Source organism: Glaciecola sp. HA4-3, from assembly GCF_055693685.1.
Window position 1 is genome coordinate 3,575,687 of record NZ_CM146340.1, and the last position, 101,482, is coordinate 3,677,168.

At 41.1% G+C, this 101,482-nt stretch carries 106 protein-coding genes and 7 pseudogenes (1 of these 113 only partly in view); 80 read left to right on the forward strand and 33 right to left on the reverse strand.

The genetic code is table 11. The features are described from left to right. The 3 genes in view from secD (ACZ1G6_RS17155) to secF are tightly spaced (each overlapping or abutting the next) and all read left to right on the forward strand, a layout consistent with a single transcriptional unit that may run on beyond the window. On the forward strand, window positions 1-607 hold the 3' portion of the coding sequence (secD, locus tag ACZ1G6_RS17155) for a preprotein translocase subunit SecD family protein (RefSeq protein ID WP_472617407.1). The gene continues 200 nt to the left of window position 1, outside the view; the window shows 607 of its 807 coding nt (coding positions 201-807); the start codon falls outside the window, past its left edge; its stop codon occupies window positions 605-607. Then, a complete protein-coding gene (secD, locus tag ACZ1G6_RS17160) occupies window positions 588-1,619 on the forward strand; it encodes a protein translocase subunit SecD (protein WP_472617408.1) in 1,032 nt (343 codons plus the stop codon). Before secD (ACZ1G6_RS17155) ends, secD (ACZ1G6_RS17160) begins: the two co-directional genes overlap by 20 nt. Next, window positions 1,616-2,521: a protein translocase subunit SecF gene (secF, locus tag ACZ1G6_RS17165; RefSeq protein ID WP_472617409.1), complete on the forward strand. Its 906-nt coding sequence runs from the start codon at window positions 1,616-1,618 to the stop codon at window positions 2,519-2,521. Before secD (ACZ1G6_RS17160) ends, secF begins: the two co-directional genes overlap by 4 nt. 54 nt (window positions 2,522-2,575) lie before the next feature. Here the strand turns inward: secF and ACZ1G6_RS17170 are convergent, their stop codons facing one another. The 4 genes from ACZ1G6_RS17170 to ACZ1G6_RS17185 all read right to left on the reverse strand — a co-directional run bounded on the left by ACZ1G6_RS17170 (window position 2,576) and on the right by ACZ1G6_RS17185 (window position 4,986). Beyond that, window positions 2,576-2,863 carry a superinfection immunity protein gene (locus ACZ1G6_RS17170; protein ID WP_472617410.1) on the reverse strand — a complete coding sequence of 96 codons (288 nt, stop codon included), beginning with the start codon at window positions 2,861-2,863 and terminating at the stop codon, window positions 2,576-2,578. Window positions 2,864-3,021: 158 nt separating this feature from the next. Continuing rightward, complete coding sequence (locus tag ACZ1G6_RS17175; protein ID WP_472617411.1) at window positions 3,022-3,729, reverse strand: hypothetical protein; 708 nt, start codon at window positions 3,727-3,729, stop codon at window positions 3,022-3,024. 176 nt (window positions 3,730-3,905) lie between these two features. Then, window positions 3,906-4,478 (reverse strand): hypothetical protein, encoded by a 573-nt coding sequence (locus ACZ1G6_RS17180; protein ID WP_472617412.1) that lies wholly within the window; start codon window positions 4,476-4,478, stop codon window positions 3,906-3,908. Next, a complete protein-coding gene (locus ACZ1G6_RS17185) occupies window positions 4,471-4,986 on the reverse strand; it encodes an RNA polymerase sigma factor (RefSeq protein ID WP_472617413.1) in 516 nt (171 codons plus the stop codon). The genes ACZ1G6_RS17180 and ACZ1G6_RS17185 overlap by 8 nt, the downstream gene beginning before the upstream one ends. 151 nt (window positions 4,987-5,137) lie before the next feature. Here ACZ1G6_RS17185 and ACZ1G6_RS17190 point away from each other — a divergent pair, with 151 nt between their 5' ends. Then, window positions 5,138-5,428 carry a hypothetical protein gene (locus tag ACZ1G6_RS17190; RefSeq protein ID WP_472617414.1) on the forward strand — a complete coding sequence of 97 codons (291 nt, stop codon included), beginning with the start codon at window positions 5,138-5,140 and terminating at the stop codon, window positions 5,426-5,428. Between the two features lie 17 nt (window positions 5,429-5,445). Here the strand turns inward: ACZ1G6_RS17190 and ACZ1G6_RS17195 are convergent, their stop codons facing one another. From ACZ1G6_RS17195 to ACZ1G6_RS17215, 5 genes and pseudogenes are all read right to left on the reverse strand, one after another. Next, window positions 5,446-5,763 carry a hypothetical protein gene (locus tag ACZ1G6_RS17195; protein ID WP_472617415.1) on the reverse strand — a complete coding sequence of 106 codons (318 nt, stop codon included), beginning with the start codon at window positions 5,761-5,763 and terminating at the stop codon, window positions 5,446-5,448. Between the two features lie 173 nt (window positions 5,764-5,936). Continuing rightward, a complete protein-coding gene (locus tag ACZ1G6_RS17200) occupies window positions 5,937-6,746 on the reverse strand; it encodes a hypothetical protein (protein ID WP_472617416.1) in 810 nt (269 codons plus the stop codon). Window positions 6,747-6,808: 62 nt separating this feature from the next. Beyond that, window positions 6,809-7,813, reverse strand: coding sequence for a cytochrome d ubiquinol oxidase subunit II (cydB, locus tag ACZ1G6_RS17205; protein ID WP_472617417.1), 1,005 nt, complete (start codon window positions 7,811-7,813; stop codon window positions 6,809-6,811). A gap of 1 nt (window position 7,814) precedes the next feature. Continuing rightward, window positions 7,815-9,178: pseudogene (locus ACZ1G6_RS17210) on the reverse strand (cytochrome ubiquinol oxidase subunit I). 40 nt (window positions 9,179-9,218) lie between these two features. Beyond that, window positions 9,219-9,770, reverse strand: a complete 552-nt coding sequence (locus tag ACZ1G6_RS17215) for a GbsR/MarR family transcriptional regulator (RefSeq protein ID WP_472617418.1) — start codon at window positions 9,768-9,770, stop codon at window positions 9,219-9,221. 258 nt (window positions 9,771-10,028) lie between these two features. Here ACZ1G6_RS17215 and ACZ1G6_RS17220 point away from each other — a divergent pair, with 258 nt between their 5' ends. From ACZ1G6_RS17220 to ACZ1G6_RS17245, 6 genes and pseudogenes are all read left to right on the forward strand, one after another. Beyond that, window positions 10,029-10,766: an ABC transporter ATP-binding protein gene (locus ACZ1G6_RS17220; protein WP_472617419.1), complete on the forward strand. Its 738-nt coding sequence runs from the start codon at window positions 10,029-10,031 to the stop codon at window positions 10,764-10,766. Further along, window positions 10,763-12,208: a DUF3526 domain-containing protein gene (locus tag ACZ1G6_RS17225; RefSeq protein WP_472617420.1), complete on the forward strand. Its 1,446-nt coding sequence runs from the start codon at window positions 10,763-10,765 to the stop codon at window positions 12,206-12,208. Before ACZ1G6_RS17220 ends, ACZ1G6_RS17225 begins: the two co-directional genes overlap by 4 nt. Next, entirely contained in the window at window positions 12,205-13,452 is a 1,248-nt protein-coding gene (locus ACZ1G6_RS17230; RefSeq protein WP_472617421.1) for a DUF3526 domain-containing protein, read from the forward strand. The genes ACZ1G6_RS17225 and ACZ1G6_RS17230 overlap by 4 nt, the downstream gene beginning before the upstream one ends. A gap of 215 nt (window positions 13,453-13,667) precedes the next feature. Next, window positions 13,668-15,693 (forward strand): annotated as a pseudogene (locus ACZ1G6_RS17235) (TonB-dependent siderophore receptor). 181 nt (window positions 15,694-15,874) lie between these two features. Next, a complete protein-coding gene (locus ACZ1G6_RS17240; RefSeq protein ID WP_472617422.1) occupies window positions 15,875-16,957 on the forward strand; it encodes a hypothetical protein in 1,083 nt (360 codons plus the stop codon). Between the two features lie 6 nt (window positions 16,958-16,963). Next, a complete protein-coding gene (locus ACZ1G6_RS17245; protein WP_472617423.1) occupies window positions 16,964-18,139 on the forward strand; it encodes an acyltransferase family protein in 1,176 nt (391 codons plus the stop codon). Here ACZ1G6_RS17245 and ACZ1G6_RS17250 read toward each other — a convergent pair. From ACZ1G6_RS17250 to ACZ1G6_RS17260, 3 genes are read right to left on the reverse strand one after another with little or no spacing between them, the layout of a single operon-like run. Continuing rightward, the gene (locus ACZ1G6_RS17250; RefSeq protein WP_472617424.1) at window positions 18,136-20,094 is read right to left on the reverse strand and encodes an alpha/beta hydrolase family protein; all 1,959 of its coding nucleotides are present in this window, start codon (window positions 20,092-20,094) and stop codon (window positions 18,136-18,138) included. The two genes, ACZ1G6_RS17245 and ACZ1G6_RS17250, sit on opposite strands and share 4 nt — an antisense overlap. Continuing rightward, a complete protein-coding gene (locus ACZ1G6_RS17255) occupies window positions 20,087-20,302 on the reverse strand; it encodes a hypothetical protein (RefSeq protein WP_472617425.1) in 216 nt (71 codons plus the stop codon). Before ACZ1G6_RS17255 ends, ACZ1G6_RS17250 begins: the two co-directional genes overlap by 8 nt. A gap of 49 nt (window positions 20,303-20,351) precedes the next feature. Further along, window positions 20,352-20,708 (reverse strand): hypothetical protein, encoded by a 357-nt coding sequence (locus ACZ1G6_RS17260; protein WP_472617426.1) that lies wholly within the window; start codon window positions 20,706-20,708, stop codon window positions 20,352-20,354. A gap of 79 nt (window positions 20,709-20,787) precedes the next feature. Here ACZ1G6_RS17260 and ACZ1G6_RS17265 point away from each other — a divergent pair, with 79 nt between their 5' ends. From ACZ1G6_RS17265 to ACZ1G6_RS17280, 4 genes are all read left to right on the forward strand, one after another. Then, window positions 20,788-21,084, forward strand: a complete 297-nt coding sequence (locus ACZ1G6_RS17265; RefSeq protein ID WP_472617427.1) for a hypothetical protein — start codon at window positions 20,788-20,790, stop codon at window positions 21,082-21,084. Continuing rightward, complete coding sequence (locus ACZ1G6_RS17270; RefSeq protein ID WP_472617428.1) at window positions 21,041-22,525, forward strand: WD40/YVTN/BNR-like repeat-containing protein; 1,485 nt, start codon at window positions 21,041-21,043, stop codon at window positions 22,523-22,525. The genes ACZ1G6_RS17265 and ACZ1G6_RS17270 overlap by 44 nt, the downstream gene beginning before the upstream one ends. A gap of 165 nt (window positions 22,526-22,690) precedes the next feature. Continuing rightward, window positions 22,691-23,230, forward strand: a complete 540-nt coding sequence (locus tag ACZ1G6_RS17275) for an RNA polymerase sigma factor (RefSeq protein ID WP_472617429.1) — start codon at window positions 22,691-22,693, stop codon at window positions 23,228-23,230. Beyond that, the gene (locus ACZ1G6_RS17280; protein ID WP_472617430.1) at window positions 23,223-24,110 is read left to right on the forward strand and encodes a LolA family protein; all 888 of its coding nucleotides are present in this window, start codon (window positions 23,223-23,225) and stop codon (window positions 24,108-24,110) included. The genes ACZ1G6_RS17275 and ACZ1G6_RS17280 overlap by 8 nt, the downstream gene beginning before the upstream one ends. A gap of 46 nt (window positions 24,111-24,156) precedes the next feature. On the opposite strand, the gene ACZ1G6_RS17285 is transcribed toward ACZ1G6_RS17280, so the two are convergent. Continuing rightward, entirely contained in the window at window positions 24,157-25,581 is a 1,425-nt protein-coding gene (locus tag ACZ1G6_RS17285) for a S41 family peptidase (protein WP_472617431.1), read from the reverse strand. A gap of 206 nt (window positions 25,582-25,787) precedes the next feature. On the opposite strand from ACZ1G6_RS17285, the gene ACZ1G6_RS17290 reads away from it, so the two are divergent. From ACZ1G6_RS17290 to ACZ1G6_RS17300, 3 genes are all read left to right on the forward strand, one after another. After that, window positions 25,788-26,513, forward strand: a complete 726-nt coding sequence (locus tag ACZ1G6_RS17290; protein WP_472617432.1) for a hypothetical protein — start codon at window positions 25,788-25,790, stop codon at window positions 26,511-26,513. Between the two features lie 52 nt (window positions 26,514-26,565). Continuing rightward, window positions 26,566-26,703 carry a S1 domain-containing protein gene (locus tag ACZ1G6_RS17295; protein WP_472617433.1) on the forward strand — a complete coding sequence of 46 codons (138 nt, stop codon included), beginning with the start codon at window positions 26,566-26,568 and terminating at the stop codon, window positions 26,701-26,703. Between the two features lie 167 nt (window positions 26,704-26,870). Further along, entirely contained in the window at window positions 26,871-27,107 is a 237-nt protein-coding gene (locus tag ACZ1G6_RS17300; RefSeq protein ID WP_472617434.1) for an excalibur calcium-binding domain-containing protein, read from the forward strand. Window positions 27,108-27,164: 57 nt separating this feature from the next. Here ACZ1G6_RS17300 and ACZ1G6_RS17305 read toward each other — a convergent pair. Beyond that, a pseudogene (locus ACZ1G6_RS17305) lies at window positions 27,165-28,029 on the reverse strand (YicC/YloC family endoribonuclease). Window positions 28,030-28,231: 202 nt separating this feature from the next. Here ACZ1G6_RS17305 and ACZ1G6_RS17310 point away from each other — a divergent pair. The 6 genes and pseudogenes from ACZ1G6_RS17310 to ACZ1G6_RS17335 all read left to right on the forward strand — a co-directional run bounded on the left by ACZ1G6_RS17310 (window position 28,232) and on the right by ACZ1G6_RS17335 (window position 32,694). Then, entirely contained in the window at window positions 28,232-29,119 is an 888-nt protein-coding gene (locus ACZ1G6_RS17310; RefSeq protein WP_472617435.1) for a TolB-like translocation protein, read from the forward strand. A 481-nt stretch (window positions 29,120-29,600) separates the two neighbouring features. Next, a pseudogene (locus ACZ1G6_RS17315) lies at window positions 29,601-30,214 on the forward strand (alpha/beta hydrolase family protein). 90 nt (window positions 30,215-30,304) lie between these two features. Continuing rightward, a complete protein-coding gene (gene rph / locus ACZ1G6_RS17320) occupies window positions 30,305-31,018 on the forward strand; it encodes a ribonuclease PH (RefSeq protein ID WP_472617436.1) in 714 nt (237 codons plus the stop codon). 10 nt (window positions 31,019-31,028) lie between these two features. Further along, entirely contained in the window at window positions 31,029-31,670 is a 642-nt protein-coding gene (gene pyrE, locus ACZ1G6_RS17325) for an orotate phosphoribosyltransferase (RefSeq protein ID WP_472617437.1), read from the forward strand. Beyond that, window positions 31,670-31,915, forward strand: a complete 246-nt coding sequence (gene tusA / locus ACZ1G6_RS17330; RefSeq protein WP_472617438.1) for a sulfurtransferase TusA — start codon at window positions 31,670-31,672, stop codon at window positions 31,913-31,915. The genes pyrE and tusA overlap by 1 nt, the downstream gene beginning before the upstream one ends. A 158-nt stretch (window positions 31,916-32,073) precedes the next feature. Continuing rightward, window positions 32,074-32,694 carry a hypothetical protein gene (locus ACZ1G6_RS17335; protein ID WP_472617439.1) on the forward strand — a complete coding sequence of 207 codons (621 nt, stop codon included), beginning with the start codon at window positions 32,074-32,076 and terminating at the stop codon, window positions 32,692-32,694. A gap of 72 nt (window positions 32,695-32,766) precedes the next feature. Here the strand turns inward: ACZ1G6_RS17335 and ACZ1G6_RS17340 are convergent. The 3 genes and pseudogenes from ACZ1G6_RS17340 to ACZ1G6_RS17350 form a co-directional block, all read right to left on the reverse strand. Beyond that, window positions 32,767-33,519, reverse strand: a pseudogene (locus ACZ1G6_RS17340) (class I SAM-dependent methyltransferase). A 28-nt stretch (window positions 33,520-33,547) separates the two neighbouring features. Next, complete coding sequence (locus ACZ1G6_RS17345) at window positions 33,548-34,081, reverse strand: YqaA family protein (protein WP_472619008.1); 534 nt, start codon at window positions 34,079-34,081, stop codon at window positions 33,548-33,550. Window positions 34,082-34,140: 59 nt separating this feature from the next. After that, the gene (locus ACZ1G6_RS17350) at window positions 34,141-35,460 is read right to left on the reverse strand and encodes a metal-dependent hydrolase family protein (protein WP_472617440.1); all 1,320 of its coding nucleotides are present in this window, start codon (window positions 35,458-35,460) and stop codon (window positions 34,141-34,143) included. A 124-nt stretch (window positions 35,461-35,584) separates the two neighbouring features. Between ACZ1G6_RS17350 and ACZ1G6_RS17355 the strand changes: the two genes are divergently transcribed. Further along, window positions 35,585-37,132 carry a methyl-accepting chemotaxis protein gene (locus tag ACZ1G6_RS17355; RefSeq protein WP_472617441.1) on the forward strand — a complete coding sequence of 516 codons (1,548 nt, stop codon included), beginning with the start codon at window positions 35,585-35,587 and terminating at the stop codon, window positions 37,130-37,132. Window positions 37,133-37,136: 4 nt separating this feature from the next. On the opposite strand, the gene ACZ1G6_RS17360 is transcribed toward ACZ1G6_RS17355, so the two are convergent. Continuing rightward, window positions 37,137-37,565: a DUF1285 domain-containing protein gene (locus tag ACZ1G6_RS17360; RefSeq protein ID WP_472619009.1), complete on the reverse strand. Its 429-nt coding sequence runs from the start codon at window positions 37,563-37,565 to the stop codon at window positions 37,137-37,139. 124 nt (window positions 37,566-37,689) lie between these two features. Beyond that, on the reverse strand, window positions 37,690-38,601 hold the full coding sequence (locus ACZ1G6_RS17365; RefSeq protein ID WP_472617442.1) for a DUF3014 domain-containing protein: 912 nt from the start codon (window positions 38,599-38,601) through the stop codon (window positions 37,690-37,692). Window positions 38,602-38,795: 194 nt separating this feature from the next. Here ACZ1G6_RS17365 and ACZ1G6_RS17370 point away from each other — a divergent pair, with 194 nt between their 5' ends. The 3 genes from ACZ1G6_RS17370 (at window position 38,796) to murQ (ending at window position 41,698) form a co-directional block, all read left to right on the forward strand. Next, entirely contained in the window at window positions 38,796-39,104 is a 309-nt protein-coding gene (locus ACZ1G6_RS17370) for a DUF6482 family protein (RefSeq protein WP_472617443.1), read from the forward strand. Window positions 39,105-39,189: 85 nt separating this feature from the next. Next, window positions 39,190-40,779: a sodium:solute symporter gene (locus ACZ1G6_RS17375; RefSeq protein WP_472617444.1), complete on the forward strand. Its 1,590-nt coding sequence runs from the start codon at window positions 39,190-39,192 to the stop codon at window positions 40,777-40,779. Window positions 40,780-40,786: 7 nt separating this feature from the next. After that, window positions 40,787-41,698, forward strand: a complete 912-nt coding sequence (murQ, locus tag ACZ1G6_RS17380) for an N-acetylmuramic acid 6-phosphate etherase (RefSeq protein ID WP_472617445.1) — start codon at window positions 40,787-40,789, stop codon at window positions 41,696-41,698. A gap of 60 nt (window positions 41,699-41,758) precedes the next feature. On the opposite strand, the gene ACZ1G6_RS17385 is transcribed toward murQ, so the two are convergent. From ACZ1G6_RS17385 to ACZ1G6_RS17405, 5 genes are all read right to left on the reverse strand, one after another. Next, window positions 41,759-42,589: a hypothetical protein gene (locus ACZ1G6_RS17385; protein ID WP_472617446.1), complete on the reverse strand. Its 831-nt coding sequence runs from the start codon at window positions 42,587-42,589 to the stop codon at window positions 41,759-41,761. Between the two features lie 141 nt (window positions 42,590-42,730). Then, window positions 42,731-43,786 carry a beta-N-acetylhexosaminidase gene (gene nagZ, locus ACZ1G6_RS17390; protein WP_472617447.1) on the reverse strand — a complete coding sequence of 352 codons (1,056 nt, stop codon included), beginning with the start codon at window positions 43,784-43,786 and terminating at the stop codon, window positions 42,731-42,733. An 11-nt stretch (window positions 43,787-43,797) separates the two neighbouring features. Next, window positions 43,798-44,340, reverse strand: a complete 543-nt coding sequence (locus tag ACZ1G6_RS17395; protein WP_472617448.1) for an anhydro-N-acetylmuramic acid kinase — start codon at window positions 44,338-44,340, stop codon at window positions 43,798-43,800. Beyond that, a complete protein-coding gene (locus tag ACZ1G6_RS17400) occupies window positions 44,304-45,017 on the reverse strand; it encodes an anhydro-N-acetylmuramic acid kinase (RefSeq protein WP_472617449.1) in 714 nt (237 codons plus the stop codon). The genes ACZ1G6_RS17395 and ACZ1G6_RS17400 overlap by 37 nt, the downstream gene beginning before the upstream one ends. An 82-nt stretch (window positions 45,018-45,099) precedes the next feature. Beyond that, window positions 45,100-46,143: a metal-dependent hydrolase gene (locus ACZ1G6_RS17405; RefSeq protein ID WP_472617450.1), complete on the reverse strand. Its 1,044-nt coding sequence runs from the start codon at window positions 46,141-46,143 to the stop codon at window positions 45,100-45,102. 333 nt (window positions 46,144-46,476) lie between these two features. Between ACZ1G6_RS17405 and ACZ1G6_RS17410 the strand changes: the two genes are divergently transcribed. From ACZ1G6_RS17410 to ACZ1G6_RS17460, 11 genes and pseudogenes are all read left to right on the forward strand, one after another. After that, window positions 46,477-47,178, forward strand: a complete 702-nt coding sequence (locus tag ACZ1G6_RS17410; protein WP_472617451.1) for a hypothetical protein — start codon at window positions 46,477-46,479, stop codon at window positions 47,176-47,178. A gap of 174 nt (window positions 47,179-47,352) precedes the next feature. Then, window positions 47,353-48,298, forward strand: a pseudogene (locus ACZ1G6_RS17415) (chemotaxis protein CheV). A gap of 355 nt (window positions 48,299-48,653) precedes the next feature. Continuing rightward, window positions 48,654-49,586, forward strand: coding sequence for an alpha/beta hydrolase family protein (locus tag ACZ1G6_RS17420; RefSeq protein ID WP_472617452.1), 933 nt, complete (start codon window positions 48,654-48,656; stop codon window positions 49,584-49,586). A 113-nt stretch (window positions 49,587-49,699) separates the two neighbouring features. After that, complete coding sequence (locus ACZ1G6_RS17425; protein WP_472617453.1) at window positions 49,700-50,629, forward strand: hypothetical protein; 930 nt, start codon at window positions 49,700-49,702, stop codon at window positions 50,627-50,629. 34 nt (window positions 50,630-50,663) lie between these two features. Continuing rightward, a complete protein-coding gene (locus ACZ1G6_RS17430) occupies window positions 50,664-51,401 on the forward strand; it encodes a lipase secretion chaperone (protein ID WP_472617454.1) in 738 nt (245 codons plus the stop codon). Next, window positions 51,398-53,005 (forward strand): apolipoprotein N-acyltransferase, encoded by a 1,608-nt coding sequence (gene lnt / locus ACZ1G6_RS17435; RefSeq protein ID WP_472617455.1) that lies wholly within the window; start codon window positions 51,398-51,400, stop codon window positions 53,003-53,005. The genes ACZ1G6_RS17430 and lnt overlap by 4 nt, the downstream gene beginning before the upstream one ends. 37 nt (window positions 53,006-53,042) lie before the next feature. Beyond that, window positions 53,043-53,833 (forward strand): annotated as a pseudogene (locus ACZ1G6_RS17440) (CLCA_X family protein). 267 nt (window positions 53,834-54,100) lie between these two features. Beyond that, window positions 54,101-54,958 (forward strand): Ig-like domain-containing protein, encoded by an 858-nt coding sequence (locus tag ACZ1G6_RS17445; protein ID WP_472617456.1) that lies wholly within the window; start codon window positions 54,101-54,103, stop codon window positions 54,956-54,958. Continuing rightward, window positions 54,955-59,880 carry an RHS repeat domain-containing protein gene (locus ACZ1G6_RS17450; protein ID WP_472617457.1) on the forward strand — a complete coding sequence of 1,642 codons (4,926 nt, stop codon included), beginning with the start codon at window positions 54,955-54,957 and terminating at the stop codon, window positions 59,878-59,880. The genes ACZ1G6_RS17445 and ACZ1G6_RS17450 overlap by 4 nt, the downstream gene beginning before the upstream one ends. Continuing rightward, window positions 59,880-60,089, forward strand: coding sequence for a hypothetical protein (locus ACZ1G6_RS17455; protein WP_472617458.1), 210 nt, complete (start codon window positions 59,880-59,882; stop codon window positions 60,087-60,089). The genes ACZ1G6_RS17450 and ACZ1G6_RS17455 overlap by 1 nt, the downstream gene beginning before the upstream one ends. Before the next feature lie 62 nt (window positions 60,090-60,151). Then, window positions 60,152-60,283 carry a hypothetical protein gene (locus tag ACZ1G6_RS17460; protein WP_472617459.1) on the forward strand — a complete coding sequence of 44 codons (132 nt, stop codon included), beginning with the start codon at window positions 60,152-60,154 and terminating at the stop codon, window positions 60,281-60,283. A 382-nt stretch (window positions 60,284-60,665) separates the two neighbouring features. Here the strand turns inward: ACZ1G6_RS17460 and ACZ1G6_RS17465 are convergent, their stop codons facing one another. The 3 genes from ACZ1G6_RS17465 to ACZ1G6_RS17475 are packed head-to-tail and all read right to left on the reverse strand — an operon-like array spanning window position 60,666 to window position 61,577. Beyond that, entirely contained in the window at window positions 60,666-60,962 is a 297-nt protein-coding gene (locus tag ACZ1G6_RS17465) for a type II toxin-antitoxin system RelE/ParE family toxin (protein ID WP_472617460.1), read from the reverse strand. Continuing rightward, window positions 60,956-61,135 (reverse strand): hypothetical protein, encoded by a 180-nt coding sequence (locus ACZ1G6_RS17470; RefSeq protein ID WP_472617461.1) that lies wholly within the window; start codon window positions 61,133-61,135, stop codon window positions 60,956-60,958. The genes ACZ1G6_RS17465 and ACZ1G6_RS17470 overlap by 7 nt, the downstream gene beginning before the upstream one ends. A 49-nt stretch (window positions 61,136-61,184) precedes the next feature. Continuing rightward, complete coding sequence (locus ACZ1G6_RS17475; RefSeq protein WP_472617462.1) at window positions 61,185-61,577, reverse strand: helix-turn-helix domain-containing protein; 393 nt, start codon at window positions 61,575-61,577, stop codon at window positions 61,185-61,187. A 111-nt stretch (window positions 61,578-61,688) separates the two neighbouring features. Between ACZ1G6_RS17475 and ACZ1G6_RS17480 the strand changes: the two genes are divergently transcribed. The 7 genes from ACZ1G6_RS17480 (at window position 61,689) to ACZ1G6_RS17510 (ending at window position 67,336) form a co-directional block, all read left to right on the forward strand. Beyond that, complete coding sequence (locus tag ACZ1G6_RS17480; protein ID WP_472617463.1) at window positions 61,689-64,691, forward strand: CHC2 zinc finger domain-containing protein; 3,003 nt, start codon at window positions 61,689-61,691, stop codon at window positions 64,689-64,691. Between the two features lie 4 nt (window positions 64,692-64,695). Continuing rightward, complete coding sequence (locus ACZ1G6_RS17485) at window positions 64,696-65,415, forward strand: tyrosine-type recombinase/integrase (protein WP_472617464.1); 720 nt, start codon at window positions 64,696-64,698, stop codon at window positions 65,413-65,415. Beyond that, a complete protein-coding gene (locus ACZ1G6_RS17490) occupies window positions 65,375-65,701 on the forward strand; it encodes a tyrosine-type recombinase/integrase (RefSeq protein ID WP_472617465.1) in 327 nt (108 codons plus the stop codon). The genes ACZ1G6_RS17485 and ACZ1G6_RS17490 overlap by 41 nt, the downstream gene beginning before the upstream one ends. Further along, window positions 65,698-65,970, forward strand: coding sequence for a hypothetical protein (locus ACZ1G6_RS17495; RefSeq protein WP_472617466.1), 273 nt, complete (start codon window positions 65,698-65,700; stop codon window positions 65,968-65,970). Before ACZ1G6_RS17490 ends, ACZ1G6_RS17495 begins: the two co-directional genes overlap by 4 nt. Window positions 65,971-66,318: 348 nt before the next feature. Further along, window positions 66,319-66,933: an RHS repeat-associated core domain-containing protein gene (locus tag ACZ1G6_RS17500; protein WP_472617467.1), complete on the forward strand. Its 615-nt coding sequence runs from the start codon at window positions 66,319-66,321 to the stop codon at window positions 66,931-66,933. Beyond that, entirely contained in the window at window positions 66,933-67,142 is a 210-nt protein-coding gene (locus ACZ1G6_RS17505) for a hypothetical protein (protein ID WP_472617468.1), read from the forward strand. The genes ACZ1G6_RS17500 and ACZ1G6_RS17505 overlap by 1 nt, the downstream gene beginning before the upstream one ends. A gap of 62 nt (window positions 67,143-67,204) precedes the next feature. Beyond that, the gene (locus tag ACZ1G6_RS17510) at window positions 67,205-67,336 is read left to right on the forward strand and encodes a hypothetical protein (RefSeq protein ID WP_472617459.1); all 132 of its coding nucleotides are present in this window, start codon (window positions 67,205-67,207) and stop codon (window positions 67,334-67,336) included. Between the two features lie 382 nt (window positions 67,337-67,718). Here ACZ1G6_RS17510 and ACZ1G6_RS17515 read toward each other — a convergent pair whose 3' ends face one another. From ACZ1G6_RS17515 to ACZ1G6_RS17525, 3 genes are read right to left on the reverse strand one after another with little or no spacing between them, the layout of a single operon-like run. Beyond that, the gene (locus ACZ1G6_RS17515; protein ID WP_472617460.1) at window positions 67,719-68,015 is read right to left on the reverse strand and encodes a type II toxin-antitoxin system RelE/ParE family toxin; all 297 of its coding nucleotides are present in this window, start codon (window positions 68,013-68,015) and stop codon (window positions 67,719-67,721) included. Then, a complete protein-coding gene (locus ACZ1G6_RS17520) occupies window positions 68,009-68,188 on the reverse strand; it encodes a hypothetical protein (RefSeq protein ID WP_472617461.1) in 180 nt (59 codons plus the stop codon). The genes ACZ1G6_RS17515 and ACZ1G6_RS17520 overlap by 7 nt, the downstream gene beginning before the upstream one ends. Window positions 68,189-68,237: 49 nt before the next feature. After that, window positions 68,238-68,630, reverse strand: coding sequence for a helix-turn-helix domain-containing protein (locus ACZ1G6_RS17525; RefSeq protein WP_472617462.1), 393 nt, complete (start codon window positions 68,628-68,630; stop codon window positions 68,238-68,240). Between the two features lie 111 nt (window positions 68,631-68,741). Here ACZ1G6_RS17525 and ACZ1G6_RS17530 point away from each other — a divergent pair, with 111 nt between their 5' ends. The 6 genes from ACZ1G6_RS17530 to ACZ1G6_RS17555 all read left to right on the forward strand — a co-directional run bounded on the left by ACZ1G6_RS17530 (window position 68,742) and on the right by ACZ1G6_RS17555 (window position 75,002). Then, entirely contained in the window at window positions 68,742-71,744 is a 3,003-nt protein-coding gene (locus tag ACZ1G6_RS17530; RefSeq protein ID WP_472617463.1) for a CHC2 zinc finger domain-containing protein, read from the forward strand. 84 nt (window positions 71,745-71,828) lie between these two features. Then, window positions 71,829-72,752, forward strand: a complete 924-nt coding sequence (gene xerC / locus ACZ1G6_RS17535; protein WP_472619010.1) for a site-specific tyrosine recombinase XerC — start codon at window positions 71,829-71,831, stop codon at window positions 72,750-72,752. Further along, the gene (locus ACZ1G6_RS17540) at window positions 72,749-73,021 is read left to right on the forward strand and encodes a hypothetical protein (RefSeq protein WP_472617466.1); all 273 of its coding nucleotides are present in this window, start codon (window positions 72,749-72,751) and stop codon (window positions 73,019-73,021) included. Before xerC ends, ACZ1G6_RS17540 begins: the two co-directional genes overlap by 4 nt. A 348-nt stretch (window positions 73,022-73,369) precedes the next feature. Further along, a complete protein-coding gene (locus ACZ1G6_RS17545) occupies window positions 73,370-73,879 on the forward strand; it encodes an RHS repeat-associated core domain-containing protein (RefSeq protein WP_472617469.1) in 510 nt (169 codons plus the stop codon). Window positions 73,880-73,904: 25 nt separating this feature from the next. Further along, a complete protein-coding gene (locus ACZ1G6_RS17550) occupies window positions 73,905-74,144 on the forward strand; it encodes a hypothetical protein (RefSeq protein ID WP_472617470.1) in 240 nt (79 codons plus the stop codon). 108 nt (window positions 74,145-74,252) lie between these two features. Beyond that, window positions 74,253-75,002: an AAA family ATPase gene (locus ACZ1G6_RS17555; RefSeq protein WP_472617471.1), complete on the forward strand. Its 750-nt coding sequence runs from the start codon at window positions 74,253-74,255 to the stop codon at window positions 75,000-75,002. 402 nt (window positions 75,003-75,404) lie between these two features. Here ACZ1G6_RS17555 and ACZ1G6_RS17560 read toward each other — a convergent pair whose 3' ends face one another. Beyond that, entirely contained in the window at window positions 75,405-76,382 is a 978-nt protein-coding gene (locus ACZ1G6_RS17560; protein WP_472617472.1) for a hypothetical protein, read from the reverse strand. Between the two features lie 183 nt (window positions 76,383-76,565). Here ACZ1G6_RS17560 and ACZ1G6_RS17565 point away from each other — a divergent pair, with 183 nt between their 5' ends. The 10 genes from ACZ1G6_RS17565 (at window position 76,566) to ACZ1G6_RS17610 (ending at window position 83,616) form a co-directional block, all read left to right on the forward strand. Next, complete coding sequence (locus tag ACZ1G6_RS17565) at window positions 76,566-76,856, forward strand: hypothetical protein (protein ID WP_472617473.1); 291 nt, start codon at window positions 76,566-76,568, stop codon at window positions 76,854-76,856. A gap of 206 nt (window positions 76,857-77,062) precedes the next feature. After that, window positions 77,063-78,619 carry an IS21 family transposase gene (gene istA, locus ACZ1G6_RS17570; RefSeq protein ID WP_472617474.1) on the forward strand — a complete coding sequence of 519 codons (1,557 nt, stop codon included), beginning with the start codon at window positions 77,063-77,065 and terminating at the stop codon, window positions 78,617-78,619. Further along, window positions 78,609-79,364 carry an IS21-like element helper ATPase IstB gene (istB, locus tag ACZ1G6_RS17575; RefSeq protein ID WP_472617475.1) on the forward strand — a complete coding sequence of 252 codons (756 nt, stop codon included), beginning with the start codon at window positions 78,609-78,611 and terminating at the stop codon, window positions 79,362-79,364. The genes istA (ACZ1G6_RS17570) and istB (ACZ1G6_RS17575) overlap by 11 nt, the downstream gene beginning before the upstream one ends. Window positions 79,365-79,612: 248 nt before the next feature. Continuing rightward, window positions 79,613-79,849 (forward strand): hypothetical protein, encoded by a 237-nt coding sequence (locus tag ACZ1G6_RS17580; protein WP_472617476.1) that lies wholly within the window; start codon window positions 79,613-79,615, stop codon window positions 79,847-79,849. Then, entirely contained in the window at window positions 79,830-80,786 is a 957-nt protein-coding gene (locus tag ACZ1G6_RS17585) for a tyrosine-type recombinase/integrase (RefSeq protein ID WP_472617477.1), read from the forward strand. The genes ACZ1G6_RS17580 and ACZ1G6_RS17585 overlap by 20 nt, the downstream gene beginning before the upstream one ends. A gap of 73 nt (window positions 80,787-80,859) precedes the next feature. Continuing rightward, the gene (locus tag ACZ1G6_RS17590; RefSeq protein ID WP_472617478.1) at window positions 80,860-81,189 is read left to right on the forward strand and encodes a type II toxin-antitoxin system PrlF family antitoxin; all 330 of its coding nucleotides are present in this window, start codon (window positions 80,860-80,862) and stop codon (window positions 81,187-81,189) included. A gap of 2 nt (window positions 81,190-81,191) precedes the next feature. Beyond that, window positions 81,192-81,668, forward strand: a complete 477-nt coding sequence (locus tag ACZ1G6_RS17595; RefSeq protein ID WP_472617479.1) for a type II toxin-antitoxin system YhaV family toxin — start codon at window positions 81,192-81,194, stop codon at window positions 81,666-81,668. A gap of 52 nt (window positions 81,669-81,720) precedes the next feature. Further along, window positions 81,721-82,335, forward strand: coding sequence for an RHS repeat-associated core domain-containing protein (locus tag ACZ1G6_RS17600; RefSeq protein WP_472617480.1), 615 nt, complete (start codon window positions 81,721-81,723; stop codon window positions 82,333-82,335). A gap of 8 nt (window positions 82,336-82,343) precedes the next feature. Then, complete coding sequence (locus ACZ1G6_RS17605) at window positions 82,344-82,781, forward strand: hypothetical protein (protein WP_472617481.1); 438 nt, start codon at window positions 82,344-82,346, stop codon at window positions 82,779-82,781. Between the two features lie 514 nt (window positions 82,782-83,295). Continuing rightward, a complete protein-coding gene (locus tag ACZ1G6_RS17610; protein ID WP_472617482.1) occupies window positions 83,296-83,616 on the forward strand; it encodes a hypothetical protein in 321 nt (106 codons plus the stop codon). 515 nt (window positions 83,617-84,131) lie between these two features. On the opposite strand, the gene ACZ1G6_RS17615 is transcribed toward ACZ1G6_RS17610, so the two are convergent. Further along, window positions 84,132-84,524, reverse strand: a complete 393-nt coding sequence (locus ACZ1G6_RS17615) for a hypothetical protein (protein WP_472617483.1) — start codon at window positions 84,522-84,524, stop codon at window positions 84,132-84,134. An 86-nt stretch (window positions 84,525-84,610) separates the two neighbouring features. Between ACZ1G6_RS17615 and ACZ1G6_RS17620 the strand changes: the two genes are divergently transcribed. From ACZ1G6_RS17620 to ACZ1G6_RS17670, 11 genes are all read left to right on the forward strand, one after another. Then, a complete protein-coding gene (locus tag ACZ1G6_RS17620) occupies window positions 84,611-84,877 on the forward strand; it encodes a hypothetical protein (RefSeq protein ID WP_472617484.1) in 267 nt (88 codons plus the stop codon). A 202-nt stretch (window positions 84,878-85,079) separates the two neighbouring features. Next, on the forward strand, window positions 85,080-86,636 hold the full coding sequence (istA, locus tag ACZ1G6_RS17625; RefSeq protein ID WP_472617485.1) for an IS21 family transposase: 1,557 nt from the start codon (window positions 85,080-85,082) through the stop codon (window positions 86,634-86,636). Further along, window positions 86,626-87,378 carry an IS21-like element helper ATPase IstB gene (gene istB, locus ACZ1G6_RS17630; protein ID WP_472617486.1) on the forward strand — a complete coding sequence of 251 codons (753 nt, stop codon included), beginning with the start codon at window positions 86,626-86,628 and terminating at the stop codon, window positions 87,376-87,378. Before istA (ACZ1G6_RS17625) ends, istB (ACZ1G6_RS17630) begins: the two co-directional genes overlap by 11 nt. Then, window positions 87,375-87,839: a hypothetical protein gene (locus ACZ1G6_RS17635; RefSeq protein WP_472617487.1), complete on the forward strand. Its 465-nt coding sequence runs from the start codon at window positions 87,375-87,377 to the stop codon at window positions 87,837-87,839. Before istB (ACZ1G6_RS17630) ends, ACZ1G6_RS17635 begins: the two co-directional genes overlap by 4 nt. Before the next feature lie 3 nt (window positions 87,840-87,842). Continuing rightward, window positions 87,843-88,799 (forward strand): tyrosine-type recombinase/integrase, encoded by a 957-nt coding sequence (locus ACZ1G6_RS17640; RefSeq protein WP_472617488.1) that lies wholly within the window; start codon window positions 87,843-87,845, stop codon window positions 88,797-88,799. A 184-nt stretch (window positions 88,800-88,983) separates the two neighbouring features. Continuing rightward, complete coding sequence (locus ACZ1G6_RS17645; RefSeq protein ID WP_472617489.1) at window positions 88,984-90,147, forward strand: dsDNA nuclease domain-containing protein; 1,164 nt, start codon at window positions 88,984-88,986, stop codon at window positions 90,145-90,147. A 3-nt stretch (window positions 90,148-90,150) separates the two neighbouring features. Continuing rightward, a complete protein-coding gene (locus ACZ1G6_RS17650; protein WP_472617490.1) occupies window positions 90,151-90,630 on the forward strand; it encodes a hypothetical protein in 480 nt (159 codons plus the stop codon). Beyond that, complete coding sequence (locus ACZ1G6_RS17655) at window positions 90,627-92,399, forward strand: AAA family ATPase (protein WP_472617491.1); 1,773 nt, start codon at window positions 90,627-90,629, stop codon at window positions 92,397-92,399. The genes ACZ1G6_RS17650 and ACZ1G6_RS17655 overlap by 4 nt, the downstream gene beginning before the upstream one ends. 46 nt (window positions 92,400-92,445) lie before the next feature. After that, window positions 92,446-93,039, forward strand: a complete 594-nt coding sequence (locus ACZ1G6_RS17660) for an RHS repeat-associated core domain-containing protein (RefSeq protein WP_472617492.1) — start codon at window positions 92,446-92,448, stop codon at window positions 93,037-93,039. Next, window positions 93,029-93,268 carry a hypothetical protein gene (locus ACZ1G6_RS17665; protein ID WP_472617493.1) on the forward strand — a complete coding sequence of 80 codons (240 nt, stop codon included), beginning with the start codon at window positions 93,029-93,031 and terminating at the stop codon, window positions 93,266-93,268. Before ACZ1G6_RS17660 ends, ACZ1G6_RS17665 begins: the two co-directional genes overlap by 11 nt. Window positions 93,269-93,373: 105 nt before the next feature. Next, window positions 93,374-94,231 carry an ImmA/IrrE family metallo-endopeptidase gene (locus tag ACZ1G6_RS17670; RefSeq protein ID WP_472617494.1) on the forward strand — a complete coding sequence of 286 codons (858 nt, stop codon included), beginning with the start codon at window positions 93,374-93,376 and terminating at the stop codon, window positions 94,229-94,231. Here the strand turns inward: ACZ1G6_RS17670 and ACZ1G6_RS17675 are convergent. Continuing rightward, window positions 94,228-94,620 carry a helix-turn-helix domain-containing protein gene (locus tag ACZ1G6_RS17675; protein WP_472617495.1) on the reverse strand — a complete coding sequence of 131 codons (393 nt, stop codon included), beginning with the start codon at window positions 94,618-94,620 and terminating at the stop codon, window positions 94,228-94,230. The two genes, ACZ1G6_RS17670 and ACZ1G6_RS17675, sit on opposite strands and share 4 nt — an antisense overlap. Before the next feature lie 131 nt (window positions 94,621-94,751). On the opposite strand from ACZ1G6_RS17675, the gene ACZ1G6_RS17680 reads away from it, so the two are divergent. The 8 genes from ACZ1G6_RS17680 to ACZ1G6_RS17715 all read left to right on the forward strand — a co-directional run bounded on the left by ACZ1G6_RS17680 (window position 94,752) and on the right by ACZ1G6_RS17715 (window position 101,155). Further along, a complete protein-coding gene (locus ACZ1G6_RS17680) occupies window positions 94,752-95,969 on the forward strand; it encodes a nucleotidyltransferase domain-containing protein (RefSeq protein ID WP_472617496.1) in 1,218 nt (405 codons plus the stop codon). A 2-nt stretch (window positions 95,970-95,971) separates the two neighbouring features. After that, window positions 95,972-96,427 (forward strand): type II CBASS E2 protein, encoded by a 456-nt coding sequence (locus tag ACZ1G6_RS17685; RefSeq protein WP_472617497.1) that lies wholly within the window; start codon window positions 95,972-95,974, stop codon window positions 96,425-96,427. A gap of 3 nt (window positions 96,428-96,430) precedes the next feature. Beyond that, window positions 96,431-97,513 (forward strand): SAVED domain-containing protein, encoded by a 1,083-nt coding sequence (locus ACZ1G6_RS17690; protein WP_472617498.1) that lies wholly within the window; start codon window positions 96,431-96,433, stop codon window positions 97,511-97,513. After that, window positions 97,510-98,835 (forward strand): SMODS domain-containing nucleotidyltransferase, encoded by a 1,326-nt coding sequence (locus tag ACZ1G6_RS17695; protein WP_472617499.1) that lies wholly within the window; start codon window positions 97,510-97,512, stop codon window positions 98,833-98,835. Before ACZ1G6_RS17690 ends, ACZ1G6_RS17695 begins: the two co-directional genes overlap by 4 nt. A 57-nt stretch (window positions 98,836-98,892) precedes the next feature. Beyond that, window positions 98,893-99,351 (forward strand): hypothetical protein, encoded by a 459-nt coding sequence (locus ACZ1G6_RS17700; protein ID WP_472617500.1) that lies wholly within the window; start codon window positions 98,893-98,895, stop codon window positions 99,349-99,351. 190 nt (window positions 99,352-99,541) lie between these two features. After that, window positions 99,542-100,018: a hypothetical protein gene (locus ACZ1G6_RS17705; protein ID WP_472617501.1), complete on the forward strand. Its 477-nt coding sequence runs from the start codon at window positions 99,542-99,544 to the stop codon at window positions 100,016-100,018. 11 nt (window positions 100,019-100,029) lie between these two features. Further along, complete coding sequence (locus ACZ1G6_RS17710) at window positions 100,030-100,461, forward strand: hypothetical protein (RefSeq protein WP_472617502.1); 432 nt, start codon at window positions 100,030-100,032, stop codon at window positions 100,459-100,461. Window positions 100,462-100,828: 367 nt separating this feature from the next. Beyond that, a complete protein-coding gene (locus ACZ1G6_RS17715; RefSeq protein WP_472617503.1) occupies window positions 100,829-101,155 on the forward strand; it encodes a hypothetical protein in 327 nt (108 codons plus the stop codon). Window positions 101,156-101,482: the final 327 nt, after the last annotated feature.

The following is a 101,482-nucleotide window of genomic DNA, read 5'->3' on the forward strand; positions in this document are numbered from 1 at the left end:
AACAAGCCAAGAGTTTTCAGTATTGGTAGATGACGAAGCAACTAATATAGAACAATTTACAGAGTATTTATCAAAACAACTTGGTGAGGCTTACACAGTAAAGCGTAATGAAATCAATGCAGGCCCAGCTTGGCTCTCGAAATTGGGCTTGGAGCCCATAAAGCTGGGTTTAGATTTATATGGAGGAGTATTATTTGTATTGCATGTTGAAACGGATACTGCACGTCACGAAATGACACAGAGTATGGCTGACGAAATTACTCAATATGCCTATGACTCAAGCATCTATGGTTTACGTATCAATGTCGATCGAAATAGTAACATCAGCATGTTTTTATCTAATCACGCTGATACATCTGATGCTTGGGCAAAAATCAAAGCATATTCATCTAAGCAATTCCCTAAATTAGCATGGTCGGAAGACTCAAAGAATCACAATCGGCATAAATTAGAGTGGCGATCACAAGATATTGAGTATTACAGGCAAGAATTGATGACTCAGTCAGTTTCCATCATGCGAAAACGTATTGAATCATTAGGAATTACTGAAGCATCAATACAAAAGCAAGGCAAAGAGCATATACGGATTGAACTACACAGGTATTAAAGATCCTCAAGAGGCCACTGATATCATTGGTACAACCGCGACTTTATCGGTTTATGCATTAGCCAAAAAAGGAGAACCTCACATAAGTATATTAGATGAGAATAGACGTCTAATTCGCTTAAAAAGTCCTGCAGTTTTCTCTGGTAATAATATTAGTCATGCATCCTCTGGTTTTGACGAAATGGGCATGCCATTAGTGAATCTGAGTCTAGATGATGTCGGTGGAAAAAGGATGTTACATTTTTCAAAGTCGCATGTCGGCGACATGATGGTGACGGTATTTTCTGAATATAAAAAAGATCATCAAGGAGTCGTTACCAAAGATAGCCGTGTCATTAACACTGCGACAATATTAACGCAACTTGGAAATCGCTTCAGCATCACGAATATGGAAAGCCCTCAGGCTGCACAAAGGCTTGCGACACTCATAAAAGCAGGGTCCTTAAAAGCACCCTTGAGTATCGTTGAACAACGTACCATCAGTCCTAGTCTTGGCCAAGAAAACGTAGAAAACGGTTTTGCCGCACTGATTTTGGGCTTTAGCGCTACTATGTTGTTTATGGTTGTGTGGTATCGGAAACTCGGCTTGGCGGCTAATATTAGCTTGATTACTAATCTTATTTGTTTATTAGGCCTAATGGCGCTATTGCCCGGGATGGTTCTCACTTTACTTGGAATTGCTGGTTTAGTTTTAACGGTAGGAATGGCGGTAGATACGAATGTTCTTGTGTTTGAGCGAATAAAAGAAGAGCTGCATAAAAACCGGCAAGTCGCCCATGTGATTAGGTCCAGTTACGACAAAGCATTTACTACTATTATGGATGCAAACGTAACTACTATGATATGCGCATTAATCTTATTTGGAATCGGTAATGGCCCAGTAAAAGGGTTTGCGATGACACTTTGCTTGGGTTTAATTACCAGCCTATTTTCAGGATTAATTGTGACTCGTTTAGTGAGTCAGTTTATGGTCGATAAGAATTTCCTAAGCCGTCAAGGAGTTGCAAAATGAGCAAACTCACCCAGATACGCACTTATGGAAGTATTCTCGCTGGCATGCTTATTCTTATGTCTGTTATATGTTTAACATCCAAAGAACTTAATTTAGGCATAGAATTTACCGGTGGATATTTAACTGAGTTTGAAACAAGCATCCCAATTAGCCAAGAAAATATGCAAACCGCCTTGCTAGATTTAGGGATGACAGATGCACGAATTAATAGCGGGGAGCAACAACAAAGATGGACTTTACGACTACCAGATAATGCCCTGTTTCAAATAGATGCTATAAAAATGGAACAGCTGTCTAATAGTTTATCTACGGAAATTGACTTGTTAGATACAATTTACATTGGCAGTCAAGTAGGTGATTCGCTTATACAGCAAGGAGGTTTGGCCTTATTAGTTGCCGCTTTTGCAGTGCTCTTGTACTTATCAATGAGATTCGAATGGCGACTCGCCCTTGGTGCATTGTGTGCGCTAATTCATGATGTATTTATTGTTTTAGGGGTATTTGCTTTGTTGGGCATAAAGTTTGACTTGGCAACTATGGCGGCAATTTTAGCTATTATTGGTTATTCGCTTAACGACTCAATTGTCATTGGTGATCGAATAAGAGAGCTACTATCCCATAAACATAACTTAACATTAGATGCTGTGATTGACCTTGCAGTCCGCTCTACGTTTACAAGGACTTTGATTACATCTGGGACTACATTGATGACTGTTAGTGCGCTTTTTTTATTGGCGGGAGCGCCACTTAAGGGGTTTTCGGTCGCGTTATTTGTTGGTGTGATAGTGGGGTCTGTTTCGTCTATAACGCTAAGCGCTACCTTGCCAAAATATTTTGGTTTACACGCGATGTATTATTTACAGAAACAACAATTACAGCAAGAAGATCAGATTATGAAATAGTGACAATGGCCTGCTTTACCTTGCTTAGGTAAAGCAGGCCACTTTTGTACAGTATTAATCTACATTATCAGTGACAAGTGCGGGGTCCTTTTCTTTTACCTTGCCTTTGTATTTATCAAAAACTTTGCCTGTACATGCCCAAATTATTAACCCCGACCATGCAATGATAGAGAATCCTGCAGGTACACAAGCTATCAAAATATATTTGGCATGAGCAGGATTTAATACCGCAGCTATCATCGCAGGTAAAAACCAAACTATTAGTACAAGCCCAACAATTAATGATATTTGTATCCAGTTCAAAGCGCCCAAAATGGCCAAAAACTCGTTTACTGTTTCCATTGTTATTCCTTAAATAAAGTAAGCATTAAAGTGTTCATTTAATCCTATAGTCTTTATAAGGAATATTTTATTACATCAAATTGAATTTTTTTGATAAGAGTCACACAATAAATAGCGTAGCTCTTACCTAAATAAAATTAATACGGCGTGATATTTACTTATGCAGCCGGTGGTGACTGTGAATTATTCTTGGCTTGGCGCTTTTTCTTTGAACCAGTCACAAGCCAATAAAGACCTGCGATAGACAACAGTGCACCGCCACCCATCATTCCAAATGCATTTGCGCTACTAGTAGGCGTGCGGCCCTCTTCTATTAAAAGGACTTGGTCCAAATCAGCACCAGGAAAACTTTGTAATAATAAGTTTTGTTCCTCAGTACCAAGTGATTCTATTTCGTTGATTACGATACCTTGAACTGATTCTTCGCGCTGAATCGCGGGTTCTGGAAATGCGCTTATGGTTTTAAAACGATCAGTTTTGACGATTGCTTTTATATTGGTCAATTCTGGAAACTCGACACCTTCAGGTGGTCCATCCGGATATTCAGACCAGATAGCATCGATTGCAAGGATAAATTCATGTTGTGTAGATAGGATAGGGTAATAGGCATCTGTTACTTTACTGCTGCCGCTTGGCTCTCCTGACTCACCTCTTTTTTGTTCATAACTGTAAACTAATCCACCATAAATGGCATCGTGTTCACTAATGATAATATGTGCATTATCTAAACTATCTTGGGTCTCTAAGTCATATAAATTAACAGTCGTTGGTTCTACCTTTGCAACTGAACCCAGAATAAATTCTTGATAGCCCAAAAATATGAGAAAGCCACCGCCAATAATTAGCGCTAGTTTGAGTCTTGTCATCGTGTTTCCTTACTTAAAAAATGTATAAATTCCCTGACGAATACGCTGTGTAAGTCCCGAAAAATTTAAGGTTAAGCATTACGTTATCACCAAGTTGAGATCTTGGCAAAAAATTTGAGTTATAGCTAAGCGCTTTGCCATAGGCATTTATAACAATAATCATAACAGCCTATACCCTACTCAAATACAGATTTAAGTTTTTCAATTTTCGCTTCAAAGCGTTTTTGCCGTTTGTGCGCCCATAAGCACCAAGGAATGCCCAAGGTGATCATGACTGCGCTTACGATACCAATTTTGCGTAATGCATCTGCAGTCTCTTGCTCGTTGGTGATTGACAAATATATGGCAAGTGAAATAGATATAACCACAGACAGCCAACCTGCGTGTTTGTTTATTTTGGCAATCATTGCATTGTTTTGATATTGCTTAATAAGGGTATTCACAAAGTCCTTTGTATCTGTGATATTACCAAATGCAGCGTACCACCGAAGCTTAACAAAATAAGCTACCATTGCCGCTCCAGAAATAAACACACATGCGAAAAACACATACATCGCAAATGAGAAGGTTTTATCAATGAAAAAAATCAACGCACACGGTGATAGACTAAGTATATCAAGCGCCATATAAACGCGTTGTTTATGTTGCTGAGATTTCGCTTGTTTAATCAAGGTTTGCGTATCTACTTCGGGTGCTTGTTGTGTTTGCCAAATATCCTCAAGCGCATCATTGGTTTCAATTTTACTCATCAAGTGCACTCCTTAATTGCGCTTTTATTCGTTTTATCATAACGCCAACATTGGTACTTGTTAGGCCACAAATCTCGGCAATCTCTTCATAACTTAAGCCTTCTAATGAAAGAGAAATTACTTGCCGGGCGGGCATTTTCAAAGCACGAATAGCATTTAGTAATTTGTCGAGTTGTCGCGACTGGGCGATTTGTTTGTCGAGGTTTTGTAGCATGTCACTTGATTTGGTATCAGCTAATGTAGCAGCGTCTTCTTGCTGATGGCTTTTAAAGCGATTAGCTTCTTTAGTGACATGGGTAACACCCTTATTATGCGCTACCTTTAATATGTACGTTTTGACGCTGGCATCACCTTTGTATTTTTGCAATGATTGCCACACCGCAATACAAATCTCTTGAAACAGCTCTTGCTGAATACTTTGATTTGCTTCATAGGTGCTAGCCACCCTTAATAATAAGTTGGCATATTCATCGATAATACTCTCAAAAGAGGGTGCTTGGCTGGTCATGCATCACTATCTTTTTTATTGTTGGACGCATACATAGTCTATCGCTTCTTAGGTTTATTACACAATTTTTGAAAATTTTGTAATAAAACTGACTACATCAAGACTGTAATGAATGAAAGTAGTCAAATTTAAGTCAATTAGAGGATAAGCAATGGTCGATTACAAAGTGATTCTTATGATTAGCGCCTTCACTGCCCTATGGTTCGCAATGATGTATGCTGATAGTAAATATGGGTTAAACATATTGTCATGGATAAATGGCGAAAGCGACAGCCCTTTTTCTGCGCCTAAACCATCACAAGCCACTGATAAAGTAGGTAAGCAAAATGTCGAGACAGACCTTGTGCAACAAATTGAAAGCTTGACAACACGGGTCCAAGTACTTGAAAAGATAGTGACTGAACCAGCGTACGAACTGAAGCAAAAAATCAACAATTTGTAGGCTGGTTCACTAAGCTTTTATTGTGCTTGAATTAACACTAAGTCTTCTTGTGGTGGGATCAAGTATTCTGCGCCGGTGTCGGTAATGACTACCATCTCTTCAACTGAAATGGTTTTAGGGCTGCCATCGGCAAGCAACCAGCTATGAAAACCGTCAAAGGCAAAAGTCATTCCCGCCTTAAGAGGGCGCAAGGCACTTGCTCGCGCAACTTTTTTTGCTCCATCACTTAAAGCCGGCCCTGTGTCGTGTGCGACATAGCCAACTGGATGGCCGGTCGACCACATCACCGGACGAGAATTTGTCGCACTCATTACGGCTCGTTGAGCGGCATCCACTTGCTGTCCTGTGGCACCAAGGCTTCATTGCTAGAAATGCAGCCTGGCGGCCCTGTTTTGCACTTTCCCAATAATATTGAATGTCCTGTGGCACTTCGGTTTCACCTAGCTTCAAAACATAAGCAAAGCGTTGAATATCGGTGACCCATTTATCGTGCACTCTTATTCCAAAGTCAGTCTGTATGACATCTCCTAGGCATAATCACTTTATCAGTTGCGTGACTATGACCCCGGTCAGTGCCCGACACCACGTTAGGATTTTGATCAGGTGCCCATGCATCTGTTACACCAGCTTCAAGCATTTTATTTTTTAAAAATTGAGCAAGGTCTTTGTCTGTAGTTTTGCCCGGAATAACTTGAGCATAGGCTTCAAGTTGCCATTTAGCCGTTAAGGCTGCTGCTTGGCGCATTATTTCTACTTCTTCTGGCAATTTAATCGCTAACCATTCGTAAATGAGGTTTTCACTGCTGATGAGTTTTTCAGATGTTTCTTTGCCTAATGCTTTTATTAAGGTTTGATACTGGGTATGGCTTAAACCATCGGCTTGGGCATTTGTGTTTGAAATATTTATCGCGATTGAAGCGAAGTTTTGGGCTTGAATAAAATCCGCGGCTTGATTGATTGCAGACTCGTCTCTGCCTACCGGAATTACTTCATCCAGTAAGCCTATATCTGCTAAGGCGGTTGCTTCGCCGATAGGCGAGAAAGCCAAACTAGAAAATGATTTATCTTTGATAAAAAACAAAAATACAGCGGTTTTTCCCGCATTTTCACAACCGACATGCTTGGCTAATGGATCATTATTGTTCTCGCGACATACCACAAGCCAAGCATCTGCATTTGCGGTTTGCATCGCTGATGGTAACAGTGTGTTAATACGAGCATGTCGAATTTGCGCCCATGGGTCATTTGACATAGCAAAAATAGAAACGCTAGTACTTAACAATGCACCTATAAACAGGTAAGTAATAAAAAGCTTCATCGTATCTCCTTGTTATTTAGCTACTATATCTAGAAATGAGTACGATTAGCTAATTATTTACGTTAATAATATCGAAGACCTTCAGCTTTTCCTCTAAACGCATAGTAAGCAATTGCGGTATATCCACCAATAATAGGAATAACAAAAATTGCCCCATAAAATATAATACTTAACGACTCTGGCGCGCTAGCCGCTTCACTTATGGTTAGTTGATTTGGTACAACATATGGATAAAAGCTTAATGCTAGACCTAAAAAGCAAGAGGCAAAAATAATGATCGTCATTGCAAAGGGCAGCCAAGCACCGTTATCACCCTCAAGCGGTAAGCGCTTTAACACTTGATAGCCCAAGACAAACATGGCGAAGCATGCAAGCGGTATAAATGCATACAAGTAGGCAAGAGGGGCCTGCGTCCAAACGGCGTAAGCATTTGCATTAACTAATGGATTTATCGCACATACCGCAAGGATACCAGCAAAACTAAAAATACCAGCTTGCTTACACTTTGCTATTGCGTGCAACTGGAGTTTGCCACTGGTCTTCATAACAAGCCAAGCGTTACCAATTAACACATATGCAGCAGTCACACAAAGCCCGCTAAAAACTGCAAATATAAGGCTACTAACCGTATATTCTAATCCCATAATATATACACCTAGCATAAACCCTTGGCTAAACGATGCAATTATGGACCCGGCTTTAAATGTCCAATCCCAACGTACCTTTTGGTGAGGTTTTACTTTTGCTCTAAAGTCAAACGCAACACCTCTTAAAATTAATCCAAACAACAGTAATGTCGCAGGTAAATATAATGCTTTTAAAATAGCGCTATGTGCGGCAGGAAATGCAACAAGTAGTAGACCTACCGCTAATACTAACCACGTCTCGTTGGCATCCCAAAAAGGGCCAATTGAGGCAATTGATGTGTCTCGCCATGCTTCGTTTTGCATTGGTAATGTAATGCCGACGCCTAAATCATAACCATCGAGTATCGCGTAAAGCAAAATAGATAGCGCAGTTAATCCAGCAAATATATAAGGTAGAGTGTCAATGTTAACAAACGTCATGCTATGCTCCTTGCTGCTCAAGTGGTGCTTTACGCTCGGGTAATCCAGGCATTGTTAAATCATATTCTTCAACTTCAACTGCCTTGCGTGCTAATACAAATAACGTTTTAATATAGGCAACAAGTAACACAGCGTAGATTGCCAAATAAGCGACTAGGGTAAGCGCAACATTTTCTCCGGGTATTGTCGTGACGGCATCCGCTGTCTTTAAGACGCCATGTACTAAGTATGGTTGACGGCCAATTTCTGTTACATACCATCCAGCAAGCGTGGCAATCCACCCTGAAAATGTCATGCCCATCAATACTTTTAGTTGCATGCTACTTAGCCTGCCATTTCGTTTTAGGCTAAAGCTGCACCACCAAGCGATAACAATCATTAACATACCAATACCAACCATCACCCTGAAACTATAGAACACAGGTGCAACAGGCGGATGCGCGCCCTCGAATTCATTAAGTCCTTTTAGCTCACCATTCACATCATGAGTAAGAATAAAACTAGCCATTTTGGGTATTTCTATCGCATATTTATTCTCTTTACTCTGCTCATCTGGAATGCCAAACAATACCAAAGGTGCACCCTTTTGGGTTTCCCAAAGTCCTTCCATTGCTGCTACTTTCGCCGGTTGGTTTTCTAAGGTATTTAAACCGTGTAAGTCACCGATAACAGCTTGCAGTGGAGCGAGTACAGCTGCGCAAAATAAAGCGGTTTTTAGTGTGAGTCTTGGGGCTTTTTTGTCATCTTTGCGATAAAGGCGGTAAGCCGAAATCCCAGCCACCAAAAAACATACAGTCAACGCCGAACTCATTAGGGTATGACTAAAGCGGTAAGGAAAAGAGCTATTAAAAATAATCGCCATCCAATCAGTTGCATGAGCAACGCCGTCACGCATCTCAAATCCAGCGGGGGTTTGCATCCAAGAATTAAGTACCAGAATCCAAAATGCCGATATAGTGGTACCAAATGCTACAAAAAATGTTGCTGTGGTATGGGCCCAGCCAAGGTACTCTATTAAAGCCAAACAGCATTATCCCAAGCAGACTTGCTTCTAAAAAAAGCAGTGAGAATTTCATAAGCTAGTAAAGGTCCAGCAATATTACCGATAGTTTCCATGAAGCTAGACCAATTTGTTCCAAATTGGAACGACATAGTGATCCCACTAACAACACCTAAGGCAAAAGTTAGCGCAAAGACCTTTACCCAAAAGCGGTAAGCTCGCATCCATACGGGGTGTTTGGATAAGTCATACCTGACTTTAAAATAAAACAGCAACCAACCCAATGCGATGGTGATAGTTGGAAACAAAATATGAAAACTAATATTCGCTGCAAATTGAATGCGCGATAAGATCAGAACATCCATTAGGACTACCTCAAAACAAATTTAAAAACCGTAAAGCAAGCTAGTTATTGTTTTTATGGGTAAGCTTGTCTGTGAACTCCAATACCTTGCCAACACCAGATCCTAGTTTCATAAGCGTGCCAAGCTTTTCAGGTGAAAGTGATTGTAAGCTTTGTGTCCAGTGTGTGATATTTTCAAGTAAATCATGTATTTCGTTTATTCGCTCTTGCGCATATTCTTCTTGTTGGTTTGCAGGCTCATCTAACAAAATATCTCTAAGCAACGAGAGCGTAGGATCCATTTCACGTTTACGGCGTTCTTCAAAGACTTTATTTGCCATATCCCAAATACTACCTTTAGTATGATAATAGTCTTTTCTATCGCCTTGTTTATGGATGGTTTGGACTAATTGCCAGCTGTATAGCTCTTTTAAGCCCATACTGACATTCCCACGCGAAATACTCAGTAAATCTCCAATCTCATTGGCACTAATAGGTTCTTCACTAAGCACTAGCAAAGCGTATATTTGACCTACAGTGCGATTAAAACCCCAGCGGCTACCCATTTCTCCAAAATGAAAAACGAAGGATTCAATTTTAGGCGTCATGTTCATAGTAATTACTTTCTGAAGTTTCAATAATTTCTGAAAGTATAAAACATTATTGATTTAGATCAAGCTTTTTCGGAACGAATTACCGTGCTTGACGCTTAATATTTAAAGATTTAAACCTAAACTTGCCCAACCCTCAGTTTCAATAAGCTTTACTTTCTTAAGCTTTTTATACTTTTTTGACAATAAAATTTGAATTTATCTGTAGTTACGTTATAACATAAACACAAAGATGTTATAACGTAACTATTCGGGTGTTTTGTGAGCATAAAAGAACAACAAGAATTGCTAATACAGGCTGATAATTTATGTGTTGATATTAAGCAAAAATCAGTACTGAAAAATTTAAGCTTTAATGTCGCGAAAGGTGAAGTTTACGCTTTGCTTGGAGGCAATGGCGCTGGGAAATCAACTACACTAAAAACGCTACTTGGATTTAATGTACCGACCTCTGGGCGAGCCTTGATTGAGGGCCTCGAGATCGCGACATCGCTTGACATAGTTAGAAAGAAAACTGCTTATTTACCTGAAAATGCGAGCCTTTATCCTCACTTGAGCGCTCGTGAAAATATCGACTACTTTTTGTCATTAGCAAATGTTAAAAAGACTCGTACTGAAGTTGAGAGCGCGTTTAAACGCGTGGCATTGCAACCAGACGCATGGGAGCGCCAACTTCATTCATATTCGAAGGGAATGCGACAAAAAACGGCAATAGCATTGGCTCTTTTGCGTGAAGCGCCAGTATTTTTGTTGGACGAACCTACTTCAGGCCTTGATCCGGTTGCAATTGATGAATTCAATCTTTTGGTCAAAGAGCTTGCTGCGGGTGGTTCGACGATTTTAATGGTTACCCACGATGTATATGGAGCATGTCAGGTCGCTGATCGTATTGGCTTATTAAGGCATGGTGAGTTAGTCGGTGAGTTTGAAGCAAAGGACGGTGATCTTATTGACACCCAAACCGTTCACACCGCGTTTGCCCAAGGGCAAGTAAAATGATGATGGGTAATCGTTCTCAAATACTTAGTGTGGCCAAAGATGAGTGGCGTTACTGGTCGCGTTCAAAAGTGGCTATCTCGGTTCTTATCATCGGCATAATCTTGAGTTTGTCATCTGTAGTCGCTACGGCAACAAAGATGCATGAGTTAGAGCATCAAAGGCTAACAATGCAGAACGTTTCTGAAGATACGTTTATGTCACAACCTGACAGACATCCTCACAGAATGGTGCACTATGGTCACTATGCCTTTAGGACACCATCTGCCCTGAGCATCCTAGATCCCGGAGTAGACGCATACACTGGAAATGCTATTTTCTTGGAGGGGCATCGACAGAACAGTGCAACGTTCGCCGAGCAAAAACAAAGCACGGGCTTAACCAAAGTAGGGAGCTTGTCGCCCGCTTTTATTATGCAAGTACTTGCTCCTTTGTTACTTATTTTGATTGGTTATAGCGCAATTAGTCGCGAGCGAGAATCACAAACACTTGAGTTCATTAGGGCTCAAGGAACCTCAGTTTTCACCCTTATTGGAGGCAAAGGTTTAGCGCTATTTAGCATCGTAATGATTATTATGCTTCCTTTGAGTTTTTCGGGTTTGTATGCAGTGACGCAAGGCGAAGACTTAGGTCTTGTTTTGTCATTTTTATTTGGATACGTTGTGTATCTATGTACTTGGGCATTATTAGTATTGCTAGCATCTATCGCATTTGCTAAAAAAAGTGAAAGCTTTACTGCCCTAATATTTGCCTGGATTTTACTTTGTATTGTAGTGCCACGAATTGCCAGTACTACTGCATCTGTATCGGTACCAGCGGCCGGTAAACTTGAAACAGACTTTGCAGTAATTGCTGAATTACGTAAATTGGGCGATGGTCATAATTCCAACGACCCTGCATTTGATAAGTTAAGGTCATCCTTGCTTGAGCAATACAATGTTGAAACAGTCGAAGAATTACCCATTAATTTTCGTGGCGCGGTTGCTAAAGCATCTGAACAAGAGCTCAGTGATGTATTAAACCGTTTTGCCGAAAATCGCATGCAAGAGGAATTAGCCCAAACTAAGATTGCTAGGCAATTTGGTTGGATATCACCAAAAGTCGCCATGCGAGCGCTATCTATGATAAGCGCAGGTACCAGTATTGAAACACACCACCGCTTCATCAGAGAAACAGAGGCTCTTCGCTTAGATTTTGTGCAGTCTTTAAACCAAGCCCATATTGATCAACTCAGTTATATCGATGATATCAATCGAAATAATGGCGAAGAAGGTTGGAAGCGGGCGCGCATAGATTCAAAAAACTGGGAGATAGTTGAAGGCTTTGTATTTGAAATTGAATCTGCTTCATCACGCTTAATGAAAAGTCTAGGCGCATTTGTTCAGCTATTTATTTGGCTAAGCGTCTTGCTGATATGTATTCGAGTAGCAGGGAGGCGATTATGATAAAACAACTTAAACGCGAATGGCAGTTCATGCTTCGCCAACGTTATGTGCTCATTTTACTTTTGTGTAGTTTTATCGTCTCGTCATTTTCTGTCATAACTGGTATGACAGAGGTGGCTTCTCAACGTCAAACCATCGAACGCTTAAAGATCGCAGACGAGTTAGATAGAGCTGAGGCCCAAGCTAAATATGATGACCCTGGGTCATTGGCTTATTATAGCTTTCATCTGACTTATTCAGAACCTTCGAATCTAGCATTTGCGGCACTTGGAGAACGAGACGTTTACCCCTGGAAACATCGTATCAGAATGCTTGCGCTAGAAGGGCAAATATATGAAAGCGATGCACAAAATGCGGAACTTGCTCAAGCGGGTAAAATCGATTTTGCATTCGTTATTAGTATCTTATCGCCACTGCTTATTATTTTGTTATTCCATGATTTGATCGCTAATGAGCGAGTCAATGGGCGACATGATTTACTTGTAAGTACCACTTCATCGTTAATGGGACTATGGGGTGCCAGAGCGATTATTCGTTTATTGGCGATATTTGTTTGCTTGATGTTGCCATTTTATATCGCAAGTCTAATGAGCTCGGCAAGTATTGTGGATGTGATGTTGGTATCAATATGCTGCGTCGTTTATTTCGCGTTTTGGGCAGCATTGAGTATGTACCTTGGCAGAAACACTGATAGTGCGCCTCGTATTGCATCGGGTTTAATTGGCGTGTGGGTGCTTTTGGCATTCGTCATACCAATTTTAGGCGACTTAGCTATCAAACAAGGTGTCGACTCTCCAAAAGGAGGCGATATTTTGTTAGTTCAACGTGAAAGTGTAAACGGTGCATGGGACTTGCCTGTTAAAACAACAATGGACGCCTTTGTTGCAACCCATCCTGACTATATTGGCAAAACAGACGTAGGTGTTGGTTTTGAGTGGAAGTGGTATTACGCATTTCAGCAAGTGGGCGATCAAAGCGCTGAGGCATTATCTAATGAGTATCGTCAGGCTTCTCAAGCAAAATATCAATTAGCAGGATACGTGGCTTACATTGCCCCCCCAATGTTGGTACAACGAATTATGACGCGGCTAGCGAATACTGACAGTATTGCGGCATTTGAATACGAAAAGCAAATAAGAGCCTTTCATCAGTCTTTGCGTTTTTACTACTATCAATGGCTTTTTAGCTCAGAAGATTCTCAACAAAAAACAACTCAAACATTTGCCTCAGTTTTACCCACTTGAAGAACAGGGTGAAAGTTCACTGCATAAGGATGATGGCTAGTTTACTGATAGGCATTCGTTTGGTTTTTAGCAAAGCACGTTATTCACTTTTCAATAATAAAACATAGATTAATATCTAATAAATAGGGCACTAGATAATGAACAATAAACAGGGATTGACTCTCACTTATATCGCCGCATGCGTGAGCGTTTCACTTGCGTTTCCAGCACTAGCCATGACAACAGCGCAGTCTTCTGAAAAAAATGCAGATGAGCTTGAAACAATCGAAGTCATTGGTTCTCGTCAAGCATACCGTGGTAATTTTTCAGCGCTGGAAACACCACAATCAGAACTTGTAATCGATACAGAAGTGCTCACAAACGCAGGTGCGTATGACTTATCTCAAGCGTTAGACTTATCAAGCTCGGTCGCTCGACAAAATAACTTTGGTGGTTTATGGAATTCTTTTGCAGTACGAGGTTTTGTGGGTGACGAAAACTTACCTAGTAACTATCTTGTTAACGGTTTTAATGCGGGTCGTGGCTTTGGCGGTGCACGAGATTCTATCGGGAATTGAGTCTGTGGAAGTTTTAAAAGGTCCCAGAGCCGCGCTTTTTGGTAGAGGTGAGCCAGGTGGAACCATCAACCTAGTAACAAAGCGTCCTACTTTTGATACGCAAGGAGAGATTCGTTTACTGGCTGGTAGTTTTGATACCTATCGTATGGATCTTGATTACACAACGCCAATTTCTGAAGATGTTGCAGTGCGTTTTGTCGGCTACTACGAAGATGCGAAGAGCTTTAGAGATACTATTGAAACTGAACGTCAAGGTATGAATCCCTCGATTGCTTGGCAAATAAGTGAACAAAGCCAGTTGGTTTACGAACTAGAGTATAGTCACCAAAAAGTACCATTTGATCGCGGTGTTATTGCAATTGATGGTGTACTTGGTTTGATTCCTGAAAGCCGATTTTTAGGCGAGCCGGCAAATGGTCCAATGGAAGCTGATGTGCTTGGTCATCAATTAGAGTTTCAGCACGATTTCAATCAAAACTGGAGTGCGCTTGTTGGCCTTAATTACCGTGATACGTCACTAGAAGGTGCAGCAACAGAGACAGGGTTTGGAGACGTTGTTGATGGCGAAATCAATCGTTTTCGAAGGACTCGTGACTATGATGCAACTTATCAAGTTTTCCGTGCAGAAGTGACCGGTGAATTTACACTAGGTGGCCTAGAGCATAGGTTGATTATGGGCATTGATTCAGATGAATTTGAAAATGATCAGGTGTTTTTGCGCGTAAGAGGCGATCAGTTTATCAATGTCTTTAACCCAGTCTACGGCTCACCATTGCCAACACCAGGTCCTAATACTGACCGTGTTGAAGTTCAAGAGTCAGTGGGTATTTTCATACAAGACCAAATTAGAGTTACCGATAAGCTAAGTGTTCGATTAGGCGCTCGTTATGATGATTACGAGCAAACACTTAATAATCGTCGTTCAGACACTGTCACTATGCAAACTGAATCTCGCGTAAGTCCACAATTTGGTATTGTTTACGAATCTAGCGACTCTTTGTCGCTGTATGCAGCATATGGTGAGAATTTCCGCCCTCTTTCAGGCAGCGATGCTAACGGCAATGGTTTTGAGCCTAACCAATCAACATCGATGGAAGCTGGGGTTAAGTTTGCACTCAATGACGGCGATTTGTTTGGTACTGTAGCAATATTTAAAGTTGAGCAAGACAATTTACTTGTAGTTGATGATCCCACAGCGTTTACGTCAGCGGCGATTGGTGAAGCAAGCAGCCAAGGTATAGAGTTTGATTTAGCGGGTCAAATAAGCGATGACTTGAGTCTATGGGCATCTTATACGTATGTCGATGCGCAAACCGAAAATTCATTTTTTGATGCGAACTTTGGTTTTACGGTAGAAGCGGGTAGTCCTTTATTGAATATCCCTGAGCACCAACTGAATATACAGTTAGTGAAAGATACTGAAATATCCGGCCGACCATTTAACTACGGTGGTGGCGTGCTTTATGTCGGTGAGCGCAATGGTTTCTTCGGTACTGATTTTGAACTGCCCAGTTATACAATTGCTCGTGCGTTTGTTAACTACGAAATCAGTCGCCAATTGTCGGTGCGTGCTGAACTTGAAAACCTATTGGATGAGGAATACTACGTTAACTCATTTGCTGATGTCTGGATTCAACTAGGGACTCCTCGTGCTGTTCGCATATCGGCAACATATAAGTTCTAGTATTTTTTAAAGTGTTATCAATAAGCCGGCGCTTTTAATAGGGCCGGCTTTTTTGTGTGATGAGTATAACTTTAAATACATATATCTTGCTGGCACATCGCTTCTGCTAAATAAAAGCATTATAATTGTGGGTAAAATGTCGATAAACAAACCAGACAAGCGCAAGAAGAGTCAGTAGAAAATGTCAGTGCAAAACCCTACTACAACAAATTGGTCATATGAATCTGCTTGGCTGTCAGGGCCTAAGTTTGATTCTATATTTATTTTGGGTGTATTGTTTGTTGCGCTAATTTCTGGTGCACTTGTTGTTTATGATAATGACTTATTTTTACCTGTACTAATGTTGGATTTATGGTTTTTGGGTTATCACCATGTTATCTCGACATTTACTAAGCTAGCAGGCACTCCTGAAGACAGAAAGGAAAATCGTTTCTTTATTTTTTATTTACCCTTTATTGTAGCCGGCGCGGTAAGTGGGTTAGGGTTTGGAATTGGCTTATGGGTCATTACAACTATCTACTTTTTTTGGCAATGGTATCATTATGTACGCCAAGCCTATGGCATTTCTGCATTTTATCGGCGCAAAGCACAATACCCAATTAATGACAATCCACTACTATCTCAAGCAGCATTGTGGTCTATTCCGGTAACCGGCTTATTATATCGTTGCTATCAAGATTGGGATAAATTCTTATTCCAAAGCTTCTGGACACCTAATATACCGTTTGAGATTGTACTGATAAGCGCCGTAATCACGGTTTGTTTAGTCAGTTATTGGTTGTTTACTCGTATTATCGCATTTAAAAAGGGCCAACTTGCTTTGGGTGAGACAATGTTTACGCTGTCTCATTTTACCGCGTTTTATGTGGGCTACATTTTTATTGAAGATATAAATATTGGCTGGTTAGTTGCTAATATTTGGCATAATGCTCAATATATTTTGTTTGTTTGGTTATACAATACGAAGCGCTTTGAAAATCCCAGCCCATCAGATGCTAAAACGGTAGTAAGTTGGCTGAGCCAAACTAGACCTATCAGGATATTATTGTATTTTCTTGTATGCTTGTTGCTTACCAGTGCATTTTATCAATCATTAATGTATGCCATTAAAACAAGCTTTGCGCAAAATGCGGCGATGATCAGTGCCTTACACATTTTGGTATTCCAAACCCTAAACTTTCATCATTATGTGGTAGATAGTTTTATTTGGAAGGCAAGAAAGAAAAAACATCAAGAGGTGATGCAATTAAAGCAAACCGGTTAATGACATGTGGATACATTGAATAATACATCAACACATATTCACGCCTTAGATGGCTTGCGTGCATTTGCAGTTATATTTGTTTTCTTACGACATACTTTTAAGCCATTTGATGACAACGCAGCTCACTTATTCTACTTAAATGATTACAACCTTTTGACACCTATGTTAAATGGATGGATAGGGGTCGATTTGTTTTTCGTGTTATCTGGCTTTTTGATTACTCAAAGCTTTATGCACTATCAACATAGCATTAATGCTTTAAAAACATATTGTATGAAACGTATTTTGCGTATTGTCCCTGCGTATTATGTTGTTTTGCTAATTTGCAGCCTATTAGTGCTTGCGCAAGGCAGTATGGATATCACTGAATTGGGTCCTAGCTTTATATATCATTTATTGTTTTTGCAAGATTACATGAGCCCTAATATTAACGTCGTGTTTTGGTCATTAGGAGTTGAAGAAAAGTTTTACCTGATAGCGTTGGTGTTTCTACCCTTTGTATTTTGGATGTTTAAAAGGCACTCATTAATTGGCCTTTTTACTGTTATCGTCGTTTTTATCTTTATCGGTATATTAGCCAGATATACCGGATATGTGTTAGCTGGCAGTCCTGAGGATTATAGTGGCTTCTTTTTAAGCGCAAGGTCCCCATTTCATGCTTGCCTTGAGCCTCTACTGTTGGGCATTTTAATCGCTGTGTTGCACATAAACAACGCCAAGCACAGCGTTCAGATTTCGTCGCAAAGCGCACGTGTAGTGTTTTTGTCGAGCCTGTGTTTATTGGTAGGTATTATGTTTTACACGCCAATGATGGGACATATCGGATTGTTCGACGTGTTATTCCAGCCAACGCTCATTGCAATTTGCATGGCGGGCTTAGTCTTTGGCGCTAGTTTTGGCGGTGCATTTATCTGGCTTGAGAGCAAACTACTGCGAAAGATTGCCGTTTTGTCTTATAGCTTGTACTTGGTGCACTTGCCTTTGTGGCCTTCAGCAAAACTGCTAGTCGACACGATGTTGGGGCTTAGTCAAAGCCCTTTGTTATATTTGCTGATGTTTACGGTCTTGTATGCACTGCTTAGTACTATCGCAGCTTGCTTACTCTACACAACGGTTGAGCGCCGCTTTTTAGCCATTAAAAACACACGTTATGCTCACACAAATAGTGCATCTTCCACTTAGTTTGCTAGGTGCAAATCAACAAAGGCTAATATTTCTCGAAACAACCTAACACTTTGATCATCTTCAGCAAAGTGGTGATTAGCCTCTTCAAACAACTGCCATTCAAAGTCAATGTTAGCTCGTTCTAATATTAATTTTGCACGATAGCTGTGCTCTGTTACAACGGTTCTATCTTTTGCGCCGTGTATCAGTAACAAAGGCGTTTTAAATTCACTAAGCTGATACAACGGTGATATTGCAAAAAGATCATCAAAGTCCTTGTGTGCAACCCCTACGCGCTCTGCTAGCCAGTCTAGTTGTGCATCATTAATAAACGCTTGGCGTAAAAACAAGTTCATATCAGTGACGCCTGCAACGCTCACTGCACATTTGAACAAATTTGGATACTGTAGATTTAACATCAATGATGCATAACCACCATAACTCATGCCAACTGAACACGTTCTGTTAGCATCAATTTCTGGACGAGATTGCGCATCTTGTAAGGCCGCACTTAGGTCTTTAAGCATACCAGTACCCCATTGCATCTTCCCTGCTTCCAAAAACTCAAGTCCATAGCCACCAGAGCCCCTAAAGTTGACTCTTAATACGGCATAACCATTGGCTGCAAAAAACTGGGCAATGGGATCAAAGTAAGGAGTATCGTAGACATCAAATGGGCCGCCGTGAGGTAAAATAATTAATGGCGCTGGTGTTGATGGTGCTGCCGATTCTGGCAAAGTAATAAAGTATGGAATAGTCAGAGAATCATGAGTGATTTGCCCATTTACTTGCTTTGTTTTTAAAGGGCTGGGTACATCGGGTAATGTTTGTAGTACAAGTGAATCGGCTTGGCCTTCTATTCGTAGTAAATATTGCGGCGCAATATTATGGGCTTCTTGAAACAGAAGACTTACGCGCTCATCAATACTCTTTGAAACCACAACCTCTAGTAATTCGGTATTGTTTTTGGACGGTTGTCCATCAAAGTACTGTTCGGTGTACAAGCCTTCTTGCACCACCACAACGCCAATTGGTTCTTGCTTTGAAAAAATAATATCTTGGATAGGCTGACCTGGAGAGCTATATACCAACTCATGTGTTTCCTCTCTATAGTCAACAAGATATAAGTTAAGCGATTGCTCTTCATTAAAGTCAAGCGCATAAAACCGACTATCTTCTAATTGGGCTATAGGAAGAAATAAGGTTTCTTTTGCATCATCTTCAATTTCTGTCTCTGTCCACTTTTTGATACTTTCAAGGCTATAGTCATCGCTTTGTTCTTCCCTTGAAAACACAGCCAATTGCATGTTAACGTCACGGTCGTAAAAAACTACGGCTTGAGGCTTGCCTTCTTTTGATAAAAACCATCTGATGGCATAACCTTCAGTTTCGGCAATAACATTTCGCGAAACAAACTGACCGCCATCGATACGGGTTAATTTGCTGCGCTTTTGGCCCAACTTTAAAAGTTTAGTTACGTCAATTTTAAAGACTTTAGAGGCTCTACCTGCCCGTGCGAAATAAAAAATGTTGGCTTGCGAAGGCGCCGCTTCTATTAATTCTCCTTCAGTGAAAACTTCATAAATGAGTGGAGCATCGCTTGGTGCTAGGGTATCAATAATAATAAGACGCAATTGGGCATTTCGTTCTCTTAAGGTGTTTTCGACTTCTTCTTTATCAATCAACACCGCTGCAACGTGCTTGTCGTCTATCCACTTTAAGTCGCGTAGGATGGTGTTTTCGTCAAATATATCACTTAGGTCTATTGTATTGAGTGTGCGTTGAAGTTCGGTACTGATTAGCGATAGGTTAATATTGTTATCTTCAACTTTTGCTTTAATAAAATGCCGTCCGTTAGGGGCTAGGCGAATATCTACCGACGCCTTTTCTCCAAACAAAGGACTTAGCAGCTCTTGTGAATGAAGCACGTGACTACAACACAACAATAAAAAGCAGATTAGTATTTTATTCATTACCAATCTCCTGTAGTGCCTCAAGGAAAGGGTCTTGATAGCCAACTCCAATGACTAGGGGAACATCAACGCCAGATACGTCAATTTGCGATTTGAGATCATCAAAGCGCTGGGCAAATTGATTGGTCCAAAAAGTATTGATACTGTTTTTGGTTCTTAAGGCTTCGACAATCAAGTCGCCTGCATAATTTACTGTGTTGCTTTGCACTCTAAATCGCCATGTTTCTTCAGTGGCAGTGCTCAATTGAAAAGGTAAATCAAAGTGAGGTACATCTATTCGTGTGATTTGATAGAGCCCCGCTGGTAGGTTTGCATAAACCTGAGGCTTGTTTACCCGATACATCAAATACAATTGGGTCTCGTCTTCTATCTACATAACGGACTTTCTTGGATGATTCACTATTGGGTTTATCGACAAGTTGACGAATACTTAAGACCACATTGGGTTGTTGTAAATCTAGATAGATGGCCAATACGCCCCAATTTTTTTGTTGAGGTGTGGGTAAAACAATGTTGTCTCGAAGTAGCCAAACGGTGTCAGGTAAATCAGCTTGAGAATAGGGGGCAAATGCTAGAGTAAAAAATAGCATTGTATAAAGTGTTATCCGTTTCATAGGCTTCCGTATTTGTTGCTTGTTGTATATATTACATATTGAAGGCATTGAAAGCCAAGAAAACATTAAGGAAAGAATTTTGTATACCAATAAAATAATCATGCTTGCAATACTCATCACGCTTTTTACAACAGGATGTGCGTCTAATGTAAATGTGGCAAAAAAGCTAAGTGAGCAAGACGTTGTTGCGCCTCACGAAGGCATCGTAGTTGCACGAGTCGTCAATGCAACTAGTTATCGGCTACCTTTTAACATGATGTACGTTGACCCAAAAGACATTAATGTGTCAAAAGAAGCGAAAACGGTCATGTTGTATTCTGAAGATAAACCCATTGGCGATAGCACAATATTTGCTGTTTCAATGCCACTCAGGTGAATATTCCTTAGCGGCGCTGCGTTCACTTATTTTTGTTGGTGAAGGTTATTACACACGTGGGACAGCGTCAGACCCTGAGTTTGGTGTTTTTAATGTTGAAGCCGGTAATGTGACTGATTTAGGCACGATATTATTTTATGCCAAGCCTGAAGATGATGTTTATAACGATATTCTTGTCAGAATTCCTGAAACAGCAAATGCAGAAGTTTTACAAAAGTACTTCCCAGCTTTCATAGGAGATAATGAAATACTGACTTGGCAGGCTGATGAGCGTGATGAGCAACGTTTTGCAAGCTACGCTTCTGCTGCTCAAAACCCGATTTCGTATTCTAGCGAATATGTTGCACCTGATGGTTCACTTTACTTCTTAGGTAAGCTGGGCGTGATTTTGCGTTATTCTCCGGATGATGGCTTTGATATTATGGCTGTTGATACAAATTTAGAGCTTAGCGCCTTTGACCAAAATAGTGCGGGTGATAAAGTTGTTGGGGGGCATGAAGGTGCGCTTTTTTACCAAAAACGTGACGGCGATTGGGAAAGCGTAAGCATCCCTGAAAGTGCAAGTGTGCATCATGTGTCCTTTTACCAAGAAAACCAATTTGACGTTGTATTTAGCTATGGTAAATACCTTAAAGTCGTAAGATTTAACCAAGAAGACCTAACTCGCTTTGAAGAGCTTAATTCTTATACTCATCGTGAACGATGGGTATTAGCCGGTGAAACTCTGCGCGAAAGAGATAGCAACAGCAAAGCGCATAATATTAAGAACGTCACGGTGACCACTAAAGGTGATCAAAACATGCTTAGCGTTGATGGTTATCGCGTAAATGCCTGGGACCCATTCCAATCTTCAAAACTTGAACGTTACTCCTTTGACCAAGACACTTGGAAAATGGATGCGGTACTAAGTTCGGATGAAATGGATGCAATATTGCCGGCAGGTTCAGCTGAAATAGGCATTGAACAAGCGGGATTTTGGTCTTGGACGGGTAAGCCTAGTTATTTTTACAGAGCGTCATCTGATGACCAATGGACCGAGATAGCCAGTAAAATAGAAAAATGCGCCAAAGCAGACATTACTGCACAAAATGGCATGTGCAATGAAGGAGGCAAACGAGTAAAAGCAAAATCTGATAGTTTCTCATTTAGGTCTCGCCCTTGGTTTTGGGAAAATGGTAATGGTCTAGCGGTTGTTAACTTTTCGGATGTGGATTTTTGGTCAGGTCAGCGTTCATCTGAAACGGCGATTTTGCGCACCACCGATGGTGGGAAGTCATGGAGCCTTACCGAACTGAGTGTCCCTAAAGAGTACTGTACGAATATAGTCGGATCGGTAAAAGAAAAAATACTGCTATCGTGTAATGGTGCCACCACTGACTTTTTTGAATCAAATGATTATGGCGAAACCTGGGAACATATTCGACAGCAGCAAAACTTTTAAGCTATCCCCCACAAGTATATTGCTTGTGGGGCAACTCTTTCATAATACCTATTCAGGTATTAACGTTTAGCAACATAATGCTTAATTCACATTAATTTCGATTTCTTGTAATAAAATGACCCTGCGATTCGTTGTATAGATGAGTCGCATAATTGGAGAGAGTCATTGAACTCAGAAATGAAAGTCAAAATTGCTAATTTAGCAAAACAATATGGACGACCGGTATTTCAATCAGCATTTAGGATACTTAATGATGCCCATCTTGCAGAAGATGTCGTACAGGAAGTATTTCTAAAATTGTTTAAGAAGCCCGCCGAAGCGTTCGACCAAATATCAAATTGGCAGGGGTATTTAAAAAGTATGACGATATCTACTGCAATTGATCAATTGCGACGCAATAAGCGCTTAGCAGAAGAACCGATAGAAGATGTATCCCACACTAGTATTAGTGATGCATCTCAACCATTACAGCAAATGTTTATACAACGCGATTTGGCGCAATTTAAACTTGCCTTAGTCTCTTTGCATCCTCAAGACGCTGAAATTTTTTGTCTGCGCCATATCGAAGGTTACTCCTATCAAGAAATTGGAGCGCTATTGGATATGACCAGTAATGCGGTGGGTGTTTGTTTACATCGCACACAACAAAAACTATCGAATCAACTGCCCCAGTCACAATTTTTTGGAGAACAACATAATGTCTAATCAAGATCACGACAATATGAATGAACATGATTTACCGCAATGGCTTAACACGGCAAAAGGCAATAATGCGTCGTGTGAGCAAGAAGAGCATGCACAATTGCGACTAATGGAAGCAATCGAAGGGTTCGATATTTCACAACAAAGCGAAACCAAACAGCATGTTGCGTGGTTTCCATGGCTGCAAAATATGTCATTCAAAGGACAAGTGTCGATGGCTTGTTCGTTTGCATTAGCAGCAGTTTTGACAATAGGTTTTACAATGTCTAGTAGTGTTATAAGTCCTGCGTTTGCACAAATCCAACAAACTATTAGGCAAGCTGATTCGATGTATTACAGCGGCACGATGTTCACCAATGGTGAGCCAAGTATGAAAATTGATGTGTATTATCAACAGCCGAACCAAGTCAGGATTGAATCAGCTCCTATGTTAGGCGGTAATGCGCAAGGTAGTATTACAACAATTTTGGATACACAGGCGGGTAAAGGCTTGACGCTTATTTCACAAGCAAAAATGGCGATGCCACTAACGTTTGCGGCTAATAAAACCGGCGGATTGCCTGACGAAGACTTTTTGTCATGGATGGACACTATTTTACAATATGATGGTGAAGTAAGCGTGTTAAGTGCTAAAAACATCAATGACGTATTTGCAACAGGCTACGAAGTATATGAAAGTGGCATGACAATTACTTTATGGGTCGAAAATGCAAGCCAACTACCCATTAGTTTGCATGTGAAATCCGATGCACTAGACGGGCAGGCAGCGTTTGAATTTACAGCAGATATGCGCTTTAACGACACACTTGATCAGGCATTGTTTGATCTGAATGTGCAAGAAGGCTATCAACTTGTATCGCCAGAGCAAGAAGACGCTAATTAGCTATACCAATTAACAACACCTCGCATTGGCGGGGTGTTTTTTATCTTTACTGAGTAAATAAAGAGCTTGCGTGATCAATCCATAAGTATTCAGGCATGTCTTGGCCCATAAAAAAGTCTGGTTGAATACCAATACCATCTAGCTTCATTAAAGGGTATCTAGTGCTTCGAGACTGACCGTAGACCAGTTGATATAAGCCACTTGTTGATTCGATTGTGTTTAAGTTCGATATGTCGAGGGCTCCAGCGGTAGGTCTTCCTAGTAGTTTGACTTTCGTGCTTTGCTTGGCCGCCAATAAAAACTGCTCAGATGTGCTTCCGACATAACCATTTATTAAAATAATGATTTGTTTGGGATTTGGAAGGATCTCGGGATACTCGTAAACAGTAGTGCTATTGTCATCAAGAAAAATAAACTCGTTAGGCTTTGCTGCTAGGCGCGCTTTGGCAGCTTGATAATAGTCTGCATCTTCGGGCCATAGCTCTGATAGCCTATCCATATCTGCAATGCTTTTGGGTGTAGAGCGCCATTGAACTGGCAAGCTACGAATAGGGTCGGTATATAAATATGGAATCAGCTCAGCAAAACTAGCATCAGCGCCACCGCCATTGTTTCTGATGTCGATAATTAAATTAGGTTTAGATTTTAGTTGCTGGGCATTACTTTCTAATAGGCTGTCTATTTTTGGCTTCTCGCTGGGATAAAAATAAGGGATGTAGATATAGTTGGTTTGTTCATCGAGTGTTGCAAAAAGCGGTGCTCGGTCAGGAGCGACAGAGTGAAAATATAGTGGAGCTTCGACCGGTGTAGCCTTTAACTTATGTTTGCGCTCAAAGTGCATATAACCCATGACCAAATAATTATTTCCATAGATTTCTGCTTTCGTGAAGTTTAACGGTGATTTGTCTCCTGCGTAATAAGTTGCAGATTGATCAGCGTTAATCCGGAATTTTATTTCTCCTAGTTGCCAGACTTGGTTTTCACTTTTTATGATAAAGCCAATATATGTTTCTGAGTCTTTTGTGACGCCAACTTCATATCCACCACTTGTCCATATGGCTTCTAGTTCATCTTTTTTTGCTTCAATATTATTTACGTACTGACTAATGTCAATATCAACACTGCCTGTATCAGGGTATGTAGATGGGGCAGTATTTTTAGCTGGTTCAGGTGGGCCAATGTAACGGATACCAATATGGGTACTACGAAAAAAATATAACCATTCTTGTAGTACCTTTTGACAGGATGAAGGGGTCTGTATACCTTCAACTTTTAGCTTAATTTTCTCATTATGAAGTCGGTAAGCGGTTTTCCCCTTTTCTTCAAAACCTTGGGGGTAACCCGCATCGTTTTCTTCAAAAGTCGTCTTTAGCCACTGCCACTCTGCCAAGCAATTAAAGTCTTTTGCACTTGCTGGAAATTGAGCTACTAGTAGCAGTACCAATAGAGAAATACGGCTAAGCTTGTTCATTTTGAATGGTTCTGACGGAGTAATTTGGGTGAGCATAAGATGTAATAGCCATGGTCCTATTTACCAATTACAGTAACACTATGCTATAGCTGCGTCACCTATTAGATATGACTAGCAACAAAGGCGCGACTGTTTACCGTAATCCATATTTGACAAACTACTGCAAGGCACCACATACTCAATTCCACAACAAAAAAAGGTTGCTGATGAAATACTTTATTTACGCTTTAGCTATCGTTCTTCTTTTTGCCTCAGTCGCAGCTACAGCGGCAACTGAAGAGATAGTTGTAACTGGTTCAAGACTTGATCGCTTCAGTGACGAAAATATTCCTATTGTTACTCTAACTCGCAATGCTGATTTCGTGTTGTTGTCGGTGTCCATAGTCAACGATACACGAGATAGTCAAATGCGTAAAAAAGAACTACGAAACACCGTATTGTCGTTATTAGCTGCCGCTAATCAAAGAAGCGACATAGAGTTATCTGTTTTGAGGGTAATAGAAGATGATTATGATGAGATAACCTACTCAGTTCCATTTACGACTGACATGATTGAAGATGAGATGACTAACGGCACAAGGATTGACACATCTAAACTTGAAATTGTCATGAAAACGCCAGTAAAAGGTGATGACACAGATTTATCTATTCCTTATGGTCGTATCACCGAGTTTTATAAGGTCATTCCTGTTGAAGGGCGCACCATTATGTCTGATTGGAAAGACCCACAGTTATCCATTACTGATATCGAAAAATATCGTCGTGATTTGCTTATTGCTATTAAGGACAACGTGGCAGAGCATAAAGAGCTGTTAGGGAAATCTGGCGAAGTTCGTATAACTGGATTAGAAAATACTCTACGCTGGGTACGAAAAGGAGAGTTAGCATTAAAGATTTATGTTCCTTATCAACTAAGTTACGTTATTGAATGAATTGAGTAGCGATAAGCCAACGTTAAAGTATTAAATTTCAACAAGGATAGTTATGTATCGCGGTCAATTAATTAAGTGGGATGATGAAAGAGGCTTTGGCTTTATTAAAACCCCTACGCTCACTTCAAATACCTTTGTTCATATCTGGGCACTTAAGCACATGAGCAGAAAACCTAAGCTAGGTGACTAAATACATTTTGAAATAGAAAATTATCAAGGTAAAAACAGAGCAATTAATGCGAGAATAGAGGGCGTAAAAACCAAGCAAGCCCCGAAGTTGTCAAAAAGCTATAACTGAAGCCTAAGTCAAAGCTTATTAATAAATTGATGTATATCGTTATTGCGTTTGGTATATCGATGTTCATTCTCAATCGCTTAGAACCAAATAAGCTCATAGAATCACAACCCGCTCAACCGCCAGCAAACACTTTTCAACAACCAGCAATTAATCAAGTATTTAAATGTGATGGACGTCAATATTGCAGTCAAATGACTTCCCGAGCCGAGGCCGAGTATTTCAATAATTACTGCCCTAATACAAAAATGGATGGCGATAACGATGGCATACCATGTGAAAATGACTCAAGGTTTTGATTAGCTAGAATTAGCTGTTTTATTGTTATTTTTAACAGTGTGAAACAAGTTGAAAAATCACTCAATATTCTGGATCTGCTCACGCATTTGCTCAATCAATACTTTTAGCTCTACTGCTGATTGAGTGACTTCGGAGTTGATTGATTTTGACCCTAGTGTATTGGCTTCGCGGTTAAATTCTTGCATCATGAAGTCTAACCTTCTGCCAATCGCGCCGCCCTTTGACAGTATCTTTTGTGTTTCGCTTACATGCGATCGCAGGCGGTCAATCTCTTCAGCTACATCTGATTTTTGCGCAATTAATACTAGCTCTTGCTCAACACGACTATCTTCTAGTGCAATATCGGCTTCCTTAAACTTATTAAGTATACGCTCTTTTTGCCATTCAATAATCGCTGGCATGTGGGTTTCGACTTTATCAGCCTCGCCTGATATCGCCGTTAAACGCTGTTCAATTAGCTCGCCCATGTTTTTACCTTCACTGGCGCGTGATTCAATAAACGCGCGCAAGGTTTCATCAAATAAGGTAAGCAGCTCTTGTTGCATGCTGTCCATATCGGCTTCAATTGAGGCCATCACACCTTAGCCATTTCAATATGTCGCTTGGATTAACGCTGCCATTCGCCCCGTTTTTTTGCATCCACTGAGCAGCTTCAATAATTTGTTTAGCAAGCTCATGATTTAGGTCAAAACCACTATTGTTTGCTTCATTAAAGCTAATACGCAAGGCACACTCTACTTTGCCGCGATTGATTTTTTTGCGCAGGCGTTCGCGTAAAGTGGGCTCTAATGAACGAAAATTTTCAGGTATACGATAAAACGTTTCTAAATATCGTTGGTTAACTGAACGTATTTCCCACACTGCACTACCCCACGTTGCTTTGAGTTCGTTGCGTGCAAATCCAGTCATGCTATAAATCATGTCGTATCCTAAAATCTATAAGTAAACAATTTATGCCAATGTGGCACTTTCAATTAGCTTAAGTATATCAAGAATTTGATTTCATATTTATCTTTCTGATAACCTATCGATTCGTTTGATCATGGACCGATTAGCGTTACTGCGGTAAACCTTGATACAAACCACATAATAATAACAACTGGTTATCATGCAAGGAGTACCAATGCTAACTGTCCGTCCTTTTATATTCTCTATTTTTACTTTAGTGGCCATTATCGCGTCACTAACAAGTCTGTCTTATTCTGTAAATGCTTTTGTAAAACAAGTTCCGCCAGCTGATTTTGCCAAAGACTTCGAGTTTGCGTGGGCCGAAATAAGTCCAGACGGCAAACATATTGCCATGGCAATTCGTAAAAATGGTAAACGCCGATTGGCTATTGTTGATACTAAAACGCTCAAACCAGTCGGTGGTGCGGATTTTGGTGAAGGTGAGCAAGTAGGTGAGTTTTACTGGGCGAACAACGAACGCATTGTAATGCAGGTATGGGAAATGCAAGGTTGGAAAGAAAGTCCATCTAACTATGGTGAGCTCTTTGCTATTGATATTGATGGTGGGCGCTGGAAAAGTATCTATGGTTACCGCGCTGGCCAAGACCAAGCAGGCTCAAGAATGCGTAAGCAAGATAGCGTCCGCGGTTGGGCTGAAGTATTAAACGTATTACCCGACGAAGAAGATGAAATATTGATAAGTTCGCGTCCATGGTCAAATGATGGTCGTCGTCAGGCAACCGTCCACAGACTTAACATTAACAATGGCCGCTTAAGCCCTGTCATTGCCGCTTTACCGTATGATACGACTTATGCGCTGGCGACAGATAGCGGTGAGATGGTAATGGCCATTGGCAGAGACGAAAATCAAAACCGCATAATATTTACTTACGATAACCAAGAGTATAAAGCGCTTGATGCATCTAATTTTGGTCGTGGTTTTTTACCTATATCGGTTGACGAAAACGGTGAAACGCTTTTTTATTTGGACAACGGTACGACCAATACCTTGGTCTTTGTATCAAATGGATTTGGAGTTACAAAAATCAAAGTTAGTCTTTAGTGATAACGATGTTGATATATCAGATGTTGTTGTTACCCAAGATGGCTACACTGCAACGGCAATAAAATTAGACAAAGACTACCCCAGCTATGCAATCTTAAATAATCAGCTTGCTGAAGCTAAGCAATTTGAAACATTCGCCAACACTTTTAAAGGCTACAATATTGTGGTTACCAGCACTAGTGACGATAACACCAAGTCAATTATTCGTGCTACCCACGATACCGTGCCTTCCCAGTTTTATTTATTTGACGCTAGCACAGGCAAGTTTAGGGCGCTATTTGGCAATCAAGCGCATATAGACAAATCTGCTTTGTCACAAGCGATTCCATTTAGTTTTGAAGCATCAGATGGTGTAACGATTCCTGCTTATATTACTTTCCCGAGCCATATTCCTGAAACACAAAGTGTTCCTATGGTTGTGCTTGTGCATGGCGGCCCTGGTGCTCGGGATTACTGGCGTTATGATAGTGAAGTGCAAATGTTGGCTTCACAAGGTTATGCAGTGCTGCGCATTAACTTTAGAGGTTCAAGTGGTTATGGTGATGAGTTTGAAATTATGCGCCACGGTAAATGGGGTACGCGTGTGCAGCAAGATATTATCGAGGGCGCCCAGTATGTGATTGAATCAGGCGGCATTTTAAAAGATAAAGTGTGCATTATGGGGGGAGCTTTGGGGGTTATTCGGCAGTTATGTCAGCAACCATTGAGCCTGACATGTTTGCATGCGTGGTTGCAAATGTCGGTGTTTATGATTTAAACCTTATGTTTGAAGAAGGGAATATCGTCGAGAATCTATTGTACGGAAAAGCATATTTAGTAGAGGAAATGGGCACTGATGCATCAGTGCTAAAAGCCCAATCACCAGTTACGCATGTCGCAAAATTAAAAGCGCCCTTGCTACTAGCTCATGGTGGCAAAGATAATCAAGTACCTATTTCTCACGCTGAAGCACTAAAAGTAGAGCTTGAAAAGCACAACAAAGAATACCAATGGCTTTATTCGCCGCGCGCAGGACATGGCTTTTTTGAAGAAGAGTCGCGGACTGTTTATTTTGAAACGGTCGCTGAGTTTTTAGAAACGCACTTGAAATAATCTAAAACCGACATAGTTGTGCAACAAGCTAAAGAGATGCGCTATAATACGCATCTCTTTTTTTATGCCTTTTTCTAGGAGCTTTATTATATGCGTCCAAGCAAGCGTACCGCTGGTCAAATTCGCCCTGTTACCATCACCCGTAATTTTACTTGCCATGCAGAAGGCTCGGTGCTTATCGAGTTTGGTAACACCAAGGTGTTGTGTAATGCCAGTGTGCAAGAGGGCGTACCGCGCTTTATGAAAGGACAAGGAAAGGGCTGGATAACTGCAGAATACAGCATGTTACCAAGGGCTACGCATACAAGGTCAGACCGTGAAGCAGCTCGCGGTAAACAAGGTGGTCGCACCCTAGAGATTCAGCGTTTGATTGCGCGCTCTTTGCGTGCAGCAGTTGATCTTAAGTTGCTAGGTGAAAACACTATCACCCTAGACTGTGATGTGATCCAAGCCGATGGTGGCACCCGCACAGCCTCAATTACCGGCGCTTGTGTAGCTTTGGTTGATGCTTTGAGCTTTATGCGCCAAAAAGGAATTTTAAAAACTAATCCGCTTAAACACATGATTGCTGCAATATCGGTTGGTGTTTATAAAGGCTCTGCAATCGCTGATTTGGAATACCTTGAAGATTCCGATGCTGAAACTGACATGAATGTTGTGATGACAGAAACTGGCAAGATGATTGAAGTTCAAGGTACCGCTGAAGGTGAACCGTTTAGTATGGAAGAAATGCAAGAAATGATGGAATTAGCAGCCGCGGGCATAAAAGAATTATTTGAGATCCAGCGCACTGCGTTAAGTTAATAGGGCAGTTATGCAAGCTTATAAAAAAGAATTTATCGATTTTGCTATTGCAAAAAATGTCCTGAAGTTTGGTGAGTTTACACTTAAATCAGGCCGAATAAGCCCGTATTTTTTTAATGCTGGGCTATTTAATTCAGGCAAAGATTTGGCCACTCTAGGTCGTTTTTATGCCAGTGCAATTGAAGCGGAAAATATCGACTTTGACGTGTTGTTTGGGCCAGCTTACAAGGGTATACCAATTGCGACCGCTACGGCAGTTGCATTAGCAAATGAGTTTGATAAAGATGTGCCATATTGTTTCAATCGTAAGGAAGCAAAAACCCATGGCGAAGGTGGTAGTCTTGTTGGTAGTCCACTTACAGGGCAAGTTTTATTAATTGATGATGTGATTACTGCAGGAACCGCTATTCGAGAATCAATGCAAATTATCGAGGCTAATCAGGCTAGCTTAAAGGGCGTATTGATTGCCCTTGACCGACAAGAAAAAGGTCAAGCTGAGCTATCTGCTGTTCAAGAAGTGGAGCGCGATTTTGATACCAAAGTATTTTCGATTGTTAGCTTGTCAGATGTTCTTGAGTATTTAAAGACACAAGATAAGCATGCACAAGCAATTAAGAGTATCGAACAATACACAGCTCAGTATGGTATTTAATGAATAGTGATTTTGACAATGCAAACCATCATCTAGATGCAATGGGCTTACGATGCCCAGAGCCGGTAATGATGGTGCGTTTGCAAGTAAGAAAAATGAACGAAGGTGAAACCTTGAGTATTACGGCTGATGATCCTGCAACAACTCGTGATATCCCTAGCTTTTGTCGTTTTATGCAACATACTTTATTAGCTTATAAAACAGATGCACTGCCCTACCAGTATTTGATCCAAAAAGGCCAATAGCCAGCCAAGTCCATAAGTGTCAGAAAATTTTACATCGCTGACTAAGGATGGTTTTAAGTCCCTGAATTATATATATAAAATATCAGGCAAGTTAATTGCATGAGCAGTGTTTGTCGATTGATTGACAATAACAATTAATACAATTAGGGAACTCTTATATGAAAAAAGCAATATTGCTTGCTGCTGTACTTGGTATGTCTGCCATAGCAAGTCAAGCTCATGCGGCGTTGGTGACGCTGTCTGGCTCGTTAAATGTAGACAATGGCCATAGTGTATATGTCAGCACGGCGTCAACGCCTAGTGCTGGTGATTTGGTAGTGTCTGGTTTTGACTGGTTTGCTACTCAAACCTTTACTACAACCTTAGATACTACTCAAGAATACTATATTTATGTTCAGGCATTTAACATTAGTGGTCCAAGTGGTTTTATTGGTTCGTTTAACCTTACTGGCACAGGTTTGCAGTTTGCAAACGGTTCATCTGTACTTGGGACTAATACCAGCGATTGGCAGGTAGGTTTAAATGGTTGGTCAAACTATGGGACACCATTTAATGTCAATGCAAATATGGTGCCTGCCCAAACGAACATTAGAAACAACACCTACGACAATGAAGCAGATTGGATTTGGGGAACATCAAACAGTTTCCTTTCAAACAATACTGACTATTTTAGAACGAAAATTTCGTTTACGCCTTCAACCAACGTATCTGCGCCAAGTATCGCGGTATTGTTATTGCTAGGTATGGGTATGTTTGGATTAAGAAAACGTTTGTCATAGATTAAGCGCGTTTCTTAAACCATAAAAAAAGGAAGCAATCTGCTTCCTTTTTTTATCTAGGATTACTGAGCTTTACTCAGGCTTCATAAACTTAAGCGTCCATCTATCGGTATTACCTGATACTGAACGAGCACCTACTTCATATTCTAATTCATCATCTTCTTTGTAGTGAATGTTTGAATAATCCACCAACACAAATCCAGCATCTTGAATTTCTTTGATTGCTTTTACCGGATCAAAACGACGACGATTACTGCTATTCATTGGTTCCATATGGCGCGCGGTATGGTCTACCACACCATAAATACCACCGGGTCTAAGTGCATCAAATGCAATTTTATTCATGGCCGCACGGCCCTAGTCACTAAAATTATGATAATTACGGAAAGTCAGCACCATATCAACATCTTCAACGCCTAGACCATCTACTTCTAGTGTATAAAAGCGAGAGCCTTCTGGACGATCTAGTACAGCATCTTTTGCAATAACTTGCATACGCTCAAAGCCCGGCAGTTCCGATAACCTTGATTCAATGCGACCAGTACCTATAGCGCCATAGTAATTACCTTTTTCATTTAGAGCAGGCACTAACAGCTTAGTGTACCAACCGCCGCCTGGTAGTAACTCAACAACTGACATGTCATCTTTGAAGCCAAAAAATGCCAGTGTATCAATGGGCTTTCTGTTTCTGTCGCGATCAATTTCAGCTTGCGTACGCACGTCAGAGGCCATTGCCGCTTTTAGTTTTTCTTCCACATTGGCATAGCTTGAAAACGCGGCTAAACCAAGACAACACGCTAAACTAATGTTGAGTAATTTTTTCATGTCATTGCTTCCATTTTTTGTAATTATATTAACTGAACAACCATATTCGACTAATGATAAAGATAGTAATCACTGCCAAACCAATTAGTCCGACTTGCCATTTATACTGTCTAATAATTTTTTCGGTTTTATTCCCAAAATAATAAACCAAAACGGCCAAACCAAAATAACGGATAATTCGCGATAAGGTCACGGCACTAATATATAAAAATAAAGAGTATTGCGAAAGCCCTGCGGCAATCATAGCGATTTGCAATGGAACGGGGGTAACACCAGTGCTGAATATAAACCAAAAGCCGTCTCGCGCCATATGATTTTTAAATGCAGCAAGTTGCTGTTCATTTGCAATGTATTGAATAATTAAATCCTTAAATACATCAAATAAAAAGTAACCTATGGCGTACCCTAATAAGGCACCTATGATGCAACCAATCGTGGTTACCGCGGCAATGAACCATAGCTTCTCTCGCCTTGCTTGCATCAAAGGCACTAGGATTGTTTCAAGGGGAATGGGCACAACAGTTGATTCTAAAAAAGATGCTATACCCACTCCGGTAAGCATCTTTTTAGAGTAAATCAGCCGTTTTAGTTTTTGCTTTATTGACAAAAGAACGTCAGCGCTTATTCACTAATGTGCTTGTAAACGACACCATCTTTCATTACAAATTGTATGTTTTGAAGCAAGGTAATATCTTCGATCGGATTACCTTTAACCGTAACTAAATCTGCAAGTTTACCTTCTTCTATAGTGCCTAATTCGTCTTCTATTTTAAGCAATTTTGCGGTGTTTAATGTTGCTGAACGAATTGCGTCCATCTCAGACATGCCCGCTTCTACCATTAATGCAAATTCTTGCGCATTGTCACCATGCGCTGAGACTCCAGAATCCGTTCCAAATGCAATTAACACCCCATCTTCGTGTGCTCGTGCAAATGTCCCTTGGATAAGCGGTCCTATTTCTGCTGCTTTTGGTCGAACAATTTCAGGAAAGTATCCGTCGATTTTTGATTTTTCAGCAACAAAATTTCCAGCAAGAATAGTCGGAACATAGTAAACATTATGTTTACGCATAAGCCCGATTATTTCATCATCCATGTAAGTACCATGCTCAATAGAATCAACGCCTGCTAAAATAGCGCGTTTCATGCCTTCTTTGCCATGTGCATGGACAGCAACCGTCATTTCATAATCGTGCGCAGTTTGCACAATCGCTTCTAGCTCATCAGTAAAAAACTGGGGGTTTTGGCCATTTTTCGCTACTGACAATACGCCACCAGTTGCCGTAATTTTGATTAGGTCTGCGCCATCTTTATAACGCTGACGTACTGCTTCGCGAGCTTCTGCAACACCGTTAACAACCCCATCTACTGGTTCAGGTGTGCCCATTAGACGCTTGCTAAAAGAGTTTGTTGGGTCGGCATGCCCACCGGTTGTTGCAATAGATTTACCCGCTGTATAGATTCGTGGGCCAAGCGCTTTTTGGCTATTAATTGCTTTGCGAAGGGCAACGGTTTCGTTAAATACGTCGCCAACATTACGCACTGTTGTAAAACCCGACATCAACGTTGTTTTTGCGTAGTTTACCGCTTCAATAGTGTAGTCGGCTTCGTTGTAAGTAAATCGCTTTACATAACCTGAAGGGCCTTCGTTTTGAAACGACAAGTGAGTATGCATATCCATCAAACCTGGCATCATAGTATGCCCACTTAAATCAATGAATGTGTCAGACTCATCGCCTTCAACTTTCCCATCAACAATGCTAATGATTTTGTTGTTTTCTACGATAACAGTTTTATTAGTATGAATTTTTGTATCTTTACTAGTAATTAAATTAGACACGTAAATATGAGTAGCTGAGAGGGCTGGCAACGATATTAAGCAAGCCGCTAAAATCGTAAAGCCACTCAAAAAGCGTTTTGAGAGTATGTGAGTTTTTATCATTGTTGTGACCTGTGTGTTAGACCCATAAACAATAAGACAAAAACATCAGCAAATCAAAGTTTTAAATCACTCGTTTTGATATGTCAGTATCTCCAAAACACAGCAATTAGATAGCAGGTAAGCCATGCGCCGAGGACAAACCGTAGTCGATCAAGAAGTAAACTTTGATCAAACCCAGCAACTTGTTTCGACCACCGATACACGAGGTGTCATCACCTATGCAAACGATGTGTTTTGTAATATTGCAGGTTATACAAGTGAAGAGCTTGTCGGCAAGAACCACAATATCGTACGTCACCCAGATATGCCAAAAGCCGCTTTTAAAGACATGTGGACACATTTGGAAGCTGGTCGTTCATGGCAGGGATTGGTCAAAAATATATGTAAAGACGGTCGTTATTATTGGGTAGATGCGTTTGTCACACCTATTAATGAAGGCGGTAAATTAGTTGGCTATCAGTCGGTAAGAGTCAAACCTCAACGCGAGCAAGTTGTTAGAGCTACCGCCTTATACGCCGATATTAACAGCGGTAAGATGAATAAAACCAAGGAGTTTAGTGTTAAACAAAAGGCAATAGCTTATGGCGCTTTTGTGGCATTGCTAGCGGTAGGTTTTTCACTTGCTTCAAGTTGGTTTGTTGCGCTAGCTTTGTTTGTTAGTACTCTTTTGGGCGCTATCTTATTCAATGCAGAGCTGCTACAAACACCTGCGTTTGCCCAAAGTCTTAAAAATGAATATGACAGTGTAAGCCGATTTGTGTTGGGTGGTTATGGCACTAAAGGCATTGTTAAATTTCATATAGGCATGCACAAAGCGATGCAACGGACAATATTAGGTCGAACTAGTGATGCTGCAAATAAGCTAGAAAAAGTAGTAGAAGATACGCTTCATATTGCCCATCAAACCACCGAAGGCATTATTCAACAGCAATCAGAAATGCGACAAATAACAGATGCTATTCATGATATGAATACAGGGATTGAAAGTGTGGCTAGTGATACCACACAAACCAATCACAATATGCATCAAACAAATGAGCAATGCGAAACCGCCAAAAACCTTATCTTAGATGGACAAAAATCAGTAAATGGCTTGTCGTCAATGGTAGAAAATGCTGCTTCTATTGCCGATGAACTGATGAACGCTTCAGACATGGTTGCCGCGACCATTGGTGAAATAGAATCAATTGCTGATCAAACCAATCTATTGGCACTAAATGCCGCTATTGAAGCTGCTCGAGCAGGGGAAAGTGGGCGAGGTTTTTCGGTTGTTGCAGATGAAGTTCGTGCATTATCTACCAGAACACAAGAATCCGCGGCTAAAACGATTGCCAGTACACAGGCCATGCGCAACACCTTACAAGATTGGGTGGGCAAAATGCATGAATCTAAAGAATCGGCTAATCATAGTGCCATGCAAGCTCAACAATCTGCAGATTCAATTGAATCGGTATATGAACAAATTGCGAATATTTCGGGTTTACTTGATGGTATTGTCAGTGCCAGTGAAGTTCAACAAAGCAATTGCAACGCAGTGAATACCAATGTAGATGCTATTTTTAATGTGGCAAATAGCAATGCTGACCTTGCAAAGCAAATGCAAAATAATGCAGATGAGCTTGATAAGAACATTAAACTATTAGCAGGCCTTAATAAAACCTTTGCAAGCTAGCGTTTTAGATTTCACCTAAACTAAATCGGTAGTCACTACTACTTAGCACCAAGTGTGTTTGGCCATCAACAGTGTCTTGCTGCGCCTCTTCTACCCAACGGTATAGTACATTTTGGTGGACACGCGCCCATAAATTGCGTCGAATTTTGCAATAGGGTAATAAATTACCATCAAAGTGTCTCAACTCTATTGGGTGATGTTCACTGATAGTGGCGATATCACCAGTTTGTGTCTGAACCTCAATGCCTTTATCGCCGTTATTTGCCTCGATAATGACAAAAGGCACATCTTCAACATGTATACCAATTTTCTCTACAGGGGTGACTAAAAAATATTTATCATCTTCTTTTTTTAACACACTTGATAATAGTTTAATCAGTTTTGCACGCGTAAAGGGCGTGCCTTCATGCCACCATTGCCCATTGCGTTTAATGACTAAGGTTCATATCGCCACAAAATGGTGGATTCCATTGCTCTACCGGCGGTATGCTGGCTGTGCCCGCTTGAGATATCTGTTGTTGTATTTGCCCTATATCCAAGGTCAATACCCCATGTTGTTAGTTACGGTCGTCTAACGCGCTTTTTATGTCCCGTAAAACGTCTTTTATTTGTCGCATGTTTTCTGGACCTGTTCGCAATAATTGCTTTTGTGCTGGCGCAAGCGCTTCGATTCGCTCATCTTTAAATTTAAACATCACAGAATCAGTATACACCTCTATCGGTACTGGAACTTGTGGTGTATCTAACAGTTCATTAATTGCTTTTAGAAGCGCTTCATCAAACGAAGCGCCTGGACGACTTATCTCGGCGTAGCGCTGTTCAATGTCTTGTTTGTAGGTATCGTAAATTGCTAAGAGTCGATCTGTATCGACTGATGATAATGCATCTACGTATACATTATATCGCTGAAAGCTGGCTTTATCGATCCATACTCTGTCAGCTTGTTGGTATGTTCGAAAAGCATTTTCAGGCTCAATCATCAAAGTATCTTTTGTGGATAATTCCTGCTGTGCAATATTGTGCACGTTGATTACAAATTTTTGCAAAAGGCTATCGTTGACTAACAAACGACCAAACATAGGAGAGCTTGCGATATCTATTAAGGCAGATTTTACCGATGCGTCACTGGTATCAAGTGGCACTTCCTCAGGGACCTCTTGGATGTTAATTTCGTCGACCTGCGTATTTTCATCGATTTCTACACCAATAGGGCGTTCTGGAATTTCAAAGACATCAGGAATGGGCTGCTCTTCAACGTCAGTTTGTGATATTTGAGGTTCGGATAAACCAATACTTGGTGCTGGCTTGCTTTCAAGGTTTAGAGGCACATCAACAACGATAGGCGCAGGTGCATCTTCTACATCATCTGACGTTGGCCATAATACGACCACGAGCAATAACAAAAACAGGCCTGCCGCGACGAATAGGTAGGGTTTCATTTGTTCGAATTGACTCGGTTGTTCTGACATTTAACACTCCTTGGGCATGTCTGACGATGAATAATTATGTGTTTTGCTATTGATATATATGGTTGACCCTTCAGTTTTCAATAAAGTTCGCATGAAGCGTCTAAAACATAGTAAATCCTAGTGCTTATGTTGAACTGATAACAACGCTACGCGTATAGAAAGTATACCCTTTATCATCATAAGTGAATTGACTAATGCATAAGTTTTTTATGAAAGCGATAAGCAAAGAAGCCATCAAGATAGAACGTTTAGAAGTGCAGTCTTTTGAGATGAATGTTTATTTAGTTAAACTATCGACCCTACAACACAGTGGTTTTGTCTACGATGATCAAGATAAACCAATGCGTTTTCACAGCTCTCAACAAATACGAGACTGTTTTGAACACTGCGAAGTTGCAGAAGCTGTGATGGTGCATGACTCCCCTTATGATGAAATGATAGGTAATCCTAATAAGGCTGAACAAGCGATGGCGATGCCATTTTCGATGCAACAGCCATACTAAATTCAAAGAATGTTTGTATTAAAAACATAAACATCCTTAGTAAAATCGGTTTATAGTGGCAAAATCATACTTACAATAATTCACTATGATTGAACAATTCACATTTTTAGACTGGTCTATTTTTGCCGGATATGGTCTGTTATTAATCGCAACCGGCCTTTGGTTTAATCGCAAAGCGCAATCTAGTACAGATTACTTTTTAGCAGGTAAGCAAATGCCGATTTGGTTAGTTGGCGTATCAGTGCTTGCCACATCACAATCTGCTGCCACTTTTTTGGGTGGTCCGGATCAAGGTTATCGAGGCGACTTAACGTATTTAGCCACAAATCTGGCTGGCATTATTGCTGCTGTGTTTGTTGCCTATTTTTTAATGCCAAAGTTTTATCAATACAAAGTATTTACTGTTTATGAGCTTTTAGCGCAACGCTTTGGTGAAAAATCGAAGTATCAAGCAGGCACTGTGTATTTGATTGGCCGTCTATTTGCTAGTGGCGCAAGGCTCTATATGGCGGCTATCGCCGTTGCTATGATCCTATTTGGCGATATCGCGCCTTTACAAGTGTTAGCGGCTATCTCATTAATTGCCATCACAGGCTTTGCATATACCGTTTATGGTGGTATTCGTTCTGTTATATATAGTGACGTGATTCAAGCACTTGTTTATATCTTAGCAGCGCTTTTGGTCCTAGGGTATTTGTTTAGTAGCATTCCAGCAGACCTGTCTACTATTGTGCAAGTCCTTCAAAACCCTGGCGCTGACCAAGCCTCGAAACTTACGTTCTTAGATTTTCGTTTTGATTTAGGTGGCGCAGGTGTATTTGGGTTTTGGTCTATTATTACTGGCTTTGTGTTATTAAATATAGCCGCTTTTGGTTTAGATCAAGACGTCAGTCAACGAATGCTAACTTGTAAAGATTCTAAAAGCGCCACAAAAGCACTTGTGAGCTCCATTTTTATGGGGATTCCAGTGGTGCTAATTTTTGTTTGTATTGGCTTACTATTATTTGTCTATTATCAACGCCCTGACATTATGAACAATGGCCTAGATGGCGCACCTACGCCGGAGTTTATCGGGCAAACAGTCACAATCTTTATGTATTATGTGTTAACAGACTTGCCCAATGGGATAAAAGCAGTCGTTACTATTGGTATTATTGCCGCTGCTTTGTCGACATTAAATTCGGGTTTAAACAGCATGTCGTCAGTTGCGGTGCAAGACATTTATAAAGGGTACTATTGTGGTTTAAAAAAGGGGGTTACGCCAAGTGAAAAGCAGCTAGTATTTGCTGGACGCATTAGCATGGGCATTGTCGCCATATTACTTGGTGCGATGGCATTTCTTTGTTATTACTGGCAGCAATATACAGATATGCCGCTACTGGCGTTTGCTTTAAGTGTGATGGTGTTCTCGTATAGCGGTTTATTAGGTATTTATTTTACTGCGTTGTTTACCTCTCGTGGCTCGCCCATTTCTATCGTGTTGGCTTTGGTGGTCGGTTTTAGTATTCCTGTGCTTATGCAGCCGTACGTGCAGAATTTGTATTTACCTGAGTCTTGGCAATTTGATATTAACTTTTCGTATCAACTTCTTATCGCAACAAGCATCGCAACGATGGTGTGCTGTTTGGGCAAAGTGAAAAACACCAAACATTTTTCTAATGCTGACGAGGCATAGGGCTATTATGGATTCCACTACTGACCTTATCCAACAACTCGACACGCTTGCATCAGAAGGTCGCAATCCAGCAAGCACCAATATGGACAAACTCAGTACGCTTGATTTGTTAACACTGATAAATTCTGAAGATAAAGGTGTGGCATTAGCGGTAGCAAAAACGCTACCGCCCATGGCTCAGGCTGTTGACATAATCGTTAAAAATATTCAACAAGGCGGTCGTTTAATCTATATTGGCGCGGGCACCAGCGGGCGACTAGGTGTGTTAGATGCAGTTGAATGCAGGCCTACTTTTAGCGTTTCTGATGACTTAGTGATTGGCATTATTGCTGGCGGCGACAAGGCACTTACCCATGCGGTAGAAGGCGCTGAGGATAATGCCCAGTTAGCACTTGACGATTTGCACAATATTAATTTTGATGCAAAAGATACGCTGGTTGGCATTGCGGCAAGTGGCAGAACACCTTATGTTATTAGTGCTTTGGCACATGCCAATAAAATAGGTGCAGATTCAGTTGCCCTTGTATGTAATCCCGATTCCCCGATGTTAAAAATTGCCCAAATTGGCTTATGTGCCCATGTAGGCCCCGAGTGTCTCACTGGCTCTACTAGAATGAAATCTGGTAGTGCACAAAAAATGATATTAAACATGCTTAGCACAGCATCTATGGTCAAGTTAGGTAAGGTCTATCAAAACTTGATGGTTGATGTGAATGCAACAAATGAGAAACTTAAAGCACGCGCTATCCGCATTGTCATGCAAGCAACAAGTTGTCAACAAGCACACGCTGAAGATGCGCTTAAACAGGCAGATAATAGCGCCAAATTAGCTATTTTAATGTTGCTGACGAATCTGGGGCCAGAAGACGCAAAAGACTTGCTTGATAAACAAAACGGGCACTTGGGCAAAGTATTATAGCGGATTAGCAGATAGCGAATCATACTTTAATGAATCGCTAACTGCATTACATTAGCTCATTTATTTAGACTTTTTAAGTCGCAAAAGGATTAAAAAAGAAAAAACGAACAAAACAATCGTGCTCGGCGCAGACACTGTTTTAGTATGATCGTCTAAATGGAATGCAACTAAGTTTAAACCAAAGCGCCCTTTATCATTTAATGGGTTGTAACTAGCGCCACCATAGGATCCAGAGATAAGGTCGATATCAGTTACAATTGTTAATGACCCGGCGCCAGCTCGATATTCACCTTCACCCCAACATGCAACCGTGATTCCACCATTACGGTCAGTGCCGCAAACACTGCCATTGTTGGCAATGACTGATGCGGTGTTTAAGTGACCATATGCACCTCTTTGTGATATTGGATTAACGTTTCCAAAAGGCGTGCCAAGTACATTGTTTGCTATAGTTGTTGGATTAGTAGCACGGTTAAAGGTTGCTAAGCCTAGTGCCGCTCCAATAGCATCAAATGCTGAGTTATCTTGAAATAGCATTAAGTCACCACCGCTTAAAAAGTAATTTACTAAGGTAGTAACATAAGCGCCTGAATTATTGTCAGACCAATAACTAGCAACAAATATATCGACATTACTGAGACTAGCTGATGTGATATTTGCACCCAGATTTACCGTAGAGACCGATTGCTTAACAACACCTGAGGGACCAAAATTAGCTTCGCTATCAACTGCTTGTCTAAATGGCTGAAGTTGGTAGTTGTTGAATGCCCAGCTACCAGAATTAGGCGCTACAACAGAGTCATTTCCAGCCATAATAATTGATGCTTGTGAGTATGAGCTACACAGCATTATGCACGATACTAAGACGCGCCAAATTTTATAATTTTTCATTGAGTTTCCTAAGAGAGTGAGTTTTTGGTGTTACATTGACACTCGAGCAAGAACTAAGCCATAGTTAACCTATTGATATATAATAGGTTAATTTTTGAGTGTTGTGTTTGTGTAAAATAACTGGACACTAATTGATAGAGTTTAATTTAGGATATTGCGTAGTAGGCTTTGGATCTGCTCATTGATTCGCAATTGATCATATTTGATTTGATGTGCTGGTGTTAGACTTGCCTTTTTCATTGCGCGCTTTGCGCGTTTCAATGATGTATCTTTTAAAGGTTTGCATACCTTTGCAATATCTTCCATGATGCTCATATCGCCACTGCACTGCAGCACAACATCACACCCTGCTGACCATGCTTGTTGTGCTTTTTCTGATGGGCTACCACTGAGCGCTTTCATATCGATATCATCAGTCATGATTAAACCACTAAAACCAAGCTGTTGCCGGATTACTTCGTTAATTACAATCGGGCTTAGTGTTGCAGGTCTGTCTTTATCGATACCAGTAAAAACAATATGCGCAGTCATAAGCATACTTTGATTGGCAAAATGTTTAAAAGGTAAAAAATCATGTTTGCTCAGGAATTCAAGACTTGCATCGACAATGGGTAAGTCAAAATGACTATCACTGGTTGCGCGACCATGGCCAGGAGCATGCTTTATAACGCCTTCAACACCAATAGATTGCATTGCTAAAAGTGTTTGCTCACCTAATTCGATAATTTGCTTTACCTCACTACCTAAGGCTCTGTCAGTCACAACACTTGATGCATTAGACTGAGGAATATCCAACATAGGTGCACAATTAACGTTAATGCCTAAGGCCTGTAAGTCTAATGCGATGAGTTGATAGTTAAGGTATATCGCTTTGGCTGCATCATCAGGTCTTGTTAGATATAGCTTTGCAAATTCAGTAGGGCTAGGAGGGATTCGCCAATACTTGTTATTAAGTCGGGATACTCTGCCACCTTCTTGATCGATTAATATCAAGGCATCAGGATTATCAGTACATTCTTTAAAGCTCGCCACAAGGTCTTTAACTTGCTCGGGTGAGTCAATATTTCGTGCAAATAAAATCAAGCCCAATGGTTTTATGTCCGCAAACAAAGCCAATTCTTGGGAGCTTAAACGTAAGCCGCTACACCCAAAAATAACATTGCTGAGTTGTGTATTTGGCAATTTCTGTTCTTTCATAAAGGCTCGTTTTAGTCCGGGAAGCTTATCTTGCCCATGCTGACGGCGGGCATCTGAGAGTGAAGATTTGCAAATGTTTTCGATGTTCCAGCTACACATTCATTTGCTAATAAGGCAAATAATATCGCTTCTTTTGCATCGGCTGAAACACCTATATCATCGGTCCTTAACACCTTAATATTGGGTAATGCCGTTTTAATAGTATTTATTAATAGAGGGTTATGGATACCGCCACCACTAATGTAGATACTCAGTGATGTACTGTTGGTATGCAAAGCCTTGACTGCTGTAATGATGCACAAAGCGCTAAATCGATTAAGTGTCGCCAATGCATCTTCCAATGAAATATTTTGACAAGCCGCTTGAGCTTTCGCATGTTCAACAAATGCTAAATTAAACGCTTCTTGCCCCGTGGTTTTGGGCATCTGTTTTGGCAAGAATGGATGCTGTAAAAGCGCATGTAAAAAATCTTCATTGATAGTGCCGCTTTTTGCTAACACTGCGTCTTTGTCAAAAGCTAAACCATTGGCATATGTATCAACATAAGCGTCCATAAGTGTGTTGCTACAGGTCCTATGTCACTGCTCATGATTTTTGGTAAGTCACAAGTACTTGGCGCATTACGCTGAGGCAAGTAACTCAGATTCGCTATCCCGCCAATATTAATCAGTAGTCTACTTTCTTTATTGCTATTAAATAATAAATAATCACCGTAACTGACCAGTGGTGCACCTTCGCCACCAGCGGCAATATGTTTTTGTCTGAAGTCACTAAGGGTAATCACGCCGGTATGTTGCGCGATATGATCACCGTCACCTAATTGCAAAGTGGCATTACCGTAGTGCTCAATATGGTGCTGATGTTTAGGGCTATGGTGTATAGTTTGTCCGTGACTGGCAATTAAATCGATGTCGCTGGATTGAATTCCCCATTGTTCAATAGCCTTATTAAACAGGCTGGCATGTACTTGCGCAATCCATGGATTCAATAAAGTAAGAGCTTGAATATCGCCAACGTTTTGAGCAAACACTTGTTGTACTTTTTCTTTGTAATCGCTTGGCAGTGGCATAGTGGTAAATTGTATAAGTTTTAATGTTGTATTGAGCCCACTATGACTGCATTCACACAATGCAATATCCAAACCATCCATCGAGGTGCCACACATCAATCCAGCAATTATCCGGCTGTCGCGTTTAGCAAGCGAGTAGAGAGTGTTGATATGTTGATGCATGCGTTGTTAATTGCTTAAAGTTTGAATAAGACTAACATCGAACTTTGCCGTTTTATACTTTGTTTGCAATAGTCTTAACATTCTATTCGCCTAGGCAGCCATTTTCTATTTTTTCAATAGGTGCAAGAGACACTGATGGGTCCCAAATACGCTGCCATATCAAACCTAAGCCACTAAAGTCAGGTCGCTCATTTATCTGCTCAAATGAACCAGCAATAATTTGGGAGTTGCTGATCTCTCCTACCTCGAAACTAAATACATAGCTACACTCAATACCCATGCGTAAATCAGACATGATGACGGTATCGTCTATTTGACGGACAGAATACAGGCCCTTGGTGAACCATTTAAGTCTTTGCACGCCCCATTCATCATCGATACTTGCCAGTAATTGAGTATTACTTGGATACAAATCAAGCGAGACATCCTTTGGTTTATCGAATACTGAAGCATAAGCTTCGTAATAAGCATTGTCCTGCATAATAACAATACGCCAAAGCAAGGTATTAAATGGGGCTGGAGTGCTCATGTATGCGCCAGCAGTAATACCCTTTTGTTCCAAAGCAAGTTCAACTTTCTGGTCAATATAAAGCTTTGCACCAAATGTCCACATTACGTATAGGGTACTGACTAGCAAACCCATATAGTTTGCTCTTGCTGATAGCACTTGGGAAGTTTTTGGTAAAAGTACAATCGCTAAGCCAAACAACAGTGGTAGCGTGTAAAAAGGGTCAATTATAAACAAATTAGAGCTACCAAACGGATACTCAGTTATAGGCCATAACAGCTGAGTACCATATACAGTAAACGCATCTAATATTGCATGACTTGATAGTGTCAAATATACTAGGAAAAACCAACGAACTTTATATTGAGAGCTTTGTTGATGAATCTTCAAAATTAACCAAACAATTATTGGGCTAACGAGTAACTGAACCAATAATGAGTGGCTAAATCCGCGGTGATAAGTGAAATCCTCAACTGCACCGCCATAAGGAATTAAAACGTCAAGATCTGGCAAAGTGCCAAGTATTGCGCCCCATAACACCGCCTTTCGGCCAACTTTATTGCCCATCACGGCATAAGCAACTGCGCCGCCTAGAGCGACTTGTGTGAGTGAGTCCATAGTGCCTTAATTGCATACTGTTTACGCTAGATGGTTTAAGAATAGCAAACAAGTAATTCTATGACAGGTTTTTACACAAAAACACCTTATTAATTGTCAGCTTTTTTTACACCTGTTAATTTAACAAGAGTTAAGTCACTGTAATTTATAGCTTATTTATGTGGCTCAATAATTGCAAAACATCAGGTGAAAGTTGATTAAATGACAAGTTTTTCTTACATAAAGAGTGTTATCTAAGATACATCACAATATGTAAATAGCGTTTTTTAACAGACAACAATGGATTTTCGGCAAAACGGAAATTAAATAATAATCGTGTTTTAAGGAAGCATAATGAAGCACATGATAAAACTAATAACCTTGTTCACACTGCTTATATCTGCAGCTGCTCAAGCGACCATTATTCAATACGAAGTAGGCAATGCTACGGGGCAGCATGGCTTGTATACGTTTGGTAAGCAAGATACCGCTGGTGCCGCATACAGCATTCAAACAGGTACTTTCTTTACCATCGATATGACCGATTTAAGTAATATCACTGGTAACTTATCTGGTACTGCAGTTAACACAAGTGGTAGAACAGCAACATTCGATATTGATTTAACCGGTTTTGCTGAAACCAATGGCTATAAAAAAGAAAACGGTATTGCATATAACCCTGCGGCTATGGATATTGCTAACGTTATAGCGGCAATCGGTAATGGTGATATTGATTTCTTTACTCAAATTTTAGGATCAGTCACGATTGACGGTTTTGGTGATGCTCCAGGTACGCGTACTTTTGATGTTAGAACGTGCACAGATTGTGGAAACTCTACCGGTTTGTTTGGTTTCCAGTTTGGTGACGGTGCAAATGCAAAAAATGCGTCAGTATTCGGTGGTTCTGCTTGGGTAGGTGTTCAAGATACTTATGATAAGGCAAGTCACTGGGACTTTAACCTTACATTCTCAAACCCGACTGATGTCAATGCACCAAGTGTTGCCATTATGTTGTTGTTAGGTCTTGCAATGCTACGTGTTAGAAAAACAAAATAATCACTCAACTATTTTGTTGGAACACACTTAAAGCGCCTTTATGGCGCTTTTTCCTTGTATAAGCTTTATTACTTTTCTTTCTTTTGCGCATCCTCTTGCGAGATAAAATTTCTTTTACACAAAATCAATATTTGGCCGATATAAACAGTTACCAAACGAAAAAGTGAAGTAATTATGTCAAAACTAATGTCGTCGATTGATCAACGAACCCAACTGGTGGGCGAAAATCGGCTTGAGTTACTAATGTTTAAATTAGGCTCTAGACATACCTTTGCACTAAACGTATTTAAAGTCAGAGAAGTGATTACTGTGCCTAAAATGAATCTTATGCCAAGGCTCTCATGGTTTCATACAAGGCGTGACAAATTATCGTGGCAAATCAATACCAGTCATCGATTTACGCAGCGCCATTTCACTGCGAGGCAACGCACAAAATTACGAACCACAAAACGTAATTATTACTGAGTACAATAGAAGCGTTCAGGGCTTTCTCATTGGCCAAATCATGAATATTGTAAACACTTCGTGGTCGGATATTCAGCCACCACCTGCAACTAGCGGAAAAGATAACTATTTAACCGCTATTACTCGCCACGAAAGTGCTGGTGAAAGCCAGTTAGTTGAGATTATCGATGTGGAAAAAGTACTGTCAGAAATTATTCATTACGATACCAGCATATCTGAGGATGTATTGGATGAAAATATCAAACAGCAACTTATTGGTCGCAAAATAGTGGTGGTAGACGATTCATCTACCGCTCGTTGGCAAATAAGACAAACCGTGTCGCAGTTAGGTGTCGAGATTGTTGAGCATCAAAACGGCTATGATGCTTTGCAATTTTTAAAAGGCATTGCAGATGAAGGCAAAGACATTAAAGAAGAGTTTTTGATGATGTTTACCGATGCTGAAATGCCCAAAATGGATGGTTATCGCTTAACGGCAGAAGTGAGAGCTGATGAAAGGATGAGCGATTTTTATATCGCGTTAAATACATCATTAAGCGGCAGTTTTAACGAAGCTATGGTTGAAAAGGTAGGATGTAATAAGTTTATCTCGAAATTTCAGCCTGATTTACTAGTAGAAGTACTTCAAGATCGTATGCGACAGCTAATTTCCTAACGCTCTAATAAAGTGTTAGTGTGTACCAACTAACATAGTTCCAAAATTTACAAAAATATTACAAAAGACTACATCATGCTTCGCGTTGTTCTTTTTTTGCAAAGCTCGAAACTCATTCCGAAAAACTTCAAAGTTTTATATACTAAAGCATAACAAGTACTTACAACTGGTCTAAACTGTATTTTTGCTACAAGTCACGTCCTGTATGATTTCAGCGTACACGTGTAAATTTTTTGTAAAATATTTGTTTACAGAGGTCTTACCATCTATTACGCTTACCTCACGTGCTGATTAAAAAACACACAAAATGCGCGCAAATTTATCACATAAACGAACAGATGATAGGAAGCAACAGATGAAAATGAACAGCATTGGAAAATCCTTACTAACGGCATTAACGTTATTTGCATCAACCGCAGCATTTGCCGGCGGTGGCGGCAGTGGTGGCGATGATGGTTTACCCTTCCCAGATACTTGCCAATTTAATTGTGGCTATGAAAATGGCGGCAATCCGAGTCTAAGCTCTGTTAGCTCGCAACGTGGTCCGTATGCGGTGGCAACTACGTCGGTTAGCTCGCGTGTTAGTGGCTTTGGTGGCGGCACTGTCTACTATCCTTCTAATCTATCAGGTGAGTTAGCGACAATTGCAATTTCTCCTGGTTTTACTGCGCCACAAAGTGCGATTGCGTGGTGGGGCCCTGTCCTTGCTTCAAACGGCTTTGTTGTTATTACCATTGATACAAATTCTAGATTTGATCAACCTGTTAGTCGCGGCCGTCAGTTAGACAGTGCTTTATCGTATTTGATTGACCAAGGCAACAATCGCAATAGTCGTTTGTTTAATCGTATAGATGAAAATCGCCTAGCTACCATGGGACATTCTATGGGTGGTGGCGGTGCCTTACAAAGTGCATCGCGCAACCGATTAAGTGCAAGTGTACCAATGGCACCTTGGACATTAGGATCTAATCCTTATAATCAAATCAGAGTCCCAACGATGATTATGGCCTGTGAAAATGATCTTGTTGCACCAGTAGGTATTCATGCAAGTCCTTTTTACAACCGTATCCCTAGTACTGTTGATAAAGCACTACTTGAGTTAAATAATGGTGATCACAGTTGTGCAAATGGCGGGTCTGGTCGTGATAATGCGGTTTTGGCAACATACGGTGTATCGTGGATGAAACGTTTCTTAGACAAAGACCGCCGTTATCAGCAGTTTTTGTGTGGGCCTAACCATGAAGCTAACTCTGGCATTTCTGACTACAGAGATACATGTAATTACTAAATCTTAGTCACAAAAACGACATTGCCAGTTTAACGAATGTATCGTTAAATTGGTTTTGTCATATTATAAGCAAACGATTTTATAGTGTAATCCCAAGGGAATGATTTTACCTTATGTCTAACAAAAAACGCTTCGCACTCGTATTGACCATCATTGTGATTATGGTGTTCGCTTATCGGATATATCAACTATACCAAAGCGGTGGTTTTAACGCATCCATCATAAATGACTCACAAGTCCAAACCAGCGATGATAGTGAAGCAACTATCAGTAACATTGCTCAAAACTGGTCACTTCAAAGCGATGAGGCGAACGAAATTGTGGCAAATACTAACGAATCAGTGACACTGCCTTTTACAGCCGAGTCGGTATACAACGCCTTGCAAGTTGTAAAAGTAGATGAAGACGGCAATTTGATTTTAGATCATGAAGCAATGATTGCCCTTGATGAAGCACTAGAGAGGATGCATTCGCAATTAGATAGTGAATCGCTAGCCGCTTTAAAAGCCTTAATTATGGCAGCGTTGCCCGGTATTACAGGCGAGCAGACGGCCAAATTAGTTGAAGACTACTATCAATTTTTAGGTGCAAAAGAAAGATTTAGTCGCACGCAAGAAGCGGCCGTTGAAGCGTCAATGGATACCATTGACAACATAGAAGATAACGAACGTTTATACGAAGAGTTGCAAGCACTTAGAGCCTTATATTTAGGGGATAATGTTGCGCAAGATTTATTTAGAGTCTCTGATGCCTCTGCTCAGTTTATGTTTGACAGCATGAAGCTTAGTTTGAACCCTAATATCAACCCAGAGCAATTAGCTGAAGCTCAACAAGCATTGCAAAATAAACAAATAAAAGATGCCTTAAATATAGAAAATTGGGATGCGCGGTTTGGGACCTTTGATGTGTCTAAGCAAGCAATTTTAAATGCACAGATTAGCCAAGAAGAAAAAGAGAGCCAAATACAGCAGTTGTTGTCTGAGCAATTTAGCCAAGCTGAAATTGAAAAAATGAAATATTTTGGACTTGATGGTGCTTATTAAAGGTCTGGTTATAAATTTCGGTAGGTGAAATATAGTGCGCGGTTCATTTAAGCATAGTAACACCATGGGGCTGTTAGTGGTGTTAAGTATTCTAGTGGCATTACATTTACATACTCGGCAAAACATCTTTCAATACACTAAGCCATTTACTAATTCGCAGCAAATATGGCAACAACCTATTGGGCTGAACAAGGCCCACCCCATTTTAATAGGGAACGAACCCTTTGAGCTTGCGTTTCACAGCATCGAAGGTGAATTACAAGGTATCAGATTTTTGGCTAATGGTAGTGTTGACCCTCGCTCAATTAATCTAGCCGGTGTTGAGAGCCTCGTATCTATATTGACTGCAGATAATCCAGCTAGGCAATTTACGCGACTAGCGTTTTTGTTATCTAAAAGCTTTCCTGCTGAACAAGCCAATAGCACCTACCAGCTTATTTATAATTACTATCGCTATGATCAAGCGATGCACAAGCTAGATAACACATTTCAGGATTTATCCTTAACAAAGCTTGAGCAACAAAATCAACGACGCGCGCAGGAGCGTGATTTACAGACACAAATGTTTAGCGTGGATATTCGTAATGCTTTATTTCATGAAGCTAATTTGCAAACGACATACTTTGAGCAAAGACGGGCAATACTAGATAATGCAGTACTAAGTGATGCTGAGCGTGAATCTCAATTACAAACACTGTTAGAAGCATATCGATTCAAAGTCTTAAAAGCGCAGGCACAAAAAGCCACTGCTTTGGATGATAGCCAGCAATGAATCCTTTATTACTGAGTCTAATATTCGGCCTGTGTTTTTCCCTACCATTTTTGGACACGCGTTTTTATTCACTTTCATGGTTTGCGTTTGTCCCGATGTTTTTTGCAATAATAAATAATAATTACCGCAACATTTATTTATATTGTCTTGTCGCAAGCCTTTTGGCTACGGTCACAGGTAAATATTGGATAGTCGATTTTATTATCCTTTCGAAAGGTTTCGCTCATATGCCCAGCATACTTATGGCGCTTGTCTATTGGGTGTATGCAGCACACTTGCTTGTGTTTAGCCTTTTGTTATTTGTTTATTTATCTCGTCGAACAAACATTTCGGATTTGATTTTATTTCCAACAATACTAACTGCTTTTACAGCGGCGTATCCTTTGTTATTTGACATGCCTTTAGCTGATACTCAAGTGTCTTTTTTGACAGCGCTACAAGCCATAGAATACACCGGTAGTTTGGGCTTAACGTTTGTGATTGCTTTGTCAAATATCACAATTTTTAAATTACTAGTTAGTTTACGAACTAATGTTGTTATCTTTGGCCGTTTGGGTTCTTTGCGTTCTTTTAAGTTATCGAATAACTATGTTGGGAGCTTAGTTTCAGCTTTATTAATTGGTATATGGATAGGCTATGGCACCATTAGCTTGCAATCTTGGAATGCCAAATTAGCTGACTTTGATACGCTAAAAGTGGGATTAGTTCAGCCCAATGAACAGCCAAGCCTAGCTGGCAATATTACATATAATGCGTATGCAAAAAGCTACCCTCCAGAGATGGAAATGACCCATAGATTAGGAGCATCAGGCGCGGATATTGTGATTTGGCCAGAGGCTCAGCAAAAATATTTTTTTGATTCTGAGCCGGTGAAATCGGCTTATTTGCGAAATATCAAAGCAGCGGGGACGGACCTTATATTTCAAGACTTTGAAACCAAGAACAGTGCTGATGGCACCTTTCGTTTTAATTCAGCTGCATTTATTCGTCAAAGCGGCACGCATCAAAGTACCTACCAAAAAATTAAGCTCATTCCCTTTGGTGAGTACTTGCCAGAATTTGTTGATACAAAGCTAGGTAATAACTTGTTTTCACCTTTATTCGGTGAATTCACTTCGGCATTAAACAAAGGTGACCAACGGATTGTATTTGAGCATTCAAAAGTAGGGTTTATTCCACTAATTTGCTATGAAACTACCTTTTCAGCATTTGTTGCCCAAAGCGTTAATTCAAAAGCTGCACAAACAATCGATAAAGGCCTAGTGCTGGTGGCAATGTCTAACGATGGCTGGTTTGGGTCAAGTCACCAACCATTTCAGCACATACTAGCGTCGAGTCTGCGAGCGGTCGAAACTCGTTTACCCTTAGTTCATGCTAGTAATAATGGTCCATCAATAATTGTGTCACCTACCGGTGAGGTTTTATTCCAATCAGCCTTTGCACAGGCCGCTGGGTATTTGAGTGATGTTCCTTATTCGTCCGATATAAAAGGAAGTTTTTATAGCCGACATCCTTACTGGTTTATGTCAGTGTTGTATCTTGGGCTGGCTATTTGTGTTGTAGCGGGACTATTTAGTAAGCCTAAATCAACAAAATCAGTATAAACGGTAAAGCAGTTAACGGTAATTTACATCTTTTTTAATGACTAGACTACAAAAAGGCTTCTACAGGAATGGTCAACATCACCGTGCGGGAGCTGATGTAAGCTTTGGCGATATAGTTAAAATATTTGGGTTCAAAGCAATAGAAATAGGGCGCTGGGTCAGCAAAGACGAACAACAGCTAGCAGCGAATCTGTTTTTTGATGCCCTTAGCGATTTAATGGATATTTTAAGTGTGCCTAAAAACGTCTTATCGTTAAATGGCACCTTGTCGTTGGCATTTGGTAAAGGAGGGAACAAACATTCTCAGGCTCATTATAATAGTGCAAAACGTCAACTCGCCTTGGCCAAAAACGCCGGTGGTGGCGCATTAGCTCACGAGTGGTTTCATGCCTTTGATCATTACATAGCAAGTCGGTTTATTCACAATAGCCAAGCTCACAATTTCGCATCTGAGCTATGGCTAAATAATCACACCGTAATTGCTCATCCGCTTAATCAGCTTTTAGAAAAATGCTACCAGCATGTTTTTTTGTTACCATAGGCAGCAATACGCCTTCGATACTATTTATAAAAAGCGCTGCTGCAGACAAATCAATGAAGGGCTTTTATTATTCACGCCCACAAGAGCTATGCGCGCGAGCATTTGAAGCGTTTATTCAAGACCACCCAATCAGTAATTCATTCTTGGTACAAGGAACAAAGCAATCTGCAGAGGCTAAATCAGGTATATATCCGATGGAGCATGAACGTGAATTGATAAACATGCACTTTGCACAATATTTTAAAATGTTGGGCAAGGCTTTAGGAAATGCCTCGGCAAAAAAGTGAGCTAGGTTTTCTCGTTTTAGTGGTTTTGCCTCGTTTTAATTATAGTAAGCAATCAAGTTTCTTCGAGCAATTACGGCGTGATTAGTTTTAAGATAAGCAAGATAACTCCCACCATAACTGACCTTGCGTAGTGTTTGCGTATAACAGTAATTTTTCTTGTTTGTACTAATATCAGCTTTGTTCAACTTAAACGCGAATGCTTCTATGTTGACACTAAACGTATCGAAGTCTAGGCTAAGCTCTTAACTATTAAAAGGAATTTTTGTTATGGAAGACGTTGAAATCAAGTCATTTAGTGCGTTTGATAAATTTAAATGTGCTCTTAGGATACCCGTTTTATTCGCTAGTATCGCAGCGGTAAGCTTCCAAAGCTATGCCAATATTTTGCCACCACCAGCAAGCGACTTTGGAGTCAGTCTTTCGGTACCAGTGTCTGATAATGATGGCGCATTTGTGGTGTCTTGGACAGAAAGCAATCCGGGGATTGTGTTACAAGAATCATTTTCTGGTGTTGGCTTTCAAACGGCGTTAAATGGCGCAAATGGGAGCCCTGTTAGTTTCAACCGCCCCGAGGGCTCTTATACATTTCGATTAGCCTTGTGCACTGGCGGTAGCGCCGGTGGTGGGCCTTTTGGTGCTCCTCCCACAAAAGACCCATTTGGCGGTCCAACATGCCAATATGGCCCAGCAAAAACAGTCGTTGTTAGTCTGGCTAAGCCGCCCACCATTTCTGATATCGTCAACCAAAATATTGAGCGCAATATGGTGAACCATGTGTTGGCCTTTAGTGTTGATGATGCTGACACCTCATTATCTCAACTAACGGTTAGTGTTGTGTCTAGCAACCAGACGCTGTTACCAACGAACAACATCACTGTGTTTGGTATGGCATCCAATCGCACATTGAGCCTAACACCGGCCGCTAATCGTACCGGTATGGCAAATGTTGCGGTTACAGTGTCTGACGGCAGTGCAAGTGCAACGGAAAACTTCACGGTAACGGTTAGCTCTCACAATGGTAACAGTCCTATTGTCCCACCTAGCCAGCGCAGCGTTGTTTATTTGCATACTGACTTGCTAGGCTCACCCGTTGCACAAACAAATGAACAAGGAGATAAGCAATGAACCGTCAAGGAAGACTTAAACTAAAATGTGTTATCGCGGCGAGCATTACTTTTGCTAGTCTATCGTTATCTGCACAAGATATTTATGTTCCACCACAAACCTATGGGTATAATTATGGTGAGATGAACAATGTGCAAACTGATGTTGCAACGCTTACAACAGGTTTGCTGGGCGACACCATTGACCCGGCCTCAGGTACGGTGAGTTTTACCCAAACAGATGTCTCTATACCGGGTAACTTTGCGTTAGATGTGATGATACAACGCACGATGGGCGACCCTGATAGCTGGTATAAATCCACGCGTGAGTTAGGAAATTGGAGTTTAAACATTCCACACGTGCGCTCTACATTTTTGCGCCCGGCGCACTCTAACATTCAAAGAATAGGAAACCTTCCTTATTGGGAGCGTGGACAAGCCTGCTCAGCTAGCCTAAACAGTAATCCTAGTTATTTTACATACCTTGGAGATAGGCTGGATACTCTATATGAGGCTGGCAAGTGGGATTACTGGAATGGGGATACTATTTCTATTCCTAGCAAAGGCTCAACCCAAATCACATCTAAACAAGGTAAAAGCAATAATAAAAATTGGCGTATTGATTGTATACCAGCTAGTCAGCACGCAGGTAACAATGAAGGGTTTTTAATTACCACCGAAGATGGCACGCAATATTCATTTACTCAGGTAAAAGAAGTCGTCAGTTTACGTGACCACCATCTTGCTACGATGCAAGTGGATTGTATCCAGATTTTTGAATGTCAATTACCTGATCAAGGGCCACCTGATTTAAGTATCAGGCCTTTTTATGAGCCACCACAAAAACCAGAAACAAGAATGCAACGCATCCATGCCTTTTTAATGGTCACTAATATCACAGACCGTTTTGGTAACTCAGTAGACTATGAATATAACAATCATGGCAGGTTAACGCGCATACACGCATCTGATGGTCGTGAAATCACCCTTAATTACGGTTCATCACCAACAGGTGTCTTACAAAGCGTTAGGGCGAATAACCGCACGTGGGTGTATCAATATCAAAATATAGGTAAAAACAACGCCGCGATGTTGACCGGAGTTGTGCAGCCCGATAATCGTCAGTGGACGTTTGAATACCCCCGTATTAGTGGACAAAATTTGTGGACGTTGGCGGGCAAGCATAGTCAGATTAATCCTGCGGTGCCAGATGCCTGTCAAGTGTTTGGCTCAGGGCAGCTTATTCATATTACGCACCCAAACGGCATTAGGGGTGAATTTGATGTGATAGAGCGCTGTATTAACACCGCGGAGGTACCAAAAGTACAAAACTTTAATCCATATGGTCAAGGTGGCTATGGGCAAAGCTATGGCATTCCAATTAATTCACATGTGTGGGCGCTAAACACAAAACGCTTAATCTTCAGCGACAGTACGACCTACGATTGGCAGTATTACTATTCTAGTAACAAAGGCTATTTTTATAATTCGCCAACCAATGATGCCCATGAGACCATGCGATTTTTCGGCTATGCCAATCCACCATTGCCGCAATTGCAAAGCGGTGATCAATTTAAACACCTTAAAGGCACGCTTATTGAAAATCCAGACGGTAGCCTTAACATGCAACTGTTTGATAGGCGCTGGGGGCCAACAAATGGCAATCAAAAATACACTGCAACGTTTACCTCAAACAAAGCTTTAAAAGAACAAGTTGCGTATCGGTATAAGCCTACTGCACAGGTTAATAAGTATGGTTTTTCTGGTCGCTATTTGAGCGTGCAAGCTTCTTGGGTGCTTAGCTCACCCGCTTGGTATAATAATTCCACACAATTTGAGTTAGGCTTTGGTGCCATACAAACTCAATTAAAAGATACCGTGGTTACAACCCGTGCAGGCGACGATTTTACCCAATCATTCGACGGGTACAATTTATATGATATTCCTACGCTTATTCATGAACAAGGCCCTATTGATGAGCGCTTTATTCGATTAGGCTACACTCACGATACTCAAAATTGGGTTTTAAATATCCCTACAACGATTGAAGTGGGTGAGCAAGCCAATGCCTATCGAATGTTAAAAGATACGACGTATTACACCGGTAATAGTGCATATCCATGGTTACCACGAAATGAAAGTTGGTTTGGTGTTTCGCGCAAAACCTTTGACAGCTATCATGGCGATGGCAACGTTCAGCAAGTCAGCTTATTTGCGGCCAGCAATAGTAATACAAATCAAAAACGCGTGGTTAGATTTAACAACTACCACCGCGGACATGCAAGGCAAGTACAAGTTAATAATCGCTACACCACAGGCCTAATGCAACTGACCAAAGAAGTGGATAATAATGGTTGGGTAACTCGTACAACTGATTTTAATAATGTGGCTACCAATTATCGTTATGACAATATGGGCAATATCACGGTTGTAGACTATGCCAACGATAGTACATTTGGTGAGTCATGGTATGACTTAAGATTTGCTTGGTCGGATGTGGGCAATAATCGTGTTAGAACCATGACACAGTGTCAGGTTAATTTACTCACGCAGAATTGTTCTGGCCCTGTTGGTTTGCAAACGATAGAAACCTACGATGATTTTTATCGTTTAACACGACGTGAATTACGAGATGGTAGTAACGCACGTTACCAAAACTTTAGATATAACTGGCGTAATCAACAAACTTTTGCCTCGCACATTAGCAACAGTGCTTCTATCGCAAAAGGCACAAGCACTTCTTACGACAGCCTAGGTCAAGTTACGCGCATTACGCAATCAGGTTTAGGCAGCACGGTGCAAACTTGGCAGGGCGATAGCATGACCAAAACCGACCCACTTGGCAATGTCACGACCACTACCTTCCAAGCTTTTGGTACACCCTCGTTTAATACGGCGACTTTGATTGCGTCGCCAGAGAGTGTGACAACGGCACTGGATATTGATGTGTTTGGGAATGTATTGTCCATCAAGCAATCTGGCCCAGGTAAATCAGGGGCAACGGTGTCTCAAACAGAGCATCGTGTCTATGATAATGCCAATAATCTTTGTTTAGTGGTGCGAGACGATGTTGGGGTGACGGCTTTTAAATCAAACCAAATGGGCGATGTGTTATGGCAAGCATCTGATATCACAAATCGCAGTGCAAGTAATTTAAGCTGCTTAACCAGCAAACCCAGTAATTCGGTGATTGAATTTACTTACGACAATGTTGGGGAGCTATATATTGCTGACTATTCAGATAATACCCCTGACGTGACGCGTATTTTGGATAACAATGGGAATCTGCGTACACTAAATGCTGGGAATGTTGCCCACACCTATACGTATAACAATCAAAACTTATTAGAAAGCGAATCACTTGTCATTAGTGGCAGACCTGGGGCAATTACTTACCAATACGATTATCATCCAAATAAAGCGATTAACGCGTTAGTGTATCCGGATGGCACCAATGTTACTTATGCACCAAATAACTTTGGTGAGCCGACGCGCGTGGGGAGTTATGCCAGTAATGTGGCGTATCACCCTAATGGGATGCTTGCCAGTTTCACCTATGGCAATGGGGTAACGCATCAAACAACCTTTGATAATGATAGTTTGTTGCCAAGCTCAATTCGAGATAGACGTGGAAGCACCAATATCAATTATATGTCTTATGATTTTGATAATAACGCCAATGTGACTTCGATTATTGATAACGTGAATCCTAGCTTTAATATTACCTCAATTGAATATGATGGCCTTGATAGACTAAAAAGTACCACTGGCGGAGCTAATATAGGCAGCAGCTACCTTGAGTATGATGCACTAGGTAACATTACCTATTACGAAACCAAAGGGCGCACCCTAGATTATACCTATGATTACAACACTAATCGTTTAACAAGCGTGGCAAGCCAAGGGCCATTGGCAAAAAGTTATCCCTTATTTAGTTATGACTTAAGAGGAAATGTGACTAATAATAGTCATGTCCAAATGAGTTATAACCTTGCCAATCAAGTGACATCAGCAAACGGTAACACCTACCTTTACGATGGCTACAACAGACGAGTAAAAGAAGTACAATCGGGCAAAGGCGCAAGCTATAGTAGCTATAGTGCAAATGGCCAATTGCTATTCAGAGAAACTAGTGACGGCGATATTAACTATATTTATTTGGGTAATCGACTTATCGCAAAAGACGGTCATATCCCTGCATTGACAAGTGCAACACAACATACCACCCCATTTGGTAGCAGTATTCAAGGCGAAAATGATGATGTGGGCTATACAGGTCATAAGTTTGATACTAGTATTGGGTTAAGTTATATGCAGGCACGATACTATGATCCAGTGATTGGGCGGTTTTACTCAAATGATCCGGTTGATGCGTTGGGGCACATTGGTCGGGGTAGTGTTCAAGGCTTTAACCGTTATAACTACGCATACAATAACCCTTATAAGTACACTGATCCTGATGGGTTACAAGCAATACCGATAATCCCTCCACCGCCTCCGCCACCGCCTCCTAGTTCCACGTTAGGCCAGCCAAATACAACATTTCCGATCGTAACTGGAAACTCGGAAAGCGGCAGAAACAGTGTGCGAACTGGTAGAAATAGTAACGTTGTTCTCAATGAATCTACAGAAGAAAAAGGGGTTAGAATTGACGATGATGGTTCTGGTGTTGTTGAGATTACTGTGGGTACAGAAAAGGGGGATGTTACAATTATCGGTGATGTTGCTGTAGACGGAGAAACGTTAACTATAGGTGGAGAGGGAGGTGCACATATTGATGGGCCAGGCGCAAGTTCACTTGGATTAGCTGGGGTAAAGGATGCAGGGAGGAAAATTGGTAAAGAATACGCAGTAGGCCATGTCGTTATACAAGGAGGAACAAGAAATACTGGCGCCAATCCTAGCAAAAAACCCATCCCGATTAGAATAAAGGTTTATGAATAATGAGAGTAGTTATAGTTGGTTGGAGATCAGGATTCAATAAGGTGAAATTCAATAAGTTTCTTAGAAAAGAGCTTGATTATTCAATAAGTGATGCAAAAAAAGTTGTAGATCAAATTTTAGATGGCACTAGTGTTCATTTGCAATTTGAAAAAAGCAATCAGATTGAAGAACTTCTGCAAAGTTTTAATGTTGCTTTTGAAAAAGATTAGTTAAAAAGGAAAGATTCAAAAATCTACCTTTGAAACGCATGCTTTAAATTGGAGTAAGAAGAATGAAAATTAAAACATGGCAAGCACAACGCACTGAGATGCAACAAGAAGAGCGCCGAGAATGGCTGCAAGTGGTCGCGATTTCGCTTGTTGTGATTGCCGCAGGCGCACTGCTTGCGTATCTGGTGCAGTGATAAAACGAGCAACGGAATATCGACCAATTTGGTCATGATAGGTGGCGGGAATTGATGACATCGGTGCCCGCTTTTTTGCAGGATTTATTGTCACACATAACGCAAGGTGCCCTTGCTAATGAAAAGCACGCCCTTACTGGCTTTGCGTGGGTGCCCGTGCTGTTTTTTGCTTTTTGACACAGCACCCAAAGAAGCGCAATCCTTTATATGGCATAGCTTAAAGCGGGTGCGCTTAGCAGTATGAAATGTACGGTGTGTTTGACTTCTCTTTATAATGGCGATGCAGTTGGCTAGCCCATGCGAGCGATGAGCGTAAGATGTTTTTTTAACGGCCTATGCTTATTTTTTTAGCCGCCGTTTTTTTTACTTAGTCGCCGTTGTATTAACGCGTGGGTAAGTCCTCAGCGACAAAGTCTCGACGGGTATGAACCACTGTTAGCACATAGCAATGGTGTGCGGTGACTTCGTACATAATGCGATAAGAATAGACGTGCAGCTCTTGCACTTCTGGCCTGTTAACTTCGGGCACCATTTTACCCACATTGGGCAGTGTATTTAAGATATCGGTCTTGTCTTTAATCTCTTGTGCGACCTTTTTGGCGTAGTGTTTGGAATCAAGCGCAATAAAATCGTGAATATGCTTTAAGTCAGCCAACGCTGGCTGAGTCCAATTTACCACTTGTCCATTTCTCGCTGCACTTCTTCGCTCGTTAGCGTGTCGCCGCGCTCAACGGCCGCTTGCCCTTTGCGTACTTTATCAAGCACATACAAACGATACATTATCTCTTCCATGTCTACATTGTCGGGTAATTGATTAATGGAATTAAGGGCGTCTTGTTTGGCTAATTGCATGGTGAACTCCTCGTGTTTATCTCTTTGGCTAACTTCTTTATTTAGCCGCTTATACATTGCCCTGAATGACGGTATCGAGCATGTCAGACACAAATTTTTGCTTGGCTCTTGGTAAGGTATGCACCTGTTCAATCTGCTGATGCAGTTTGGATATTGGGCCGCGTTTACGCGGTGTATCACGTGCTTGTGTGTCGTCCAACAAATCATGAACGGTGCAATCTAATGCATGGCCTAAATGCGGGAGCATGGATAAAGCAATGCGCAAACGGCCGTTCTCATAATGCGCCATGGTTTGTTGGGAAATACCTAACTGCTCAGCTAAGGCGGTTTGGGTAAGCCCTTTGGCTTTACGCAAGGTAGCCATGCGTTTACCGAGCTGTTGATAAAAGACGCTATCGTTTGGTGACATAGGGCGATCCTGTAAAACGGAATAAGACGCCATAAGTATACCTCGTGTTTTTTAGTTGCGTTTGATATTACTCTAATATAGAGTACTCTGCAACAGAGTTATTTTACTCTAAAAGGTATTGACAAGGTTTTGGAGAATATACGCATGGCACGACTGGCAGATGAGACAATACAGCGGTTAAAACAAGAGGTGTCATTGCTCGATGTTGTCGCGCGCCAAGGCTATGCCATTCAGACACAAGGCAAAGATAACGTGGTGCTATGTCCCTTCCACGACGAGAAGACACCGTCGTGCATCATCAGCCCCAAAACGAACCTGTTCCATTGCTTTGGCTGCGGCACGGGTGGCAGCGTGATTGACTGGGTGATGAAAACCGACAAGCTTGGTTTTAGGGAAGCGTGCGATAGTTTGCTGAGCATATTAGGTGAGCTACCCGCAACAGATAACCTTCATCTGCCAAATCAGCCATTGTCAGATCCCCCATCATCTGACAGTCAACACTCACAAACGTTATCGACTTCCCTTTTAGCCGCCAACGTCTTAAGTAAAGAAGCCCAAACCACATTGACCGAGGTCATCCACTACTACCATGAGACTTTATTGCAGTCACAAACAGCGCTTGATTATCTTGAAAGCCGAGGCCTCAATCATCCCGAACTCATCAAAACCTTTACGCTGGGTTATGCCAATAAAACGCTGGGTAATCTCCTGCCCAAACGCAAGACGACATCAGGCGAAACCGTTCGCACCCAACTTCAAACTATCGGGATCTTACGCGAGACTGGCCATGAGCATTTTAACGGCTCGCTGGTTGTGCCGGTGATAAACGAGCATGGCATCATCACAGAAGTTTACGGGCGTAAAACCTTAGGCAATCAGCTTAAAAAAACCATTCCGCAGCACTTGTATTTACCCGGGCCACATCAAGGCGTTTGGAATACACAAGGCTTGCACAATCAGTCTGAAATCATCCTATGTGAAGCGCTGATTGATGCGATGACCTTCTGGGTGAATGGCTACCGAAATGTCACTGCCAGTTACGGCACGCAGGGGTTTACCGACGAGCATCTTGATGTGTTCAAACGCGCAGGCGTGAAACGTATCTTAATCGCCTATGATAACGACGATAGTGGCAACAAAGCGGCTAAAAAATTAGCCGAAAAACTACAAGAAACCTTCGCCTGTTATCGCATCACCTTCCCCAAAAACATGGACGCCAATAGCTACGCCTTGCAAGTGCAACCGGCACACAAAAGTCTTGGATTAGTGATTCAACAGGCGACCTATCTTGGCAGCGGCGAGCCGCCTGAGCGAGCACAAATACTCAACAACATGATCGCCAATGAGCACGATCGCACGCATGAAAAACAGACGCCAAACGAGACAGAAAAATCATCCCATTCTGAGCAAGGTGATCAATCGAAAACTGATCCAGTGATAGCGTCTTCTTTAGTCGCTAATCCCTCAAATAACGAACACCATTTTACCTTTGGTAATCGCGCTTATCGGGTGCGGGGTTTAGCTAAAAACAAGACGCTAGAAAGCTTAAAAGTGAACCTGCTCGTGAAAGATGAGTGCGGCTTGTTGCATGTGGATACCTTGGACTTGTACGCAGCCAAAGTGCGTCAGTTGTTTATCAAAAACGCGGCGATTGAGTTGGGCCTTGCGGAAAATATTATCAAGCAAGATGTGGGACAGGTCTTGATGCAGTGTGAAGCGCTGCAAAGCCAAATGTTGGAGGAAAAAGACAGCTATAATGCCCCTGCACCGATGAGCGCTGAGGACGAAAATGCCGCGCTTGAATTACTGCGCTCCCCTGAGTTGCTGACTCGCATTGTAGCGGACATCGGCGCGTGCGGCATGGTCGGAGAGGACACCAATGCCTTGGTGGGTTATCTGGCGGCGACTTCGCGCAAATTGGCTAGGCCCTTGGCCATCATCATTCAAAGTACCAGTGCGGCGGGCAAATCGGCGCTGATGGACGCGGTGCTCAGTTTAATGCCAGAGAGTGAATGCGTGCAGTACTCAGCGATGACAGGCCAATCCTTGTTTTACATGGGGCAAACGAATTTAAAGCACAAAGTCTTGGCCATCGCCGAGGAAGAAGGCGCCAGTAATGCCAGCTATGCGCTGAAATTATTGCAAAGTGACGGGCAAGTCACCATTGCCAGTACGGGAAAGGATAATGATACCGGCGAGCTTGTCACTAAAGAATACACCGTAGAAGGCCCGGTAATGCTCTTGATGACCACTACCGCGATTGACATTGACGAGGAACTGATGAACCGCTGCGTGGTGCTCACGGTGAACGAATCGCGAGAGCAAACAAAACGCATACATGCTGCCCAGCGACAAAAAAGGACACTGGCAGGCTTGCAAGCGAGTTTACAAAAAGAAACCTTAACGCAATTGCATCAACACGCTCAGCAACTGCTTCGACCGCTGGCGGTGGTGAATCCTTATGCCGATAAACTCACCTTCTTGGATGATAAAACTCGCACCCGCCGCGACCATGAAAAATACCTGACCCTGATTGACAGCATTGCCTTGCTGCATCAATACCAACGGCCAACGAAATCGGTCAAACACAACGGCAATGTCATTGACTATGTGGAAGTGCATGTGAGCGACATCGACACGGCCAATCGCTTGGCACATGAGGTGCTCGGTCGCACGTTGGACGAACTGCCTGCGCAAACGCGAAAGCTCTTAGGTCTCATCCAGACAATGGTGCAAAGAGACTGCGACAATCAAGCGATAGCGCAAAAAGATTATCGTTTTAGCCGCCGAGACATTCGCCAGTTCACGGGTTGGAGTGATGGCCAGCTAAAAATACATTGTACTCGCTTAACAGACTTGGAATACCTGCTGGTACACAAAGGCGGTCGAGGCTCGCATCTAGTATATGAACTCTTATTCGACGGCAAGGACAATGACAGTGCACAATTAATGGGCTTAATCGACATTAATACACTCAACTCGCGACAGTACGATCGGCAAAAGTCAGGGCAAAACGACACTAAGTTAGCCCCAAGTCAGGGCCAAGTTAGGACGAAGTCAGAGCAAGTCAATGTGCTCAATCCATTGAATGGCGTGGCTTTAGTTGAAAGTAGTCTGGTGGAACATGAAAATGCATTACAAGGATAAAAATATGGACGTTCAATCATTCACTAAAAACAAAGCTCACCACAACGCCAAACTTCCGATTGAGCACACCCCCTTTTACCCGCATCTGCAACGGTACTTACAAGCCATCACGGTCAAAAAATACGCCGACACCACTATTATTCGGCGTGAAAATATGCTGCGAAAGTTCATTGCATGGTGTGACAATAATGAACTAGATTCCCCGCAAGATGTTGGCAAAAATGACATCAAACGCTACCAGCGTTATCTGCATTATGCGATGCAAGCCAACGGCGAGCCATTGCAAGCCAGCACACAAGGACGTTACCTAAGCGGGGTAAAGCACTTCTTTAGCTGGCTGAGCAAAGAAAACCACATCCTGTTTAACCCAGCGGCCGACATTGAGCTGCCCAAAGACGCGGTAAGATTGCCAAGTGTCTTAAGTGAAGCCGACATCGAGCGCGTATTACAACAGCCCAACATTGATGACATTCACGGCTTGCGTGACCGCGCCATATTAGAAGTGCTGTACAGCACGGGGATGCGCAGAAAAGAGTGTTGTCAGTTATCGATGGAAGACATTAACGTAAGCACGAATACGGTGATGATCAGAAAAGGCAAAGGCAACAAAGACCGCCTGTTACCCTTGGGCGAACGCGCGACGAAATGGCTGCAAACCTACCTGCAAGAATCGCGACTAAGGCTTGATAAGGAATTTAAACGAACAAACCGTATTCCTCAATAATCGCGGTAACCAATATCGCGACACCAAGCTCGGCGATTGCGTCAAAAAATACCTCACTAAAGCAAACATTACCTTAACCGGCTCTTGTCACTTATTGCGCCATGCCATGGCCACGCATATGCTCGAAAATGGCGCCGATGTGCGCTACTTACAAGCCATGCTCGGGCACAGTAACTTGCAAACGACAGAGATCTACACGCACGTCTCAATTAAGCAATTACAAGCGGTGCATGGGGCGACGCATCCGTCAGAAAAAGCCGATGAATATGAGGTGAACAACGCATGAAGAAACTCATCATACAAGTTGATGAACGCGTCCTTAATGAGCTTGAATACCTCGTGCACTTGCATCAGCAACATGGCGCTATTAACGCTTTAGAAAACGTCGAAGACCTCATCAATACTGTGCTCAATAGTATCGCCGATGGTTCGCGCCGACCCGGTGCTTGGGAGCGCCAATTACTGGACATGCTTGGCTTAGTGGCCGACTGTTCAGAGCATCACACTTACCGTGCACACTATGGCGCTCCCGCGACCCAAACAACATCAAAATAAGTTGACCGCAAAGCCTGCTGACATCTAAAAAGTTGTTATTAATACAACTCAGTTAACTAACCACAACTGAGAGTATGACAACATGGCTAAGCAAACAAAAAAGCAACTAAAAAGACAACTCCGTCAAACCAAAAAATGCGTAAAGCGCATCCTCAAACTGATCATCATCATTACCCTAAGCTTGACGCTAAGCGCAGACACGCCGACCAACAATAAAGCACTGGCAAACTTGTGCAAAATAGTCGACACTGGCATTTAAGAAAGTGGTTGTTGATGCAAAAACTTGCATCAGGAAAGTAGCTCTTTAAGCAAAATCGGTGTCGGGAAAAAATGCAGTTACGCGAGTAAGTGCACGTAGAGGGTTGGTTTTACTCAAATGATCCGGTTGATGCGTTGGGGCACATTGGTCGGGGTAGTGTTCAAGGCTTTAACCGTTATAACTACGCATACAATAACCCTTATAAGTACACTGATCCTGATGGGTTACAAGCAATACCGATAATCCCTCCACCGCCTCCGCCACCGCCTCCTAGTTCCACGTTAGGCCAGCCAAATACAACATTTCCGATCGTAACTGGAAACTCGGAAAGCGGCAGAAACAGTGTGCGAACTGGTAGAAATAGTAACGTTGTTCTCAATGAATCTACAGAAGAAAAAGGGGTTAGAATTGACGATGATGGTTCTGGTGTTGTTGAGATTACTGTGGGTACAGAAAAGGGGGATGTTACAATTATCGGTGATGTTGCTGTAGACGGAGAAACGTTAACTATAGGTGGAGAGGGAGGTGCACATATTGATGGGTCAGGCGCAAGTTCACTTGGATTAGCTGGGGTAAAGGATGCAGGGAGGAAAATTGGTAAAGAATACGCAGTAGGCCATGTCGTTATACAAGGAGGAACAAGAAATACTGGCGCCAATCCTAGCAAAAAACCCATCCCGATTAGAATAAAGGTTTATGAATAATGAGAGTAGTTATAGTTGGTTGGAGACCAGGATTCAATAAGGTGAAATTCAATAAGTTTCTTAGAAAAGAGCTTGATTATTCAATAAGTGATGCAAAAAAAGTTGTAGATCAAATTTTAGATGGCACTAGTGTTCATTTGCAATTTGAAAAAAGCAATCAGATTGAAGAACTTCTGCAAAGTTTTAATGTTGCTTTTGAAAAAGATTAGTTAAAAAGGAAAGATTCAAAAATCTACCTTTGAAACGCATGCTTTAAATTGGAGTAAGAAGAATGAAAATTAAAACATGGCAAGCACAACGCACTGAGATGCAACAAGAAGAGCGCCGAGAATGGCTGCAAGTGGTCGCGATTTCGCTTGTTGTGATTGCCGCAGGCGCACTGCTTGCGTATCTGGTGCAGTGATAAAACGAGCAACGGAATATCGACCAATTTGGTCATGATAGGTGGCGGGAATTGATGACATCGGTGCCCGCTTTTTTGCAGGATTTATTGTCACACATAACGCAAGGTGCCCTTGCTAATGAAAAGCACGCCCTTACTGGCTTTGCGTGGGTGCCCGTGCTGTTTTTTGCTTTTTGACACAGCACCCAAAGAAGCGCAATCCTTTATATGGCATAGCTTAAAGCGGGTGCGCTTAGCAGTATGAAATGTACGGTGTGTTTGACTTCTCTTTATAATGGCGATGCAGTTGGCTAGCCCATGCGAGCGATGAGCGTAAGATGTTTTTTTAACGGCCTATGCTTATTTTTTTAGCCGCCGTTTTTTTTACTTAGTCGCCGTTGTATTAACGCGTGGGTAAGTCCTCAGCGACAAAGTCTCGACGGGTATGAACCACTGTTAGCACATAGCAATGGTGTGCGGTGACTTCGTACATAATGCGATAAGAATAGACGTGCAGCTCTTGCACTTCTGGCCTGTTAACTTCGGGCACCATTTTACCCACATTGGGCAGTGTATTTAAGATATCGGTCTTGTCTTTAATCTCTTGTGCGACCTTTTTGGCGTAGTGTTTGGAATCAAGCGCAATAAAATCGTGAATATGCTTTAAGTCAGCCAACGCTGGCTGAGTCCAATTTACCACTTGTCCATTTCTCGCTGCACTTCTTCGCTCGTTAGCGTGTCGCCGCGCTCAACGGCCGCTTGCCCTTTGCGTACTTTATCAAGCACATACAAACGATACATTATCTCTTCCATGTCTACATTGTCGGGTAATTGATTAATGGAATTAAGGGCGTCTTGTTTGGCTAATTGCATGGTGAACTCCTCGTGTTTATCTCTTTGGCTAACTTCTTTATTTAGCCGCTTATACATTGCCCTGAATGACGGTATCGAGCATGTCAGACACAAATTTTTGCTTGGCTCTTGGTAAGGTATGCACCTGTTCAATCTGCTGATGCAGTTTGGATATTGGGCCGCGTTTACGCGGTGTATCACGTGCTTGTGTGTCGTCCAACAAATCATGAACGGTGCAATCTAATGCATGGCCTAAATGCGGGAGCATGGATAAAGCAATGCGCAAACGGCCGTTCTCATAATGCGCCATGGTTTGTTGGGAAATACCTAACTGCTCAGCTAAGGCGGTTTGGGTAAGCCCTTTGGCTTTACGCAAGGTAGCCATGCGTTTACCGAGCTGTTGATAAAAGACGCTATCGTTTGGTGACATAGGGCGATCCTGTAAAACGGAATAAGACGCCATAAGTATACCTCGTGTTTTTTAGTTGCGTTTGATATTACTCTAATATAGAGTACTCTGCAACAGAGTTATTTTACTCTAAAAGGTATTGACAAGGTTTTGGAGAATATACGCATGGCACGACTGGCAGATGAGACAATACAGCGGTTAAAACAAGAGGTGTCATTGCTCGATGTTGTCGCGCGCCAAGGCTATGCCATTCAGACACAAGGCAAAGATAACGTGGTGCTATGTCCCTTCCACGACGAGAAGACACCGTCGTGCATCATCAGCCCCAAAACGAACCTGTTCCATTGCTTTGGCTGCGGCACGGGTGGCAGCGTGATTGACTGGGTGATGAAAACCGACAAGCTTGGTTTTAGGGAAGCGTGCGATAGTTTGCTGAGCATATTAGGTGAGCTACCCGCAACAGATAACCTTCATCTGCCAAATCAGCCATTGTCAGATCCCCCATCATCTGACAGTCAACACTCACAAACGTTATCGACTTCCCTTTTAGCCGCCAACGTCTTAAGTAAAGAAGCCCAAACCACATTGACCGAGGTCATCCACTACTACCATGAGACTTTATTGCAGTCACAAACAGCGCTTGATTATCTTGAAAGCCGAGGCCTCAATCATCCCGAACTCATCAAAACCTTTACGCTGGGTTATGCCAATAAAACGCTGGGTAATCTCCTGCCCAAACGCAAGACGACATCAGGCGAAACCGTTCGCACCCAACTTCAAACTATCGGGATCTTACGCGAGACTGGCCATGAGCATTTTAACGGCTCGCTGGTTGTGCCGGTGATAAACGAGCATGGCATCATCACAGAAGTTTACGGGCGTAAAACCTTAGGCAATCAGCTTAAAAAAACCATTCCGCAGCACTTGTATTTACCCGGGCCACATCAAGGCGTTTGGAATACACAAGGCTTGCACAATCAGTCTGAAATCATCCTATGTGAAGCGCTGATTGATGCGATGACCTTCTGGGTGAATGGCTACCGAAATGTCACTGCCAGTTACGGCACGCAGGGGTTTACCGACGAGCATCTTGATGTGTTCAAACGCGCAGGCGTGAAACGTATCTTAATCGCCTATGATAACGACGATAGTGGCAACAAAGCGGCTAAAAAATTAGCCGAAAAACTACAAGAAACCTTCGCCTGTTATCGCATCACCTTCCCCAAAAACATGGACGCCAATAGCTACGCCTTGCAAGTGCAACCGGCACACAAAAGTCTTGGATTAGTGATTCAACAGGCGACCTATCTTGGCAGCGGCGAGCCGCCTGAGCGAGCACAAATACTCAACAACATGATCGCCAATGAGCACGATCGCACGCATGAAAAACAGACGCCAAACGAGACAGAAAAATCATCCCATTCTGAGCAAGGTGATCAATCGAAAACTGATCCAGTGATAGCGTCTTCTTTAGTCGCTAATCCCTCAAATAACGAACACCATTTTACCTTTGGTAATCGCGCTTATCGGGTGCGGGGTTTAGCTAAAAACAAGACGCTAGAAAGCTTAAAAGTGAACCTGCTCGTGAAAGATGAGTGCGGCTTGTTGCATGTGGATACCTTGGACTTGTACGCAGCCAAAGTGCGTCAGTTGTTTATCAAAAACGCGGCGATTGAGTTGGGCCTTGCGGAAAATATTATCAAGCAAGATGTGGGACAGGTCTTGATGCAGTGTGAAGCGCTGCAAAGCCAAATGTTGGAGGAAAAAGACAGCTATAATGCCCCTGCACCGATGAGCGCTGAGGACGAAAATGCCGCGCTTGAATTACTGCGCTCCCCTGAGTTGCTGACTCGCATTGTAGCGGACATCGGCGCGTGCGGCATGGTCGGAGAGGACACCAATGCCTTGGTGGGTTATCTGGCGGCGACTTCGCGCAAATTGGCTAGGCCCTTGGCCATCATCATTCAAAGTACCAGTGCGGCGGGCAAATCGGCGCTGATGGACGCGGTGCTCAGTTTAATGCCAGAGAGTGAATGCGTGCAGTACTCAGCGATGACAGGCCAATCCTTGTTTTACATGGGGCAAACGAATTTAAAGCACAAAGTCTTGGCCATCGCCGAGGAAGAAGGCGCCAGTAATGCCAGCTATGCGCTGAAATTATTGCAAAGTGACGGGCAAGTCACCATTGCCAGTACGGGAAAGGATAATGATACCGGCGAGCTTGTCACTAAAGAATACACCGTAGAAGGCCCGGTAATGCTCTTGATGACCACTACCGCGATTGACATTGACGAGGAACTGATGAACCGCTGCGTGGTGCTCACGGTGAACGAATCGCGAGAGCAAACAAAACGCATACATGCTGCCCAGCGACAAAAAAGGACACTGGCAGGCTTGCAAGCGAGTTTACAAAAAGAAACCTTAACGCAATTGCATCAACACGCTCAGCAACTGCTTCGACCGCTGGCGGTGGTGAATCCTTATGCCGATAAACTCACCTTCTTGGATGATAAAACTCGCACCCGCCGCGACCATGAAAAATACCTGACCCTGATTGACAGCATTGCCTTGCTGCATCAATACCAACGGCCAACGAAATCGGTCAAACACAACGGCAATGTCATTGACTATGTGGAAGTGCATGTGAGCGACATCGACACGGCCAATCGCTTGGCACATGAGGTGCTCGGTCGCACGTTGGACGAACTGCCTGCGCAAACGCGAAAGCTCTTAGGTCTCATCCAGACAATGGTGCAAAGAGACTGCGACAATCAAGCGATAGCGCAAAAAGATTATCGTTTTAGCCGCCGAGACATTCGCCAGTTCACGGGTTGGAGTGATGGCCAGCTAAAAATACATTGTACTCGCTTAACAGACTTGGAATACCTGCTGGTACACAAAGGCGGTCGAGGCTCGCATCTAGTATATGAACTCTTATTCGACGGCAAGGACAATGACAGTGCACAATTAATGGGCTTAATCGACATTAATACACTCAACTCGCGACAGTACGATCGGCAAAAGTCAGGGCAAAACGACACTAAGTTAGCCCCAAGTCAGGGCCAAGTTAGGACGAAGTCAGAGCAAGTCAATGTGCTCAATCCATTGAATGGCGTGGCTTTAGTTGAAAGTAGTCTGGTGGAACATGAAAATGCATTACAAGGATAAAAATATGGACGTTCAATCATTCACTAAAAACAAAGCTCACCACAACGCCAAACTTCCGATTGAGCACACCCCTTTTACCCGCATCTGCAACGGTACTTACAAGCCATCACGGTCAAAAAATACGCCGACACCACTATTATTCGGCGTGAAAATATGCTGCGAAAGTTCATTGCATGGTGTGACAATAATGAACTAGATTCCCCGCAAGATGTTGGCAAAAATGACATCAAACGCTACCAGCGTTATCTGCATTATGCGATGCAAGCCAACGGCGAGCCATTGCAAGCCAGCACACAAGGACGTTACCTAAGCGGGGTAAAGCACTTCTTTAGCTGGCTGAGCAAAGAAAACCACATCCTGTTTAACCCAGCGGCCGACATTGAGCTGCCCAAAGACGCGGTAAGATTGCCAAGTGTCTTAAGTGAAGCCGACATCGAGCGCGTATTACAACAGCCCAACATTGATGACATTCACGGCTTGCGTGACCGCGCCATATTAGAAGTGCTGTACAGCACGGGGATGCGCAGAAAAGAGTGTTGTCAGTTATCGATGGAAGACATTAACGTAAGCACGAATACGGTGATGATCAGAAAAGGCAAAGGCAACAAAGACCGCCTGTTACCCTTGGGCGAACGCGCGACGAAATGGCTGCAAACCTACCTGCAAGAATCGCGACCAGGCTTGATAAGGAATTTAAACGAACAAACCGTATTCCTCAATAATCGCGGTAACCAATATCGCGACACCAAGCTCGGCGATTGCGTCAAAAAATACCTCACTAAAGCAAACATTACCTTAACCGGCTCTTGTCACTTATTGCGCCATGCCATGGCCACGCATATGCTCGAAAATGGCGCCGATGTGCGCTACTTACAAGCCATGCTCGGGCACAGTAACTTGCAAACGACAGAGATCTACACGCACGTCTCAATTAAGCAATTACAAGCGGTGCATGGGGCGACGCATCCGTCAGAAAAAGCCGATGAATATGAGGTGAACAACGCATGAAGAAACTCATCATACAAGTTGATGAACGCGTCCTTAATGAGCTTGAATACCTCGTGCACTTGCATCAGCAACATGGCGCTATTAACGCTTTAGAAAACGTCGAAGACCTCATCAATACTGTGCTCAATAGTATCGCCGATGGTTCGCGCCGACCCGGTGCTTGGGAGCGCCAATTACTGGACATGCTTGGCTTAGTGGCCGACTGTTCAGAGCATCACACTTACCGTGCACACTATGGCGCTCCCGCGACCCAAACAACATCAAAATAAGTTGACCGCAAAGCCTGCTGACATCTAAAAAGTTGTTATTAATACAACTCAGTTAACTAACCACAACTGAGAGTATGACAACATGGCTAAGCAAACAAAAAAGCAACTAAAAAGACAACTCCGTCAAACCAAAAAATGCGTAAAGCGCATCCTCAAACTGATCATCATCATTACCCTAAGCTTGACGCTAAGCGCAGACACGCCGACCAACAATAAAGCACTGGCAAACTTGTGCAAAATAGTCGACACTGGCATTTAAGAAAGTGGTTGTTGATGCAAAAACTTGCATCAGGAAAGTAGCTCTTTAAGCAAAATCGGTGTCGGGAAAAAATGCAGTTACGCGAGTAAGTGCACGTAGAGGGTTGGTTTTACTCAAATGATCCGGTGGGAGCGGTTGAGCATCTAAACAATGCTGAAGGGGTGATGGGTTTCAACCGCTATTCTTACGCGGTAAATAATCCATACAAATATACAGATCCGAATGGTGAACAAGTAATTATTATTATTGAGACCAAACCTAAACCGCAGTTAGGACCTCCTTATCTACCGCCACAAGAGTCTAGTCGTCCGATATTTCCGACTATAGATTTCAGCAATTTATTTAAGAAGAAACCTAATGAATTAAATGATGACGATGAGGATGATGGGGAAGGGAGTAATGGAGATGGTAATCCTGAGGATGAATTTACACATGAGGACCTATGTGCTCTTAAACGAGCCTGTACTCAAAGCGCAATTGACGACGAAGTTGAGAGACATAACAATGGAGAAACTGATTCTATCGACCCTGATCGTATAAGTAGGGAAGCAGAAGAGAAAATGCAAGAAATTTTAGAGAAAATACAAAATGGACAATAACAATAACAATAAAGGTGATGGTTATATGAAAAAAGAACGAAGGTTACACGAAAGCTTTTTCTCAGGAAACGAAACGGTTGCTAAAGAGCTAATGGTTGAATTAGATAGACTGAGTAAGTCTTTTGAGTCAATTACTGGAACCCTCACACGGGAACTTCCTCGCGACGAAAATATATTATTAGTGAAATCACTTACACAGGCATATGGTGTTTTTGTTTCAGAATTGATTTTGCCAATTCGTTTAAAATTCCCAGATTTAAAATAGGTGACGAATGTTTCTTTAGCTAATATAATTTAAGAACGTTCAGTGAATTGCTAGGATTGACGTCTGAAGCAAATATTGTTAAAGCTCCTAGTTTGTGAATAGACCTCCATGATTTTAAACGATAGACCGTACCTAGAACGTGTAGAAATAAAAGTTGGCAAGTCTACAGACCATGATAAATTCCCATTAAATCTTACTGCTGTGAAATATATAAACTCTATTAGATTCGATAGAGATGTAACTATTTTAGTTGGTGAAAACGGTACTGGAAAGTCTACCTTAATTGAAGCAATTGCAATATCACTTGGCATAAATCCAGAAGGAGGGAACAAAAATACGATTTTTAGTACTGAATCTACACATTCTTCGTTAGGTAACTTTCTCAGGCCTATAAGAAGTTTCAAAACTCCAAAAGAATATTTTTTTCTCCGTGCTGAGAGTTTTTATAATGTTGCTACGTATGTCGACAATATAAACGATTTAGAGCCGCCATCTAAGTTAGGATACGGTGACTTGGCTTTGCATGAGCAGTCCCATGGAGAGTCATTTATGGCTGTATTTAAGGAAAAATTACACGGTGGAGGATTGTATTTAATGGATGAGCCTGAAGCTGCTTTGTCTCCAATGCATCAAATGACAACGATTTCTCTAATACATGAGTTGGTGGAAAAAAACTCACAATTCATAATCGCAACGCATTCCCCTATATTACTTGCATACCCCAATGCAAAAATTTATCAATTAAGTGAAGACGGAATTAAAGAAGTTGAATATGAAGCTACTGAACACTATAAAGTAACTAGGAGCTTTCTAAACAAGCATGAACTCATGATTAGGCTTTTGACGGGGAAAGAGTGATAATTCCAAAGCGACTCAACAAAGCATACCCCCAAAGCGTATAAATATGATACCAAAAATACAGCAAAACCACCGCACTGAGATGTAACCCGAAGACCGCCGAGAATCGCAGCAAGTGGTTGCGATTTTTTTTGTTGTAAACCTTAAATAAATTACGAAACAAATAAATAGGAGCCTAAACTTGGATTTAAGTATTGGTCCAAGCTATTGTCACAATATGGTCCAAACGTTTTGTTTGTGCTGGTCTTGTCGATGTTTTTTAGTGGTTCATTGGTGCGTGATTTTGCATTTGTATATTCCCAAGTTTTGTACCAAGACACATGTTTTGATTGTTACATAACGATTATTAGGTTGGACCAACGAAGGCAAAACTTTTGGACCAAGCTAGGAATCTTAAAGAAATCAAGCGCATTGTTCGGTCGAAAGCTCCCAAAAGTTTAGCGTGGGGTAATCTATGCCGCATTTCCCTTTGCGTCTTATCTTACGGTATTCATGAAAAAAGCCATCTAGTTCAAGCATTGATGTTTTCTTGCCTTCGGCAATCAACTTCATTGCGTTTAAAAGGTTTTGTCTATTTTCGCTTCGAAAGTATAGATAGTTGAAGCTTGGCACATCGGTATGATCCTCTATTATCTTAGCTTTTTTGGCTAAATCATGGATATGTTTGTCGCCGTCGATAATTTGCTTTAGTTCATAAGCCGAATAATTCCAAAACCCTAAACCCATTTTTGCCAATACAGTAGGTTCATCGTCGACTAAGAGGTCTCGAACGTAAGACCAAATTTCATCTACATATGCGTGAAATGATGGGTGATGCATAAAGTTTGTGAGCATACGGAAAATAGCTGCTTGAATATGAACATCATCATATTTATCTTTTTGTGCTTTTTCTTGCCTTACAATGAGGATCAGCGCTGATAACGCTTCATAGCTTGAAAAGCGTTCAATGTAGTTCACTGATTTATCGCAGGGTAGTTTGGGTTTCAACGAAAGCTGAAGCTTTTCAAAGTTTTGGTCTGCAATGGATTTTTGTAAATCAAAAGGCATCGAAAAGATGATTTTATGCTCGCAAATGTCGTCTATGGCCTCCCACTGGAGCGCTTTCCATAATGACAGTCCGAAAAGCGCTTCAAATTCTTTGATAGCGGATTCTTCAACTTTATTCTTTCTAAGTGCTTGTAGTAGTAGATTTAAGGACCCAGGAGTAGGTGTTTTTGCGCCAGTTAGAAAGCGCTGATATTTACAATGATTACTGCGCTTATTGTCGACATACAAAGAAAGTTCGTTTTGTTCCACTGATATGCCAGCAATCATGCAATAGTAATGCATTGATATTTTCACTTGCAACGTTTCAATTGGGTCTCTTTTTGGTCTTGGCATGACAAAACTCCTCCCTACAAAAATAAAATAGTTACAAACTAAAGTGGTCACTTACTTATAACTAGTTGATAAAACTGGTTTTGGCAAAGATCAAAACGATGGTTTTTATCTTTTTTAGGTTCCTTTCATTATAAAAATAGCTGTCTACACTTTGTGTATGAGTGATACAAACAGGCGGTTGAAGTGACAGAAACAAGCGTAAATAACATGCAAGCATTGGCAAAAAGTATTGAAGATAAATTGTTTGATCAACATGGGCCGCTTTTAACAGGCGATATTCTTTATAAGTCTCTTGGGTATGCCAGCGCTGATGCTTTTCGTCAGGCTGTGAGTCGAGGGACTGTTCCAATTGACATTTTTTCGATACAACAAAGACGAGGAAAATTTGCATTAACGGAAGACGTTGCTCAATGGGTAGCGACACAAAAGTTTATGAGTACAACGAAGAGTGCTGAGGAGGTGCCCGACGAATAGTGTTTATTTGATTTAATTTTTACTGGCGTAGAAACGACAAAAGCTCAAGGATTGCGGCCTTGAGCTTCTGGATTAACTATCGAATTTGCTAACCCGATATATCCAAGTGTTGTTTACTGACTGGCATCTGTCAAGTTTTTCGTTGTAAAAAGAAAAACCGTGCTGTCCTGCGCCTTTATTTTATCGCCAAAATAAAGGTAACTAACATGATCCTTATTCATAAAATACGCTCAGCTATTAGAGCAAGGTTCTATTCACCTGATATGACGCTACGTCAGCAAGGGCGTATCGCAAATGCCTCGCATCAATCCATGATGCGTTTAAATAAGCGTTGCGATGAGCTGATGATGGATTATCCATCTATTGCATCACTCAGTGATAAGGACCTCATCAGAAAGCTATATCCATCGTTAATCAAACCAACGCGCAATAAGCGGCAACCTGACATCGACTTCATATTATTGGAGCTGACTAAACCGCGCAAAAAACGTAAATCACGCACAGTTTTATATCTTGAGTATTTAGCGGAAAACCCAGAGACCGCATTAAGTCGCACGCAGTTTTTCAGAACAGTAAGAAAAGCGTTGAAGCGTTCTAAAATTACCATGCGGCAACTTCATGTGGCTGGCGAAGTGATTTATATCGATTACGCGGGAACTAAAGCCTTCTATTTTAAGAACGGCAATAAGATATGGGTAAAGATATTTGTTGCTGTTTTAGGGGCAAGCCAGAAAATGTTTGCGTGGGCAACCATAGGAGAAAAAACCATACATTGGATTGATGGTATGACACGGATGTTTGACTACTTTGGTGGTACAACGGAAGTCGTCAGTATGGATAATGCCAAAGCCTTGGTTACAAAGCCTGGCGTCATCGCTGATTTGAATCTTAACATTGAAGCGTTTGGCGAATTTTACAAGGTCATTATCGATACTTGTCGTCCAGGCCATCCGCAAGATAAATCGCTGGTAGAGTTGATGGTCAGATTTATCACCCAGCGCATTATTATCCCTAAGCTATATACACAAAAATTTTTCAGTTTGGATGAGCTTAACGTGTGCTTAGCAAAGGAAGTGGAAAAGCTCAATGACTTACCCTTTCAAGGTACCAATACCTCACGCAACGATTTATTCAAATTAAATGAGAAGCAAGCATTAAAACCACTTCCCAACAAGCCGTTTTCTATGTTGGTCGGCAGGGAAAAAACACGTGTGATGAGCAATTATCATATCCGATATAAAGGTGGACGCTACTCAGTACCCTATGCACTAAGCGGTGAAATGGTCGAGCTGATTGTTGACCAAACGTCGATTCGAGTGATTCATGACAATTGTGAAGTGGCAAAACACAAGTTGCTTGAGCAAGGAGAAAAATACAGTACTGATGAGGCGCATATGCCAGCAGAGCACTTGGCTGATATGCGCAATAACAGTCAATCAGAAAACTTAGCATGGGCCAACGATACCGGTTGTGATATTGCCACGCTCGTTAAGCACTGGTACGACAATACAATCAATCCATCCTCTCGCGCTATGGGTAAACGCTGCTTAAAACTTAAGTCATTAGTTGAAAAGTATGGTGCAGATATCGTGAATAAAGCTTGTGCCTACGCCACCGACCATGACATGCGAACACTTGATGGGGTGTCGCTAATTATCAGCGCCCAAGCCCACGAAAATGGTTTTGATAATCTACCTACATTCAACCCTGCTCATCAAAACGTGCGCGGCAAAGAATATTATGGAGGCCATCATGAAGCTTAAAGACAAAGTATTGGATGATTTAGCGACGCTAAAGCTTGCTGGTATGTCCGAAGCGCTAAAAGCGCAAATGGCCAGCGCAGATGTTGCTAACATGGACTTTTTAAGTCGGTTAGATGATTTACTGGCCAAACAGTTGGAGGTTTGCCACAACAAAAAACTCTCATATTTGCAAAAAGCTGCACGACTACGCTGGCCTAATATCACCATCGCCGATTTAGATTTTGCACTGTTCCCTTCATTGAAGCAGAGCAAAGTCAAAGAGTTGGCGTTGCTTGATTGGATCATACATTGCCATCATCTCATCATTACGGGTGCGACAGGCACAGGGAAAACTACGCTCGCTTGTGGACTGGCCAATAAAGCCATTAGCGAAGGTATACCGGTGCTGTACTTTCGTTTTAACGAGCTAATACTTAATTTAGTGGCTGCAGATAAGCAGGAAAAACTGCCTGCACTTCGACGAAAATTGCTTAAAACGCCGTTGATCGTCGTTGATGATTGGGGAATATCACCACTTAGTGCGATTGAGCGGCATTTGTTGTTCGAATTGATTGAAAGTCGAGACAAGAAAGGCTCGATGTTAATTACATCGCAATACCCAGTAAAAAGTTGGTATGACGCTTTTCAAGATCCCACCTTGGCCGATGCCACACTTGACAGAATTGTGCATCAAACCCACGAGATTAATCTAAAAGGTGGCTCTATTCGCAAAGCCATTGGCATGAAGGAGATCTGTCATGGATAAGACTAATAATCCTGTGTATCTCTCGGCAATATCGCAAATAGATTTAGGCGCTACATATATTGAGCAATTGTTTCAGTATTACCACCAGTGTTTTGTAAACAGTGATTGGGCCTGCGTATTTATGGAGCAAACGCTGCTGGTTCCCGAAGATTTAAAAGAGCATTCGTGTCCCGGTTTATGTACTCGAAGCTTAATATCGCAGATCCCTGTGCAGGCGAACGCTAGAAGGCGGCGCTGTTCGCGGTCAATTGCAAAAAGAAGGACTGTTGTTAACTACTGGCGGCGAGCTATTTAGAGGTTGCGTGGTATTCCCACAAAAAGATGAAAATGGACTGATTGAATCTGCAATTGGCTATCGCTTTGGCAAGCGCATTCGTCGTGGTCGTCCGTCCGTCATTCAATGGCAGCGGCCTGCATCTAATTTCATTCTTAATCAAGGTATGTCTAAAATTCAGGAGGTTATTCATGAAAAAGCCCACTTCTAAACACATTTGGCGCTGTGTGCATTACTACATCAAACTATGCAAAGCGAAAGGTCAAGCCAGCGATACCATTCGCGGTAAATACTCTGGGCTTAAAAAGTTCTTTATGTGGTGTTTATCGCAAAACATCCACTATATCGACCAAATCACCTTAGATTTGATGGATAGCTACATGGAGTATTTGAACGCTTATCGTCAAGTGCTGAAAAATACGCCTTTATGTATTGCCCAAAAGCGCAATCTCCTCACATTTGTGAAGACCTTTATTGGAAAGATGCACGCAAAAGGGTTGATTAGTGAAAATACACTGCAGTATCTTGAGCTACCTAGCAAAGGCCTCGCCTTACCAAAAGCGTTGTTTACGCAACAGGAAATTGAGCAAATTCTGTCTTTTCCTTTGCAATTTGGCATAAAAGGATATCGTGATCGCGTCATTATGGAGGTATTTTACGCCACTGGCATTCGGCGCACGGAGTTGCAAGCTCTGGATATAAATGATGTTAACTTACCGGATGGCTTGCTTAGGGTAAACCATGGTAAGGGAGGAAAAGAGCGTATTGTGCCCATCAGTGCGCGAGCATGTGAGTGGATAGCGTTCTACCTTACCAAAGTCAGAGGACACTTTGCGAATATTGCATCAGGTAGCACCTTGTTTTTGGCTAACAATGGCAAAGCGTATAAACCTGGCAAGTTATCCGAAATGGTCGGTCGGTACGTTAAGCTCAGTGGCATGAAGCGCGGTGGGGCTTGCCATCTATTTCGGCACGCTACAGCCACCATCATGCTGGATAATGGTGCTGAGCTGCGGCATGTACAGGAAATGCTCGGCCATGCCGATATTTCTACTACGCAGATTTATACGCACGTCTCTCGTACTAAATTAGGCGAGGTCTATAACAGAAGCCATCCCTCAGCCTTAAGTGAAGAGCGTTTATATTAATATTAATCAGCGCTGGCAATAGTAATGCAAATGCATTACTATTGCGGGTATGAATTTAATTGAGGATATATCAATGCCACAATTACCGCTACAAACTGAATCTACACTGACTGAGCGTTATCAAACAACAGTGCCCAGTGTGGTGCGTAAAGCGTTGCATTTAGGCAAAAAAGATAAAATCAGATTTACGGTGGAGCCTAATGGTAGCGTAACGTTATCACGCGCTGAGCCAACTGAAGACGACCCAGCCTTGAATGCGTTTTTATCTTTTCTAGGTAACGATATTGAACAACACCCTGAGAATATTGAAGCGCTTAGCCCTGCTATGCGAGCGTCTATCCATTCCCTAACGAAAGGTGTTGATATTGATTTAAACGCGCCATTAGACGAAAACGACGACTGATTTTGACTGACACGAACCTGCTTATCATCAATGGTTGGACGCTGTATGCACATCCTCTTTTTCTAGAGCAGTTATCATTGTTGACTACTAAAGTTAAAGCCCTGAGAGCAAAAGACCCTATCGGCTACAAAAAGAAAAATGTAACTAAACGACTGGCAGCGATAGAAAAACTCATTTTCCAAATCATTCCAAGCGACCCAACTTCAACAGAATTTCGTCAAGGATCGACATTAGGCGGCGACAATAAACACTGGTTCAGAGCAAAGTTCTTCCAACAATACCGCCTTTTCTTCCGATACCATCAAGCATCTAAAGTTATTGTTTACGCATGGGTAAACGATGAGAAGACAAAACGCGCGTATGAGAGTAAAACAGATGCTTATAAAGTTTTCAGTAAAATGTTAGCATCGGGTAATCCGCCCGATAGTTGGGACGCTCTTTTAAAATCCGCCTCCGCTTTAAGCACTTCGTCAGACTAATTCCGTCCTAAGCTTGCCAAGAACAAGTGGATCGTAAAATCGATTACTGTATATGCAGGCACGATACTATGATCCAGTCATAGGTCGTTTTTACTCAAATGATCCGGTGGATGCTTTTTCGCACCTTGGAACTCAAAATGGCATTCATGGTTTTAATAGATATGCCTATGCTAATAATAATCCATATAAATTTACAGACCCTACAGGAGAGTCATCCTCTGCGATTACGCTTCCTAAAGCACCTAGTGGAAGAACATTTGTTTACCCTAAATCAAGTCATGCGCATGTCACCAAAAGGCATGCGTCAGGCAGTACTTTAGGCTCTGTCAATCAATTTAAATCAAATTTAGAAGTTTCAAGCTATGAAGTCGCGGGTGTCGTTGCGTCTGCTGTTATTTCTGGTGGCGAAGAGTTCTATCAGCCAAGCCGAGACTCAACCGCTTTTACTGTAAAAAGTGATGTTCCTATTGGCAACTTAGGTGAAGTTGATATTACAGTGACAACTAAAACACTATCATCACTGAATGACCCAAATAAAATTGCTGAGGTGACAACTATGCTAAATGAAGCGGGTGTAGAAAATTTCGATCCAGACAAAGTTGAAGTTATCATGACAATTGCGCCAGATGCCGGCAACATGATAGACGAAAACAGTGTTAAAAAATGAGAGAATAAATGAAAATTCAAAAATATTGTGTAGACACAAACACAAAAAGTTGGATACCCAACGATGAATTGTCGTTTTTAAGCTCTGAACTAAATTTTTATACAGAGGGCATCATTCGCTTCAGTGACGGCAATAAGAGCTTTGATGTTTCATTGTATTTACTAGAGTTTTGGGTCGAACTTAAATTATTGCTTTTAAGAAGGCATGGGCAGATTAACTTTGAGACTGATTTGGTGTTGCAAGACTCTGGTGATTATTTTCGATTAACGAAAAACGATAAAATAGTAAAAATACAATATTCCTCAACGTCAAATTTTGTTGTGTATCCATATCCCGATTTTATTGAAATGGTCTTTTCAAACTATTCTTCAGAATTGAAAAATCATTTAGCTGAATGCTTTCCTCGAATAACTAAGCTTTCGGAGTGGAGAATCCTATTCGATTAAGAACATCATTTCTTTGGTAAAGAGTAACCGTCGCTTAAAGACCGTCGAGAATGGCTGCAAGTGACTGCGATTTCACTTGTGGTGATTGCCGTGGGTGCGCTGCTGGCGTATCTGGTGCAGTGACAAAACCGGCAACGGAAATTCAGCCAGCTTGGTGATGATGAAACAGCGAGGATGGATGATATCGGTGCCCGCTTTTTTGCCAGTTTTATTGTCACACATAACGCATGGTGCCCTTGCTGATGAATGCCTTGCCACGACTAGGTTTGAGTGGGTGGTATAGCACGGTGGTTTTAAAGTGGATTGGGTGACTTTATTACGTTAGCACTTGTCTGTGAAAGAATTGCGTGGGGGGCTTTGGTGAAGTCGATATTGTGTAGACCACCACGCAGATATCACACCTTTTACAAATTTCTCTGTGCGTAAACTGTAGTCAGTTGGATACTAGCTTGACCGGTAGGTGAATTCTGAATAATATTCGCCACTGTATAAATTAACAGTTATGGTGTTATAGATGAGCAAGTACACTGGCACACTCCGCGATGTTATCCTTTGTCAAATTGACAAAACAGATATCCAATTTTTGTATGGGTATGTGGTTGAGCATTGCAATTCTCAGTATGCTCGTGATGATTGGTTTGCTTCTAGCTACATACAACATATCAGAAATGTCGATGACTATTTTGTTGTCACTACAGCTAACAGTACCTACCGAATTCCAAACTACAAAACGATAGTCATTCCAATGGCTGCACTCGATAATATTAGAATGGGCACCCCGCCTGAAAAAGCACTTCACATAGTTCATGGCTCTTTTTGTCAATCGATTCACTAAGGTGTTTTATGCTCTTGGTCCTTTTGCTTATTTTGTATGGTCCGATGAACTAACCTTACTTGCCTCAACGTTGAATTTGTTTTGGTTCATTAGTACGGGATTTTCTAGCTAGATAATCCCGCAAAGTGGGACATTTATCGTTGTTAATATGTGACAAATAAGACCAATTGATTGGACCAATATTAACAAAGTGACTGGACCAAGACTTTAATTGACTTTATTTAAATAGCGCGCATGGTGTTCGTTGATTTTATTTAAACGTGCCAGTTTAGTTTCAATAATATTCTTAAGTAACAATAGCGGCTCTGGATAACACCACTGTGTTTGAGCATCCATTATATACTTGTTTATCTTTCGTTCTAATTTTCTGACCTTATTAAAATCAAACGATGCAGAAGCGTCATAGCTTTCCGAAATCGAAGCGCATACCTTATTCAAAGTAGTGATGTATTTTGATGAGTTACTACTATGTGACGTAATATAGTCATTAGCCTCGATATACGTTTTGGCTTTAGTTAATTTAGCTCGCTTTTTTTCAAGAAAATATTGACCTGAGTTTGCTGAAAATACTTTGTTGGTAAACTCAATATTTGACAAATTGGATGGCAAAGAAATTCCATTGCGCCAGTTTGAAACTTGGCAATTGCCCTTGCCTTATGGCGGCTGCTTAACACCATGCCATGTCGTATTTTGTTCCAATACTTAGAGTCGCCTTCTGTCTCAAGGCTCATTGCTTGATTAAATTTAAATGCTAGGTCGTTACAACACGTTGCTTGTTTTTGTTCAATCAGATACTGCAACAAACTCATTGAAATAAAGCGGCGCACAGTCATCTCATATTTTAAATATTCCGTGAAATAATCCACTTCATTACGTTGCAACACATTGCTTTTATTAGTCTTTATCAAAATGATCTCGAAATAATACACTATTAATCGTTGAGACTTAGTCTAGTCTACAAGTTGCTCTTTGTATTAAACCAGAGGTAAGACGATTGAGTGAATTTGAGAAACAAGCTTTGGCTGAGCAATTACGACAAGATCTAATGACCTTGTATGGTTCGCCAATATTGACGTTAAAAGACTTACAAAAGGCGCTGAACTATCGAAGCGTTCCCGCTATTAAGCAAGCCATTATTCGAGAGACGTTTCCATTGAATACGTTCTTGATGCCTAATCGCCGTGATCGGTTTGCATTGGCAAAAGACGTTGCAGAGTATTTGGCCGAACAAGCATTTAGAAAGGAGAATAATGAAAAGTAAGACAAGTAAACAAGCATAGAAAACAATTTTTTTGGTGCAGAAACGACAAAACCCCAGAGTTGGTGCTCATGGGCTTTTGAAGAGTTATCGATATTCGAACGTCTCGATAACCCTAATATCGTTTATTGATTGGCATCTGTCAAGTTTTAACCTGACAGATGCCGACCTGCGCCTTTATTTTATTCAAATAGAGGAAAGAGTAATGTTATCAATTAAAACAATACGACTTGGTATACGAGCCAAATATCATATGCCGCATTTAACTATTCGCCAGCAAGGTGCTTTTGCAGGTGCATCTCATCAATCGATGATGCGGGTGAACCAGCGTTGCAAGGAAGCAGGTATTGCTCATACGGAAGCTGAAGAACTAAGCGACACTGCGCTTATACAAAAGCTTTACCCTAGCCTAAAACATGGCAAGCACACAAAGCGAATGCCTGATATTGCTGAGATTATTACAGAGCTTACGAAAGAGCGCGGAAAACGTAAAAGCATTACCGTACTGTATTTAGAGTATATGGCCAAAGATCCAAGCTCTGCGATGAGTAGAACGCATTTTTTTAGAGTAGTAAACAAGGCAATGAAGCGTAGCAAACTGTCGATGAAGCAACTACATGCCGCAGGTGAAGTGATGTATGTTGATTACGCTGGCACTAGGGCGTTTTACATGAGTAAGGGTAAAAAGGTATGGGTGAAAATTTTCGTGGCGGTATTAGGCGCAAGTAAAAAGATATTTGCATGGGCGACATATGGTGAAAAAACGGAGCATTGGGTAGATGGCATGGTGCAAATGTTCAAATACTTTGATGGCGTACCCTCTGTTGTGTATATGGACAACGCAAAGGCACTGGTCTCTAAGCCCGGTCTTATTCCAAATCTGGCAACTAATATTGAGGCCTTGGGAGAGTATTACGATTGCGTCATGGATACATGCAGAGTGGGTCGTCCTCAAGATAAAAGTTTGGTGGAGGTTGCCGTTAAATTTGTGACACAACGAGTTGTGATACCCGCCAATCAAAATAAAACGTTTTTCAGTTTGAAAGAGATAAACACCCACCTCGTTAAGCAGATTGACTTGCTTAATGCGGCAAACTTTCAAGGTCTTAATATTTCGCGCAATGATCTATTTGAAGCAAATGAGAAAGAAGCATTAAAGCCGCTTCCTCATTCACCATACAATATGATAGTGGCGCGAATAAAACAAAAAGTATCACCTAATTATCATGTTAAATATTTGCGACATGAATACTCTGTTCCTTATGAGTTACGCGGGCAAACAGTGGATATTTATGTTGACCAATCGCACGTCAATATCATTCACGAGCATAAGAAAGTTGCACGACATGAAATAAATCCTGAGCCCTTTATTGCAAGCACAATAACCGCGCATATGCCGAGTGAACATATTGCCGATTTGAACAACAATAATATGGAAAAAAACCTAGATTGGGCAGCAAAGGTTGGTGATTCTGTAAAAGAGATGGTCACAAAATGGTACGTCCAGATACCCAATCCTCGGTCAAGGACGGTTGGAAAAAGGTGCATTGCTTTGAAAAAGTTAGGCAAAAAGTATGGTCAGCAAGTATTAGTTGAGGCATGCGAATATGCCAGTATACATGGCATGTCATCGCCTGCTGACATACACCTGATCATCAGCGCAAAAAATCACGAAGAAGGGTTTGAGAATTTACCTATGGTAAACCTTGCTCATCAAAATGTGCGAGGCGCTGAATATTTTGGAGGTCGTCATGAAGCTTAAAGAAAAGGTACTCAATTCATTACGTACTCTGAAACACACAGGAATGCATGAAGCATTGGTGCAACAACTCAAGACCACAGATTGCGAGCATATGAGCTTTTTAGAGAGGCTTGACGATATGCTGATGCAAGAAATTAACAGTTGTCAAAACAAGCGGATTAGTTACCTGACAAAGCAAGCAAAACTGCGTTGGCCCAATGCGAGCATACTAGATATCATATATGAGAATGAACCGTCGCTGAAGCCGGCTACAATAAATGAATTAGCAGAGCTAGCGTGGATCCAAAACGGCTTACACCTTGTTATTACAGGCCCTACTGGGACAGGTAAAACCTATATCGCTTGTGCGCTGGCAGTTGAAGCCATAACGCAGACTGTTCCCGTTTTATATTTTCGATTTAATGAACTGATATTAAACCTTGTAGCTGCAAACAAGAACGAAAAGCTAACTGCCTTTCAACGCAGGTTGATTAAGGCGCCACTGCTTATAATCGATGATTGGGGCATATCACCATTAAATCCGCTTGAACGGCATCTGTTGTTTGAATTAATTGAATGCAGAGATAAGAAAGGCTCAATGATCATCACATCGCAATATCCGGTGAAAGTATGGTACGACGCTTTTCAAGACCCTACCATTGCTGATGCAACCTTGGATAGGATTGTGCACCAAGCCCATCAAATAAAATTAAAGGGCGGAACTCTTCGTAAGCTCTTGGGTATAAAAGGAGACAAGGAATGAATACTTTGTTGCCTAATCGCTATCTAGGCGTGCTTGGACAAATCTCGTTAGTCGATTTGCATATTCAGCATACCTTTGAACATTATAAGCGGCAGTATCAGCAATCTTTACGAAGTCAGGAGTTTGTTGCTACGAATTGTTTAATCGATCCTGAAATGAAAAATAGCTATTTAATCGGGTTTTGTGATCGCACCTTGGGTAAGCATATACCAAAAGTAAGAACCCCCGAGGGCGCAGCTATTAGGGAAGCTTGCAGCGTTGTGGTTTGGTGCGAGCGTCCGGCCATGAGTTGTTTAGAGGATGTGTTGTTTTTCCTACTCGCAATGAAAGCGGTGAAGTCTTATCCGCCATTGGATATCGGGTTGGGCGAACACGCCCAGGAGATAAACCTATCGTTTATTGGCAAAAGCCAGAGCCAAAGGCGTTTATTGATGAGGGATTGTCATTTGCCAAAGTGTTGATAAATGAACAAGCCTACCACTAAGCGCATTTGGCGATGCGCTAAATACTATTTTGAGCTTTGCCTTGCAAAGGGGCAAAGCTCAGATACTGTGCGCGGCAAACGTGGCGGTCTTAAGAAGTTTTTTCTTTGGTGTGTAGACCGCAATATTACTCGCATTGACCAAATTGATTTAGATTTAATGGATGATTATGCGGCTTACTTAAACGCGTACCGAAAAGAGTTAGATAAGCAACCATTGAGCGCTGCGCAAAAACGTAATCTACTCACATTCGTTAAAACGTTTGTCAAATACATGTACCTTAAAAAGCTTTTACCAAGCAACGCTCTTGCGAATATTGAACTTCCTTCGAAAGGCGAACAAATACCTAAAGCACTTTATTCAGTTGAAGAGATAGAGCGCATTTTAGAGCAGCCCCTGCTTTTTGGTGTAAAAGGTCTGCGCGACAGAGCGATACTTGAATTATTCTTCGCAACAGGGATAAGACGCGGTGAGCTCGTGAAGCTTAATGTTGACGACATCGACTTCACTAATAAACTAATACGTGTACACGGCAAAGGCAAAAAAGAGAGACTAGTGCCAATTAGTGTGCGAGGCTGTGAATGGCTAGCGTTTTATATTGGCAAAGTTCGCCCAATGTTCGCTTTTATCGCTTCAGGAAAAGCATTATTTCTTGCCAATAATGGAAAACGTTATATGCCAGGTAAATTGTCTGATATGGCCTCACAATATGTAAAACTTGCAGGTTTTGACCGTAGTGGCGCGTGTCACCTGTATCGCCACAACACTGCAACAACAATGTTGGACAACGGCGCGGACTTAAGACACATTCAAGAAATGTTGGGGCATGCTAGTATTCTCACTACGCAGTTATACACGCATGTAAGTCGTAAGAAGTTGTCTGAAGTTTATGAGGCGACTCATCCTTCTGCTGATGGTGGTAGTGGGTTGTTTTATTAATAAACAAAGATACTTGAAAAAAGCAACTATACTGTATTAATATACAGTATCGATTTAATTTGATTTAACTGCCATTATTAACCTAAGACAGTACTAAAAATAGCTTTCATGGACAGAAAGTGAGTTTTTTCACATCACAAATCTCTCCTGCAAAGCAACTCGAATATTAAGAGGTTGCTGACATTTGGTTAAATTACATGAAATAGATCCTAGAGAACAAGATGGTAGAGATACGTTATCTAGGTATAAAGCTCAAACTAGAGCTGCGAGCTTAGCTAGCTTAGAAATTCTCGATGATAGCGATGTTGATCGCGTGTTTTGTGATTGGCATGACGATTTCGTGGTTAGAAAAATTGTTAAAGGGAAAACCCTTTATCATTTTTTTCAGGTTAAAACTAAGAAAAAAAGAAATGCGCAATGGTCGCTAATAGATATTTTCGGGATCAATAATAAAAAAAAGCCCGACGATATAGTAGATAAAATAACCAATAGTTTTGCTGGAAAATTGTTGATACATACAGTCAATTTTTCATCTTCATGCGAAAAAGTCGTTTTTCTGACAAATATCCATGTCAAAAATGAAGTTGAAGACCTATTGGAATCGCTAAGTGAATCAGATTTTACAAATAAAACTTTAGCCGCCCTTACTGAGCACTTTAACAGTTGTTTCAGTGATGGTCAGCAACTGTATGAAGAGCATGAAATTAAATCTTTAATATCTAAATTTTGGATAAATCCGGGCATTGAGTATTTAAAAGTTGAAGGAGCTATTTTTGAATCAATCGCTAGAGATAAGATCTTCCAATACAGCGAGATTGACCTTCAGTATATAGAGGCAAGAGAAATTATAGATAACTTGATGGCTCTAGTAGAGAACAAGACCGTGGGTGTATTGCCGACACATTTAGATGAAAAGGCTCTAGATGACTTAGCCGGAATTAGTATTAACGATTTACTGGAAATATTGAGTCTTTCAAAAATAGGATATGACACCCTAAAGAATGGCGGTGACACAAAGGCATTGAGAAGTCTTTCAATATTGCAGCGAATTTTACAGAAAACTAATACCTCAAGTGAGTTAATCGATTATGCAGCAAAATGCAAAACTGAGTGGGATATCTGGTACAGAAAGTACAGGCATGATGTACCTGACTTTCATTTAATGATGCTTGAATCGAAGCTTTCGGATTCAATTAAAAAAAGAATTGGTTCAGGGTTTGGTTTTGCGGAATTAAAAGAAGACGTGGAAAGTATTTATCGTGAAGTTATAAAAGAGAAATGCTTCACAGGGCTAAGTCAAGAGATAATACTTGGTGGATTATTTTCAGTAATAGTGAGGTCTCAATAAGTTATGGATATAAGTGATTTTTTTGAGGAGGCGGAAGCTTCAAATTTTAGAATTCAACTGAATGAAATAAACATTGTTAAATCTCATCGCTTAAGTAACGAGGCCTTGTTCCACTTACCATTTATTTCCATGGTCGTTTTATTGATGGCTAAGGAAAGACGAAAGCCCAACACGCCAGAATTAGGACAATTAGTCGGAGAGTGCATTGAAAGGTCAATAAAAGAATTCAAAGGCACTTCACAACAACTTGGTTGGTCCGCCAACCTTAGGGTGAGAACGGTCAAGGCGTTGTCATTTTTAGAAATAGCTAATTTAGTTTCAGTAAATAATAGGAAAACTAAATTAGAAGCTACCGAGCTAGGAAAAAAGGTAATAAGTAGGGCTATAGACGAAAAATCAGACCTGTCTTACAACTTACTATTAATTCAACGAAACTATCGCAATATATGTAGAGAAAAACAAATGGAGCTTGAGCTAACATGAAGTTAGAAAATCTAAAGGTTAATGCCCTTGGAAGCAACGGGTGGGGATCCAGTGAGCTTTCATTCGCTAAATCTATAACTCAGTTGTACGGACCTAACGGTTCTGGCAAAACTCCATTAGTACAATCCATAGCTTTTTGTTTAGGCTACCCTTGTGAGTTCAGAGATGATATTTACACTCATTGTGACTCTGTCGTTCTAACGGTGTCTATAAATGGAAGGAACTACAAGCTAGAGCGCAAATATCTAAGAGATTTTGATGTTCAAGTTTTAGAGCCTACAGGCACTAAACAGCGTTTTTTCAAGGAAGGCGACTATAGCCGTTATTTATTTGAAGTGTTCGGTTATGAGTTTCCTCATTTAGTGACTAACTCCAATACCCATACCCACCCATATTTATCGACAATATTACCGATATTTTATTTAGATCAAGATATTGGATACACAGACTTTTATAAGTCTCCGGGTAGTAATTTCATTAAAGATCAATTCTCAGAGGCAGTCAGAATTTGTGTAAACCTTCCTTCGAAGAATTCATTTGATAAGAAAAAGAGCGCTTTTGATGCGAAAAAGTCTGTAGAACGACTAGATAGCAAAGTACATCGTATAAAAGGTCTATATGAAGATGCTTTAAATGAGAGCGAAACTGGTAACTTAGATATTTTTGAAGTTGATAATCAAATAACCACATTAAAAGCAAAAATTGAAGAGTTAAAGTCTAGTAAAAACTTGAAGTTTGACGCTACGGATAACATCGATCGATTGATATCTTCTAAAATGACGCAAGTGAGAATACTTAAAGAAGAGCTTGATTCTTTAGAAAGTAAATGCGCCAGCATATCTACTATTAGAGCTGAAATAGAAGTCGAAATAAATACGTTATCCTTAAATGAAGAAGCTAGAAGGGTTTTCAAATCATTTGCTGATATTTGCTCTGTTGATGGCTGTGGCCTATTTCTTGGTAGCTCCGAGTCATATGGTAAAAATCTACTTTATCTAAAAGACCAAATAAAAGATTTGGAAGTAAGTAGCGTAAGTTCTGAAAAAAGAATTGAGGCGATTAAAGTTGAACTAGAAACACATTTAAATGACATAGAAACGTTAAACAAAGAAAGAGAAAATGCTATAGATGACGATGGTGTCTCTGCGTTAGTTGAATCGATTCATATAAGCTTATCTGAAATCGTTTCCTTGGAAATCAAAAAACGGGAAATAGAAAATATCAATGTACTAGCAGAAAAGTATATTGCCGCAGAGAGTGAAAGAGACAACGCAATAAATAAACAGGAATCACTTAGCTCTGGAATTAATAAGTCTTCAATAGAATTAACTAGATTTCAATCAAATATAAAGAATTCGATATCAAAGTGGAAGAATGTAATCAACACTAAAAACGTTTCAGACGTTATTGATTTATATGATGGTTTCAAAGCGAGTTTTGGTGGTGAAAAACTGAATCAGATAAAGGGGAGTACAAAGCTACGAGTTGTTTTGGCTTATCACGCTGCGATGTTTGAACAAATTGTTAAATCAAACCCTATGGGGATTAGGTTTCTTATTCTGGATACTCCTCGGCAACATGATATCAGTGCAGAAGATCTTGACCAGTTTATAAAGGCTCTAAAAATACTAGCCGACGAGAATGATATACAGGTGGTTTTCTCAACTACTGAGTACAAATATGAATCTGGCGAACGTGATAATGACTGGTTACCTTCATACGACGATGAGTCTTTTGACCAGACTATGTACTTAGGGCGCAAGGTTTAGCGTAGTATATCCAAATCGGAGTGGATCGTAGTTCGTACTAATTTATATGCAGGCACGATATTATGATCCAGTGATTGGACGGTTTTATTCGAATGATCCTGTAGGTTGGACACCGAAAAACCCTGTAATGTCCTTTAACCGATATTTGTATGTTAACAATAACCCATATAAATACACTGACCCGAATGGCGAATTTTTAAAGTTAGCAAAAGCAGCATTTAATGTTGTTAGAAGAGCAGTCAAAAACGGTGGTGATTTTAAAAAAGCAGGAGCTGATGAATTAGCAAGCTTTGCAGACAATTTGGCTACTTTAGCTGATGGGCAGCTTACCTTAGAAGATGCATTTGCTGTTGTTGATCTTGCAACCGGATTTGGGGATGAGGCAAAAGCAGTATCCTCTGTTATAAGTAAGACTAAACAAGGTGATCCAAGAATTAAGCAAACATTTTCTGACGGAAGTACACTGGATATTACCGATAAAAGAGTCAAAGGGCATACTCCAAATACACATCCAAGTGCTCCAGAAGGTACAATGCAGAAAGTGGAATTTGAAAATGCACAACCTCGTTCTAAAGGGTATAAGAGGGATCCCACAGCCGAAGAAAAACAAATGTTGGATGACGCAAGAAATGGAAACTAAAGATAAATTTGTAATCGTAAACAATAATAGTTATGGGCCATCTGTAGAAGTTGATGGGGAAGATTTAGCTGACTTATTCGATGACTATTTGAGTGAGGATATTTTTGTTTTGTTCAACGTAAGAGATAAGGACGGCAAGAGAGAGTTTTTGTTTGGTAGAGCGGCATGTGAAAGTAATTTGAAAACTATTCTTGAAATGTTTTTAAGCAAATATGATCAAAAAATATAATATGAGTAGCTCTAATTTATAATTGTATTGTAAAATTTTAATTCAAAGCCTCGCACTCGCGAGGCTTTTAAATACAGTAACTTAAAAAGGAGTTAGATTTTAGGAATGGAACCCAAAGAATTAAAACCACCTAGAGCTGCAAACCTACTGCACAAAGCCTCTGAGTTACATAGAAAAATTAATGGCGGAGATCGATTTCCCGTTGATATTGATGTAATGGCGAAAGGCGCGGCAGAATTGTTTCAATGGAAAGATCCTATTGCTGATATTAAGGCGGTTAGCATCCCTAATTTTGAAGGGATGTTGACGGTAAATGATGACAAAACTAAATGGCTTTTAGCTTACAACAACACTTTATCTTCCGAAGGACGGATCAGGTTTACTAAAGCACATGAGTTAGGTCACTACATGCTTCACAAAGATCAGAAGCCAGAATTTCTTTGTAGCAAAGAAGATATGTTGAAGTGGGAAGGAGGCAAAGATATTGAAGCAGAAGCAGACAAATTTGCTTCTCACTTATTAATGCCACTTGATGACTTTAGACTACAAATGAAAGGAGTAGCGACTTTAGATAGTCTTGGGCATTGCGCTGATCGTTATGGCGTATCTTTAACAGCAGCAATATTAAAGTGGTTGAGTTATACGGAAGAAAAAGCTGTGTTGGTCGTTTCCAAAGACGGGTTTATGGATTGGGCAAGCTCTAGCGAGGCAGCTAAAAATGCTGGGGCTTACTATAAAACTAGAAGCCAGATAATTGAAATACCAGAAGGCTCCCTTTGCTCTAATGCTAGTATAACTGAAGAACGTCTAGGGGCTAAGATAGCAGCTAGGAAGTGGTTCAAACATGCTGACTCTGATGCGGATCTTACAGAAATGAAAATATTTTCTGATCAGTATGACTGCACCATGAGTTTGCTGATACTACCAAAATTTTTAGAGTGCTGGCCCGATAAAGAGGGTTAGCTCTTCTTGAAAGTGTCCAAAATTTTTCTAAGTTGTTCTTTATCTGACGACTCTAAATTTTTGTAACCTCTAAAAAAAGCTTCATCTAGGTGTTTTTCTTCTGGCGCTCTTGAGTCATCATCCAAAAAGTAGTCAACTGATACACCAAGTGCATCAGCAATAGACGTAAGTCTCTGCGCAGACGGACTTTTTACTTCTCTATTTTCCAATTCCCAAAGATAACTTTTGCTAACTTCAGCAGCTTCGGCTAACGATTCTAACGTTAACTTTTTACTCTTCCTAAGCTCCTTCAGCTTTTCTCCTAATTGGCTTGCCACTGGATTCTCCTTTGATGAAAATTCGGGATACAGGAAATATAGTTTGACAATATCATCAAACGGTGAAAACATAAAGATAATTCCTGTATTCCGGAAATATATTGCAGGTATCTAGATCAAAAAGCAAAGAAGCTCTGAGAAAAATCACACGTTATGTAAATGAGTAGAGCTTTAAATTCCAAATAGGTCTATGGAGTCCAAAAATGAGCGCTAACTTATACAATCGAAACTTTGCAGCTTTATCAGCAAAACAACGAAGATCATTAACAGAGCTAATCGAATATGCTTGTCAGTCGCTGGAGTTATCAGAATCGAAAAGAAAACTCGCAGAAGAGAGATACATGGCCGTGGGAAAATGGCTAGCAGAAAGTAGTGATGAGATTTTCGTTGATGTTGTTGTTTATCCACAAGGCAGTCAAAGAATAGGAACAACAACAAAGCCAATTGATAGGGAAGAGTTTGATTTAGATTTTATCTGTTATCTACCAAATGCTGAAGGGATCCATCCGGATATTTGCCGCCGCGAAGTAATTAAGAGGATTGAAGATAACGGTCATTATAGACCTTTGTTGAGCGAACTAAATCGGGGCTGTCGTTTAAATTACGCAGATGATTTTTATATGGATATAACACCGGGCATTCCTGACCAAAACAATGCCAATGAACAAGATGCTATTTCGGTCCCGGACAAAAAGCTTACGGCGTGGAAAGCCTCGAACCCTATAGGTTATGCCAAAGACTTTGAAGATATCGCTGCGATAGTTCCCACATATATGGATAGTGAGGATATGCGATTTGCGGAAGCAGCGATGAGTGCTGGAAATGTTGAGAAGTTACCTACTCATACGGTATTCAAAGGCATCCTAAGGAGAGCGGTTCAAATAATGAAACGGCACAGGGATTTATTGTTTTTGGATAACAGTGAATACGAAGGTAAATCACCAATCTCAATAGTTATAACAACGTTGGCGTCTAGAGCATATAGAGACGCCGTTACGGGACGAAACTTTAACAATGAGCTTGAAGTTTTGATCATTGTTGTGGAATCGATGACTGACTATATTGAAACAAAAGTAGTTAATGGAAAAATTGAGATGTGGGTTACTAACCCTAAAAATGAGCATGAAAATTTTGCCGAGAAATGGAATACCGACTCCAAAAAGGTTGAGGCCTTCAGATATTGGCACCGCAACTTCATTGAAAAATTGCAAGAGCTGGCAAGTGTCCAATCCATAGCCTTGATCAGAAAAGAATTAGATCAGTTGATCGGTGAAGGACCTTCGGAAGCAGCGATTGACAAACATTTCGAGGATCTAAATGAAGCAAGAGAAAAGAATAAACTTTTTATTACGAAGACCGGCGCAATATCAACGGTTGCAACCAGTATATCAGTTAAATCCAACACCTTTTATGGAAAGTAATCTTGAAAAAGTTTGGGAACAACAGGGTTAATTTGGATATGCAGCTTTACCTTTTGAAAGCGAAGTATCCCGATGGAAAGGGTTATGTAAAGAGCGGAAAGCTGGTTTGGCAGTGCAATTTGGACCTTGGTGAAGAATATGGAAAGTACAAAATCAAGCTTGTTTACGACTTACACTCATCACCACAGGTTTTCGTCGTAGAACCGAATTTGTATGAAATAACAGATGGTGAAGAACCTCCGCACATTTATGTTTTTAACGAAAACAAAACAAAGCTTTGTTTGTTTTATCCATCCTCTGGTGAATGGTCTGCTAGCAAGCATTTGAGCGATACGATGGTACCTTGGGCGTGTTTGTGGCTCATATATTTCAATGGTTGGTTGGCTACAGGGAAATGGTATGGGGGTGGTAAGCATCCGGAAATAAGCAATAAGAATATGAGAGGTAGAGTTTTATAAGCTATGAAGAAGTACTTACACATATTTTTAAACTTTTTTATTAAGTTAGCAGAATTTAAAAGAAAGCCATCGTTAAACTGGGCAGCTAAAGCTATTCTTGTAGCTGCATTAGCAACACTTGCGTCTTTCAATTTAACTCTCGAAATACCAATCAAAGCGTTTGATACAACGCTCACTTTAGGTGGGGGCGATTCATTTACATTTTTTGTATTATTGATTATTGCTCTGGCAATGTTTGGGTACACGGAGTACAGGGATGTTAAAGAGGCTGATGATTCAATACTCACAATCATCCGTCACATGGGACTAATCGATAACGAGATCGATGAACTGAGAAGTCATCTACCAAAAAAGCTCAAACGCATCAAACCACAAATGTTTGCTATTCCTTATGCGAACAGTCACAAGACATCGAGTAAAAACGAACTCGAAAATCAACTTGATCATATTTGCCGTATCACTACGTTTTTAAATGACACTGGACATGTGGGCAATAATGCTAAGAAACACATTGCGTATGGTGGAGTTGCACCGATACCCATGTTGGCTGCTGCGGGACATGTTATTAGTAATATGCAAAATGTTCACATTGGTGATTGGGATAGGCAAAAAAAGAAATGGCATTTTAATAGCCAGTTTGATGATGGTGAAGAACTTGTTTTTCGTATTGAAGGTGACGACCAAGAAGATGGTAAGTCCATAGCATTAGCCATTTCATTTAGCATTCCCGTTAACTTGAAATGTGTTCAAGAAGAGTTTCCATACTGTCCACTACATGTTGTTACTCTAGAATCCGGTGAGCACAAATATGACAGGTTGTGCAGTGAAGAGAAACAAGATAGGTTAGCGATAGCCATACTGGAGTATATCAACAACAACGTTATTCCCAACTATCCAAATTTAACTGAAATCAATGTATTTATAACAGCGCAGGCATCGTTTGTTTTCAGGCTTGGTACTACTATGAATCAAGGCCATTTGCCTAGACTGACCTTTCATCACTATGACCGGGAAAACGAGAATAGGAAGCATCCTTGGGGAGTGATTCTCAACGACAATACTCAAGGTTACAAGGTGGTAGCATGAAGTTAGTTAAACATTTAAACGATTTTATAAAGAACGAAGTAAACCTAAACCAACATCGCATAGACACACTCGAAAAGCGAGTAGAGGTAGTGACTAATTTTATCAAAAGTAGTGATAGCTTTAAGTCAGCCTTTATCGAGGCTATCCCACAGGGAAGCTATGCTCACAGGACCATAATAAAGCCGACAGCCAAGAATAAAGTCTTCGATGCAGATGTGGTTCTGTATCTAAAGCCAATAAAGGGTTGGGAAGCTAAAGACTATGTAGAAGAAGTCTATAGAACGTTTAGTGCGTCATCGCTTTACCAAGGCAAAGTGTCACGCCAAACAAGGTGCGTAAAGCTTAACTATGCTGGTGAGTTCCATATTGATATTGTTCCTTGTGTTAGAAAAATAGTATTACTGAGTACATCAGAGTATGTTTGTAATCGGTTAACAAACGATTATGAATCATGTTCCAGTATTGAGTTCAGCAAATGGGTCAGAGATAGAAATGCTGTTGCTGGTAATAACAACCTCATCAAAGCTATTCGTTTATGTAAGTACTTGCGAGATTTTAAGCAAACCTTTTCAGTTAAATCTATTTTGCTAACAACGCTACTTGCACAACAAATCAGATGGTCAGAAGAGATATTTGGGACGGATGAGTTCAAGGATCTACCACTAGCTTTTAAAACGCTGTTTAACCGATTGTATGAGTGGCTAGACGAGCATGACGAAATGCCCGTTGTTAATAACCCAATAGACAGTGACGAGAACTTCAATCGTCACTGGGATGAGAAAAAGTTTCAAAACTTCAAAACTCAGGTAAAGAAATACAATAGCTGGATTAATTATGCATACCATGAGATGGATAAGAACGAGTCCATTAAGGCTTGGCGCAAAATATTTGGGGACAATTATGCACCTGACTTTGTTTTAAAAGCAGCGAATAGGGAAGCACCTTTGCCTAGCCATTGTGAAAAACTGAAGTGGCCAACAACAGATACGTTAGCTAAGTTAAGTGTGAAAGCAGTCGTACAAAAGGGTAAGCACTCCACTTCAGTAGGTGATTTGGCCACATATAATGTAATCCCGAAGCATCATTGGGTTAGGTTTAACATAAAGGATTCGTTGGATAGCCAAACGGAAGTTTATTGGCAAGTTGTAAATACCGGCGCTGAAGCGGCAAATGATAATTGTCTAAGAGGAGAGTTCTTTTTAGGTGGAGCAATTCACAAGGAATCTACTCGATATAAGGGTACTCATTGGGTAGAAGCAGTTGTTGTTAAGAAAGGCATCTGTATTGCTAGGAGTGGACCACTGTATGTAAGCATTGCATAGCCAGTTGTTTTTTCTGAGGACTCTATTTTGAATGATTCAAATTAAGTTGGAGTAGGCGTGGAGTCATTAGATCAAGAAAATCCCAATAACAATGCGATGGAAAGCACACTTCTCAAATTGTTGAAGAAGCTACTTCTAATTGTAATCGGCTCAGGTTTAGTAACGAATGCTCTTTACATATATGGCCTTGCCTTCTACCAAGGGCATATAGCCAGAGTGGGATTCGAATATGCATTTTTTCCCATTGATTGGGAAGATTCGTTATTTTGGACCTATCTTGCTAGTCGCGAATTAGGCATGAGCACCGTGAATATTTGGACCAAAATGGGGCTTCCTAGCATTTTGGGTTTTATGTTTGCAATTTATATGACTGCCAGAATTTGGATGTCGATTAATGAAAACGACGCAATAAGGAGCAGAGAGCAAAAGAAGAAAAATCTAGGTTTTTCACGTGTTCTAGTAAAAATTAGAAAACGGTATCCTCGACGATTTAAAAAGGGGGTCAGTGTTACATAATCCTTGGGTCGTAAAAAGAGGGTCGTAAAAAGAGGGTCGTAGTCAATTATAGCTATGACCTGCTGATCGGGCATTTTACTCAAATGACCCGGTTGGGGCGCTAGGCCACTTCAAGTCAGGAAATGTCGGCGGATTCAATCGTTACAACTACGCCTATAACAATCCTTATAAATACTCTGATCCAACTGGCATGAAACCAGACTTACTAGAAAGTAAGAAACGTCATAATGAGTCGGTAAACGTGCAAGCTAAGAAGTTGGAAAAGCAAGGTTGGAACGTAAGAAAAGAAGTTAGGCTAACGGTTGATATGGGTAATGGGGATTCTGCAACACGAGTGATGGATATTGTAGCTACTAAAGGTGACAAAACTCGTTTAATTGAAATTAAAACAATGAAAGATAAAGAAAAAGCAAACGCTGGAGACGTCGCGGCTAAAATGAACCCTCTAGCAAGAACTATATCGAATGGCGTTGACGCAGCAAAACTCGCTATCAGAGGAACGTTTCAGGTCTTTCAAATGGAGAAAGATATAGCTATTGGTGAAAATGGAGCAACTGAACAAGGTACTGGTAATTCAATTGACCCAACTACAGTTGAGTGGGTTGTTTCAACTCACAAAAATGCAAAGCTCAATAGAACATTGCCTCCAATAAAGATTCAAAATTAGGGAAAAAATAAATGGGCAATATTATAGTTCAAATTGATGACTTTTCATTTCATATAGAGAATAAAACCGATGTGGATTGTATTTTAGCTTGTATGACTGTCATTTATGGCTGGGCAGACAGCAGGATGCTGTTGAAGAGATCAGTTTTTGAAGAAGAGCCTTACAGAACAAATTTTAATTCACTTGAGTTAGGACGAATAAGCCCGTCCGAATTTGCAGAAAAATCTTTAGATGGAGCCATATGTAGAGACTTATTTAAATCTAACTCAGTCGCGGAATACCTTAACGATTATATTGAGACAGGTACGTTTTACTACGAACTTGAACATTTTTTTAAAGTCAAGAGTTTTCTTAAAGTACCTCAGGATTGGGAACTATTGAAAACATTTTATAAAAATTTAGATATATCGTTTGATGACGCTATAGATAATTACAAACAATGAAACCGAAAAGTTGGTAAGCTCATCTTACTGAAATGCTTCGCGAAGACCGCCGAGAATGGCTACAAGCCATCGCTATTTCACTCGGCAAAACTAAAAAGGGGGTCAGTGTTACATAATCCTTGGGTCGTAAAAAGAGGGTCGTAGTCAATTATAGCTATGACCTGCTGATCGGGCATTTTACTCAAATGACCCGGTAGATGCGTTAGGTCATTTAGGCAAACCAAATGGCTTCCAAGGATTCAATAGGTATAACTACGCAATAAACAACCCATATAAATACACAGACCCCGATGGTGAGGCATGGAGTTGGGCAGCAGCTGGCATAGGAACGATAGCAGGTGCAGTTGGTGGTGCAGTCTCGAGTATTGTGAAACAGTCATTTTCAGACGAATCAATATCTTGGGGGCAAGTTGCCGGTGACGCTGCAGGGGGAGCGGCTGCAGGTTTTATCGCTGGTGCGGTGGTTGGAGCATTTACGGGTGATCCAACTGCAGCTGGAGCTGTATTGTTAATTGGTGGTGCCGCGGCTGGCGGCGTAGCTTCGGGAGAAATTGGTGCGTTAACTGAAGTTTTAACTGAAACAGATCTATCTGAACCTCAGTTTCAAGGCAGATACAGAGTAGAAGAACTTGAACAAAGAGAAGATCAAACAAACGAGGTCGAGAAGTTAGAGGATCCAGAATTAAATGAATAAATTACTTATTATAACTTCTGTATTTCTCTGTACCTTAATTGTGACTGCGGTACTAAAGGTTTACTTTAAAATTGACTCTGACAGCGTGATTGCTTACATTTTAAATGCAATAAATATAGGAGTATTAGTTGGACTTTTATTTTTTTATCAGCAAAACAAATAGACTATTTGTATCCGTCTACCAAAAACTGTCTAGCTTAGTTTGACGTTGCATGAAAACACCGGCGCTGAGTGTTCGATATTAATTTGGTCGAAAAACGGCAGATCGTACGGTATTAATTTGGTAATCTACAATCTACATGAAAAGAATCAAAGAATTCTTATAGT

What these genes read in the sequence shown, in the direction of transcription:
- ACZ1G6_RS17510 (WP_472617459.1), top strand. Translation starts at nt 67,205, where the DNA reads ATGAAAATTAAAACATGGCAAGCACAACGCACTGAGATGCAACAAGAA.
- ACZ1G6_RS17675 (WP_472617495.1), bottom strand. Translation starts at nt 94,620, where the DNA reads ATGTTTTCACCGTTTGATGATATTGTCAAACTATATTTCCTGTATCCC.
- ACZ1G6_RS17445 (WP_472617456.1), top strand. Translation starts at nt 54,101, where the DNA reads ATGGAAGACGTTGAAATCAAGTCATTTAGTGCGTTTGATAAATTTAAA.
- ACZ1G6_RS17410 (WP_472617451.1), top strand. Translation starts at nt 46,477, where the DNA reads ATGAAGCACATGATAAAACTAATAACCTTGTTCACACTGCTTATATCT.
- ACZ1G6_RS17530 (WP_472617463.1), top strand. Translation starts at nt 68,742, where the DNA reads ATGGCACGACTGGCAGATGAGACAATACAGCGGTTAAAACAAGAGGTG.
- ACZ1G6_RS17370 (WP_472617443.1), top strand. Translation starts at nt 38,796, where the DNA reads ATGCATAAGTTTTTTATGAAAGCGATAAGCAAAGAAGCCATCAAGATA.
- ACZ1G6_RS17300 (WP_472617434.1), top strand. Translation starts at nt 26,871, where the DNA reads ATGTTCATTCTCAATCGCTTAGAACCAAATAAGCTCATAGAATCACAA.
- istA (WP_472617474.1), top strand. Translation starts at nt 77,063, where the DNA reads ATGATCCTTATTCATAAAATACGCTCAGCTATTAGAGCAAGGTTCTAT.
- ACZ1G6_RS17455 (WP_472617458.1), top strand. Translation starts at nt 59,880, where the DNA reads ATGAGAGTAGTTATAGTTGGTTGGAGATCAGGATTCAATAAGGTGAAA.
- ACZ1G6_RS17365 (WP_472617442.1), bottom strand. Translation starts at nt 38,601, where the DNA reads ATGTCAGAACAACCGAGTCAATTCGAACAAATGAAACCCTACCTATTC.
- nagZ (WP_472617447.1), bottom strand. Translation starts at nt 43,786, where the DNA reads ATGAAAGAACAGAAATTGCCAAATACACAACTCAGCAATGTTATTTTT.
- ACZ1G6_RS17495 (WP_472617466.1), top strand. Translation starts at nt 65,698, where the DNA reads ATGAAGAAACTCATCATACAAGTTGATGAACGCGTCCTTAATGAGCTT.
- ACZ1G6_RS17585 (WP_472617477.1), top strand. Translation starts at nt 79,830, where the DNA reads ATGAAAAAGCCCACTTCTAAACACATTTGGCGCTGTGTGCATTACTAC.
- ACZ1G6_RS17260 (WP_472617426.1), bottom strand. Translation starts at nt 20,708, where the DNA reads ATGAAACGGATAACACTTTATACAATGCTATTTTTTACTCTAGCATTT.
- ACZ1G6_RS17450 (WP_472617457.1), top strand. Translation starts at nt 54,955, where the DNA reads ATGAACCGTCAAGGAAGACTTAAACTAAAATGTGTTATCGCGGCGAGC.
- ACZ1G6_RS17385 (WP_472617446.1), bottom strand. Translation starts at nt 42,589, where the DNA reads ATGAAAAATTATAAAATTTGGCGCGTCTTAGTATCGTGCATAATGCTG.
- ACZ1G6_RS17355 (WP_472617441.1), top strand. Translation starts at nt 35,585, where the DNA reads ATGCGCCGAGGACAAACCGTAGTCGATCAAGAAGTAAACTTTGATCAA.
- ACZ1G6_RS17705 (WP_472617501.1), top strand. Translation starts at nt 99,542, where the DNA reads ATGAAACCAGACTTACTAGAAAGTAAGAAACGTCATAATGAGTCGGTA.
- ACZ1G6_RS17285 (WP_472617431.1), bottom strand. Translation starts at nt 25,581, where the DNA reads ATGAACAAGCTTAGCCGTATTTCTCTATTGGTACTGCTACTAGTAGCT.
- ACZ1G6_RS17670 (WP_472617494.1), top strand. Translation starts at nt 93,374, where the DNA reads ATGGAACCCAAAGAATTAAAACCACCTAGAGCTGCAAACCTACTGCAC.
- ACZ1G6_RS17250 (WP_472617424.1), bottom strand. Translation starts at nt 20,094, where the DNA reads ATGAATAAAATACTAATCTGCTTTTTATTGTTGTGTTGTAGTCACGTG.
- ACZ1G6_RS17540 (WP_472617466.1), top strand. Translation starts at nt 72,749, where the DNA reads ATGAAGAAACTCATCATACAAGTTGATGAACGCGTCCTTAATGAGCTT.
- rph (WP_472617436.1), top strand. Translation starts at nt 30,305, where the DNA reads ATGCGTCCAAGCAAGCGTACCGCTGGTCAAATTCGCCCTGTTACCATC.
- ACZ1G6_RS17230 (WP_472617421.1), top strand. Translation starts at nt 12,205, where the DNA reads ATGATAAAACAACTTAAACGCGAATGGCAGTTCATGCTTCGCCAACGT.
- ACZ1G6_RS17175 (WP_472617411.1), bottom strand. Translation starts at nt 3,729, where the DNA reads ATGACAAGACTCAAACTAGCGCTAATTATTGGCGGTGGCTTTCTCATA.
- ACZ1G6_RS17695 (WP_472617499.1), top strand. Translation starts at nt 97,510, where the DNA reads ATGAAGTTAGTTAAACATTTAAACGATTTTATAAAGAACGAAGTAAAC.
- ACZ1G6_RS17665 (WP_472617493.1), top strand. Translation starts at nt 93,029, where the DNA reads ATGGAAACTAAAGATAAATTTGTAATCGTAAACAATAATAGTTATGGG.
- ACZ1G6_RS17180 (WP_472617412.1), bottom strand. Translation starts at nt 4,478, where the DNA reads ATGAGTAAAATTGAAACCAATGATGCGCTTGAGGATATTTGGCAAACA.
- tusA (WP_472617438.1), top strand. Translation starts at nt 31,670, where the DNA reads ATGAATAGTGATTTTGACAATGCAAACCATCATCTAGATGCAATGGGC.
- ACZ1G6_RS17680 (WP_472617496.1), top strand. Translation starts at nt 94,752, where the DNA reads ATGAGCGCTAACTTATACAATCGAAACTTTGCAGCTTTATCAGCAAAA.
- ACZ1G6_RS17335 (WP_472617439.1), top strand. Translation starts at nt 32,074, where the DNA reads ATGAAAAAAGCAATATTGCTTGCTGCTGTACTTGGTATGTCTGCCATA.
- ACZ1G6_RS17710 (WP_472617502.1), top strand. Translation starts at nt 100,030, where the DNA reads ATGGGCAATATTATAGTTCAAATTGATGACTTTTCATTTCATATAGAG.
- lnt (WP_472617455.1), top strand. Translation starts at nt 51,398, where the DNA reads ATGAATCCTTTATTACTGAGTCTAATATTCGGCCTGTGTTTTTCCCTA.
- ACZ1G6_RS17400 (WP_472617449.1), bottom strand. Translation starts at nt 45,017, where the DNA reads ATGCATCAACATATCAACACTCTCTACTCGCTTGCTAAACGCGACAGC.
- ACZ1G6_RS17375 (WP_472617444.1), top strand. Translation starts at nt 39,190, where the DNA reads ATGATTGAACAATTCACATTTTTAGACTGGTCTATTTTTGCCGGATAT.
- ACZ1G6_RS17460 (WP_472617459.1), top strand. Translation starts at nt 60,152, where the DNA reads ATGAAAATTAAAACATGGCAAGCACAACGCACTGAGATGCAACAAGAA.
- ACZ1G6_RS17345 (WP_472619008.1), bottom strand. Translation starts at nt 34,081, where the DNA reads ATGCTTACCGGAGTGGGTATAGCATCTTTTTTAGAATCAACTGTTGTG.
- ACZ1G6_RS17550 (WP_472617470.1), top strand. Translation starts at nt 73,905, where the DNA reads ATGAAAAAAGAACGAAGGTTACACGAAAGCTTTTTCTCAGGAAACGAA.
- ACZ1G6_RS17525 (WP_472617462.1), bottom strand. Translation starts at nt 68,630, where the DNA reads ATGGCGTCTTATTCCGTTTTACAGGATCGCCCTATGTCACCAAACGAT.
- ACZ1G6_RS17560 (WP_472617472.1), bottom strand. Translation starts at nt 76,382, where the DNA reads ATGCCAAGACCAAAAAGAGACCCAATTGAAACGTTGCAAGTGAAAATA.
- ACZ1G6_RS17505 (WP_472617468.1), top strand. Translation starts at nt 66,933, where the DNA reads ATGAGAGTAGTTATAGTTGGTTGGAGACCAGGATTCAATAAGGTGAAA.
- cydB (WP_472617417.1), bottom strand. Translation starts at nt 7,813, where the DNA reads ATGACGTTTGTTAACATTGACACTCTACCTTATATATTTGCTGGATTA.
- ACZ1G6_RS17425 (WP_472617453.1), top strand. Translation starts at nt 49,700, where the DNA reads ATGTCTAACAAAAAACGCTTCGCACTCGTATTGACCATCATTGTGATT.
- istA (WP_472617485.1), top strand. Translation starts at nt 85,080, where the DNA reads ATGTTATCAATTAAAACAATACGACTTGGTATACGAGCCAAATATCAT.
- ACZ1G6_RS17690 (WP_472617498.1), top strand. Translation starts at nt 96,431, where the DNA reads ATGAAGAAGTACTTACACATATTTTTAAACTTTTTTATTAAGTTAGCA.
- ACZ1G6_RS17350 (WP_472617440.1), bottom strand. Translation starts at nt 35,460, where the DNA reads ATGATAAAAACTCACATACTCTCAAAACGCTTTTTGAGTGGCTTTACG.
- ACZ1G6_RS17590 (WP_472617478.1), top strand. Translation starts at nt 80,860, where the DNA reads ATGCCACAATTACCGCTACAAACTGAATCTACACTGACTGAGCGTTAT.
- ACZ1G6_RS17635 (WP_472617487.1), top strand. Translation starts at nt 87,375, where the DNA reads ATGAATACTTTGTTGCCTAATCGCTATCTAGGCGTGCTTGGACAAATC.
- istB (WP_472617475.1), top strand. Translation starts at nt 78,609, where the DNA reads ATGAAGCTTAAAGACAAAGTATTGGATGATTTAGCGACGCTAAAGCTT.
- ACZ1G6_RS17185 (WP_472617413.1), bottom strand. Translation starts at nt 4,986, where the DNA reads ATGACCAGCCAAGCACCCTCTTTTGAGAGTATTATCGATGAATATGCC.
- ACZ1G6_RS17405 (WP_472617450.1), bottom strand. Translation starts at nt 46,143, where the DNA reads ATGGACTCACTCACACAAGTCGCTCTAGGCGGCGCAGTTGCTTATGCC.
- ACZ1G6_RS17200 (WP_472617416.1), bottom strand. Translation starts at nt 6,746, where the DNA reads ATGAAGCTTTTTATTACTTACCTGTTTATAGGTGCATTGTTAAGTACT.
- ACZ1G6_RS17225 (WP_472617420.1), top strand. Translation starts at nt 10,763, where the DNA reads ATGATGATGGGTAATCGTTCTCAAATACTTAGTGTGGCCAAAGATGAG.
- ACZ1G6_RS17650 (WP_472617490.1), top strand. Translation starts at nt 90,151, where the DNA reads ATGGATATAAGTGATTTTTTTGAGGAGGCGGAAGCTTCAAATTTTAGA.
- ACZ1G6_RS17640 (WP_472617488.1), top strand. Translation starts at nt 87,843, where the DNA reads ATGAACAAGCCTACCACTAAGCGCATTTGGCGATGCGCTAAATACTAT.
- ACZ1G6_RS17555 (WP_472617471.1), top strand. Translation starts at nt 74,253, where the DNA reads ATGATTTTAAACGATAGACCGTACCTAGAACGTGTAGAAATAAAAGTT.
- ACZ1G6_RS17480 (WP_472617463.1), top strand. Translation starts at nt 61,689, where the DNA reads ATGGCACGACTGGCAGATGAGACAATACAGCGGTTAAAACAAGAGGTG.
- ACZ1G6_RS17610 (WP_472617482.1), top strand. Translation starts at nt 83,296, where the DNA reads ATGAGCAAGTACACTGGCACACTCCGCGATGTTATCCTTTGTCAAATT.
- ACZ1G6_RS17420 (WP_472617452.1), top strand. Translation starts at nt 48,654, where the DNA reads ATGAAAATGAACAGCATTGGAAAATCCTTACTAACGGCATTAACGTTA.
- ACZ1G6_RS17290 (WP_472617432.1), top strand. Translation starts at nt 25,788, where the DNA reads ATGAAATACTTTATTTACGCTTTAGCTATCGTTCTTCTTTTTGCCTCA.
- ACZ1G6_RS17660 (WP_472617492.1), top strand. Translation starts at nt 92,446, where the DNA reads ATGCAGGCACGATATTATGATCCAGTGATTGGACGGTTTTATTCGAAT.
- ACZ1G6_RS17170 (WP_472617410.1), bottom strand. Translation starts at nt 2,863, where the DNA reads ATGGAAACAGTAAACGAGTTTTTGGCCATTTTGGGCGCTTTGAACTGG.
- ACZ1G6_RS17485 (WP_472617464.1), top strand. Translation starts at nt 64,696, where the DNA reads ATGGACGTTCAATCATTCACTAAAAACAAAGCTCACCACAACGCCAAA.
- istB (WP_472617486.1), top strand. Translation starts at nt 86,626, where the DNA reads ATGAAGCTTAAAGAAAAGGTACTCAATTCATTACGTACTCTGAAACAC.
- ACZ1G6_RS17395 (WP_472617448.1), bottom strand. Translation starts at nt 44,340, where the DNA reads ATGGACGCTTATGTTGATACATATGCCAATGGTTTAGCTTTTGACAAA.
- ACZ1G6_RS17295 (WP_472617433.1), top strand. Translation starts at nt 26,566, where the DNA reads ATGTATCGCGGTCAATTAATTAAGTGGGATGATGAAAGAGGCTTTGGC.
- ACZ1G6_RS17470 (WP_472617461.1), bottom strand. Translation starts at nt 61,135, where the DNA reads ATGCAATTAGCCAAACAAGACGCCCTTAATTCCATTAATCAATTACCC.
- murQ (WP_472617445.1), top strand. Translation starts at nt 40,787, where the DNA reads ATGGATTCCACTACTGACCTTATCCAACAACTCGACACGCTTGCATCA.
- secF (WP_472617409.1), top strand. Translation starts at nt 1,616, where the DNA reads ATGAGCAAACTCACCCAGATACGCACTTATGGAAGTATTCTCGCTGGC.
- ACZ1G6_RS17600 (WP_472617480.1), top strand. Translation starts at nt 81,721, where the DNA reads ATGCAGGCACGATACTATGATCCAGTCATAGGTCGTTTTTACTCAAAT.
- ACZ1G6_RS17310 (WP_472617435.1), top strand. Translation starts at nt 28,232, where the DNA reads ATGCTAACTGTCCGTCCTTTTATATTCTCTATTTTTACTTTAGTGGCC.
- ACZ1G6_RS17240 (WP_472617422.1), top strand. Translation starts at nt 15,875, where the DNA reads ATGTCAGTGCAAAACCCTACTACAACAAATTGGTCATATGAATCTGCT.
- pyrE (WP_472617437.1), top strand. Translation starts at nt 31,029, where the DNA reads ATGCAAGCTTATAAAAAAGAATTTATCGATTTTGCTATTGCAAAAAAT.
- ACZ1G6_RS17475 (WP_472617462.1), bottom strand. Translation starts at nt 61,577, where the DNA reads ATGGCGTCTTATTCCGTTTTACAGGATCGCCCTATGTCACCAAACGAT.
- ACZ1G6_RS17190 (WP_472617414.1), top strand. Translation starts at nt 5,138, where the DNA reads ATGGTCGATTACAAAGTGATTCTTATGATTAGCGCCTTCACTGCCCTA.
- ACZ1G6_RS17655 (WP_472617491.1), top strand. Translation starts at nt 90,627, where the DNA reads ATGAAGTTAGAAAATCTAAAGGTTAATGCCCTTGGAAGCAACGGGTGG.
- ACZ1G6_RS17215 (WP_472617418.1), bottom strand. Translation starts at nt 9,770, where the DNA reads ATGAACATGACGCCTAAAATTGAATCCTTCGTTTTTCATTTTGGAGAA.
- ACZ1G6_RS17605 (WP_472617481.1), top strand. Translation starts at nt 82,344, where the DNA reads ATGAAAATTCAAAAATATTGTGTAGACACAAACACAAAAAGTTGGATA.
- ACZ1G6_RS17520 (WP_472617461.1), bottom strand. Translation starts at nt 68,188, where the DNA reads ATGCAATTAGCCAAACAAGACGCCCTTAATTCCATTAATCAATTACCC.
- ACZ1G6_RS17280 (WP_472617430.1), top strand. Translation starts at nt 23,223, where the DNA reads ATGTCTAATCAAGATCACGACAATATGAATGAACATGATTTACCGCAA.